Source organism: Pseudomonas sp. Sample_11 (genome assembly GCF_004307505.1).
Taxonomy (GTDB): Bacteria; Pseudomonadota; Gammaproteobacteria; order Pseudomonadales; family Pseudomonadaceae; genus Aquipseudomonas; species Aquipseudomonas atacamensis.
On record NZ_RCOD01000031.1, the window covers coordinates 115343 to 226898 of the forward strand.

99 protein-coding genes, 1 tRNA gene and 1 pseudogene (1 of these 101 only partly in view) are annotated in these 111556 nt (G+C 58.6%); 66 read left to right on the forward strand and 35 right to left on the reverse strand.

Translation table 11 applies throughout. The features are described 5' to 3' along the window. On the forward strand, positions 1–942 hold the 3' portion of the coding sequence (locus D8U60_RS07820) for an ATPase domain-containing protein (RefSeq protein ID WP_122698197.1). Its footprint begins 561 nt before the window's first position; 942 of the gene's 1503 nt are visible here — the last part of the coding sequence; its start codon lies beyond the left edge, outside the window; the stop codon is at positions 940–942. Then, positions 939–2609, forward strand: coding sequence for an ATP-binding protein (locus D8U60_RS07825; protein WP_122611340.1), 1671 nt, complete (start codon positions 939–941; stop codon positions 2607–2609). The genes D8U60_RS07820 and D8U60_RS07825 overlap by 4 nt, the downstream gene beginning before the upstream one ends. A gap of 91 nt (positions 2610–2700) precedes the next feature. On the opposite strand, the gene D8U60_RS07830 is transcribed toward D8U60_RS07825, so the two are convergent. From D8U60_RS07830 to D8U60_RS07850, 5 genes are read right to left on the reverse strand one after another with little or no spacing between them, the layout of a single operon-like run. Then, entirely contained in the window at positions 2701–3078 is a 378-nt protein-coding gene (locus D8U60_RS07830) for a response regulator (protein WP_122611341.1), read from the reverse strand. Between the two features lie 44 nt (positions 3079–3122). After that, positions 3123–4337: a hybrid sensor histidine kinase/response regulator gene (locus D8U60_RS07835; RefSeq protein ID WP_130899848.1), complete on the reverse strand. Its 1215-nt coding sequence runs from the start codon at positions 4335–4337 to the stop codon at positions 3123–3125. After that, complete coding sequence (locus tag D8U60_RS07840; protein WP_125916384.1) at positions 4331–4924, reverse strand: chemotaxis protein CheB; 594 nt, start codon at positions 4922–4924, stop codon at positions 4331–4333. Before D8U60_RS07840 ends, D8U60_RS07835 begins: the two co-directional genes overlap by 7 nt. After that, positions 4921–5754: a protein-glutamate O-methyltransferase CheR gene (locus D8U60_RS07845; RefSeq protein ID WP_041480257.1), complete on the reverse strand. Its 834-nt coding sequence runs from the start codon at positions 5752–5754 to the stop codon at positions 4921–4923. Before D8U60_RS07845 ends, D8U60_RS07840 begins: the two co-directional genes overlap by 4 nt. Beyond that, a complete protein-coding gene (locus tag D8U60_RS07850; protein WP_130899849.1) occupies positions 5754–9227 on the reverse strand; it encodes a response regulator in 3474 nt (1157 codons plus the stop codon). The genes D8U60_RS07845 and D8U60_RS07850 overlap by 1 nt, the downstream gene beginning before the upstream one ends. A 265-nt stretch (positions 9228–9492) precedes the next feature. Here D8U60_RS07850 and D8U60_RS07855 point away from each other — a divergent pair, with 265 nt between their 5' ends. The 19 genes from D8U60_RS07855 (at position 9493) to D8U60_RS07945 (ending at position 32457) form a co-directional block, all read left to right on the forward strand. Continuing rightward, complete coding sequence (locus tag D8U60_RS07855) at positions 9493–9852, forward strand: response regulator (protein ID WP_130899850.1); 360 nt, start codon at positions 9493–9495, stop codon at positions 9850–9852. A 117-nt stretch (positions 9853–9969) separates the two neighbouring features. Then, complete coding sequence (locus tag D8U60_RS07860) at positions 9970–11274, forward strand: glycosyltransferase (protein ID WP_130899851.1); 1305 nt, start codon at positions 9970–9972, stop codon at positions 11272–11274. A 107-nt stretch (positions 11275–11381) separates the two neighbouring features. Then, positions 11382–12113, forward strand: a complete 732-nt coding sequence (locus D8U60_RS07865; RefSeq protein ID WP_347237647.1) for a phospholipase — start codon at positions 11382–11384, stop codon at positions 12111–12113. A 220-nt stretch (positions 12114–12333) separates the two neighbouring features. Beyond that, positions 12334–13239, forward strand: coding sequence for an AraC family transcriptional regulator (locus tag D8U60_RS07870; protein WP_130899852.1), 906 nt, complete (start codon positions 12334–12336; stop codon positions 13237–13239). Positions 13240–13581: 342 nt separating this feature from the next. Beyond that, complete coding sequence (locus tag D8U60_RS07875; RefSeq protein ID WP_056789755.1) at positions 13582–14892, forward strand: sugar ABC transporter substrate-binding protein; 1311 nt, start codon at positions 13582–13584, stop codon at positions 14890–14892. A 156-nt stretch (positions 14893–15048) separates the two neighbouring features. Beyond that, the gene (locus tag D8U60_RS07880) at positions 15049–15975 is read left to right on the forward strand and encodes a sugar ABC transporter permease (RefSeq protein ID WP_041480415.1); all 927 of its coding nucleotides are present in this window, start codon (positions 15049–15051) and stop codon (positions 15973–15975) included. An 8-nt stretch (positions 15976–15983) separates the two neighbouring features. Then, on the forward strand, positions 15984–16814 hold the full coding sequence (locus tag D8U60_RS07885) for a carbohydrate ABC transporter permease (protein WP_016774872.1): 831 nt from the start codon (positions 15984–15986) through the stop codon (positions 16812–16814). A 131-nt stretch (positions 16815–16945) separates the two neighbouring features. Further along, positions 16946–18049, forward strand: a complete 1104-nt coding sequence (gene ugpC, locus D8U60_RS07890; protein WP_130899853.1) for a sn-glycerol-3-phosphate ABC transporter ATP-binding protein UgpC — start codon at positions 16946–16948, stop codon at positions 18047–18049. Positions 18050–18064: 15 nt separating this feature from the next. Continuing rightward, a complete protein-coding gene (locus tag D8U60_RS07895) occupies positions 18065–19540 on the forward strand; it encodes a mannitol dehydrogenase family protein (protein WP_130899854.1) in 1476 nt (491 codons plus the stop codon). Positions 19541–19663: 123 nt separating this feature from the next. Then, a complete protein-coding gene (gene xylB / locus D8U60_RS07900) occupies positions 19664–21160 on the forward strand; it encodes a xylulokinase (protein WP_130899855.1) in 1497 nt (498 codons plus the stop codon). Positions 21161–21173: 13 nt separating this feature from the next. After that, on the forward strand, positions 21174–22112 hold the full coding sequence (locus tag D8U60_RS07905; protein ID WP_130899856.1) for a carbohydrate kinase: 939 nt from the start codon (positions 21174–21176) through the stop codon (positions 22110–22112). 77 nt (positions 22113–22189) lie between these two features. Beyond that, positions 22190–22777: a lipoprotein gene (locus tag D8U60_RS07910; protein WP_041480414.1), complete on the forward strand. Its 588-nt coding sequence runs from the start codon at positions 22190–22192 to the stop codon at positions 22775–22777. A 275-nt stretch (positions 22778–23052) separates the two neighbouring features. Further along, positions 23053–25107 (forward strand): type VI secretion system tip protein VgrG, encoded by a 2055-nt coding sequence (locus D8U60_RS07915; protein WP_130899857.1) that lies wholly within the window; start codon positions 23053–23055, stop codon positions 25105–25107. Next, a complete protein-coding gene (locus tag D8U60_RS07920; protein ID WP_122611354.1) occupies positions 25098–25964 on the forward strand; it encodes a DUF4123 domain-containing protein in 867 nt (288 codons plus the stop codon). The genes D8U60_RS07915 and D8U60_RS07920 overlap by 10 nt, the downstream gene beginning before the upstream one ends. A 33-nt stretch (positions 25965–25997) precedes the next feature. Beyond that, complete coding sequence (locus tag D8U60_RS07925) at positions 25998–29306, forward strand: hypothetical protein (protein WP_241663526.1); 3309 nt, start codon at positions 25998–26000, stop codon at positions 29304–29306. Between the two features lie 4 nt (positions 29307–29310). Next, positions 29311–30285 carry a sel1 repeat family protein gene (locus D8U60_RS07930; RefSeq protein ID WP_110645398.1) on the forward strand — a complete coding sequence of 325 codons (975 nt, stop codon included), beginning with the start codon at positions 29311–29313 and terminating at the stop codon, positions 30283–30285. A 6-nt stretch (positions 30286–30291) separates the two neighbouring features. Beyond that, positions 30292–31428 carry a sel1 repeat family protein gene (locus D8U60_RS07935; protein WP_241663527.1) on the forward strand — a complete coding sequence of 379 codons (1137 nt, stop codon included), beginning with the start codon at positions 30292–30294 and terminating at the stop codon, positions 31426–31428. 270 nt (positions 31429–31698) lie between these two features. Then, positions 31699–31968, forward strand: coding sequence for a DUF2790 domain-containing protein (locus D8U60_RS07940; RefSeq protein ID WP_125926529.1), 270 nt, complete (start codon positions 31699–31701; stop codon positions 31966–31968). A 90-nt stretch (positions 31969–32058) separates the two neighbouring features. After that, positions 32059–32457, forward strand: a complete 399-nt coding sequence (locus D8U60_RS07945; protein WP_130899858.1) for a hypothetical protein — start codon at positions 32059–32061, stop codon at positions 32455–32457. Here the strand turns inward: D8U60_RS07945 and D8U60_RS07950 are convergent. After that, positions 32454–32723, reverse strand: a complete 270-nt coding sequence (locus D8U60_RS07950; protein ID WP_122698182.1) for a DUF1652 domain-containing protein — start codon at positions 32721–32723, stop codon at positions 32454–32456. The genes D8U60_RS07945 and D8U60_RS07950 overlap by 4 nt on opposite strands. 368 nt (positions 32724–33091) lie before the next feature. Between D8U60_RS07950 and eco the strand changes: the two genes are divergently transcribed. After that, the gene (gene eco, locus D8U60_RS07955) at positions 33092–33577 is read left to right on the forward strand and encodes a serine protease inhibitor ecotin (RefSeq protein ID WP_071172576.1); all 486 of its coding nucleotides are present in this window, start codon (positions 33092–33094) and stop codon (positions 33575–33577) included. Positions 33578–33589: 12 nt separating this feature from the next. Here eco and ilvA read toward each other — a convergent pair whose 3' ends face one another. Beyond that, positions 33590–34603, reverse strand: coding sequence for a threonine ammonia-lyase, biosynthetic (gene ilvA / locus D8U60_RS07960; RefSeq protein WP_130899859.1), 1014 nt, complete (start codon positions 34601–34603; stop codon positions 33590–33592). A 286-nt stretch (positions 34604–34889) separates the two neighbouring features. Here ilvA and D8U60_RS07965 point away from each other — a divergent pair, with 286 nt between their 5' ends. Continuing rightward, entirely contained in the window at positions 34890–35069 is a 180-nt protein-coding gene (locus D8U60_RS07965) for a hypothetical protein (RefSeq protein ID WP_122603683.1), read from the forward strand. A 15-nt stretch (positions 35070–35084) separates the two neighbouring features. Here D8U60_RS07965 and D8U60_RS07970 read toward each other — a convergent pair whose 3' ends face one another. Together D8U60_RS07970 and D8U60_RS07975 are read right to left on the reverse strand one after the other, a co-directional pair. Beyond that, positions 35085–36386, reverse strand: coding sequence for an ATP-binding protein (locus D8U60_RS07970; protein WP_130899860.1), 1302 nt, complete (start codon positions 36384–36386; stop codon positions 35085–35087). A gap of 4 nt (positions 36387–36390) precedes the next feature. Then, a complete protein-coding gene (locus tag D8U60_RS07975; RefSeq protein ID WP_016774890.1) occupies positions 36391–37092 on the reverse strand; it encodes a response regulator transcription factor in 702 nt (233 codons plus the stop codon). 275 nt (positions 37093–37367) lie between these two features. Between D8U60_RS07975 and D8U60_RS07980 the strand changes: the two genes are divergently transcribed. The 3 genes from D8U60_RS07980 (at position 37368) to D8U60_RS07990 (ending at position 42435) form a co-directional block, all read left to right on the forward strand. Continuing rightward, positions 37368–38525: an efflux RND transporter periplasmic adaptor subunit gene (locus tag D8U60_RS07980; protein ID WP_130899861.1), complete on the forward strand. Its 1158-nt coding sequence runs from the start codon at positions 37368–37370 to the stop codon at positions 38523–38525. Positions 38526–38540: 15 nt separating this feature from the next. After that, entirely contained in the window at positions 38541–41639 is a 3099-nt protein-coding gene (locus tag D8U60_RS07985; RefSeq protein ID WP_130899862.1) for an efflux RND transporter permease subunit, read from the forward strand. A 154-nt stretch (positions 41640–41793) separates the two neighbouring features. After that, positions 41794–42435, forward strand: coding sequence for a DUF1345 domain-containing protein (locus D8U60_RS07990; protein ID WP_130899863.1), 642 nt, complete (start codon positions 41794–41796; stop codon positions 42433–42435). Between the two features lie 67 nt (positions 42436–42502). Here D8U60_RS07990 and D8U60_RS07995 read toward each other — a convergent pair whose 3' ends face one another. The 3 genes from D8U60_RS07995 to D8U60_RS27610 all read right to left on the reverse strand — a co-directional run bounded on the left by D8U60_RS07995 (position 42503) and on the right by D8U60_RS27610 (position 48230). Further along, the gene (locus D8U60_RS07995; protein ID WP_241663528.1) at positions 42503–45151 is read right to left on the reverse strand and encodes an autotransporter outer membrane beta-barrel domain-containing protein; all 2649 of its coding nucleotides are present in this window, start codon (positions 45149–45151) and stop codon (positions 42503–42505) included. Between the two features lie 247 nt (positions 45152–45398). Then, positions 45399–47816: a hypothetical protein gene (locus D8U60_RS08000; RefSeq protein ID WP_177435447.1), complete on the reverse strand. Its 2418-nt coding sequence runs from the start codon at positions 47814–47816 to the stop codon at positions 45399–45401. A 102-nt stretch (positions 47817–47918) separates the two neighbouring features. Continuing rightward, positions 47919–48230: a hypothetical protein gene (locus D8U60_RS27610; RefSeq protein ID WP_177435448.1), complete on the reverse strand. Its 312-nt coding sequence runs from the start codon at positions 48228–48230 to the stop codon at positions 47919–47921. Positions 48231–48460: 230 nt separating this feature from the next. Here D8U60_RS27610 and D8U60_RS08005 point away from each other — a divergent pair, with 230 nt between their 5' ends. From D8U60_RS08005 to D8U60_RS08025, 5 genes are all read left to right on the forward strand, one after another. Continuing rightward, complete coding sequence (locus tag D8U60_RS08005; RefSeq protein ID WP_130899864.1) at positions 48461–49489, forward strand: LacI family DNA-binding transcriptional regulator; 1029 nt, start codon at positions 48461–48463, stop codon at positions 49487–49489. A 150-nt stretch (positions 49490–49639) separates the two neighbouring features. Beyond that, positions 49640–50422, forward strand: a complete 783-nt coding sequence (locus tag D8U60_RS08010) for a TIM barrel protein (protein ID WP_130899865.1) — start codon at positions 49640–49642, stop codon at positions 50420–50422. Then, entirely contained in the window at positions 50415–51434 is a 1020-nt protein-coding gene (locus D8U60_RS08015; protein WP_130899866.1) for a sugar kinase, read from the forward strand. The genes D8U60_RS08010 and D8U60_RS08015 overlap by 8 nt, the downstream gene beginning before the upstream one ends. Positions 51435–51491: 57 nt before the next feature. After that, positions 51492–52790 (forward strand): MFS transporter, encoded by a 1299-nt coding sequence (locus tag D8U60_RS08020; RefSeq protein WP_016774902.1) that lies wholly within the window; start codon positions 51492–51494, stop codon positions 52788–52790. A 14-nt stretch (positions 52791–52804) separates the two neighbouring features. Further along, positions 52805–53773 carry a D-glycerate dehydrogenase gene (locus tag D8U60_RS08025; protein WP_130899867.1) on the forward strand — a complete coding sequence of 323 codons (969 nt, stop codon included), beginning with the start codon at positions 52805–52807 and terminating at the stop codon, positions 53771–53773. Between the two features lie 167 nt (positions 53774–53940). On the opposite strand, the gene D8U60_RS08030 is transcribed toward D8U60_RS08025, so the two are convergent. The 4 genes from D8U60_RS08030 to D8U60_RS08045 all read right to left on the reverse strand — a co-directional run bounded on the left by D8U60_RS08030 (position 53941) and on the right by D8U60_RS08045 (position 59576). After that, entirely contained in the window at positions 53941–55128 is a 1188-nt protein-coding gene (locus D8U60_RS08030) for an aminotransferase class I/II-fold pyridoxal phosphate-dependent enzyme (RefSeq protein WP_130899868.1), read from the reverse strand. Positions 55129–55169: 41 nt separating this feature from the next. After that, the gene (locus D8U60_RS08035; RefSeq protein ID WP_130899869.1) at positions 55170–56795 is read right to left on the reverse strand and encodes a methyl-accepting chemotaxis protein; all 1626 of its coding nucleotides are present in this window, start codon (positions 56793–56795) and stop codon (positions 55170–55172) included. 306 nt (positions 56796–57101) lie between these two features. Then, entirely contained in the window at positions 57102–58241 is a 1140-nt protein-coding gene (locus D8U60_RS08040; RefSeq protein WP_130899870.1) for a glycerate kinase, read from the reverse strand. 216 nt (positions 58242–58457) lie between these two features. Next, a complete protein-coding gene (locus D8U60_RS08045; protein WP_130899871.1) occupies positions 58458–59576 on the reverse strand; it encodes a sugar diacid recognition domain-containing protein in 1119 nt (372 codons plus the stop codon). A gap of 171 nt (positions 59577–59747) precedes the next feature. Here D8U60_RS08045 and D8U60_RS08050 point away from each other — a divergent pair, with 171 nt between their 5' ends. Together D8U60_RS08050 and rarD are read left to right on the forward strand one after the other, a co-directional pair. After that, positions 59748–61058: an MFS transporter gene (locus tag D8U60_RS08050; RefSeq protein WP_039762752.1), complete on the forward strand. Its 1311-nt coding sequence runs from the start codon at positions 59748–59750 to the stop codon at positions 61056–61058. A 285-nt stretch (positions 61059–61343) separates the two neighbouring features. Further along, positions 61344–62225 (forward strand): EamA family transporter RarD, encoded by an 882-nt coding sequence (rarD, locus tag D8U60_RS08055; RefSeq protein WP_130899872.1) that lies wholly within the window; start codon positions 61344–61346, stop codon positions 62223–62225. 138 nt (positions 62226–62363) lie between these two features. On the opposite strand, the gene hppD is transcribed toward rarD, so the two are convergent. Then, positions 62364–63440 (reverse strand): 4-hydroxyphenylpyruvate dioxygenase, encoded by a 1077-nt coding sequence (gene hppD / locus D8U60_RS08060; protein WP_016774910.1) that lies wholly within the window; start codon positions 63438–63440, stop codon positions 62364–62366. A gap of 351 nt (positions 63441–63791) precedes the next feature. Between hppD and D8U60_RS08065 the strand changes: the two genes are divergently transcribed. Both D8U60_RS08065 and D8U60_RS08070 read left to right on the forward strand, forming a co-directional pair. Beyond that, positions 63792–65327, forward strand: coding sequence for an EAL domain-containing protein (locus tag D8U60_RS08065; RefSeq protein WP_130899873.1), 1536 nt, complete (start codon positions 63792–63794; stop codon positions 65325–65327). A 227-nt stretch (positions 65328–65554) separates the two neighbouring features. Beyond that, complete coding sequence (locus D8U60_RS08070; RefSeq protein WP_016774912.1) at positions 65555–65920, forward strand: histone-like nucleoid-structuring protein, MvaT/MvaU family; 366 nt, start codon at positions 65555–65557, stop codon at positions 65918–65920. Positions 65921–66135: 215 nt separating this feature from the next. Here D8U60_RS08070 and D8U60_RS08075 read toward each other — a convergent pair whose 3' ends face one another. Further along, complete coding sequence (locus D8U60_RS08075; protein WP_130899874.1) at positions 66136–66654, reverse strand: DUF4946 domain-containing protein; 519 nt, start codon at positions 66652–66654, stop codon at positions 66136–66138. Between the two features lie 137 nt (positions 66655–66791). Here D8U60_RS08075 and gloA point away from each other — a divergent pair, with 137 nt between their 5' ends. Both gloA and D8U60_RS27845 read left to right on the forward strand, forming a co-directional pair. After that, positions 66792–67313, forward strand: a complete 522-nt coding sequence (gene gloA / locus D8U60_RS08080; protein ID WP_130899875.1) for a lactoylglutathione lyase — start codon at positions 66792–66794, stop codon at positions 67311–67313. A gap of 19 nt (positions 67314–67332) precedes the next feature. Beyond that, a pseudogene (locus tag D8U60_RS27845) lies at positions 67333–67422 on the forward strand (metal ABC transporter ATP-binding protein); the annotation flags it as partial. A gap of 66 nt (positions 67423–67488) precedes the next feature. Here the strand turns inward: D8U60_RS27845 and ahpF are convergent. The 3 genes from ahpF to D8U60_RS08100 form a co-directional block, all read right to left on the reverse strand. Then, positions 67489–69051 carry an alkyl hydroperoxide reductase subunit F gene (ahpF, locus tag D8U60_RS08090; RefSeq protein ID WP_125918635.1) on the reverse strand — a complete coding sequence of 521 codons (1563 nt, stop codon included), beginning with the start codon at positions 69049–69051 and terminating at the stop codon, positions 67489–67491. A 124-nt stretch (positions 69052–69175) separates the two neighbouring features. Next, positions 69176–69739 (reverse strand): alkyl hydroperoxide reductase subunit C, encoded by a 564-nt coding sequence (gene ahpC / locus D8U60_RS08095; protein ID WP_016774916.1) that lies wholly within the window; start codon positions 69737–69739, stop codon positions 69176–69178. Positions 69740–69876: 137 nt separating this feature from the next. Then, positions 69877–70815, reverse strand: a complete 939-nt coding sequence (locus D8U60_RS08100) for a site-specific integrase (protein ID WP_130899876.1) — start codon at positions 70813–70815, stop codon at positions 69877–69879. A 177-nt stretch (positions 70816–70992) separates the two neighbouring features. Between D8U60_RS08100 and D8U60_RS08105 the strand changes: the two genes are divergently transcribed. Continuing rightward, positions 70993–72009 (forward strand): DNA-binding protein, encoded by a 1017-nt coding sequence (locus tag D8U60_RS08105; protein ID WP_130899877.1) that lies wholly within the window; start codon positions 70993–70995, stop codon positions 72007–72009. Here the strand turns inward: D8U60_RS08105 and gorA are convergent. Both gorA and galU read right to left on the reverse strand, forming a co-directional pair. Next, positions 72006–73364 carry a glutathione-disulfide reductase gene (gorA, locus tag D8U60_RS08110; protein WP_130899878.1) on the reverse strand — a complete coding sequence of 453 codons (1359 nt, stop codon included), beginning with the start codon at positions 73362–73364 and terminating at the stop codon, positions 72006–72008. The genes D8U60_RS08105 and gorA overlap by 4 nt on opposite strands. Before the next feature lie 129 nt (positions 73365–73493). Then, positions 73494–74333 (reverse strand): UTP--glucose-1-phosphate uridylyltransferase GalU, encoded by an 840-nt coding sequence (gene galU, locus D8U60_RS08115; protein WP_024013124.1) that lies wholly within the window; start codon positions 74331–74333, stop codon positions 73494–73496. Between the two features lie 258 nt (positions 74334–74591). On the opposite strand from galU, the gene D8U60_RS08120 reads away from it, so the two are divergent. Together D8U60_RS08120 and D8U60_RS08125 are read left to right on the forward strand one after the other, a co-directional pair. Then, positions 74592–74777, forward strand: a complete 186-nt coding sequence (locus tag D8U60_RS08120; protein ID WP_016774922.1) for a hypothetical protein — start codon at positions 74592–74594, stop codon at positions 74775–74777. Positions 74778–74918: 141 nt separating this feature from the next. Then, positions 74919–75206, forward strand: a complete 288-nt coding sequence (locus D8U60_RS08125; protein WP_016774923.1) for a hypothetical protein — start codon at positions 74919–74921, stop codon at positions 75204–75206. Positions 75207–75209: 3 nt separating this feature from the next. On the opposite strand, the gene D8U60_RS08130 is transcribed toward D8U60_RS08125, so the two are convergent. Together D8U60_RS08130 and D8U60_RS08135 are read right to left on the reverse strand one after the other, a co-directional pair. Further along, on the reverse strand, positions 75210–75440 hold the full coding sequence (locus D8U60_RS08130; protein WP_016774924.1) for a hypothetical protein: 231 nt from the start codon (positions 75438–75440) through the stop codon (positions 75210–75212). A 72-nt stretch (positions 75441–75512) separates the two neighbouring features. Continuing rightward, positions 75513–75869 (reverse strand): hypothetical protein, encoded by a 357-nt coding sequence (locus tag D8U60_RS08135; protein ID WP_016774925.1) that lies wholly within the window; start codon positions 75867–75869, stop codon positions 75513–75515. Positions 75870–76080: 211 nt separating this feature from the next. Between D8U60_RS08135 and D8U60_RS08140 the strand changes: the two genes are divergently transcribed. From D8U60_RS08140 to ada, 4 genes are all read left to right on the forward strand, one after another. Beyond that, positions 76081–76383, forward strand: a complete 303-nt coding sequence (locus tag D8U60_RS08140) for a DUF1883 domain-containing protein (RefSeq protein ID WP_007912251.1) — start codon at positions 76081–76083, stop codon at positions 76381–76383. A gap of 28 nt (positions 76384–76411) precedes the next feature. Continuing rightward, complete coding sequence (locus D8U60_RS27615) at positions 76412–76582, forward strand: hypothetical protein (RefSeq protein ID WP_016774926.1); 171 nt, start codon at positions 76412–76414, stop codon at positions 76580–76582. 7 nt (positions 76583–76589) lie between these two features. Next, entirely contained in the window at positions 76590–77261 is a 672-nt protein-coding gene (gene alkB, locus D8U60_RS08145) for a DNA oxidative demethylase AlkB (protein ID WP_122704144.1), read from the forward strand. Between the two features lie 80 nt (positions 77262–77341). Continuing rightward, positions 77342–78403, forward strand: coding sequence for a bifunctional DNA-binding transcriptional regulator/O6-methylguanine-DNA methyltransferase Ada (gene ada, locus D8U60_RS08150; protein WP_130899879.1), 1062 nt, complete (start codon positions 77342–77344; stop codon positions 78401–78403). Here ada and D8U60_RS08155 read toward each other — a convergent pair. Then, complete coding sequence (locus D8U60_RS08155) at positions 78393–79376, reverse strand: MDR family oxidoreductase (RefSeq protein ID WP_130899880.1); 984 nt, start codon at positions 79374–79376, stop codon at positions 78393–78395. The genes ada and D8U60_RS08155 overlap by 11 nt on opposite strands. A 186-nt stretch (positions 79377–79562) precedes the next feature. On the opposite strand from D8U60_RS08155, the gene D8U60_RS08160 reads away from it, so the two are divergent. The 7 genes from D8U60_RS08160 to D8U60_RS08190 all read left to right on the forward strand — a co-directional run bounded on the left by D8U60_RS08160 (position 79563) and on the right by D8U60_RS08190 (position 87335). After that, positions 79563–82007 (forward strand): autotransporter, encoded by a 2445-nt coding sequence (locus D8U60_RS08160; RefSeq protein WP_130899881.1) that lies wholly within the window; start codon positions 79563–79565, stop codon positions 82005–82007. A gap of 105 nt (positions 82008–82112) precedes the next feature. Continuing rightward, positions 82113–83177, forward strand: a complete 1065-nt coding sequence (locus D8U60_RS08165) for a nitronate monooxygenase family protein (RefSeq protein WP_123442335.1) — start codon at positions 82113–82115, stop codon at positions 83175–83177. A 132-nt stretch (positions 83178–83309) separates the two neighbouring features. Then, positions 83310–84077, forward strand: a complete 768-nt coding sequence (gene modA, locus D8U60_RS08170) for a molybdate ABC transporter substrate-binding protein (protein ID WP_130899882.1) — start codon at positions 83310–83312, stop codon at positions 84075–84077. Further along, a complete protein-coding gene (gene modB / locus D8U60_RS08175) occupies positions 84078–84758 on the forward strand; it encodes a molybdate ABC transporter permease subunit (RefSeq protein ID WP_130899883.1) in 681 nt (226 codons plus the stop codon). Between the two features lie 3 nt (positions 84759–84761). Beyond that, positions 84762–85841, forward strand: a complete 1080-nt coding sequence (modC, locus tag D8U60_RS08180) for a molybdenum ABC transporter ATP-binding protein (RefSeq protein WP_130899884.1) — start codon at positions 84762–84764, stop codon at positions 85839–85841. 71 nt (positions 85842–85912) lie between these two features. After that, positions 85913–86950: a DNA topoisomerase IB gene (locus D8U60_RS08185; RefSeq protein WP_130899885.1), complete on the forward strand. Its 1038-nt coding sequence runs from the start codon at positions 85913–85915 to the stop codon at positions 86948–86950. A 154-nt stretch (positions 86951–87104) separates the two neighbouring features. Further along, on the forward strand, positions 87105–87335 hold the full coding sequence (locus D8U60_RS08190; protein ID WP_016774936.1) for a hypothetical protein: 231 nt from the start codon (positions 87105–87107) through the stop codon (positions 87333–87335). Positions 87336–87402: 67 nt separating this feature from the next. On the opposite strand, the gene D8U60_RS08195 is transcribed toward D8U60_RS08190, so the two are convergent. Then, positions 87403–87570 carry a hypothetical protein gene (locus D8U60_RS08195; RefSeq protein WP_016774937.1) on the reverse strand — a complete coding sequence of 56 codons (168 nt, stop codon included), beginning with the start codon at positions 87568–87570 and terminating at the stop codon, positions 87403–87405. A 328-nt stretch (positions 87571–87898) separates the two neighbouring features. On the opposite strand from D8U60_RS08195, the gene D8U60_RS08200 reads away from it, so the two are divergent. The 5 genes from D8U60_RS08200 (at position 87899) to D8U60_RS08220 (ending at position 90193) form a co-directional block, all read left to right on the forward strand. Next, the gene (locus D8U60_RS08200) at positions 87899–88075 is read left to right on the forward strand and encodes a general stress protein (protein WP_016774938.1); all 177 of its coding nucleotides are present in this window, start codon (positions 87899–87901) and stop codon (positions 88073–88075) included. A gap of 469 nt (positions 88076–88544) precedes the next feature. Next, the gene (locus tag D8U60_RS08205) at positions 88545–88829 is read left to right on the forward strand and encodes a general stress protein (RefSeq protein ID WP_130899886.1); all 285 of its coding nucleotides are present in this window, start codon (positions 88545–88547) and stop codon (positions 88827–88829) included. A gap of 97 nt (positions 88830–88926) precedes the next feature. Continuing rightward, positions 88927–89478 (forward strand): ATP-dependent Clp protease proteolytic subunit, encoded by a 552-nt coding sequence (locus tag D8U60_RS08210; RefSeq protein WP_073476696.1) that lies wholly within the window; start codon positions 88927–88929, stop codon positions 89476–89478. Positions 89479–89687: 209 nt separating this feature from the next. Next, the gene (locus tag D8U60_RS08215; RefSeq protein ID WP_130899887.1) at positions 89688–89945 is read left to right on the forward strand and encodes a DUF6555 family protein; all 258 of its coding nucleotides are present in this window, start codon (positions 89688–89690) and stop codon (positions 89943–89945) included. Then, entirely contained in the window at positions 89942–90193 is a 252-nt protein-coding gene (locus tag D8U60_RS08220; protein ID WP_130899888.1) for a hypothetical protein, read from the forward strand. Before D8U60_RS08215 ends, D8U60_RS08220 begins: the two co-directional genes overlap by 4 nt. 12 nt (positions 90194–90205) lie before the next feature. Here the strand turns inward: D8U60_RS08220 and D8U60_RS08225 are convergent, their stop codons facing one another. Continuing rightward, positions 90206–90619 carry a cupin domain-containing protein gene (locus D8U60_RS08225; protein WP_016774943.1) on the reverse strand — a complete coding sequence of 138 codons (414 nt, stop codon included), beginning with the start codon at positions 90617–90619 and terminating at the stop codon, positions 90206–90208. Positions 90620–90833: 214 nt separating this feature from the next. Here D8U60_RS08225 and D8U60_RS08230 point away from each other — a divergent pair, with 214 nt between their 5' ends. Next, the gene (locus D8U60_RS08230) at positions 90834–91214 is read left to right on the forward strand and encodes a RidA family protein (protein WP_024013136.1); all 381 of its coding nucleotides are present in this window, start codon (positions 90834–90836) and stop codon (positions 91212–91214) included. A gap of 156 nt (positions 91215–91370) precedes the next feature. Here D8U60_RS08230 and D8U60_RS08235 read toward each other — a convergent pair whose 3' ends face one another. Then, positions 91371–91856 carry a hypothetical protein gene (locus D8U60_RS08235; protein ID WP_110645429.1) on the reverse strand — a complete coding sequence of 162 codons (486 nt, stop codon included), beginning with the start codon at positions 91854–91856 and terminating at the stop codon, positions 91371–91373. A 224-nt stretch (positions 91857–92080) separates the two neighbouring features. On the opposite strand from D8U60_RS08235, the gene D8U60_RS08240 reads away from it, so the two are divergent. Further along, on the forward strand, positions 92081–94069 hold the full coding sequence (locus D8U60_RS08240; RefSeq protein WP_024013138.1) for a U32 family peptidase: 1989 nt from the start codon (positions 92081–92083) through the stop codon (positions 94067–94069). A 114-nt stretch (positions 94070–94183) separates the two neighbouring features. Here D8U60_RS08240 and D8U60_RS08245 read toward each other — a convergent pair. Then, a tRNA-Gln gene (locus D8U60_RS08245) sits at positions 94184–94258 on the reverse strand. 307 nt (positions 94259–94565) lie between these two features. Here D8U60_RS08245 and D8U60_RS08250 point away from each other — a divergent pair. Next, positions 94566–95600 (forward strand): alpha/beta hydrolase, encoded by a 1035-nt coding sequence (locus D8U60_RS08250; protein WP_130899889.1) that lies wholly within the window; start codon positions 94566–94568, stop codon positions 95598–95600. Positions 95601–95817: 217 nt separating this feature from the next. Here the strand turns inward: D8U60_RS08250 and D8U60_RS08255 are convergent, their stop codons facing one another. The 5 genes from D8U60_RS08255 to vasI all read right to left on the reverse strand — a co-directional run bounded on the left by D8U60_RS08255 (position 95818) and on the right by vasI (position 103151). Beyond that, positions 95818–96843 carry a GlxA family transcriptional regulator gene (locus D8U60_RS08255; RefSeq protein WP_071172615.1) on the reverse strand — a complete coding sequence of 342 codons (1026 nt, stop codon included), beginning with the start codon at positions 96841–96843 and terminating at the stop codon, positions 95818–95820. A gap of 96 nt (positions 96844–96939) precedes the next feature. Continuing rightward, a complete protein-coding gene (locus tag D8U60_RS08260) occupies positions 96940–97248 on the reverse strand; it encodes a hypothetical protein (protein ID WP_130899890.1) in 309 nt (102 codons plus the stop codon). A 198-nt stretch (positions 97249–97446) separates the two neighbouring features. Continuing rightward, complete coding sequence (gene tssM, locus D8U60_RS08265; protein WP_130899891.1) at positions 97447–101055, reverse strand: type VI secretion system membrane subunit TssM; 3609 nt, start codon at positions 101053–101055, stop codon at positions 97447–97449. A 9-nt stretch (positions 101056–101064) separates the two neighbouring features. Then, entirely contained in the window at positions 101065–102501 is a 1437-nt protein-coding gene (gene tssA / locus D8U60_RS08270; RefSeq protein ID WP_130899892.1) for a type VI secretion system protein TssA, read from the reverse strand. Continuing rightward, a complete protein-coding gene (gene vasI, locus D8U60_RS08275) occupies positions 102489–103151 on the reverse strand; it encodes a type VI secretion system-associated protein VasI (RefSeq protein ID WP_236249044.1) in 663 nt (220 codons plus the stop codon). The genes tssA and vasI overlap by 13 nt, the downstream gene beginning before the upstream one ends. A 337-nt stretch (positions 103152–103488) precedes the next feature. On the opposite strand from vasI, the gene tssB reads away from it, so the two are divergent. The 7 genes from tssB to tssK are packed head-to-tail and all read left to right on the forward strand — an operon-like array spanning position 103489 to position 111407. Continuing rightward, positions 103489–103992 (forward strand): type VI secretion system contractile sheath small subunit, encoded by a 504-nt coding sequence (gene tssB, locus D8U60_RS08280; protein ID WP_130899893.1) that lies wholly within the window; start codon positions 103489–103491, stop codon positions 103990–103992. A 38-nt stretch (positions 103993–104030) separates the two neighbouring features. Continuing rightward, positions 104031–105503 carry a type VI secretion system contractile sheath large subunit gene (gene tssC / locus D8U60_RS08285; protein ID WP_110600355.1) on the forward strand — a complete coding sequence of 491 codons (1473 nt, stop codon included), beginning with the start codon at positions 104031–104033 and terminating at the stop codon, positions 105501–105503. Continuing rightward, complete coding sequence (gene tssE / locus D8U60_RS08290; protein ID WP_130899894.1) at positions 105504–105917, forward strand: type VI secretion system baseplate subunit TssE; 414 nt, start codon at positions 105504–105506, stop codon at positions 105915–105917. A 7-nt stretch (positions 105918–105924) separates the two neighbouring features. Further along, the gene (gene tssF, locus D8U60_RS08295) at positions 105925–107691 is read left to right on the forward strand and encodes a type VI secretion system baseplate subunit TssF (protein WP_130899895.1); all 1767 of its coding nucleotides are present in this window, start codon (positions 105925–105927) and stop codon (positions 107689–107691) included. Beyond that, the gene (tssG, locus tag D8U60_RS08300) at positions 107655–108677 is read left to right on the forward strand and encodes a type VI secretion system baseplate subunit TssG (protein ID WP_130899896.1); all 1023 of its coding nucleotides are present in this window, start codon (positions 107655–107657) and stop codon (positions 108675–108677) included. The genes tssF and tssG overlap by 37 nt, the downstream gene beginning before the upstream one ends. Next, positions 108674–110023: a type VI secretion system lipoprotein TssJ gene (tssJ, locus tag D8U60_RS08305; RefSeq protein WP_130899897.1), complete on the forward strand. Its 1350-nt coding sequence runs from the start codon at positions 108674–108676 to the stop codon at positions 110021–110023. The genes tssG and tssJ overlap by 4 nt, the downstream gene beginning before the upstream one ends. Before the next feature lie 37 nt (positions 110024–110060). Further along, positions 110061–111407: a type VI secretion system baseplate subunit TssK gene (gene tssK, locus D8U60_RS08310; protein ID WP_130899898.1), complete on the forward strand. Its 1347-nt coding sequence runs from the start codon at positions 110061–110063 to the stop codon at positions 111405–111407. Positions 111408–111556 lie beyond the last annotated feature (149 nt).

The following is a 111556-nucleotide window of genomic DNA, read 5'->3' on the forward strand; positions in this document are numbered from 1 at the left end:
AGTGTCGCCCACGGCGTGATTCGCCTTGAAGAGCTGACGCCAAGCTACGGCGCCGAGCGTCGTCGGGTACGAGTGGTCAAGTATCGCGGGCAGAAATACCGTGGCGGTTTCCACGATTTCACCATCATGGGCGACGGCGTCCATGTTTTCCCACGCCTGGTAGCGGCGGAACATCGCGGCGACTACGCGCGGCTGCAGTTGTCCAGCGGCATCCCGCAAATGGACGCCCTGCTCGGCGGCGGCATCGAAACCGGCTCCAGCACGCTGATTCTCGGCCCGGCCGGTACCGGCAAATCAATGATTTCGATGATCTTCGCCGCCGCAGCGGTGGCCCGAGGCGAAAAAGCCGCGCTGTTCATTTTCGATGAAGAGCTGGGCCTGCTGCTCGAACGAATGCGTCATCTCGGCATCGACCTCAAAGCCTTGCAGGCCACCGGTAATCTGCTGATCGAACAAGTAGACGCCGCCGAATTGTCTCCCGGTGAGTTGTCCCATCGCGTGCGCCGTTGCGTCGATGAGCTGGGTATCAAAACCGTGGTGATCGACAGCATCAACGGCTATCAGGCAGCGATGCCGGAAGAAAACGCGCTGGTGCTGCACATGCACGAGCTGCTGCTGTACCTTAACCGCAAAGGCGCGGCGACTTTCATGACGGTCGCCCAGCACGGTCTGGTGGGCGATATGCAGGCGCCTGTCGATATCACTTACCTGGCCGACACGGTGATTCTGTTGCGCTACTTCGAAGCCCTCGGCAAAGTCCGCCGGGCGATCTCGATTATCAAGAAACGTACCGGCAACCACGAGTCGACCATCCGTGAATACCGGATCTCCTCGCGTGGCATGACCATCGGCCAACCGCTGGAATCCTTCCAGGGCGTGCTGCGTGGCGTGCCGACCTACATGGGAGCGAGCAATCCATTGCTTGAGGATGAAAGCTTGTGACGGTCAACACGCCGTTGGCCGAGCGGGTGCTGGTGCTGGCGCCCATGGGTCGCGACAGCCAGATCGCGTTGATGATTCTCAACGAAGCCGGTTACGGCGGCATGGTGGCGCCGAATCTCGGCGCTCTGTGCACGGAACTGGAGGTCGGCGCCGGATTGCTGCTGATTGCTGCTGAGGCGTTGCGCGGACCGGAACTGGAAGGGCTTATCGCCTACCTTGACCAGCAGCCCGCTTGGTCGGACATGCCCATCGTGCTGCTGACTCATCATGGCGGCGATGAACAAGGGCCGCCGTCGCGTCTCAGCACCCTGCTCGGCAACGTGACTTTTCTCGAGCGCCCCTTCCATCCCGCGACGCTGGTCAGTCTGGTCTCCGCCGCCCTGCGTGGGCGGCGACGACAATATGAAGCGCGCGATCGGCTGATCGACCTGAGTGAAAGCGAACGACGCCTGCAATCAACTCTGGAAACCCTCGAGCAACAGGTTGAAGAGCGCACCGCACAGCTTCGCCACAACGAAGAAGCGCTGCGCCAATCGCAGAAAATGGAAGCGGTCGGCCAACTCACTGGCGGCATCGCTCACGACTTCAACAATATGCTTACCGGCATCATTGGTAGCCTGGAGCTGCTGCGCCGACGTCTGGCCCGGGGCCGCACCGAAGACCTCGACAGTCTGATCGATCTAGGCGTGACCTCCGCCAACCGCGCCGCCGGCCTGACTCACCGCTTGTTGGCGTTCTCCCGCCGGCAATCCCTCGACCCGAAAGCCGTGCAGATGAACACGCTGGTGCTGTCGATGGGCGAGCTACTGCAACGCAGCCTCAATGAAAGCATTCATCTGGAAATGCGCCTGGACGACAACCTCTGGGTGGCCGAAGCCGATCCCAATCAACTGGAAAGCGCCCTGCTCAACCTGGTAATCAATGCCCGTGATGCGATGCCCGAGGGCGGCAAACTGGTGGTGGAAACCAGCAACCAGGTGCTGCATCGCGATTTCACCGCGGCTTACAGCAATCTGGAGCCGGGCGATTACGTGATGCTCAGCGTCACTGACAATGGCAGCGGCATGCCGCAGAGCGTCGTCAGCCGTGCGTTCGATCCGTTTTTTACCACCAAGCCGATCGGCCAGGGCACCGGCCTCGGACTGTCGATGATCTATGGCTTCAGCAAGCAGTCGCGCGGGCATGTGTCGATCGACAGTGAAATCGATGAAGGCACCACGGTAAAACTCTACCTGCCGCGTTTCCGTGGTGAAGAAGTGGAAATTCCCGTCTCGGATTCGCAGCAGGCTCCGTATGCGATGGATGGCGAAACCGTACTCATCGTCGAAGACGATCCGGCAGTGCGCGTGTTGGTCAGCGCCGTGCTCAGTGAGTTGGGTTATGCGTTCGTGGAGGCCGGTGATGCCGACGGCGCCATGCCGATCCTAAATTCGACGCAACGTATTGATTTGCTCATCAGTGACGTTGGTCTGCCGGGGATGAACGGTCGTCAACTGGCGGAGGTTGGTCGGCAGTATCGGCCAGGTCTGAAAGTGTTGTTCATCACCGGTTATGCCGAGCACGCGGCGGTGCGCGGTGGCTTCCTCGACTCGGGAATGCAGATGATCACCAAGCCCTTCACCTTTGATCTGCTCACCGCCAAGGTGCGCGAGATGATCAATAGCTGAATCTACAGGAGCTGCCGAAGGCTGCGATCTTTTGACCTTGATCTATAAAAAGCAAAATCAAAAGATCGCAGCCTTCGGCAGCTCCAACATATCAGGCCAGCAATTCCTGAATCTTTTCCTGCAACACATCCAGATCGAACGGTTTTTCCAGGATCGGTGCCTTGCTGGTGATCGGGCTGCCGGTTTCACGGATTTCCTGCGGATAGCCGCTGATGAAAATCACTTTCAGGTCCGGTCGCAGCTTCACTGCCGGCTCGGCGATCTGCACGCCGGAGATCCCGCCCGGCAGGCGGAAATCGGTAATCAGCATGTCCAGGTGAGGTTTGCTGGCGAGGATCTCGAAAGCCTGCTCGCCATTTTCCGCTTGCAACACGCGATAGCCCTGCCCTGACAGGTAATCCGCCAGGACCATCAAGATAACCGGTTCGTCTTCGACGACGAGTACTACATCTTGCGCATCTACGCTCATGGGAAGCCTTTGTTCGGTCAATAGCTGCTGATACGACCGTGTGGTCACTCAGAGGTTGCGTCGGATATGCCGTTTTCCTGGATCGGCAGACAAACGCGAAACAGGGCGCCCTCGTTGATTTCACTCTCGACGACGATGGAGCCGCCATGGGCGGCGACGATCTGCTCGGAAATGAACAGACCCAGCCCGAGCCCGGCCACCACCGTCTTGGCGGATACCCGTTCGAACTGCTGAAAAATACGCTTCTGGTTCTCGGCGCTGATGCCGATGCCGTGGTCCTGGACCTCGACCCGCGCCTCCTCGCCTTCGCGGTAGACGCGCACCTGAATCGGGCTGCGACCACCATAACGCAAGGCATTGGTCAGCAGATTGGACACCACTTGCTCGATGCGGAACTCGTCCCAGCAACCTTCTACCGGCGCCGATGCCTCGAAGGAAACGCTGGTTTCTGCCGCCTCCATTTGCGGAGCAAAGTTCTGCAGCAGATTGCTGACCAACTGCACCAGATCGAAACGATTGGGCCGGATCGACAGTTTGCCGGTGCGTATCCGCGAGACATCGAGCATGTCTTCGATCAGGCGAATCAGGCTTTTGATCTGCCGCTCATCGCGGTCGACCATTGCCTGCATCTTGTCGAGCGTGAACGCTGCGGCGTTGTCCCGCGCCAGGTGCATCTTGCGCAGCTGGGTTTCGAGGATCAGGCCATTGAGCGGTGTACGCACCTCGTGGGCGACGATGGACATGAAGTCATCGCGCATGCGCACCGCTTGTTCCAGCTCAAGCTGAGTGCTTTGCAGCTGTTGCAGCAGCGCTTCCTGCTCGCGTCGGGCCTGCTCCAGCGCCTCGACCTGCTGTTTCATGGCCTTGCTCTGGCGATACAGATCGACGAAAACGTTGACCTTGCTCTTCACCGCATGAATGTCCAGCGGCTTGTGCAGGAAGTCCACCGCACCACTTTCGTAGCCCTTGAACGCGTAGTTGAGTTCACGGCCAGCGGCGCTGACGAAAATGATCGGAATGTTCTTGGTCTTCTCGGTGCCGCGCATCAACTCGGCCAGTTCGAAGCCGTTCATGCCGGGCATCTGTACATCGAGAATGGCCATGGCGAATTCGTGTTGCAGCAACAGCGACAGTGCTTCGTCCGCCGACAGAGCCTTGTAGACCGTGCGATCCTCGCGCTTGATCAGCGCTTCCAGCGCCAGCAGGTTTTCTGGCAGATCGTCAACGATCAACAGTTTGGCTTGGATATTACTCAGCATGCGATTCGTTCCAGCTCGACTAGCAGACGGCCGATGCCGTGAATGGGTAGGACATGATCCGGCTGCAGAACGTTCAGTGCAGCTTGGGGCATGGTGGCGACTTGTGCATCATCGGGGTCTTGAACAATGGTCAGGCCGCCGCACTGCTTGACGCAGGCCAGCCCGCGCGCGCCATCCTGATTGGCGCCGGTCAGCAGGACGGCGGCGAGTGTCTCGCCGTAAACATCAGCGGCCGATTCAAACAGGTAATCAATAGACGGCCGCGAATGATGTACGCGGTCCTCCAGGCTCAGCGACAGGCTGCGATCCGCTTCGACCGACAAGTGATAACCGGGGGTGGCGAAATACACCGTGCCGGCTTCAATGTCCTGCTTGTCTTCAGCTTCCTTGACCGGCATCGCTACACGGCGGGAGAACACTTCGGCCAGATGACTGCGGCGCTCTTCCGGCAGATGCAGAACGATGATGATCGGCAGCACATAGCCTTTGCGTAATGGCCCGAGCAGGGTCAGCAACGCCTCGACACCGCCTGCGGAGGCGCCGATCACGACGGCCTCGATGCGAGGCAGGCTCGGGGTGTCGTTCATGATTTGCGGTAGATCCGTTCTTGTTTGACCAACGCCTCGAACTGATTCGAATAGTTGGAAAAATCCAGGGTTTCCTTGCTGCCCAGCACCAGAAAGCCGCGATGCGACAACGATTCATGGAACAGCCCGAACGCCCGGTCCTGCAACTTCTTGTTGAAATAGATCAGCACGTTGCGGCAGGAAATCAACTGGGTTTCGGAGAACACGCTGTCGGTGGCCAGGCTGTGGTCGGCGAACGTCACGTTCTCGCACAGGCTCTTGTCGAAAATCGCGTAGCCGTAGGCTGCCGTGTAGTAATCGGCAAACGAACGCTGACCGCCGGCCTGCTGATAGTTGGCAGTGTAGGCGCGGACGTTTTCCATGGAGAAAATCCCTTGCTTGGCCTTCTCCAGTGAGCGCGGGTTGATGTCGGTGGCGTAGATGATCGTGCGGTCGAGCAGGCCTTCTTCGCGCAGCAGGATCGCCATCGAGTAGACCTCCTCGCCCGTGCTGCAGCCGGCAATCCAGATCTTCAGCGACGGATAGGTGCGCAGCAGCGGCACCACTTCGTTGCGGATCGCCAGGAAGTGCGACGGATCGCGGAACATCTCGCTGACCGGGATCGTCAGCAGTTGCAGCAGCTGCATGAACGCGGTCGGGTCGTGCAGGACTTTTTCTTGCAGGGCCGAGATGGTCGCGCACTCGAACTGACTCAGCGCGTGCTGCACCCGGCGCTTGATCGAAGCGCCAGAGTAGTCGCGAAAGTCATAGCTGTATTTCAGGTAAATCGCCTCGATCAACAAGCGTAATTCGATTTCGCTGTTGCGCTCGGCCGGACTGCTGCGTTCCACTAGATGCGTTCCATTTTCGGTAACCACACACGTATCAGCGAGAACAGACGATCAAGGTCGATGGGCTTGGCCAGGTAATCGTTGGCGCCCGCTTGCAGGCAGCGCTCCTGATCGTCCTTCATGGCCTTGGCCGTTACCGCGATGATTGGCAGCTTGCGCCAGCGCGGATCCTTGCGGATTTCCATGGTGGCTTCGAAGCCATCCATCTCCGGCATCATCACGTCCATCAGCACCAGGTCGATGTCCTCGACTTCATGAAGTTTCTCAATCGCTTCGCGGCCGTTACGGCCGATCACCACGACTGCGCCTTTGTGTTCCAGCGCGCTGGTCAGGGCGAATATGTTGCGCACATCGTCGTCCACCAGCAGCACTTTGCGACCTTCAAAGACCTTGTCGCGGCTGCGCGCGGTCTTGAGCATCTTCTGCCGTTCATGGGACAGCTGCGATTCGACTTTGTGCAGAAAGAGTGTGACCTCGTCGAGCAACCGCTCCGGGGAGCGTGCGCCCTTGATGATGATCGAGCGCGAATACTTGCGCAGTTCGGCCTCTTCGTCGCGGGTCAGGTTGCGTCCGGTGTAAACGATGACCGGCGGGAACGAGCAGATGTCCTCGGTGGACATGCGCTTGAGCAGATCGTTGCCGAGCATGTCCGGCAGCTTGAGGTCGATGACCATGCAGTCGTAGATGGTCGTGCGCAGCAATTCCAGGGCGTCCTGGGCCAGGCCGACGGCAGTGATTTCGATGTCTTCGTCGCCAATCAGCCGCGCGATGCTTTCGCGTTGCAGATCGTCGTCTTCGACCAGCAGCACGCGTTTGACCTTCTGCGTCAGCTTGGCCTCGAGGCGGGCGAACACATCCTTGAGCTCTTCGCGGGTGGTCGGCTTCACTGCGTAGCCGATCGCGCCCATGTGCATGGCCGCTTCGACTCGGTCTTCCACGGAAATCACGTGCACCGGAATGTGCCGGGTTTCGGCGCGTTCTTTCAGGCGTTGCAGCACGGTCAGACCGGAATGATCCGGCAGGCGCATGTCGAGCAGGATCGCATCCGGCACGAATTCGCGGGCCAGGTCGTAACCTTCGTCAGCGCCGTGGGCGACCAGACACATGTAGCCCAACTCATGGGCCAGGTCATAGAGGATACGGGCGAAGTTCGGTTCGTCCTCCACCACCAGAATGCAGCGGGTGGCGAACGGTGCCTTGTCGCGATCGTCGGCAAAGCGCGGGATGACTGCCGGAATCGCCGATACTACCGGCGCGGCAACCGCGACTGGCGCAGGCGTCACAGGTGCCGGGTGGAAGGTCAGCGGCGCGGCCGGCGTTTCACCGAATTCGTGATACTGACGCGGCAACACCAGCGTAAACGTGCTGCCCTGCCCCGGCACGCTGTCGACGCTGATCGAACCGCCGAGCAACGTCGCCAGATCCCGCGAGATCGACAGGCCAAGGCCGGTGCCGCCGTATTTGCGATTGGTGGTGCCATCCGCCTGACGGAACGCCTCGAAAATACTTTCCTGCTGATCGGCAGCGATACCGATCCCGGAATCCTTGACGCTGAAAGCGATGTGATCATTCGGCTGCGCGGTGATGCTCAGGCTGACGGCGCCGTGCTCGGTGAACTTGATCGCATTGGACAGCAGGTTCTTGATGACCTGCTCCAGACGCTGACGGTCGGTGAACAGCAAGCCCGGTGCGTCCGGCTGAACCTCGACGCTGAAGGCCAGTTTCTTGTCCGCCGCCAACGGTTCGAACATTGAGCGCAAGCCGTCGACCAGACGATCGACGCGGGTGTTTTCGGCAATCACTTCAAGCTTGCCGGCCTCGACCTTGGAAATGTCGAGAATGTCGTTGATCAAGTTGAGCAGATCGTTGCCGGCCGAATAGATCGATTCGGCAAACTTGACCTGTTCCGCCGACAGATTCTGCTGCGGGTTCTCCGCCAGCAGCTTGGCCAGAATCAGCGAACTGTTGAGCGGCGTGCGCAGTTCGTGGGACATGTTGGCGAGGAATTCGGATTTGTACTTGCTCGAGCGTTGCAGCTCTTCGGCACGCTCTTCGAGCTGGATCTGCGCCTGATTCAGCTCGGTGTTTTTCTTGTCCATCGCATCGCGCTGTTCGGCGAGCTGCTCGTTGGTCTGCTCCAGCTCCACCTGCTGGGTTTCCAGATGCGCCTGGGATTCCTTGAGAATCCGCGACTGTTCTTCCAGCTCTTCGTTGGCAGTCTTCAGCTCTTCCTGCTGCACTTGCAGCTCTTCATTGAGCTGCTGGGTTTCGGCGAGCACTTCCTGCAAGCGCTGACGGTAACGCGCCGCTTCGATCGAGGTGCCGATGTTGCCGGCAATCAATTCCAGCAGTTCGATGTCGCGCTCGGACAGCGGACGCAGGAAACCCAGTTCGATCACGCCGTTGACCCGGTCATCATCGCTGGTCGGCACCACCAGCACACTGTGCGGCAGGCCTGCACCGAGACCGGAGCTGACTTTGAAATAGTCGCCCGGGACCGCGTCGAGACGGATCAGGCGTGCCTGCTCTGCCACTTGGCCGACGATGCCTTCACCGCTGTAAATCGTTTGATTGAGCTCTTCCTGCTCGCGGGAGAAACCATAAGTCGCCACGCGCTTGAGGCCGCCATGTTCTTCGCGCACATAAAGCGCGGCGACGGCAGTGCCGAGGTATTGCGCGCAGAATTGCAGAATGTTGCGCCCCAGCAGGTTCAGCGTCAGTTGACCCAACACCTGCTCGGCCAGTTGCGTCTGGCCGTTGCGCAGCCACGCCTGTTTCTCGAGGCGTTCGGCGCTGGCCAGTTGCGCGGCGAGGTTGGCGCTGTAGTTGGTCGACAGGTTGAGCAGATCACGGCGGCCGATGTAGGCCAGCAAACCGCTGATGCCAACGATGAAGATCAGGTAAAGGGTGATGCTCCAGATCGTCGTGCGGCGCACATCCTCGTTGCGCGTGGCGCGCAGCACCTGCTCGGTCTCGATGACGTCCTCGAATTGCTTGCGGATTTCATCGGTCAGGCGCTTGCCCCGCCCGGCCTTGACCGCGCCTCGATAATCACCGCTGCTGCGCTGCAGATCGATCATCGATTGCGCGTAGTTGGCCCATTCCACCTGCAAGGCTTGCAAACGGCGCAAGCGATCGGTCTGCACCGGATTATCGGCGGTCAGCTCCAGCAATGTATTGAGAGCGACCTCGATACGCGGCTTGGCAACTTCGTACGGGTCGAGGAAGTGCTCGTCACCGCTGAGCAGATAGCCGCGCATGCCGGTTTCCAGATCAACGGTGAGCTTCACCGCTTCATTGGCGTTATTGATCACCCGGTCGGTGTGCTCGACCCATTGGATGACCGACAGCAAATAAGTGATCAGCGAGACGAAGAACACGGCGCTGAGCACGCCGACGCCCAGCGGCAGGCTGACGTTGCGACTCAGAAGTTTGCGGAACCGTTGTTCATCAACCGAGGACGGAGAGGACATGGGGCAGCCTTGTCGAACTGTTGAAAACCCGAGAGTTTGCCCCAAAACCCCGCCATGGATCCATTTTTCTCACACAAATGATGGCATTTTCCTACGCGCGCCTGCGCATTGGACGACGCCAACGGTTATCCTTGCCGCACCGCACTGACCTGTTCTTTTTTGTATCAGCTCGGGAACTTGTGGCTATGCGCCACTTACTCATGCAAGAGTCCGGCAAAATTCGCTTGCCCGGTATCCCCCGATTTCAATTTTTGAGAGTCCTGCCATGTCTGCCAATGCCTCCACTATCCTTGTCGTAGAAGATGACGACATCGTGCGCATGCTCATCGTGGATGTGTTGGAAGAGCTGGAATACACGGTATTGGAGGCTGATGATGGCAACGCGGCACTCGAGATTCTTGCGAATCCTGGCAAAGACATCGATTTGATGATGACCGACCACGGCCTGCCTGGCATGGATGGCCGCGAACTTTCTCAAAAGGCCCGTCAGCTGCGCCCTGCTCTGCCCATCCTGTTTGCCAGCGGTTATGCCGAGACTATCGAAGTACCCGGCGACATGCATGTCATCGGCAAACCGTTTTCGATTGACCAGTTACGCGACAAGGTCAAATCCATGCTGGAATAGTCCTGCGCATCTACCGGCATTGGCTGGAACCCGAGCAATCGTGATCAACCGGCACTGGCGATGAGCACGCATCACTGTGGTTTAATTGCGCCCTTTTTACGCGCCGAGAATACAGTGATGTCCCACTCCGTTCCCACCAAAGTCCTGGTCATCGGCTACGTCTGGCCCGAGCCCCGCTCTTCGGCGGCCAGCGGGCATGTCATGCAGATTCTTGAAGCGTTCCTCGAGCAAGGCTGGGACATCACGTTCAGCAGCCCGGCCGGCCCGGGGGAACACAAGGCTGACCTGACGGCGCTGGGCATTCGCGAAGTGCCGATCGAACTCAACAACAGCAGCTTTGATACGTTCATCAGCGAGTTGGCGCCGGATATCGTGCTGTTCGATCAGTTCATGATGGAAGAACAGTTTGGCTGGCGGGTGGAGAAACACTGCCCGGACGCCCTGCGCATCCTGGAAACCTCCGACCTGCAAAGCCTGCGGCATGCGCGTCATCAGCGTCTGAAAGACCGGCTGAAAAGCGACGATGAGCAGACTGATTTCACTGAACTGTTCGCACCGGCATTGCACGAAGAATTCCAGCTGATGGCGAGCACCGATCTGGCCAAACGGGAAATCGCTGCGCTGTACCGGTGTGATTTGAACCTGATGATTTCCGAAGTCGAGATCGACCTGCTGGTGGAGGAATTCGGCCTGCCTCGGCAAATCCTGCATTGGTGTCCGTTGATGATTGATCTTCCGGACACCACCGCGCCAGGTTTCGAAGAGCGCGCGCATTTCCTCAGCATTGGCAACTTCCGTCACGCGCCAAACTGGGATGCCGTGCTCTGGATGAAGACCACGCTCTGGCCGCTGATCCGCGCGCGCTTGCCTCGCGCGCAACTGCATATCTATGGCGCCTATACGCCGCCCAAAGCCACCGCATTGCACAACCCGGCCCAAGGCTTTCACATCATGGACTGGGCCGAAGATGCGCTTGAAGTGATGTCCGCAGCGCGGGTCTGCCTCGCGCCATTGCGCTTTGGCGCGGGAATCAAGGGCAAACTTGTCGATGCCATGCTCTGTGGCACGCCAAGCGTGACGACACCGATCGGCGCCGAAGCCATGCACGGCGATGCTCCTTGGCCGGGAGCCGTTGCCCTGGACGCAAATACCTTCGCCGAACAGGCCGTGCAACTGTACGAAGATCCAGCGCGCTGGCAGCAGGCGCAGATTCAGGCTTCGGCACTTTTGCAGCAACGTTATCAGCGCAGCGTACATGGCCCGCGTCTGATCAACCGGATAGATGATTGCCGACAACACTTGGCACAACTTAGAAACGACAATTTCACCGGCGCCATGCTGCGACATCACACACTCAAAAGCACTCAATACATGGCTCAATGGATCGAAGCGAAAAACCAGTTGAATCCAACAGAGCGTTGATTACATCAATTACATGACTTGCATTAAAAGCGAACTTTCGCAATAACGCGAACATGCCTATAAACATCCTGCGCGCAACTAATCAACCACTTCGCAGGATATGCAACATGGAAAACTTCGACGATATACCAACCCATCAATGGATGGCTGATTCACCACAAATCGATAATCTTTCGTTATTCGAAATGACCCTGCCCGGCGCGCACAACGCCGGCTGTGACTGGGAAGCTTCTTATGCCCTGATTCCCGGTAAAAACTGGCTTGCCTGTCAGGACGTTTCGTTTTATTCGCAGTTGAATCGCGGCGCTCGCGCACTTGATGTACGCCTTGTTTACAACAGCAAGGCGAAACAACTGGCGAGATTCCGTTTCCAGCACAATGGATTCAACTCTTCGCGAACGCTTGAAGACCTGATCAGAGACCTCAAGGGGTTTTATGAAAGAAGCCCGAACGAGTTTATCGTTCTGGACTTTCATGAACTTTCCAACGCTACAGATCCATTCAACCATGAGGAATTCAGAACAGCTTTGCTGGAGCACCTTGGGGAACGGATCATTCCCACCGAAAATCTGCATCTGACAATTGGCCAACTCAAAGCCATCGATCCATTGCAGCGCATTATGGTAGCTGCGCCGATGACCTGGGAAACCCTGGACTTCCGCTTTTATAGCCAGATCAATCACAAGTGGATCGGCAAATCACAGGTCAGCACCTCGGATCTTTATGGCTATATAGACAACGTACTGAGCACACCTGTCAGTACGCGCCGCCCGTGGTCGCTGTCGGCAACCAGTTACACACTCGGCGGCCCACAGCGAATCCTCGACAGTCTTGACTAGTGGTTCGACCCGGAAAAATCCGATTGGGCGCGCAAGTGCAACATCATCAATTTCGACTTCATCAAGAATTCGAACATCGTGCGCTTCTGCCAAATGGCCAACTTGCAAAAGGCCCGCGACAAGCTCAGCTGAGCGGTCTCCAGGGACGGCCGGTCGGAAGTGGCACAAATGGCAAAAAACGAGGCATGATCGCGCAGCGATAATAAAAAAGTGCCTCGTCATGACCCGAACCGCTCGCGTGACCGACCCTTCCTACGAGTTGATGGACGACCATAACGGCTTGTCCATCATCTACCGCCAGCACGGCTTCCCCTGCCCGCTGGTGCGCTGGCATTTCCACAAGGAATACGAACTGCACCTGATCGTTGCCAGTTCCGGCAAAGTGTTCATCGGCGATTACATCGGCAATTTCTATCCGGAAACCCTGTTTCTGACCGGTCCCAACCTGCCGCACAACTGGATCAGCCAGGTCGCTGAAGATGAAGTGGTGGAGAAGCGCGACATGCTGGTCAACTTCACCGACGAACTGTTCGAGAGCGGCCACCAGGTGTTCGCTGAGCTGAAATCCCTGGCGCCACTGCTTGAGCGCGCGCAGTACGGCATCGAATTTCGCTGCAAGCGCACGATTCGTCAGGCCATGACGCTTATGCAGCGGATCGCCGACAGCACTGGCATCACCCGCCTCGGGCATTTTTTCATCCTGATGGAATTGCTTGCGGCCAGTGAGGATTACCAGTTGCTGTCCGGTGCCACCACCCCGCAACTGGCCGACGAACACAACATCGACCGCACCAACCGCGCGGTCGATTACATCTTCAGCCATTACGCCCGGGACATTTCACTGGAAGAAGTGGCCGAGCACCTGGGCATGACGCCGACCTATTTCAGCCGGGTATTCAAACAGGCCACCGGACGCAACTTCATTGAATTCGTCAACCGCCTGCGCATCAGCAAATCCTGTGAGCTGCTGGCCGACGGCGACAAACCGGTGACCGAGGTGTGCTTCGAGTCGGGCTTCAACAATATTTCCAACTTCAATCGACGCTTTCAGCAACTCAAGGGCATGACGCCGTCGCACTATCGACGGCTGGCGGTGCAGCGGCTGACTGAACAGAACCATCTCTGACGACACGCCACCTGTGGGAGCGAGCCTGCTCGCGAAAGCGGTCTGTCAGTGAAAAATCCTGTGGCTGACACACCATCTTCGCGAGCAGGCTCGCTCCCACAAAAAACCGTGCCCCGGCTGGCGAAATCTGTACGCATTCGCTAACGGTCCCTCGCGCAAAACCCCTTCCCTGCGTTCCCCCGCCCAAACCCCAGTGCAAAAAAGTATCAACAAAAGTGCTAGGGATGATTTGTCAGCCCCGCCGTGGAAGGCTGTAATCAGCGCAGATTCTTCCTGCATTCGGAAGACACAAAAACAATAACTGTCCTTCTGCCCCGTCGGGTGCCAGAAAAGGAGTGCACGATGCAACCCACTGCAAAAGCTCTGCTCGCTCTCACCTGCATGACCCTCAGCAGCGTCAGCCTTGGCGCCCAGACCCTGACCATCGCCACCGTCAACAACAGCGACATGATCCGCATGCAGAAACTCTCGAAAACCTTCGAGAGCGAGCATCCGGACATCAAGCTCAATTGGGTGGTGCTGGAAGAAAACGTCCTGCGCCAGCGCCTGACCACCGACATCGCCACTCAGGGCGGCCAGTTCGACGTGTTGACCATCGGCATGTACGAAGCCGCACTCTGGGGCGGCAAGGGTTGGCTGGAGCCGATGAAGGACCTGCCGGCCAGTTACGCCCTCGACGATGTCTTTCCGTCGGTGCGCGAAGGCCTGTCGGTGAAGGGTTCGCTGTATGCGCTGCCGTTTTACGCGGAGAGTTCGATCACCTATTACCGCACCGACCTGTTCAAGGAAGCCGGGCTGACCATGCCGGAGCGGCCGACCTGGGAAGAGATCGCCGGGTTTGCCGAAAAGCTCACCCACAAAGACAAGGAGCAGTACGGCATCTGCCTGCGCGGCAAGGCCGGCTGGGGTGAGAACATGGCGCTGGTCACCACGGTCGCCAATGCTTATGGCGCACGCTGGTTCGATGAGCAGTGGAAACCGGAATTCAGCGGCCCCGAATGGAAAAATGCGCTGAATTTCTACGTCAACACCATGAAGAAATCCGGCCCGCCGGGCGCGTCGAGCAACGGTTTCAACGAAAACCTCGCCTTGTTCAACAGCGGCAAATGCGCGATCTGGGTCGACGCCAGCGTCGCCGGCTCGTTCGTTACCGACAAGACCCAGAGCAAGGTCGCCGATCACGTCGGTTTCACCTTCGCCCCGCATCAGGTCACGGATAAAGGCTCGGCGTGGCTGTATTCGTGGGCGCTGGCGATTCCGACCAGCTCCAAGGCCAAGGACGCAGCAAAAACCTTCAGCGCCTGGGCCACGTCCAAAGAGTACGGCGAACTGGTTGCCAAGACCGATGGCATCGCCAACGTGCCGCCGGGCACCCGCGCTTCGACCTACAGCGATGCGTACATGAGCGCCGCGCCGTTTGCCAAAGTGACGCTGGAATCGCTGAAAGCCGCTGACCCGAGCAAACCGACGCTGAAACCGGTGCCTTACATCGGCATTCAACTGGTGACCATTCCTGAATTCCAGGCAGTCGGCACCCAGGTCGGCAAGCTGTTCTCGGCAGCGCTGATCGGCCAGACCACGGTGGATCAGGCGCTGGCGGCGGCGCAGCAGACCACGGAACGCGAGATGAAGCGCGCGGGTTATCCCAAGTAAGCGCTGAACGACTTGCTCCTGCCTCTTGTGGGAGCGAGCCTGCTCGCGAAGGCGTCGTGTCAGCCAACACACATGACACTGACCCAGCGCTTTCGCGAGCAGGCTCGCTCCCACATGGGGATCTCCATAGGTCTGTATGACTCGGTTGTGAATGCCATGAATACTTCAACTGCCAAAGCCCACATCGACCTGTCGCCACCGCAGCGCAAGCTGCGGGTGCGCAATCCCGGCTGGTTTCTGGTCAGCCCTTCGGTGGCGCTGTTGCTGCTGTGGATGATCGTGCCGCTGGGCATGACCCTGTACTTTTCGATGATCCGCTACAACCTGCTCTACCCCGGCGAGAACGAATTCGTCGGGCTTGAGAACTTCACTTACTTCCTCACCGATTCGGGCTTCATGCCCGGCGCGACCAATACGTTGTTGCTGGTCGGCAGCGTGCTGCTGATCAGTGTGGTCTTCGGTGTGTTGATCAGCGCGTTGCTGGAGGCCAGCGAATTCCTTGGTCGCGGCCTGGTGCGGGTGATGCTGATCTCGCCGTTCTTCATCATGCCCACCGTCGGCGCGTTGATCTGGAAGAACCTGATTTTCCACCCGGTCTCGGGGATCCTCGCCTACATCTGGAAGCTGTTCGGTGCGCAACCGGTAGACTGGCTGGCGCACTATCCGCTGCTGTCGATCATCATCATTGTTTCGTGGCAATGGCTGCCCTTCGCGATCCTGATTCTGATGACCGCCATGCAGTCGCTGGATCAGGAACAGAAAGAAGCTGCACGCTTGGACGGTGCCGGCCCGATCGCGATCTTCTGGCACCTGACCCTGCCGCACCTGGCGCGGCCGATTGCTGTGGTGGTGATGATCGAAACGATCTTCCTGCTCTCGGTGTTCGCCGAAATCTTCACCACCACCAACGGCGGCCCCGGCTACGCCTCGACCAACCTCGCCTACCTGATCTACAACCAGGCGCTGGTGCAGTTCGATGTCGGCATGGCTTCGGCCGGCGGTTTGATTGCCGTGGTCATCGCCAACATCGCCGCGATCATTCTGGTGCGGATGATCGGCAAAAACCTGACTGACAAAGCGTGAGGCCTGCCATGACCCTTCAACAATCCCGCCGCCTGCAAAGCCTGCTGCTCGGCACCCTGGCCTGGGCCATCGCGATCGTGATTTTCTTCCCGATCTTCTGGATGGTGATGACCAGTTTCAAGAGCGAAATCGACGCCTTCGCCACGCCGCCGCAGTTCATCTTCACGCCAACGCTGGAGAACTACCTGCACATCAACGAGCGCAGCGATTACTTCAGCTTCGCCTGGAACTCGGTGGTGATCTCGTTCAGCGCCACGGCCCTGTGCCTGTTGATCGCGGTGCCGGCGGCCTACTCGATGGCGTTCTATGAAACCCAGCGCACCAAAGGCACGCTGCTGTGGATGCTCTCGACCAAGATGCTGCCGCCGGTGGGCGTGCTGATGCCGATCTACCTGCTGGCCAAGAGTTTCGGCCTGCTCGACACGCGCATTGCGCTGATCGTGATCTACACGCTGATCAACCTGCCGATCGTGGTCTGGATGGTTTACACCTACTTCAAGGACATCCCCAAAGACATCCTCGAAGCCGCCCGCCTCGACGGTGCGACGCTGTGGCAGGAAATGGTCCGCGTGCTGCTGCCGATCGCCAAGGGCGGCCTCGCCTCGACCGTGCTGCTGTCGCTGATCCTGTGCTGGAACGAGGCGTTCTGGTCGCTGAACCTGACCTCTTCGAATGCCGCACCACTGACCGCGTTGATCGCCTCGTATTCAAGCCCCGAAGGGTTGTTCTGGGCCAAGTTGTCGGCGGTCTCGACCCTGGCCTGTGCGCCGATTCTGATCTTTGGCTGGATCAGCCAGAAACAACTGGTGCGCGGCCTCTCGTTCGGTGCCGTGAAGTGAACTGAAAAGCAAAAGATCGCAGCCTTCGGCAGCTCCTACATGGAATGTCGAATCGGTTTAAATCTCCTGTAGGAGCTGCCGCAGGCTGCGATCTTTTGATCTTGAAAAACAACAATGCGGAGGCCCATCTCATGGCCAACCTGAAAATCAATAATCTGCAAAAAGGCTTCGAAGGCTTTTCCATCATCAAGGGCATCGACCTTGAAGTGAACGACAAGGAATTCGTGGTCTTCGTCGGCCCGTCGGGCTGCGGCAAATCCACCCTGCTGCGCCTGATCGCCGGCCTTGAAGAGGTCAGCGGCGGCACCATCGAACTCGATGGCCGCGACATCACTGAAGTCAGCCCGGCCAAGCGCGATCTGGCGATGGTGTTCCAGACCTACGCGCTGTACCCGCACATGACGGTGAAAAAGAACATGTCGTTCGCCCTCGATCTGGCCGGCGTGCCGAAAGCCGAGGTCGAGCGCAAGGTTGGCGAAGCGGCGCGCATTCTCGAGCTCGGGCCGATGCTTGAGCGCAAACCCAAACAGCTGTCTGGCGGTCAGCGTCAGCGCGTGGCGATCGGCCGTGCCATCGTGCGCAACCCGAAGATTTTCCTCTTCGATGAACCGCTGTCGAACCTCGACGCGGCGTTGCGCGTACAGATGCGTCTGGAGTTGCTGCGCCTGCATAAAGACCTGCAAGCGACGATGATCTATGTGACCCACGACCAGGTCGAAGCGATGACCATGGCCGACAAAGTCGTGGTGCTCAATGGCGGCAAGATCGAGCAGGTCGGCTCGCCGCTGGACCTGTATCACAACCCGGCCAATCTGTTTGTCGCAGGCTTTCTCGGCACGCCGAAAATGGGTTTCCTCAAAGGCAAGATTGCCCGCATCGACGGCGCCAGCTGCGAAGTTTCGCTGGACGCCGGCACGCGCATCACCCTGCCGTTCAACGCCGCCAACCTCAGTGTCGGCAGCGCAGTCACATTGGGCATTCGCCCCGAACACCTGGAGCTGGCGCAACCTGGCGACTGCACGCTGCAGGTGACTGCCGATGTCAGCGAACGCCTTGGCAGCGACACCTTCTGCCACGTCACCACCAGCGCCGGTGAAGCCCTGACTATGCGCGTGCGCGGCGACCTGGCCAGCCGTTATGGCGAGCAATTGAGCCTGCGCCTGGACCCGACTCACTGTCACCTGTTCGACGCTGAAGGTGTGGCGCTGACTCGCCCACTGCGCGCTGCCGCCTGATTTCGAGACTATCCGATGAAACTCAACCAACAGAACCTCAATCGCCTCGCCGCCCAAGTGCAACTGCCGGGTTACAACCTGAGCGACACACGCCAGGGCATCGCCCACATCGGCGTCGGCGGTTTCCACCGCGCGCATCAGGCGTATTACACCGATGCCTTGATGAACACTGGCGAAGCACTGGACTGGGCAATCTGTGGCGTCGGCCTGCGACCGGAAGATCGCCGTGCCCGCGATGATCTGCGCGAGCAGGATTACCTGTTCACCCTCTTCGAACTGGGCGACAGCGACGACACCGAAGTGCGCGTCATCGGCGCGATCCGCGACATGCTGCTGGCCGAAGATGGCGCGCAAACGCTGATCGACAAACTCGCCGAACCGCAGATCCGCATCGTCTCGCTGACCATCACCGAGGGCGGTTACTGCATCGACGACAGCAACGGCGAATTCATGGCGCATCTGCCGCAGATTCAACACGACCTCGCCCATCCCGAAACGCCGGGCACCGTGTTCGGCTTCCTCTGCGCAGCGTTGGCCAAACGCCGTGCGGCGGGCGTTCCGGCATTTACTGTGATGTCCTGCGATAACCTGCCGCACAACGGCGCCGTCGCCCGTAAGGCGCTGCTGGCTTTCGCCGCCCTGCGTGATCCGGATCTGCGCGACTGGATCGACCAGAACGTCAGCTTCCCCAACGCCATGGTCGATCGCATCACGCCGATGACCAGCACCGCGCATCGCCTGCAACTGGCCGACAAACACGGCGTCGACGATGCCTGGCCGGTGGTCTGCGAACCGTTTGTGCAGTGGGTGCTGGAGGACAAATTCGTCAACGGCCGCCCGGCGTGGGAAAAGGTCGGCGTGCAGTTCACCGACGATGTGTCGCCGTACGAAGAGATGAAAATCAAACTGCTCAACGGCAGTCACCTGGCGCTGACGTATCTGGGCTTTCTCAAGGGCTATCGCTTCGTCCACGAGACCATGAACGATCCGCTGTTCGTGCGGTACATGCGCGCTTATATGGATCTGGATGTCACGCCGCAGTTGGCGCCGGTGCCGGGCATTGATCTGAGCGAATACAAGGACACGCTGGTGGCACGCTTCTCCAATCAGGCGATTGCCGATCAACTGGAGCGCGTGTGTTCGGATGGTTCGTCGAAGTTTCCCAAGTTCACCGTGCCGACGATCAATCGGCTGATTGCCGATGGCCGCGAGACCAAACGCGCGGCACTGGTCGTGGCGGCGTGGGCGTTGTATTTGAAGGGCGTGGATGAGAATGGCGATACGTATTCGATTCCGGACCCGCGAGCGGCTTTCTGCCAAAGTCTGGTAGCGGACGATGGGCTGACCACGGAGCGGTTGCTGGGTGTTGAAGAGATTTTCGGCACAGCGATACCGAAGTCGGCGGAGTTTGTTGCAGCGTTCGAGTGGTGCTGCCAGAGTTTGCGCGAAGTTGGGGTTTCGCGGACTCTGGAAAAAGTTCTCGCGACCTGATCGTTCCCACGCTCTGCGTGGGAATGCAGCCCGGGACGCTCCGCGTCCCATCAAAAGCGGACGCAGAGCGTCTATTGAGGCGTTCCCACGCAGAGCATGGGAACGAGCAGCCGTGGAGTGTTCATGACAACAACAAAGCTCTTCCTGGGTATCGACTGCGGCACCCAAGGCACCAAAGCGATTATCCTCGATGCCGGCAGCGGGCAGGTGCTCGGTCTGGGCGCGGCGCCGCACACGATGATCAGCGGCGCCAACGGCCGCCGCGAACAAGACGTCCAGCAGTGGCTCGATGCATTCGTCAGCGCCACCCGCCAGGCCTTGCAAGCGGCGAACGTCGACGGCCAGGCGATCCTCGGCGTTGGCGTCTCCGGCCAGCAACACGGCCTGGTGCTGCTCGATGAGCAAGGCGCAGTGCTGCGCCCGGCCAAGCTCTGGTGCGACACCGAAACCACCCCTGAAAACGACCGCTTGCTCGCGCAACTGGGCGGCGAGAAAGGTTCGCTGGAACGCCTCGGCGTGGTCATCGCGCCGGGCTACACGGTGTCGAAACTGCTGTGGACCAAAGAGCAGCATCCCGACGTATTCTCACGCATCGCCCGAATCCTTTTGCCCCACGACTACCTCAATTACTGGCTCACCGGCCGCGCTTGCAGCGAATACGGCGACGCCTCCGGCACCGGCTATTTCAACGTGCGCACGCGGCAATGGGATGTGCAGATCCTGCGCGACATCGACGCCAGCGGCCGTTTGCAAACCGCACTGCCGGAGCTGATCGACGCGCACGCGGCCGTCGGCACTCTCCTGCCGGCAATCGCCGAGCAACTCGGCATCAACCCCAACGCGGTGGTCTCGAGCGGCGGCGGCGACAACATGATGGGAGCGATCGGTACCGGCAATATCCAGCCCGGCGCGATCACCATGAGCCTCGGTTCGTCCGGCACGGTCTACGCCTATTCGGAGGAGCCGAGCGTCAGCGCCGATGCCTCGGTTGCCACGTTCTGCTCGTCGAGCGGCGGCTGGCTGCCGCTGATCTGCACGATGAACCTGACCAATGCCACCGGCGCCATTCGCGAACTGTTCAAGCTCGACCTGCCGACCTTCAACGAATTGGTCGCGCAATCGCCGATCGGCGCCGAAGGCGTGAGCATGCTGCCGTTCCTCAACGGTGAGCGCGTCCCCGCCCTGCCCCACGCCACCGGCAGCCTGCACGGGCTGACCATGGACAATCTGACCCAAGCCAACCTGTGCCGCGCCGCTGTCGAAGGCACCACCTTCGGTTTACGCTACGGGCTGGATTTGCTCCGCCAGAATGGTTTACAAAGCCTGCGCATTTGCCTGATCGGCGGCGGCTCGAAGAGCGCGGTGTGGCGGCAGATCGTCGCCGACATCATGAACGCTCCGGTGATCTGCACCGAACAGAGCGAAGCAGCCGCACTGGGCGCGGCGATTCAAGCGGCGTGGTGCGCGTCGCGCTCTCACGGCGATGATGTCTCCCTGGCCGAGCTGTGCGAGCGCTGCGTGAAACTCGACGCAGGCAGCGAAACCCTGCCGATCGCCGCCAATGTCGCGGCGTTCCAGCAGGCCTACGAACGCTATCAACAGCATGTCGCAACCCTATAACGAGCAAACAACTATGTACCTGGTGTGTGGCGAAGCCCTGTTTGATTTCTTCAGCGAAAACGATGCCAGTGGTCTGGCCTCGAAAGTCAATTTCAAGGCGATTGCCGGCGGCTCGCCGTTCAACGTCGCCGTCGGACTGCGCCGCTTGGGCGTGGACTCGGCGCTCTTCGGTGGGCTGTCCACCGACTACCTCGGCCGGCGTTTGCAGCAAGTCCTGCAGGACGAAGGTGTGCGCCCGGACTATCTGGTGGATTTCGCCGCGCCGACCACCCTGGCGATGGTCGCGGTAGGCGCCAATGGCTCACCGCATTACAGCTTCCGTGGCGAAGGCTGCGCCGACCGGCAACTGAGCGAGGCACATCTGCCGACGCTCGGCGACGAGGTGCGCGGCCTGCACATTGGCTCGTTTTCGCTGGTGGTGCAGCCTATTGGTGACACCTTGCTTAAGCTGGTTCAGCGCGAAAGCGGCAAACGCCTGATCAGCCTCGATCCCAACGTGCGCCTCAATCCCGAGCCGAACATCGATCTATGGCGCGAGCGCATCGTCACGCTGGTGCGCCTGGCCGATCTGATCAAAGTCAGCGACGAGGATCTGAGCCTGCTCTATCCCGAGCAGGATCCGCAAAACGTCATTGAAGGCTGGCTCGAACATCGCTGCCAGATCGTCTTCCTGACGCGCGGTGGCGACGGCGCAACGGTGTTCAGTCGCGCCCATGGCTCGTGGTCGGTGCCGGCCAATCAGATTCAGATCGCCGATACGGTAGGCGCCGGCGACACCTTCCAGGCGGCGCTGATCACCTGGCTGACGGAGCACTCGCTGGACTCCGTCGAAGGCGTGCAGCAGCTCAGTCGAGAGCAAATCGACGGCATGCTCAGGTTCGCCGTACAAGCCGCCGCACTGACCTGCAGCAAAACCGGTCCGGATTTGCCCTATCGTCATCAACTGAGCTGAGCGCGTAGACTGTCGGCCTTTTTGCGCACGACGGAAAACAGCTCTTGAATCACAGGCACATCCTCGCCCTCCTGACCATGGCCACCCTGCTGAGCGGTTGCGGCACCTCGCCGCCCCGCTCGCCGGAAGACATCTGCGCAATCTTCCGCGAGAAAAGCGACTGGTACGACGCTGCGCAAGTCACCCAGAAACGCTGGGGCGTGCCGATCCAGGTGCCGTTCGCGATCATGTATCAGGAATCCGGCTACCGCTACGACGCCAAGACGCCGCGCAAATACCTGCTCTGGGTAATTCCCTGGGGCCGCGTCTCCACCGCTTCCGGCTATGCGCAAGCCAAGGATGAAGTCTGGGCCGACTACCAGAAAAGCACCGGCCGCAACTGGGCCGATCGCGAAGATTTCGACGACGCCATCGACTTCGTCGGCTGGTACATGGACAAGACCACCTCGATCAACGGCGTGTACAAATACGACGCCTATAACCAGTACCTGAACTACCACGAAGGCTGGGGCGGCTTTCGCAACAAGACCTACGCGAGCAAAGCCTGGTTACCGCCGACCGCGCGCAAGGTGCAGAACCGTTCGGATCTGTATGCGCAGCAATATGCCGGCTGCAAGGAAGACCTCAATCGCGGGTTCTGGAGCCGGTTCTGGCATTGGTTGTAGAAGCCGTTCGCGAGCAGGCTCGCTCCCACGGGACCTTAGTGAACGCCGATTTTGTTTACACCCGAGAAACCTGTGGGAGCGGGCTTGCCCGCGTTGGCAATCTCTCAAACACCATCAAAGTCTATGAAAGGCCCGATTTCACTGACCCAAATCGCCCTCCTAAGGGTTTTCCCTATGGCATCAAGGCCCCACACCTACGCCATTTGCGCCTTGAATGAGGCCGTCTAATCCTGCAACATCCATCACCTGCTTATTCAACGGACGGAATTCAAGGCATGCTGGACGCCAATGCAACCCACATCACCCTCTCGATCGAAGACGCCAACGCCGACCTGCAAGTCCTCAGCTTCACCGGTCGCGAAGCCCTCAACGAACCGTTCCGTTTCGACCTCGAACTGGTCAGCGCCCGCCCCGACCTGAAGCTCGAAGAGCTGCTGCACAAGCGCGCCTGCCTGACGTTCGGCGCCACCGGCGAAGGCAAGATTCACGGCCAGGTCTATCGCATCGAGCAGGGCGACTCCGGCAAGACCCTGACCCGCTACAGCATCAGCCTGATGCCGCAACTGGCCTATCTGCAGCACAACCATGATCAGCAGATCTTCCAGCAACTGACGGTGCCGAAAATCATCGCCCAGGTGCTGGAAGATCGCGGCATTCTCTCTGACGCCTACAGCTTCCAGCTCGGCGCCGAGTACCCGGAGCGTGAGTATTGCGTGCAATACGACGAGTCCGACCTGCATTTCATCCAGCGCCTGTGCGAAGAAGAAGGCATTCACTTCCACTTCCAGCACAGCAGCAGCGGCCACAAACTGGTGTTCGGCGACGACCAGACTGTATTCCGCAAATTGAAACCGGTCAGCTATCAGCAGGACTCCGGCATGGCCGCCGAGAAACCGGTGATCAAGCGCTTCAACCTGCGCCTGGAAACCCGCACCACCCGCGTCAGCCGTCGCGACTACGATTTCGAAAAACCCAAGCTGCTGCCCGAAGGCGCGGTCAAATCCGAATTCGCCCCGGACCTGGAAGACTACGATTACCCCGGCCGCTTCACCACCCGCGAGCGCGGCAAGTTCCTCTCGACCCGCGCCCTCGAACGCCATCGCAGCGACTACAAACTCGCCGAAGGCAAAGGTGATGAACCGACGCTGACCAGCGGCCACTTTCTCACGCTCGCCGAACACCCGCGCGCCGAGTGGAACGACCTGTGGCTACTGCTGGAAGTCTTCCACGAAGGCAAACAACCGCAAGTGCTCGGCGAAAACGTCACCAGCGACGTCACCGACAACAAGAGCGATTTCCACCAGGGCTACCGCAACAGCTTCCTCGCCACCCCGTGGGACGCGCACTACCGCCCTGCCCTCGAACACCCGAAACCGAAAGTCCTCGGCAGCCAGACCGCCGTCGTTACGGGTCCTGCCGGTGAAGAAATCCACTGCGACCAGTACGGCCGCATCAAAGTGCAGTTCCACTGGGACCGCGACGGCCAGTCCGACGACAAAACCACCTGCTGGATGCGCATCGCCAGCGGCTGGGCCGGCGCAGCTTACGGCGGCATTGCCGTCCCGCGCATCGGCATGGAAGTCCTCGTCACCTTCCTCGAAGGCGACCCCGACCAGCCCCTCGTCACCGGCTGCCTGTACCACAAGGAAAACGTCGTCCCCTACGACCTGCCGGCCAACAAGACCCGCAGCACCTTCAAAACCCTCAGCTCCCCGGGCGGCAAGGGCTACAACGAATTCCGCATCGAAGACAAGAAAGGCGCCGAACAGATCTACATCCACGCCCAGCGCGACTGGGACGAAAACATCGAACACGACCAGAAAATCCGCGTCGGCAACGAACGCCACGACACCGTTGAAGCCAACGTATTGAGCGAGTTCAAGGTCGAAGAACATCGGATCACTCATCTGGACCGAATCAGCGAAATGCGCGCGGATGATCACCTGACGGTGGGAGTGACGCAGCATGTGAAGGTGGGGACTGGGCAGTTTGTTGAGGCCGGCAACGAAATTCATTATTACGCCGGCCAGAGAGTCGTGGTCGAAGGCGCCATGGAACTGACCGCCAAGGCTGGCGGCAGCTTCGTCAAGGTCGATGCGGGTGGCGTGACCATCAGCGGCGCTGAGGTGAAGGTCAATACCGGCGGCTCGCCCGGGGTGGGCACGCCGGCGGCGCCGTTGTTGCCGGGGCCGATGAAGGTTGTGGATGCGGATAAGGCGGGGAAAGTCCCTGTCCCGCTGCCCAAACGTCTGAATGAGTCTGGAATAACGCCGTTGTGCGGCAAGCAAAGCAACGGCGCCTGCAGCCGTAAGGATTGCACATGCATGTGAAAGCGCTCAGCGCACTCCTCGAAGCTCCACGCCATGGGTTCGTTGATTTACCGAGAGAAAGCTCTGAATCAACAGTGTGTTTCATTATTGACCCGGTTCGACAGCCTGACGCGATGAGCCGCCTTTATCGTGTTGGCGAACCGGTGGTAGATGCACAGAGCCTGTTCCTCAAAACCGCCTTCGCTGAGATCGCCGCTGACGGTCCGCTCTGGATCACCGCGCCGTGGGGCAGTCGCCTTGCGGCTGAGGCAGCAAAGCTGTGCGAGGAAAATTTCTCTGGCATTGCCATTACCACAGCTGATTCTGACAAAGCGCTCGCCCATGCGCGCTGGCTCTTGCGCGCTAATGATGGCTCTGGCGGACAAAGCCTGCTGAGCTACCACAAGCCAAGCCTGTGGGCCGCGCTGGCCTATACCGCTGGCGACAACTCCCATCAGCTGTTCGGCCCTTGGCAGCACGTATACAGCCCAGCGCCGGTTCATTTTGGGCGCAATAAAGGTCCATGGCTCAGTTGGCGCGCCGTCTCGGAAGTCGAATGGCTGGGCGATACTTCAGTGTTCAGCCTGCCGCCATCCGCGGCGAACGTTCAAGAGCATTTGGGTTGGATTTATTGGGCAGATGAACATCACGCAGATTACGGCGAGCCGAGCGATGAGCATCTGCCCAACCTTGTGGCAAACCTCAATGTGCTGGTTGCCCACAATATTTACGAAGGCCGTCACTTGCTGAAGCTGGGGTCAATCACAAATGGCCCACTGCTTGAAACACAGCCACAGGCAATGGCCATCCTGCAATCCAGGGAAGAGTCGTTCATCAAAGTACAGCAGCTGCAGCAACTCACCACCAGCGTTGCTTGATGAACCCGTCCGTTAAGAATGAATGGAAGCGAAATGGATACTGAAATCTCAGAAGCAACAAAGGTAGATCGCGACAGCTCTGCGGCAACTGCCTCAGCCCCGTCGACACCGGTTGAAACGAAACCTGCCTTGGAGCTTGATCCTCAGCCTGTAATGCCTGCCAGTTGCCCCAACGCGTTCGACAAAGTGGAAACGGCTTGCTCGACAAGTTATGGCGAGGTGATCTACGCAACCAAGGAAAGAATGTTCTATCTGCTGCCTGAACGCGCTGCAAGCTCGATCAAAGAAGCGATGAATGAACTTGAGCAACATATCAGCGCAAGCAAGTCTCCTGAGGAACGTTTAAAGGGGATGAACACCGCGGGGTTGCTCGAGTACTTCCTCGAACCCAAGTTGTCAAACTTCCTGCAAGGTGAACAGAAAAGCCGAATGCTGGAAATCGAAGCTCAGGAGCCGGATATTGCGCAGCCAACCATGGCCATGCGCTTGAAATCCGTGAGCCGTGACGCCCGAAATTCAGCGGCGCTGGAGAAGTTGCCGGATCAGAGTGAGTACGCACGGAACCGGGCACTGGCCGGTCAGCAACAGGCTAGCCTGCTTGAGGCCAACTCCGAGGGGCAAAAGCTGCAACGACTCTACAACGAGTGGAAGAAGCTGAAGGCTGTAGCAATAGAGCAAGCCAAGATAGCTGGCTATATCTATGAAAGTGGCAACCTGTTTTCGCCCGGTGCTCTTGAGGCTAGAACTCGTGTTCAGACCTATCTGAAAGCCCGTGCGGCACTCACAGCCAGCGGCAAGCTGACTACTCTCAAAGAAGAAGATTTCAAGAAGAACAAGAAGGCGTATCTGGACGCCACAAACTGTGTGATCGATGGCAAGGCCCGGATGTGCGGTTATTTGAACGATGTGGCCAACGAACGCAAAAAAATCGAAAAAGACTTTGCTGCCTATATCGATTCGATTTTGAAAGTCGCCGACTATGGCTTGGCACTTCCTGAGTTTGCCCTCATTCCTGACACAGGCGAAATCAGCGCAGGTATCGAGAAATTCAAATCATATCTCGAGATGGAACAGCGGCAGGTCAAACTGGCTGAACAAATCCGCACCAAATACAAAGCCTGGATTGACGCCAGCGGCCAAAACGTAGCGGCACCAGCGGGCATCGTGCAGGCTGAAAAAACCGAGTGGCAGCGCATTCAACAAGAGCGCATGAAGCTTCGCGATGATGCAGAAGCCGCTGTAGCCGCAGCCCTACCACTGCGCCATCTGTTGTGGGAGCCAGAGCAATTTCAGCCGAAACCGGAAGAGCGCCTGGTCAAGGCTGGCTTTCCGTTGCGCGAAGTGGCGCTTTTCAATAGCCCCAACAGTCCGGTCAAGCATTTGAGTCTGCTTAATCTGGAAGGCATTGAAAAAGCCTTGAAAAAAGACGTAAGCGCGCTCGGTGCTACTGCAAGCAAAGACCTGCAGAAACTTCCCGGCAACAGCAACGGGAAAGCGCAAACTGACACAGACGATAACCCTTTCCATGAATGGCTACGCCTCGAAGGCGCGATGGCCATCAAGGATCAGGAAAGCAACTGGTTCGATGAAAAAGGCTGGTTCGATGTAGAACTCTTCCATTCCTATCTCAAGTCGAAAAAACTGACAGTGGATACTATTGAGGACGCAGGCGCCCGCAAAGACTGGGGGCTGCGCCTTCGGCAGCTGCTGTTCAAAGAAGAAGTTCGAAGTTCGTTGCGCCTGTTCGATAACAGTCCTCAAGCACAATTGGTTCGTTGCCTCACGCCACCACAGTCCTCCATCCACACTGGAACCAAGGTCACTGGTCCGAGCTTCAGCGTCACCGATAACTTCAAGGCCTCTGCCAAAGCCGAAGCCAGCCTTGGGATTGACTTGGCACGCGGTGAAGTTGAGTTGATGAAGATGGATCTGCCGGGTAAAGATCAAGCAAAAGACATCCTGATCCCGTACCTGGATTACGAGAAAAACCGCAAAAACCTGAATCTCGGCAGGTTTTCGATCCATTTGGGCGCTAGAGCGTGGGGCTACACAGGCGCTACCCTCCTCCTCTCCTCCAGCGTGCAGTTGGGACGTGCAAACGTACAAGGCGGCCTCAATCTTCCGGAAATCACCGATGCAAAACGTCCGGAGACCACCAATGCCGTAGCAACTACAACTAGAAGCGAACCTGTTCTGGCGGGCGACGCCGCGAAAGTACGGGTTGAAGATGGGGCTAAAGCCCAATTCAATCTCTTTGCAGGAGTTCAGGCTGGGATTCTACTGACAGGCGCCTTGAACTGGGCTCCGCCGAAAGATATCGCTGTGTTGCGCACCGCCCCTTCGCCCGGCATGGCGAACACCGTCAACAACGCGAAAGCTAGCCAATGGGCGAGCCTGGCCAGACTCACAGCAGGCTTTACTGCCGCGTATGGGCTGGGTACTACGGCAGATATTGGGATCTCCTTGCATGAAGGCCGCTTCATCATGCGGTTCAAGGCTTCCGTCATCGTCGGCGCTGGCGTCGGCGGCGAATTTCAATTTGAAGTAGGCTATGACGGTGTTACTGACTTGATTAACTTGCTGCGACGGGAAATGCATAAAAATCAGGATAAATCGCTAATTTTTGTGACGGACGAAGCCGCCGACTACATCGACAAACTAAACTTTCTTGGCGCTGCCGGGATGGAAGTGGCGATGACTTACATGCAAGGCGTTGATATGGTGATGTCGTTATATGAGGCGTTAACCGGGGGCGGCAGAGGAGCAATTATCGCTCATACGATTATGAATTATCATAATCAAGCTGAGTTAGACCAATGGATCTTGGCAGCGACTCCAGGTGCGCTTGGCCCAATGTTGATGACATTGATTTCCGCGCCGGAGAAATTCAAGATTTCGGAATATGGAGCGCCTAGTGCAAGCTCTAAAGCCACAGAAAAGTCTTATACAAAAGACCAGTGTCAACTGCTTCAGCAGCAGGCTGTTGAGCGCATACTAGGATTGATTGTCCGCCAAGCGGAAAAGCAAGGAACAATAACCCTTGCCCAAGCACAATTTGAAGAAGCATGCATGAGCATGAATCGGTTCGGAACCAAAGCCGCAGACGAAGCAGAACAGCTATATTGCGAGAATCGACTGCATATGGACAATTTCATGTCAGAAGCAATTCTGCGACTGCACGACGATGCGAACGACGAAATGCGTGCCCGGTATAAAGCGCACGTGAACCTTTTAGGCGCGAACCTAGATGGCTTTTGTCACAGAACCCGATACTACGGACAAACTTTTGTTCCTGGCGGAAAAGCAAAATATGTCCCTCCAGCTACATACATCAAGGGATAAAAAAATGTCGCGCACACTTATATATATAGCAACCGCAATTGCAACCCTCTTATCAAACAATGTACTTGCCGAGCTTACACCAACTCAGCAGGCCGCAAAAACTCGTGGGATAATGCTTTTCAATCAATACAAACCAGCAGAACTGGAACTTCGCATAGCAGCCGAAGCGGGCGATGCGGAAGCACAATTCTATTTAGCTGACGAGCTTCGTCAAAAAAAACAAGGAATGACTGTCGAAGCGCAAAAATGGTACGAGGCATCAGCATCACAGGGTGATTATTATGCGATGTTTAAACTCGCCACCGTATCGGAAGACCTGTGCTCGGTTGTCAACCAATGTCCTGCTAGTAGTAAAAAACCAAGTGACTGGCTAGATTTATTGATAAAAACTGCTACGCCTCGCGCTTTGGGTGGCGACGGCGAAGCGATGGCTGTGCTTTACAACGCGACTGCAGAGTTGGATTGGTTGCAGAAATCAGCAGCGGCTGGATATGCGCCGTCACAGTGGTTGCTCGCTAATCGTTACGCCGAGGGGGAAGGCACATTTTTGCTACCTTGGAAAAGAAAGAGTGCCGAGGAGGAGTTGCTAAAGGCTGCTTCGGAAGGAGGTTACCCTCCTGCAATGATCGAATATATTTCGATTCTTTCCCAGCGAAATGATCTGGCAGGTGTTCGGCATTGGTGGGAAGAAGCGGCGAAAACCGGTTATCAAAATGCCGTCGCAACCTATGGTGCATATCTTTCCCACACGCCCGACAAAGTTGGCTACCCCGTCGATTTGATCAAGGGCTACGCACTGGTCTCTTTGCTTAAAGAATTGGATGGCGGTGGAAACGTTCAAGTCTATGTGGAAGGGAAGCTTCCTAAAATTGCTGCAAAAATGACATCGAACCAGATTGAGGAAGCGGAAAAATATGCAATTGAGTGGAAGGCCACCCACCCGCCCCTTTCTTTCTTTCCAAGGAAATTAGGTTTTTAATTAGTAATGAAGCAGAATGCAAGAAATAACCGGTACGAGGCTAATCTTCCCCAATTAGAACAATCGACAGCCTTGTCGTCCGCGCTTTGCCGTATCGTTTTCAAAAGTTTCACAAAGACCGATATACCAGCTAAACAACTGCAACCGAGAAACAACTTAGCACTTACACTGCCAAAAGTGATCACCACTACGCTTATTTTATTAACGTTAGCGTCGCCCCAGTCACTGGCGCTTACGAACGAACAATCTCAGGCAAAAATCAAGGGCATTGAACTATACAATCAACACAAAGCCACCTCAGCAATTGAAACATTACAAATAGCAGCCGACGGCGGTGACGATGAAGCACTTTACTATTTGGGTGAATCTATAAGAAAAAACAACAGATACATGACTCAAGAAGCGCGAAAGGCTTACGAGGAATCAGCAAAAAAAGGCAATATTTACTCTATGATTCGGCTCGGCGGCGCGGATCAAGATTTGTGCGTAACTATGAACAACTGTTCTTCCTCTGAGCAATCGCCTAAAGATTGGATGAACAAAGCCAAAACCCTTGCTACAGATCAGGCATCTCATGGTGACGCTGAGTCGATGTACCTACTATGGGAGATAACAGGAAACGATGAATGGCTTGAAAAGTCCGCAGAAAAAGGTTTTGCATTAGCGCAATTTCGTTTAGCGACCAAGTATCAAGAGGGTGGAGGCATGTTCCTACTACCCTCTAGCAGATCAGATGAAATCGAAAAATGGATGAAAGCCGCTGCAGAGAATGGTTATCCACCAGCCATGATGGGATTTGCCGCTACCAGGATTGAAAAAGCCGATTTGTCATCATTTAGAAAATGGAATGAAAAAGCTGCAGCCTCAGGCTATGCATCTGCAGTTTTTGGTTACGCGTCATATATTGGCGAAGCTGAACCAAAATACGGATTCGAATCAGACCCGGTAAAGTCATATGCACTATTGTCGAATCTACTGGAGCTTGATGGTGGTGGAAACGTAATAAACAACGTTAACGACGTATTGCCGGAAGTAGAAAAAAAGCTGTCAAAAGAGCAACTAGAAAAAGCAAAAGAACTCGCAAAAACGTGGAAGGCCACTCACCCACCGCTCTCGTTTTTTCCAGATAAGTTAGGGTACTGAAATTTAGCAGCACAGCCTTATCATTAATTTTTTTCGAGCACGTCAAAGCCCGTACCCTAATGATTCATATCGCAAACGACAAATGCCCGAGACAAGGAAAAAGCAACCGTAAATAACTCAGCTCATGTTCACATCGGTTAACTCAGCCTTAACGCCACAGTCAGAGACTCCATATCACCGCACACCCTCAGCTCTCCCCCGCTGACGCCCAGTGCGGCAGGCTCGTCCGGCTTCGTGCCGGGCGCCTATCCGTTACGCTGGAGTCCTCTCATGAACATTCGTCCCTTCCTGCTCACCGCCACCCTCGCCTGCTGCTCATACGCCGCACTGGCCCAAGCCAACGACACCTCCGCCACATCGAATCAAACACCCTACCAATACGGCATGCCACTACACGTGGCGAAGGTGCTTTCGCTAACCGAGCCGCCGACCCTGGAATGCAAAGTCATCACCGCCGACATGAAATACATAGACAACACCGGCAAGCCCGCACAAATCAGTTACAGGAAACTATCTGACGCTTGCAGTCAACAGAACTGACAGACGCTTCCGATTTTCCGGTTGGCCATATGCGTGGGGTGGTTTCGGCGGTTATGCTCGGGGCCTTCCCTACTGCCGCAAGGATTGGCCATGCAGTTGTCGTTCCGCACGTTGTCGAGCTTCACTTCAATCCTGTGTTTTCTGCTGGCGCTGGTCTGGGGATTTTTTCCGGAGGTGTTGCTGGCGATCTGGAGTATTGGCTATTCGGAAGGCACTGGCATAGTCGCAAGGCGCAGCGCGGTGCTGTTTGCGGCGTTGGGGGTGATGTTTTACTTGCTGCGCAATGCTCCGCCGTCAAAGTCACGCAGTGCACTGAGCACTGGTTTTATCGTCGGCTGTTTCGGTTTGGCGGCATTGGGTTTTGGCGAATGGCTCAATGGCCATGCCGGCCCCGGGATTTTGCTCGCGGTGCTGGTCGAGTTCGCGCTGGGCCTGGGTTTCGTGCAGGCCCGGCGCGTGACGGTCGAACTGGGTGAAACGGTGAGTTAAACGGCTCGAGAACGAGCGCTGGTTTGATATGTCGTGGTTTGTTGCGCGAGGTCGGAACGCAGGCCAGCGACCAGGTTGTTGATTTCACGGCAGCTGTTCAGGCGGCTGGCGTCGATTCCACTGACGTAGAGATCGGCCTGGTCGGTCCGATGGTCGCCAAATACTTTGACGGACATCGACAAGTCGGGTGACAGCGTGCACTGGCAGCGTTTCGGCAGGAAGCTGCTTTCAATGATATTGCGTAATTCCAAGGCAGATAAAAACATGGCGAACCCTCTCCTTTCTGTGCGATTGCCAATCAAGTATTCACGCTGACCCTTTGCTGCGCCTTCACGGGTGTGCCCCCGCTGTTTCCTTGGTGCGGCAAGTGGTGGTACTGCGAAATGCCCATTGGAGTGTAGGCGCCCAATCCAGTGCGCCTCACGGAAAGAACGCATAAACCGTGCCTTTGATCGGTTCGTTTTACGCCCTGCAAAATCAAGCACTTGGAAAAGTGGCCAGTATCCTGCTATTTGCAAAATGCATGAACCGACCACCCGTCCACTGCAATCTGCAATCTCCGGGCAAATTTGCTTTCGAAGACCATGACGGCAAGAATGTCTCCCATTGCAATTCAACTCGCACGGAGGCTTCCATGAATTCCTTACGAATTTGCGCGATCACTGGCCTGTTAATCGCCAGCCTTTCCACCCTCGCTCACGCCGCCAAACTCGAAGACGTCGCGCCGTTTCCCAAAGCAGAAGCCGGGTTTACCCGTCAGGTCATCCATCTGCCCAAACAAGAGCAGGAGGAGAATTTCCAGGTTGAAATTCTCGCTGGCAAAACTCTGGAAGTGGATTGCAACCGTCAACGTCTGGGCGGTGTTCTCGACGAAAAGAACCTGCAAGGCTGGGGCTATCCGTTCTATCGCCTGGAAAAGGTCATCGGCCCGATGAGCACGATGATGGCCTGCCCGCCCGGCAGCCAGAAAAAGCGCGCTTTCGTTCCGGTCGTCGGTGACGGCTTCATGTTGCGCTACAACAGCAAGTTGCCAGTCGTGGTGTACGCGCCATCGGACGTCGAAGTGCGCTATCGCATCTGGTCGGCGTCGGAAAAAGTCGGCACCGCCCTGCAGGAATAACCCGAGCGCTTGTTACGCCGGCACGCCGCAAGCAGCGGCGCGTTCGGCGACATGGCGCAGACTGTCGAAGTTGATGTTGGCCCCGGAGTCGATGGCGACGAATGTCTGATCGCGAACGCCGCTGCGCGCCACGTACTGCTTGATCCCCGCCACGGCCAGCGCACCTGAAGGTTCAGTGATCGAACGGGTATCGTCGTAGATATTCTTGATCGCGGCGCAGAGCTCGTCATTGCTGACCGTGATTACCTCATCTACACAAAAACGGCAAACCTCAAAGCCATACGCGCCGATCTGCGCCACCGCTACGCCATCGGCAAAGGTACCGACGCTTGGTAGAACCACCCGCTCGTCCGCACTTAAAGCCGCTTGCAGGCACGCCGAATGTTCGGATTCGACGCCGATGATCCGCACTTCCGGGCGCAGGTATTTGACGTAGGCCGCGATACCGGCGATCAAACCTCCGCCGCCGACCGGGATAAAGATCGCATCCAGCGCGCCTTGATGCTGGCGCAGGATTTCCATTGCCACGGTGCCTTGGCCGGCGATCACGTCAGGATCATCGAAGGGTGAAACGAACGTGCGTCCTGTCTCCTCGGCCAGTTGCAGCGCGTGGGCCAAGGCAAAGGGAAAACTCTCACCATGCAGCAATGCTTCGGCACCGCGACTGCGCACGCCGAGCACTTTGAGCTCAGGGGTGGTAGACGGCATGACGATCGTCGCGGCAATGCCCAATTCCCGTGCGGCCAACGCTACACCCTGCGCGTGATTACCCGCCGACGCGGTGATCACTCCCCGCGCTTTCTGCTCTTCGCTTAGTTGCACGAGTTTGTTGTAAGCACCACGGATCTTGAAAGAGAACGTCGGTTGCAGATCTTCGCGCTTGAGCAGGACCCGATTGCCCAATGCTTGCGACAATGCCGGCGCAGGCTGCAACGGGGTACGCACCGCAATGTCGTACACCGGCGCGGCCAGGATTTTCTTTACGTAGTGCTCGAGCAGGGCTTGCTGGTCGGGGCTGTGCGGCATGGTCGTCTCCTGACAGTTTTCAGAACCCCGGAGACAGAAAGTAAAAACCCGCCTCTAGGGCGGGTTGGGTGCTGCAGTCGTGAGCTAGCCCGCCAAATGAGGAATGGCGGTAATAATGCTTGGCTGGCAGCGCGATACGGTGAAAGTCATGGGCTCGAAATTAGCCTGCCGGCGGATGACAAGTCAATGGCCCGCTGCAGAACATTGAATCATCCGCAGAACTGAACAGTCACTGCAAATGAGAACAACAACTTCCGCTCCAAGCTGATAAAAGTGGAGATTGACCATGAATATCCGCCAAGCGCTGTTCGCCGTCCCGCTGCTGGTCGCCGCCCTGTCCAGCCCTGCTGTTTTCGCTGTCGATGAAAGCGACGCCGTGAAAAAGCCCGAATGTCCGAAAGGCCAGGTGTGGGACAGTAAAACCCAGCAATGCGTGTTGCAGACCAGCGCCACAACGCAGCCCTGATATTCGTCATCCGGTTCAGGCCATGGCCGGCAACCACAGCCTGAATCGCGCCCCACCCAACGGCGAACTCTCAACGGTCAGCGTGCCGCCCTGCGCTTCCAGCGCGCGGCGGCTGATCGCCAAACCGAGGCCGAATCCACCCGTCGCGCGATCACGGCTGCGGTCGAGCCGATAGAACGGTTCAAAGATCCGCTCGCGCTCGTCGTCGGGAATGCCGATGCCATCGTCGTCAACCCATATCTCACATCCGCCGGCAATCACCTGCACGCCAATCTGAATGCGCTTTTCGCAATAGCGCATGGCATTGCGCAACAGGTTCTGGATGGCCCGAGCGGTCAGGCGCGGATCCAGCGCGAAGCGTTCGAGCTGGCCGTGCAACAGAACGTCAATCACGATTTCCGGCGACTCCAGCTCCTCATCGACGCTGCCAAGAATGCTGTCGATGAACTCATCCAGCGACACCTCGATGCGCTCGGGCGATTGCGCCGGATTCTGCAAACGGCTGTAGGAAAGCAACTCCAGCACCAATTCATCCAGCTCACGAATGTGCGCGACCAGGCTCTGCAAGCGCTCGCGGCTGGCGGCCGGCAAGTCTTCCGACAAGGCCAATGCCAAGCCGAAATCCAGACGCGTCAACGGCGTACGCAATTCATGGGAAACGGCGTTCAGCAGATCACGTTGCTGGTTGAGCAGGTTCTCGATATCGCCGGCCATGGTGTCGAACACGTTGGCGAGACTGCCGATGTTCGAACTCGGGGCGATTCTGGTTCGTTCGCTCAAATGCCCCTTGCCGAAGCGTTCGGCAGTGCCCTTCAGACGTTCAAGGTCGCGCCAGTGCGGGCGCAACCAGAGCAGCAGGCAGCCGAGCAACATGGCACCGATCAGCACGTTGATGCTCCAGTACAACAGATCGACGTCGACCGGATCGGGCGGCACGACCATGCGCACGGCCATGTCCGCATTCAGCGGAGTCACCGCCAGCGTTCGCCAGCCCCAGTCGCCGATGCGCACCACGTTTTCACCCCGGTGCAGACGTTCCTGCTCGATGGGAGTGAACACCGGGTCGTCGATTGGCGTCAGGTCGATGTGCAGCGGCTGGAATTCCTTGTCCATCGCCGCTGCAATCTCCGGCCACTGCTCTTGCGGCGCAGCATGAAACTGCTTGGTGATCAGCGATTGCAGACCTCGGGAAAAGTCCAGGTTGTAGGTGACGAAGCGATCCCGAAAGGCCATGACCACCAGATCCGGCACCAGATAGATCGCCGCGCTATAGGAGACGATCGTCACCAGATACAGGCGAAACAGAATACGAAACATCAGCTCAGCATTCCCACTCGGAGCGGCTGAACAGATAGCCCTTGCCCCACACGGTCTTGATCTTGCGCGCCTCGCCGGCGTGATCATCGAACTTGCGTCGCAACTTGGAAATCGCCACGTCCACCGAGCGATCGGTACCGTTGAATTCGATACCGCGCAGCCGCTGCAGAATCTGATCGCGACTCAGCACTTCTCCGGCGTGCCGGGCCAGCACCACCAGCAAATTGTATTCGCCGCTGGACAGCTCAACCGCTTGATCGCGCCAGGTCACGGTGCGCTCGGACAGATCAATGCACAGATTGCCCATGACGATCCGGTCATTGACCGCCAACGGCTCGCCCAGGCTGCTGCGGCGCAACAAGGTACGCACCCGCGCCAGCAGCACCCGTGGCTCGCAGGGTTTGGTGACGTAATCGTCAGCGCCCATTTCCAGGCCCAGCACCTGATCATGGCTGTCATCGCGGGCCGTGAGCATGAGGATCGGCAGTGTCGCCGAATCGGCACGGAGCAAGCGGCACACCTGCAAGCCGTCGAGGCCCGGGAGCATGAGGTCGAGGATCACCAGATCCGGCGGGCTGATCCGCGCCCGTTCGCGCACATGGTCGCCACGGCCGATGACGCTGACGGAGTAACCGTTGCGCTCCAGGTAGCTGGAAATCAGTTCGGCGAGGGCGGTGTCGTCTTCGACCAGGAGGATGTTGGGCATGGGGTGTTCCAGAAAATGCTGGGGCGACAGTCAGGGCTCATTCGCTCGCACATTGAAATGCGATCTCCTGTGGGAGCGAGCCTGCTCGCGAATGGGAGCGAGCCTGCTCGCGAAAGCGATCGAACTGTCGCAATAAATTTCAAGGCCTGCAGGATATACGCCCTCACCCGCCACGGAGCAAAACCCTTACACAATTTCACACAGCAGCTACAAAGCTTCACCGCTAACCTCCCCGTCTGGCCGTAGGATGCGGCCTTCAATATTGGGGGTTGTACATGTCTGGAAAACTGCTGGCCGGGCTCGGCCTGATCGCATTGGCGCTGACGCTGAGCGCTTGTGATTCATCCTCGAACGACGAAGAGCAGACGCCGCCGGCCACCGTGCGCGTCGAGACCATTAAAACCGAGCCCCTGTCGATCAGCAGCGAATTGAGCGGGCGCATCGCCGCGCCACGGATTGCCGAAGTGCGTGCGAGAGTGGCGGGCGTGGTGTTGCAGCGCACCTATCGCGAAGGCAGCGATGTGAAAAAGGGCGATGTGCTGTTCCGCATCGACCCGGCACCTTTCAAGGCCGATCTGGACAGTGCCGAAGCAGCGCTGCGCAAAGCCGAGGCCAACGCTTTTCAGGCGAAACTGCAAGAACAACGCTATGCGCAGTTGATCGAGGACCAGGCCATCAGCGGTCAGGACTACGACAACGCCCGCGCCGCTGCCCGGCAGACCGCCGCTGATGTCGCCGCCAGCAAGGCAGCGCTGGAACGGGCGAAACTGAACCTCGGTTATGCCACCGTCACCGCGCCGATCTCCGGCCGCATCGGCCGCGCGCTGGTCACCGAAGGTGCGCTGGTGGGGCAGAACGAAACCACGCCGCTGGCGCTGATTCAGCAGCTCAACCCGATCCATGCCGACCTCACCCAGTCGACTCGCGAGCTCAATGAACTGCGCCGGGCGTTCCGTTCTGGGCAGTTGCAGGAAGTCGGTCAGGATCAAGCGAAGGCCACGCTGATTCAGGATGACGGTAGCGTGTATCCGTTGCCCGGCAAGCTGCTGTTCAGCGACATCACTGTCGATCCCGGCACCGGGCAGATCATTGTGCGCAGCGAGTTTCCCAATCCGGATCTCGACTTGCTGCCGGGCAGCTTCATCCGCGTACGCCTTGAGCAGGCAACCATCCAGAACGGCATCACCGTACCGCAACGCGCGGTGCAGCGTGACAGTGCCGGCATTGCCCAGGTGCTGACTGTCGATGAACAGATGCGCGTGGCGCAGCAACCGGTGCAACTGGGTGCGGTGCAGAACAATCGCTGGATCGTCACCGGCGGCCTGAAGCCCGGCGACCGCATTGTCATCGAAGGCCTGCAACACGCCCGTCCCGGGGAAAAAGTACAGGTCGACGAAACCCCTCTTCCACTTGCCCAGACCACTGGTCAGTAAGCAGGACGCTCTTATATGCCGCAGTTCTTTATCGATCGCCCGGTGTTCGCCTGGGTGGTCGCCCTGTTCATCCTGTTGGCCGGTGCGCTGGCCATTCCGCAGTTGCCGGTCGCGCAATACCCGGACGTCGCACCGCCGCAGATCGAAATCTATGCCGTGTACCCAGGCGCCTCGGCGCAGACTGTCGATGAGAGCGTGGTCAGCCTGATCGAGGAAGAAATCAACGGTGCCGATCACCTGCTCTACTTCGAATCGCAAAGCAGCCTGGGCAGCGCGACGATCAAGGCAACCTTTCAGCCGGGCACCAATCCCGAGCTGGCGCAGGTCGATGTGCAAAACCGCCTCAAGGTGGTCGAGTCGCGCCTGCCGCAAGCGGTCAATCAGCAGGGGTTGCAGGTGGAGAAGGTCTCTTCCGGTTTCCTCTTGCTGATCACCCTGACCTCCAGCGACGGCAAGCTCGATGACGTGGCGCTCAGCGATTATCTGGCGCGCAACGTGATGAACGAGATCAAGCGTCTGGACGGTGTCGGCAAGGCGCAGTTGTATGGTGCCGAGCGGGCTATGCGCATCTGGATCGATCCGCAGAAGCTCATCGCGTTCAACCTGACGCCGGCCGATGTCAACGAAGCCATCGTTGCGCAGAACGCCCAGGTTTCAGCGGGCAGCATCGGTGATTTGCCGTCGCCTTCCACACAGGAAATCACTGCGACGATTCTGGTCAAGGGCCAGTTGTCGACGCCGCAGGAATTCGCCGACATCGTGCTCAAGGCCAATCGCGACGGCTCCACGGTGCGCATCGGTGATGTCGCGCGCGTGGAGATCGGCAGTCAGGAATATCAATTCGGCACACGCCTGAACGGCAAGCCGTCCACCGCCGTCGGCGTTCAGCTGTCTCCCGGCGCCAACGCACTGAACACCGCGACGCTGGTGCGGGCGAAGATGGATGAACTCGCGCGCTACTTCCCGGCCGGCGTGGAGTACAAGATTCCGTACGACACCTCGCCCTTCGTCAAAGTCTCGATCACCAAAGTGATCTACACCCTTGGCGAAGCGATGCTGCTGGTGTTTGCGGTGATGTTCCTGTTCTTGCAGAACGTGCGCTACACGCTGATCCCGACGCTGGTGGTGCCGGTGGCGCTGATGGGTACGTTCGCGACTATGCTGGCGCTGGGCTTCTCGATCAACGTGCTGACCATGTTCGGCATGGTGCTGGCCATCGGCATTCTGGTGGATGACGCGATCGTTGTGGTGGAGAACGTCGAGCGCATCATGGCCAGCGAGGGCTTGTCGCCCAAGGAAGCCACGCGCAAGGCAATGACGCAGATTACCGGCGCGATTATCGGCATCACCCTGGTGCTGGTCGCGGTGTTTATTCCGATGGCGTTCATGCAGGGCTCGGTCGGCGTGATCTACCAACAGTTCTCGCTGTCCATGGCCACGTCGATTCTGTTCTCGGCGTTTCTCGCCCTGACGTTGACGCCGGCGTTGTGCGCAACATTGCTCAAGCCTGTCGCCAAAGGTGAGCATCACGAGAAGTCCGGATTCTTTGGCTGGTTCAATCGTCGTTTCGAGCAACTGACCGATCGCTATCAGGGTTGGGTCAGCTATGCGCTGAAGCGCACCGGTCGCTACCTGATGATCTACGTCGTCCTGTTGATTGGACTTGGGTTCTGTTTTGCGCGCCTGCCTTCTTCGTTTCTGCCTACAGAAGATCAGGGCTACACCATTACCGATATCCAGCTGCCGCCGGGCGCGACCAAGAACCGCACCGTGCAAGTAGCCGAACAGCTCGAAGCGCACAACGCCGGTGAGCCGGGGATCAGTGACAGCGTAGTGATCCTGGGTTTCAGCTTCTCCGGTAGCGGGCAGAATGCGGCGCTGGCGTTTTCGACGCTCAAGGATTGGTCGGAACGTGGCAGTGACGATGCTGCCAGCTCGATTGCCGATCGCGCCAACGCTGCGTTGAGTCAGATCAAGGACGCCATGGCCTTCTCGGTGCTGCCGCCGCCGGTGGATGGCCTTGGCACGTCCAGCGGTTTCGAATTCCGTTTGCAGGATCGCGGTGGCCTGGGCCATGCGACGTTGATGCAGGCGCGTACGGAACTGCTCGCCGCCGCCGAGAAAAGTCCGGTATTGATGAACGTCCGTGAAAGCGCGCTGGCGGAAGCGCCGCAAGTGCAATTGATCGTCGACCGCAAGCAGGCGAACGCCTTGGGCGTTTCGTTCGCCGACATCGGTAATGTGCTGTCCACTGCGGTGGGTTCCAGCTACATCAACGACTTTCCCAATCAGGGCCGCATGCAGCGCGTGGTCGTGCAAGCCGAAGGTGATCAGCGCAGTCAGGTGGATGATTTGCTGAAAATGCACGTGCGCAACAACGCTGGGAACATGGTGCCGCTGTCCGCATTCGTCCAGGCCAACTGGATTCAAGGCCCGGCGCAGTTGACTCGTTACAACGGCTATCCGGCAATTGCCATCTCTGGCGAACCGTCGGCGGGGCACAGCACCGGCGAAGCGATGGCGGAAATCGAGCGTTTGGTAGCGTTGGGGCCGAAAGGCTTGGGGCAGGAATGGACTGGGTTGTCGTTGCAGGAGCGTCTGTCCGGCAATCAGGCGCCGATTCTGCTTGGCCTGTCGCTGCTGGTGGTGTTCCTGTGTCTGGCGGCGCTGTATGAAAGCTGGTCGATTCCGACCTCTGTATTGCTGGTGGTGCCGCTGGGCGTGCTCGGCGCGGTGTTGGCGGTGACAATGCGTGGCATGCCCAACGATGTGTTCTTCAAGGTCGGTCTCATCACCATCATCGGACTGTCGGCGAAGAACGCGATCCTCATTATCGAGTTTGCCAAGAGCCTGTATGACGAAGGTCACGACCTGATCGATGCAACGTTGCAGGCTGCTCGCTTGCGCTTGCGGCCGATCGTGATGACCTCGCTGGCGTTCATTCTCGGCGTGGTGCCGTTGGCTATTGCTACCGGTGCCAGCTCGGCAAGTCAGCAGGCGATCGGCACTGGCGTGATCGGCGGGATGATCACCGCTACGCTGGCAGTCATCTTCGTCCCCGTGTTCTTCGTCGTCGTCATGAAGCTCGTACAACGATTCACCAAACGACACTGATCTAATTGTAGGAGCTGCCGAAGGCTGCGATCTTTTGACTTTGCTTTTAGAAGATCAAAAGATCGTCCGATCGCGGCCCGAGCCTTCGGCAGCTCCTACAAAAGCCGTATCGCCTGCGCTATGGTGCGCTGACAGTTCACCAACGTGAGTCCCCATGCGCTTGCTCGCCCGCACCCACCCTCGCCTTTCCGCTGCCGCCGTGCTCGGCCTCGCCACCGGCCTGCTGGTCCCGGCCGACTCGATCGTCAGCAAAATCCTCATCGGCTGGAACGCCGGTGTCTGGACTTACCTGATCCTGATGTTCTGGCTGACCATACGCGCTAAGGCCCCGGACGTGCGTCGCATCGCCGAAGTCGAAAATGAGAACGCCGGACTGGTGCTGTTTGTGGTGTGCATCGCCGCATTGGCGAGCCTCGCAACCATCACCCTCGAACTGGCCGGCAGCAGAGATCTGGAAACCTCACGCAAACTGATGCACTACGGGTTCACAGCGCTGACGGTGACCGGCTCGTGGCTGCTGATAGGAGTGATCTTCTGCGTGCACTACGCAAGGTTGTTTTACACCTGGAACGGCAAAGAGCCGGCGCTGCGTTTCGCCGAAGGGCTGACCACTCCCAATTACTGGGACTTTCTGTACTTTTCATTCACCATCGGTGTTGCCGTGCAGACGGCCGATGTTGGGGTTGCAACTCGAGATATTCGGAAAATCGTGCTGGCGCAGTCGTTGATAGGGTTTGTTTTCAATACAGCAATTTTAGGATTTTCAATCAATATCGCTGCTGGATTGTTCGGTTGAGCTACAGCGGAGCGTTTGCGACACAAAAAATGCCCCGGCATCGTCAGGGCACTTGAATGACATGTGTTCAGAAGAAATGACTTACTCTCAAACTCGCGCTCCAGTCCTGAGAAACGGTATTGCCTGCACCGCCGCCGACTTCGCCCGCGACCTGCCAGTTTCGCTGAGCAGGTGTCCACTTCAACCCGGCACGGTACTCCAGCGTGCTACTGGCGCGGTCGTCATCGAAGCTATCGTCGTTGATTTTGACTTCGTTGGTTTTGACGAATTCATGGTTTGCCCCCAGCGAAACACTGGGTTCCAGCAAGGCACCACCTTCAAGTGTCAACAAACGTCCACCCCGGATGCCGATGTTTCCTTGCACCGAACGCATGGTATCTGCATCAACTTCAAGACCGTTGTCCAGCCGATAGCTGTCACTCTGGGTTACCCCCGTTGACAGGCCGACTTGAGGTTCAAGAAACCAATCCCCTCCAAAGCGATAGTGCTTGCCCACCGTGACCGCACCACTCGCACCCAAGGCTTTGTAATCTCCTTTGCTCCGGGTACCGTCACTCATGGTGACTTTGGCCTTGTTGTTGAACTGGTTGATCTTGAGCAAACCGTTGATGAATATACCGCTCACAGGATCAAAGGTGCTGCCGTAAACGCCGATACTCACGCTATCAATGGTTGCCGTGGAACCATATTTCAGATCCATATCAGTCCGACTTGTACCAACGAATGCGCCCAATACCGCATCTTGACCGGCGATATTCACCGTTGTATCGGCACCACCGGTAATCCCGGTCTGGTTTTGTGTATAGCCGTCGCCATAAGCATTTTTGACGTTGTACTGGTTGCCATACGTGCGTACCCAGACACTGTTGCTCAACTTGGTAGTATCACTTTCACTGGCCGCGCGCATTGCTGCGTTGGGTCGGATACTGAGGCCGCGATCACCGATCTGAGAATTAAGCAGGTTCATTTCCGCGTTCGATACACTGCGCGCACTGCCAGCCAAGGCCAACGCTGTGTTGGTCGAAGTACTGACGGTTTCCCTGTCCGGGTTGAGGTATAAGCCTTGACCATCCTGTTTCAATCGATAGACGAAAGCGCCGGCATCAACCGTTTCACGCCCGCCAAGCGAGAAGCTGGCGTCGCCTGCAGCAATATTGCCGACCTTCACCGCTTCGGCCGTGACAGGCGTCGTGCCGGTAGCAGCGATCTGCAGTTGGTGTTGCCCGCTGGCATTGCCCGTGACATTTAAAAAGTCGGTATTTCCATTGCCCAGATCCGTGCCCATCACAAAGGTACCGTGACCGGATAGATCGCCGACGTTGAGTTGCTGAAACTCCTCGTTTGCGCCCATGCGAACAATACCGCCATCCAGCGCCAGACGTTGCACGGTGTTGTCACCCGTCATCACCCATCGCGCGGCATTGTTGATGTTCAGGCTTCCCGAGTTGTTGATCTGCCCGGTGAGCGTCGAATTGTTGTTCAGCAACACAGTACCGTTGCTGGAACTGTCGACATCGCCCGTCAGAGCGCTGGCATTGTCCAGCGAGAGCTTGGCGATGTTGTTGATGTTGCCGTTAATGGCAGAAGCGTTATTCAGAACAACGACACTGTTCGCGTCGCCGGTGACGTTTCCGGTCAGTGCGCTGGAATTGTTCAGAGAAAGGCTGGCCACATTGTTGACGTTGCCGTTGATCGTCGATTTGTTGTCGATTCCAACCGTAGTTGCCGTCCCGGCGATTCCCAGTACATTGCCGTTCAAGGTACTGGAGGAGTCGAACAGTGACTTCGTAACGTTTTGCAGGTCGCCGTTGAGCGTGGCTGCGTTCTGCATGACAAGAGCAACAGTGCTATTGGTTTCGGCAATCACGTCACCCGTCAGAGTACTGCCGTTGACATTGAAGTTGGCCGTAGAGCGGTTGGTCGCTTGCAACACTGAGCCATTGCCGCCAACCAGCTCGGAATTACCGCTGACATCGATGGTGGCGACAGTCCCGGCATTCCCTGACGAGCCAAGAACGATGGCCGATCCGCTTCCACTGGTGATACGGGTGTTATGGAGCGTCACGGTGCTGGCGCTGATGCCGACCGTGTCAGTCACGATTTGCAAACCATCCTTTCCCCCGGTGATCGTGCTATCCGTTGCTGAAAGCGTTGCGCCGCCCAGTTGTACGCCATAACTGTTGGCGCCCGTGCCGACAATCTTGGAGTCCGCAACGTTCAGGACGGCAAAGCCTACGGCTTGCGCGCCACCGATAGCGCCAGTGATGACACTGTTACCGGTCACGGTGGCAGAGGAAGATGCAGGGGTGCTGATGTTACGTCCCAGCAACAGCCCGAAACTGTTGGTGCTGGTGATTGTCGAGTTGTCGATCGTTGCCCTGCTGTCGATCAGCTGGATCGCTCCCCGGCCCGTGGCGCTATTGACTTCAGCGCCGGACATGTTCAACGAAGAGGTGTTCGCATTGATACGCTGACTCTGGCCACCGTTGAAAATGACATTCGCACTTTGTGAACTGATGGTCAGGGCCGTCGAGTCGTCGATGGTCAGGGTGCCCCCTTGGGACACCACCCAGGCTTCTGGTGCTGGCGGATTGGTGACCACTTCACTCTCGCCTGGCAACAGGGTTCGACTATAAGCCTGGGGCGCAGCGATCAATGTCGCCGCCATCATCAGTCTGAGAGTGTTCGGGTGTTTGGAGCGAAAAGAAATGGACATGGGTACTTCCTCAAGTCTGCACAATAACAACCTCTGTTTTTTCGGCAGTGTTAAAAGCGCCCACCTAAAAACGTGCGATAGCCTAATAATAAAATTTGATGTTTTATGTAGGAATAGTCCTTATATGCACAGAGACTTATCCTTCCGGCTTGCAGTCTTAATCAAAATCCTCATGACTTGGGGTAACAATCGCGAGAGAGAAAATTGCCTCTCCCGCGATGAGAAAACAACGTTATTGATTGCAGCCCTAGACTGGCGCTTCTGTCAGATCGCAGTACTGGAAGCTGTTATTGATCGTATCCAACTGCTTAATGATTGGAATTGATGATTGCTGGCCGCCTTGGGCTTCATACCAGTATTTCCCCCATACCGCTGGACCTAGTCGCTTAGGCTGTGCGGCTTTGAAGTGTGCAGCGGTACCCACGCCAGCAACATCGAGCTCGGTGGGCCCCTTGATGGTATAAGTCGCCGACGCCGGCGTACCCGGAATCAACGCAGTACCCTGCGCATTCGAGTGTGCTTCAAAATGTGCCGTGATAACCGTGCCCTGCGGTAACAGCGCATCTTTTCTGATCTGCAGTCCCAGAACATAACCGCTCGTGGGACTGGTCATCGCGTAGCACTCGATATAGTCGCGAAGATCAGGCCTTCGGATTCTGATAGTAGGTTCCGGCAGGACGACCGGAATCCGATTGACCGTTACTGCCTGTGGCAAGGATTTGTTGACGTTCTTACCGACTCCGGTCTTCTCGATAGTATAACGAGCTGTATCGCTTGGCGGTGTTAACTTGGCCATATCACTTGCCTCAATCACAACCTCAAACTCTGATACAGGGACAAGCGGAGTGAACGTATCGAAAGGTATAGTGGAATTGCCCAAGTAACACTTGACGGTATGCCCCGGCTCAATATCCGGATCTGAAAGAGCGTTTGTCACTCTGAAAGTACCTGGCTTGTCGCGATCGGCAGCCGCGATCACGTTATCAACGCCAGACATCCCCCTCACGACCGGTAGTTGTAGATTCGGGTTGTCCAGATCGGGAGGATTTGGTGGTGTCACACCCGCAATATCTAATGCCAACGTAATGATGGCAGAAGGTGAGAGAGCGTTCGGGATACCAGTCCGCTCTATTTCACTATGGATCTTGGCACCCACGGATTCATCGGCACCGTCAAATATCTTGGCAAGATCTGCGTAGCCAAGATCAAAGCTCAAATTGGCATTAGCCCATGGCTGTTTGGGAGTCTCGACAAAATTGGTCTCGTCATCGGATCTGGTTACTACTACAAAGACGTTATCCCCGGTCTCCGCGTTTGTAATAAAGGCGTTTTCGACGATAGCCGCAATCCCGCCGTCGAAGTTCTCCCAATAGAGTGCTTCGCTGTAATTTGGATCCGTTTCTGGCACCAGCGGGGCCTTTGTTAGCGATGGCGCTTGCGGCAATACCAATGTCAGAATGGGAGTAGGAACGGACTCCTCGCCCAGGTTCCCCAACCAGTCATCCCAGCGATAAGTCAGATTAACGCGCCCATTCGTGAATTGAAGCAACTCGCTGCTAGGAATATCGAACTTACCATCAGCAGGGACCTTGTCATTATAGACTTCAACTCTTGGTGAACCTTGCGTAGCGGAGCTCAACCAGACGATCAGATTGTCGTCAGGACGACGCCCGAAATAAGCAACATTGACCGTGAAATTCATATCCGCATTAGAACTTATCCAGGTCCGATCGATATTCCGCAGCGGAAGCGGCGTGCCATTGACGAAAACCGGAACTGGCGTCGGCCTGATTTTTCTCGGAGGGTTTTTCGTATTGACCGGCGCAAGCTGATCTACCGTAAATTCCAGAGTATTGGAGTCTTCCTTGTTACCACCCCCGCCTTTATAAAGCTCAATCATGAGTTCCCAGACAGTCGGACCGGGGGAGGTCGCCTTTTCAGCAAACAATCCGGCATCCAACGGCAGTGGGATGGTGCCAACCGGCCGATCGGCAACCGGCTCAAGGTCGATGGACATTGGGTAATCAGTCCAGTCCGCCTGTCCTTTTTCCCGGTATTTAACATCAATACTGTCGTCATCCAATTCATCTTGCGTACGAGTGAAATTGATGGTCAAAGTACCCGAATCCATTACAGATTTTGCGATAAAACCATCAGCGAGCGTATCAACTGCAATATCCGCAAAAGGCCCAGCGGCTGCTGAAATACCAATGGAAACTGGCCGTTGTTTTTTAGGTACAAATGTAATTCCCATTATCGTCTCTCCATGCGAGGTCAGGCCGAAAGGGCCAGGTTTACCAGGTGTTACTCGATCGACTTTCACCAATCCTTTTTCTGATTCAGCAATGATTCTCCCGCCGCGAAACAATTGACAGACCACAATAGCGGAGTCATCGTCAACCAAAGAACTGATATGGTTTTGGAACGGAACTACATAATAGAAGCCGTTCTTTATATCTGTAGCGGATAGTGTTTTTTCCCAGCGACCATAAGCCTCTGCCACCTCCGGACCACTTCCGTTAAGACTCCGGTATCCCCTCCATACAATCCATGCGACATCTAAGGGCTGGGCAATACTATCAAGAGGGCGAATTCGCAGAGTGCCACCATTGGTCAATGGCGGGCTCGTATTGTTATTCCAATAACCCCAGAGTGTTGCGTTCACCGCCAAGGGCTCCGCAAAGCTCAATAGCGCTGTGTGATCAATGGTGAGCCGACGCGGTGGCGACTCATCCGGATTACCGCCACCTCTCTTCCAAAACTTGTATTAAACTTGCGCAACACCGTTAGTTGCCATTTGTTGCGGCGTCAGAGGCACGTAAATAAAAGGATCAATAATCCCGACTGGATAGGTCTGGTCGAAAATCGTTGTCTCTATCGCATTCTGAACCCAAAAAACCATCAACTGGTCATCGGATCCAGTGTCATCCGGGCGAGGAATAACGATACGAGTACCTTTTAACAAAATATCTCTGGGGATATATCCGTCCAGATCATTGTCATCGATACCCTCGACTGAGAGTGGTGCGGCAAATATACCGTTCCGAGAACTATTTCTGGAGGTATCGACTGAACTCATGATTTCCATCCACCATACCAACTCAAGTTCCGTTTATAAAAACGATTGCTGATCCGCTGAGCGAATTAAGCGCTTCCCCCTAAGATTCGCCAACTGTCAGATCTGACAGGTGTCGCTACCGTCTGTCGGAAATGGGCGCCTATCCTTTCACCAGCAGCCAGGTCTTCACTTGACGCAACCAAAGAAAGTGGTGTTTCCTGAAACCGGTTTCAGACAAAAAGAAGAAAGCCGTGAATGACTTCTCCACTGCCCAGCGCAGCCGCGTGACCATGCTCGACGTCGCCGAACGCGCTGGGGTGTCCAAGGCCAGCGTCTCGCGCTTTATCGGCGATGACCGCGCCCTGCTCTCCGATGCCATTGCCCGGCGCATCGAGCAGGCGATTGATGAACTCGGCTACCGCCCCAACCAAATGGCCCGTGGCCTGAAACGCGGGCGTACGCGCCTGATCGGCATGCTCGTCGCCGATATCCGCAACCCCTATTCGATTGCCGTGATGCACGGGGTGGAAACCGCCTGCCGTACGCACGGCTACAGCCTGGTGGTGTGCAACACCGACCGCGATGACGAGCAGGAACGCCAGCATCTGGCGCTGTTGCGCTCATACAACATCGAAGGGCTGATCGTGAACACGCTGGGCCATCATCGAGACGAATTGCACGAGCTGCGCCGCGAGATGCCGCTGGTGCTGGTGGATCGCAAGGTCGACGGGCTCGACAGCGACATGGTCGGGTTGAACAACTCGCAAGCAGTAGAGATGGCGCTCGCGCATCTCGAACAACGCGGATATCGGGATCTTTTGCTGGTCACCGAACCGTATGACGGCACCAGCTCGCGGATCGAGCGGGTCAGCAGTTTTCAGACGCAGATTACTCAGCGCGCGACCCTGACTGGGGCGGTGCTGGAAACCGGTGATGATCTCAACGCGCAACTTCAAAACTTTTTAAACACACCCGGTGATGGCCCGAAAGCGCTGTTTTGCGCCAATGGCGTGGCGGCGTTGGCGGCAACGCATGCGCTGCGCGCGCTGGGCGTGCGTCTATTTGAAGATGTCGGGTTGATTGCCCTGGATGATCTGGATTGGTATCCGCTGGTGGGCAGCGGAATTACCGCGCTGGCACAGCCGACGCAAGAGATTGGCGCGCGGGCGTTTGAGTGTCTGCTCAAGCGCTTGCGCGGAGATGATGAGATGGCGCGGGTACTGGATTTTGCGCCGGCGCTGGTTGAGCGTGGGTCGACCCGTGAGGTTGGCGGAGTCTGATCTGACGCCTTCGCGAGCAGGCTCGCTCCCACAGGTTGATCCCATTCCAATGTGGGAGCGAGCCTGCTCGCGAAAGGGCTTGCAAAAACACTACAGAATCACCCGATTTTTTTTGAACAAAAATGAAACCGGTTTCAGAGGTCAATAACAATGAATAAACCAGCCGTTTCCATCAGTCTGTCCAGCTACGGTGCCGAGCTTGTGCGCCAGCGTGGGCAGGATTCTTTTATCGAGATCCTCGCGGCCTCCGGCGCCAATCGCATCGAGTGGCGCGAAGAGCTACTGACCCGTGAAGATCCCGCGCAACTGGCTCAGGCTACCCAGGCGCAGGGCCTGCAAAGCATTTATTCCTCACCCACCGAACTCTGGCTCGCAGGGCAAGCGCAGCCAAATCCCGAACTGATTACCGCGCTGCAACAGGCCCAGGCGTTCGGTTCGAAATGGCTGAAAGTTTCGCTTGGCTATTTCACTGACAACTCTGATTTGCAGGCATTGGCCGAGCAACTCAAGCAAAGCCCGGTGCAACTGCTGGTGGAGAACGACCAGACCTTGCACGGCGGGCGCATCGAGCCGTTCCAGCGTTTCTTCGCCGCCGTCGAGCAGCACAACCTGCCGATCAAGATGACTTTCGACATCGGTAACTGGCACTGGCAGGACCAGTCTGCCGCCAGCGCCGCACGCGCGCTCGGCCGTCACGTCGGTTATGTGCATTGCAAAGCCGTTGCGCGCCGCGCCGACGGCAAACTGATCGCCGTACCGCCGGCCATCAGCGATCTGCATCTGTGGGAACAACTGCTGCGGCACATGGACCAAGGCGTTATGCGCGCCGCCGAATACCCGCTGCAAGGCGATGACCTGGTGCAACTGACCCGTGAACACGTCGCCGCCCTCGCCCGCCTCGGTCAATCGCGCCTGGAGCCTGCTCATGTCTGAGATCGATATCCTTTCTTTCGGAGAAACCATGGCAATGCTGGTCGCCGAGCAGACCGGCGATCTGGCTAAGGTCGAGCAGTTTCACAAACGGATTGCCGGGGCCGACAGCAACGTAGCGATCGGCTTGTCGCGTCTGGGTTTCAACGTCGCGTGGTTGAGCCAGGTCGGCAACGATTCACTCGGACGCTTTGTGGTGGAAACGCTGATCAAGGAAGGTCTGGATTGCAGCCACGTCGAGGTCGATAAAAACCATCCGACAGGCTTTCAGTTCAAATCGCGTAACGACGACGGCAGCGACCCGCAGGTCGAATATTTCCGGCGCGGTTCGGCGGCCAGTCATTTGTCGCCGCACTCCATCAACGACAACCTGCTCAGCGCCCGCCATTTGCACGCCACCGGTATTCCTCCAGCGCTATCCGCCTCGGCGCGGGAAATGTCCGTCGAACTGATGACCCGCATGCGCGCCGCCGGACGCAGCGTTTCATTCGACCCGAATCTGCGCCCAAGCCTGTGGGCCAGCGAGGCCGAGATGATCCGCGAAATCAACCGCCTCGCCGCCCTCGCCCACTGGGTGCTGCCGGGGTTAAGCGAGGGCCGCTTGCTCAGCGGTTTCGACGACCCGGCCGACATTGCTGCGTTCTATCTGGATCAAGGTGCGGAGGCGGTGGCGATCAAGCTCGGGCCTGAGGGCGCTTATTACCGCACGCAGCTGGATCAGGGTTTTGTCGCTGGCGTGCCGGTGACCAAGGTGGTCGATACCGTGGGCGCCGGAGATGGCTTTGCGGTGGGGATGATCAGCGCCCTGCTCGAGCATCAGAGTTTTGCCGAGGCCGTGCAGCGAGCGAACTGGATTGGCAGTCGCGCGGTGCAGAGTCGCGGGGATATGGAGGGGTTGCCGACCCGCCAAGAGTTATCGGTTGAATTTGAATCCGCCTTCGCGAGCAGGCTCGCTCCCACATTTGGCATGCAATCGCCTGTGGGAGCGAGCCTGCTCGCGAAGAGGTCCGCCTGATCACCGCAAATCAATGAACCTGCTGCGACAAAAACAACAAGCTCAGGAGTCACACCGATGAAAACCGCAACCCTCGCCACCCGCCGCTGGTGGTACATCATGCCGATTGTGTTCATCACTTACAGCCTGGCCTATCTCGATCGCGCCAACTACGGTTTCGCCGCCGCGTCGGGCATGGCCGAAGACCTGATGATCACCCCGGGCCTGTCCTCGCTGCTCGGCGCGCTGTTCTTTCTCGGCTACTTTTTCTTCCAGGTTCCCGGCGCGATCTACGCGCAAAAGCACAGCGTGAAGAAGCTGATTTTCGTCAGCCTGATTCTCTGGGGCGGGCTCGCCACGCTGACTGGCGTGGTATCCAACGCCTATTGGCTGATCGTCATTCGCTTCATGCTCGGCGTAGTCGAAGCGGCGGTGATGCCGGCGATGCTGGTCTATCTCTGCCACTGGTTCACCCGTGCCGAGCGCTCGCGGGCCAACACATTTCTGATCCTTGGCAACCCGGTGACGATGCTGTGGATGTCGGTGGTGTCGGGCTATCTGGTGCAGCATTTCAGCTGGCGCTGGATGTTCATCATCGAAGGTCTGCCGGCGGTGTTGTGGGCGTTTATCTGGTGGCGTCTGGCCGATGATCGTCCGGCCCAGGCCAAGTGGCTCAATGAGCAGGAAAAACACGATCTGGAAAGCGCCCTCGCCGCAGAGCAGGTCGGCATCAAAGCTGTGAAGAACTACGCCGAGGCTTTCCGTTCGCCGAAGGTGATCATCCTGGCGCTGCAGTTTTTCTGCTGGAGCATCGGCGTCTACGGATTCGTTTTGTGGCTGCCATCGATCCTCAAGGCAGGCGCGCAAATGGACATGATCGAGGCTGGCTGGCTCTCGTCGCTGCCCTATCTGGCGGCGGTGCTGGGCATGCTCGCGGTGTCGTGGGGTTCGGACAAATTGCAGAAGCGCAAACGCTTCGTCTGGCCGCCGCTGCTGATCGCTTCGATTGCGTTTTATGGCTCGTATGCCTTGGGCGCCGAACATTTCTGGTGGTCGTACACGCTGCTGGTGATTGCCGGCGCCTGCATGTACGCGCCGTATGGGCCGTTTTTCGCCATCGTTCCCGAGATCCTGCCGGCCAACGTTGCCGGTGGCGCCATGGCGCTGATCAACAGCATGGGCGCGCTCGGCTCGTTCGGCGGTTCGTATCTGGTCGGCTACCTGAACAGCTCCACCGGCTCGCCCGGCGCTTCCTATTTATTGATGAGCGGCGCGCTGCTGCTGTCGGTGGTGTTGACCATTTTCCTCAAGCCCGGCGCCAGTGATCGCGTCGTCGCCAAAGCCGCCGCCACACCGCGTGTGCCGGCGCATTCCTGAAAGGATTTTTTGCCATGAAAAAACAGGTCTTGCTGTACAAGAAACTTTCGCCCGCGCTGATGGCGCGCTTGCAAGAGCAGTTTGACGTAACGCTGATCGAAAGCCTCGACGCCGATGGCCTCATGCAGTTGCGCGATGCCCTGCCCCGCGCCCACGGCTTGCTCGGCGCCAGCCTGAAACTGAATGCGGCGTTGCTGGATCTGGCGCCGCAGCTGGAGGCGATTGCCAGCGTCTCGGTGGGTGTCGACAACTACGACATCGAGTATCTGAACCGGCGCAAGATTCTGCTGACCAACACTCCCGACGTGCTCACCGAAACCACCGCCGACACCGGTTTCGCCCTGATCCTCGCTGCCGCGCGGCGTGTGGTTGAACTGGCGAACATGGTCCGTGGCGGGCAGTGGAGCCGCAACATCGGCCCGGCGCATTTCGGCACCGATGTGCATGGCAAGACGCTGGGCATCATCGGCATGGGCCGCATCGGCGAGGCCCTGGCCCAGCGCGGGCATTTCGGTTTCGGCATGCCGGTGATCTACCACAGTCAGTCGCGCAAGCCGGCGGTCGAGGAGCGGTTCGCTGCGCAATATCGCAGCCTCGACGAGTTGCTCCAGCAGGCCGATTTCATTTGCCTGACTTTGCCTCTGACGGCGCAGACCGAACGTTTGATCGGCGCGGAACAATTTGCGCTGATGCGGCCGGAGAGCATCTTCATCAATATCTCGCGGGGCAAGGTGGTCGATGAGGCGGCGATGATCGAGGCGTTGCGCAGCAAGCGCATTCGCGCGGCGGGCCTGGATGTGTTCGAGCGCGAGCCGTTGAATCATGACTCGCCGTTGTTGCAGTTGAGCAATGTGGTGGCGACGCCGCACATGGGCTCGGCGACCCATGAGACGCGTGAAGCAATGGCGCGCTGTGCGGTGGAGAATCTGTTGGCGGCGTTGAATGGGCAGCGGCCGGCGAATCTGGTGAATCCTCTAAACTGATCGTTCCCACGCTCTGCGTACTGATCGTTCCCACGCTCAGCGTGGGAATGCAGCCCGGGACGCTCCGCGTCCCTTCCGAAAGCTGGAACGCGGAGCGTCCCTGGAGGCATTCCCACGCGGAGCGTGGGAACTATCAGCAAGGCGCCGGGGCAGGCAATGCAAGACCCTCAGGCACTGCGCGCCTGCAACAGCTGCACCGCACACAACGCAATCCGCGCGCAGGCATCCGCCAGTTTGACCCGATCCACCACCAGACCGATGCGAATATGCCCCGCCGCGCTCGGCCCGAACGCTTCGCCGGCCAGCACAGAGACGCCATAACCTTCCAGCAAGCGCTTGGCAAACGCCTGAGCGCCAAGCCCAGTCTGGCGCACATCGACCATCACAAACATGCCGCCATCCGGGCAAATCGGCTGCAACCCAGGGCAACCGTACAAACGTTCGCAGACCAGATCGCGGCGCAAGCGATACTCCTCGCGCATCTGCGCGACTTCCGGCAGATCGCTTTGCAGCGCCACTTGCGCGGCTTTCTGTACGAAATCCGGGAGACCGAACAGCATGCTCAGTGACAGGTTCACCAGATGTTCAGCCAAGGGTTTCGGGCCGATCATCCAGCCGATGCGCCAACCGGTCATCGCATGGGATTTCGACAGACTGTTGATCGTCGCGGTGCGCTCGGCCATGCCCGGCAGGCTCGCCGGGCTGATGTGCTCGCCTTCATATAACAGCTCGCTGTATACCTCATCGCTGATCAACCACAGGTCATGGCGAATGCACAGCGCCGCCAGTTCCTGCCAGATCAGCAAAGACAAACTCGCGCCGCTGGGATTGTTCGGGCTGTTGAGCAACATGGCGCGGGTTCTCGGGGTGATACGCGCCGCAACATCCGCTGGGTCGACACGAAAACCGTTCTCCGGGCGCACCGGCACCGCAATTACCTTGGCACCGCAGGCGCCAAACACACCTTCGTAAGTAACGTACATCGGCTCGGCGACGATCACTTCGTCACCCGGATCGAGCAGACACTGCGCCACCGAGTACACCGCGCATTGCGCGCCGGGCAGGACAATCACCTGATCAGGATCAACCCGTTGACCACTGCGCTGGCGATGACGCTCGGCAATCAGCCTGCGCAGCTCGAACCGACCTCGCACGTCGGCGTAATGGGTGTCGCCGGCCAACAGGCTATCGATCGCGCCATGGACGATCGGCAACGGCGTATCGAAATCCGGATCGCCGACGCTCAACAACAAAACATCGACGCCTTCGGCGCGCAGTTCCAGCGCTCGGTCGTGAATCTGCCAGGCAGCGGCACCCTCCCCGGCGATTCGTTGGGTCAAGGCTGAATAGCGCATGTACGTCTCCTGTTAGCGCGGTTTCCAGCCTTCACCGTATCTCAAATCACGAAACGCGCCACCATGGCGTTCAAATCCACCGCCAGCCGCGACAGTTCGTGGGTCGCGGCGCTGGTCTGGTTGGCGCCGGCGGCCGATTGCGTGGCGAGGTCGCGGATGTTGACCAGGTTGCGATCGACCTCGCGGGAGACTTGCGCCTGCTCTTCCGACGCGCTGGCGATAACCAGGTTGCGTTCGTTGATCTGGTGAATAGATTGGGTGATCTGCTCCAGCGCCACGCCGGCCGCGCGGGCCATTTCCAGCGTGGACTGAGTGCGCTGATTGCTTTGCTGCATCGACGAAACCGCTTCACCGGTACCGTTTTGAATGCCGGCGACCATTTTTTCGATTTCCTGAGTCGACTGCGCGGTGCGATGCGCCAAGGCGCGCACTTCGTCAGCCACCACGGCAAAACCACGACCAGCCTCGCCGGCACGCGCCGCTTCAATCGCAGCGTTGAGCGCCAAGAGGTTGGTCTGCTCGGCGATGGCCCGAATTACATCCAGCACCTTGCCGATGTCACGACCTTGCGCGGCGAGGCCTTCGATCATCTGCGCGGTGTTTTGCACGTCGTGAGTCATGGTCTGGATCGCGTCGACGGTTTTCACCACCTGATCGCGACCTTCGCGGGCGGCGTGGGTCGACTGGTTGGACGCCTCGGAAGTCGAAACGGCATTGCGCGCCACTTCTTCCACCGCAGCGGTCATCTCATTGACGGCGGTGGCGGCCTGCTCGATTTCGTTGTTCTGCTGCTGCAGCCCGCGCGACGCTTCTTCAGTGACGGCGCTGAGTTCTTCGGCAGCGGCGCCCAGTTGCGTGGCGGAACCGGCGATCTGCTCGATGGTTTTGCGCAGGTTGGACTGCATCGCTGCCAAGGCTTCAAGCAAGCGCGCCGGTTCGTCCTTGCCGTCGACTTCGATGGCTTTGCTGAGGTCACCGTCGGCAATGGTTTGCGCAGCGAGCACGGCGCGGTTGAGCGGCGTGACGATGCTGCGGGTCAGCAACCAGGCGAGCAACACGGTGGCCAGCGCCGCAATCACGGCGACGATGATGATCCCGGTGATGGCGCTGTCATAGTTTTCACCGGCCTTGGTGGCAGCCGCTCTGGCCCCGGCGGTATTCATGCCGATCAGCTTGTTGAGCTGCTCGCCCATCTGATCGGTGCCTTCCTTGATGCGCGTGTTGATCAACGCACGCATCGCTTCCAGATCGCCCTTGCGCGATAGCTCAATCATCTGATTCTGCGCTTGCAGGTAATTATCGAGCGTCGTCGAAAACGTCTGGAAAACAGCGTGCTCTTCAGGACCTGCCGGCAACGCAGCGTAGCTGGCCTGCGCTTTGCGCACCTTGTCGACCAGCACCGCGATGCGGGTTTCTGCCTCTTGCAGGCTGGCCGGTTCGCGATTGACCAGCACACGGAACGAGAGAATGCGCATGCGCAGGACGTTTTCCGTGACCACACTGAGGTGGGTCACGCTAGGCAATTGGTTGGTGTCCATGTCGACCGACGCCTGACGAATGACCGTCATGCGGCTGACGGCGAACACGCCGAGGACAATCACCAGCAAGGCGATAAAGGCAAAACCGAGGAAAGCACGGGGCGCGATATTCAGGTTACGCAGGGACATGGTCGGACTCTCGAAAGAAAGAAACTACGAGCGTCCATGCCGTGAGCACTGGCCCATAGCGGGCGACAGTCCGGCGGCACTGAATTGTGGTTTTGTGTGCGCCTGACCGTTGTATCGGCCAGGCTTGAGGAAGGTTTCGGGTCTGCGGTAAATATTTTTCGGGACGTGACAACAATCAAACACTGCTCCGCTGCCCTTGGTAGGAGCTGTCGAGTGCAACGAGGCTGCGATCTTCTGATCCTGCTTTTAAAAGTCAAAAGATCGCAGCCTCGTTGCACTCGACAGCTCCTACCAAAGGCAAGCGGTTCAGCGTTTGGTAGCGAGTTGCCAGACCCGAGCAATATCGGTGGCGCGTTCACGCAGCAGGCGCGGGGCTTCGGCGCAGGCCTGTTCCAATGTCATCGGTCCGCTGGTCACGGCGAACGCGGCGTCGATGCCGTGTTGGTAGAGTTCCTGATAGCCCTCGCCCAAGGTTCCGGCAATCACGATCACCGGCACGGCGTATTGTTTGGCAATTCGCGCCACCCCGAACGGTGTTTTGCCGCGCAGGGTTTGCGCATCGAAGCGGCCTTCTCCGGTAATCACCAGATCCGCACCTTTGACCGCCTCAGCGAGCCCGACCAGTTCCGCTACCACCTCGACGCCCGCCTGAAACTGCGCGCCGAGAAAAGCCTTGGCGGCAAACCCCAGACCACCCGCCGCGCCGCTGCCCGGTTGATCGCGCACGTCCTTGCCCAATGCTTGCGCGCAAAGCTCGGCGAAGTGCCCAAGCGCCTGATCGAGCTGCTCAACCTGCGCGGGCGATGCGCCCTTCTGCGGGCCAAAAATGGCCGAAGCACCATGAGGGCCGCAGAGCGGATTGTTGACGTCGGCGGCGATGTCGAAACGCACATCGGCCAGACGTCGATCGAGCCCACTCAGGTCCAATCGCGCCAGTTGCGCCAAGGCCAGGCCGCCGGGCACCAGCGACTGATTCTGCGCATCCAGCAACTTCACGCCCAACGCCTGCATCGCACCCGCACCGCCGTCATTGGTCGCGCTGCCGCCGATCGCCAGGATCACTCGTTGCGCGCCAGCATCCAGCGCTGCACGAATCAATTCACCCGTGCCAAACGTGCTGCTGATGCAGGCATCGCGATGTCCCGGCGGGACCAGTTGCAGACCGCTGGCCTCGGCCATTTCGATGATCGCGGTGTGGTTGTGCGGCAGCCAACCCCAAGCAGCATCGACCGGCGCGCCCAGTGGACCGCGCACGCGGGTGCGGCGTAACTCACCTTCGCAGGCTGCAAGAATCGACTCGACCGTGCCTTCGCCGCCATCGGCCATCGGGCATTTGATCAGCGTCGCCTGCGGCCAGACCTGCGCCAGTCCGAGGGCGATGGCTTCGGCAACGCCTTGGGCACTCAGGCTGTCCTTGAACGAGTCGGGGGCGATGACGATCTTCATGGGAATTCTCCGGTTGCAGTGGCATTCATGCTGCCAGTCGGCCTGCGCCTTGACGCCGGTCGGGTGCACAAGTGGCGTCGGCGTTTATTGTTCATTTCCACAAAAGACTTGCGTTGGATGTTCCGGCCCCTTCGCGAGCAGGCTCGCTCCCACATTTTGAAATGCATGCCACTGTGGGAGCGAGCCTGCTCGCGAAGAGGCCCCGAAATACACCGATCAATTCGGATCAGTCTGCGGCAGCAACTGCACCCCCAGATACAACGCCAGCATCCCGTCCAGCTTCAACGGATCAACCCCGCTCAACTCGGCAATCCGCTCCATGCGATAACGCAGGCTGTTGCGATGGATACCCAGCGCTTCGGCACAGGCCTGGCTCTGCCCGTCGTGCTCGCACCAACTACGTAGCGTCGCCAGCAACTGGCCGTTGCTGTCCTTGGCGATAACCTTGCGCAGCGGCTTGAGCAGTTCGTCCAGCGCATCATCGTTGCGATGTCGCCATAGCATGACCGGCAAGCGATAACGATTGAGCGTCAGCAGCCGCGAGCTCGGCAGCACGTCACGACCATACGCCAGCAAGTCGCCGACCCGTCGATAACAGCGACGCAACCCGGCCAGACCATCCGCCTGCCCGCCGACGGCGATGCGCAGAATCTTCCAGCCGAGGCCATCGAGTTTTTCCAGCAGGCGATCGTGCTCGACGTTCTGGCTCGCCGGGCGACACCACAACAGCGACGACTTCGCCGAACTCACGCACCAACTGTCCGGATACCGCGAGGTCAGCCACGCACTCAGTGCCTCGACGGTTTGCCCCGGCCCGTGCTCAAGCCCCAGTTCAAACAGATACGGCACCCGCGTCAGTTGCGGCTTGAGTCCCAACTGTTGCGCCTCATCGACCAGACGCGGCGAATCCCCCGCCTCGCTCAACAGCAACGCCAGCAGATCATCGCAGCGCTGCCGTCGCCACTGCTGCTCGGCCTGCTGGTTGCGCTGGCCGACGAGCATTTCGGCGGTCATGCGCACCAGCTCGGCGTAGGTGCGCAATTGCTCCGGCTCGCCAGTGATGCCAAGCACGCCGATCAAGCGCTGATCGAGCAACAGCGGCAGGTTGATGCCCGGTTGCACGCCTTTGAGGTGCACCGCCGTTTGCGCATCGATTTCCACCACGCGCCCGTTGGCCAGCACCAGTTGCGCGCCTTCATGCCGGGTGTTGATGCGCTCCGGTTCACCGCTGCCGAGGATCAGGCCCTGACTGTCCATGACATTGACGTTGTACGGCAAAATGGCCATGGCCCGGTCGACGATGTCCTGGGCAAGGTCGTGATCGAGTTCGAACATAGCGGCGGCAATCCTTCATTTCAGGCACGGACGGTTGTTCAGCCGCACAGGGTCTGGCGGCAAACCCTGTGCTCAGGCACAAAGACAATCCGGCCAAAGGTGGCCGAGACTCTCAGGGCGATCAACGTTACCCTTTGCATCGCAAAAAATCATAATAAAGAGAGAGCCGCTATGTCGCAGAGCGCCGCAGCTACCCAGACCATCGACGACGGTAAAAACGCCGTCTACAAACGCATCACCCTGCGTTTGATTCCCTTCATTTTCATCTGCTACCTGTTCAACTACCTCGACCGGGTCAACGTCGGCTTCGCCAAACTGCAGATGCTCGACGCACTGAAATTCAGCGAAACCGTATATGGCCTCGGCGCCGGCATTTTCTTCATCGGTTACGTGCTGTGCGGCGTGCCGAGCAACCTCGCACTGACCCGCTTCGGTCCTCGGCGCTGGATTGCCTTGATGATGATCACCTGGGGCACGCTGTCGACCTGCCTGTTGTTCGTCACCACCCCGACCGAGTTCTACACCCTGCGCTTTTTCACCGGTGCGGCTGAGGCGGGTTTCTTCCCGGGCGTCGTGCTGTATCTCTCGCAGTGGTTCCCGACCTTCCGCCGTGGCCGGATCATGGCGTTGTTCATGTCGGCGATCCCCGTCTCCGGGCTGCTCGGCAGCCCGTTTTCCGGCTGGATCCTTAACCACTTCGCCGCCGGCCAAGGTGGCCTGGCCGGTTGGCAGTGGATGTTCCTGCTGCAAGGCATTCCGACCGTGATCCTTGGTGCGCTGGCATATTTCCTGTTGAGCGACAGCTTTGCCAACGCCAAATGGCTGACCGCCCACGAACGTTCGGTGCTCGAAGCCGACCACGCCGAAGACCTCGCCAACAAACCGAAAACCGCCACCGACTCGCTGCTTGCGGTGTTCAAGAATCCTGCGATCTGGGCCTTCGGCCTGATCTATTTCTGCATCCAGAGCGGCGTCTACGCGATCAACTTCTGGCTGCCGTCGATCATCAAGAACCTCGGCTTCAGCGACAACCTGGTGATCGGCTGGCTGAGTGCGATTCCGTACCTGCTCGCGGCGGTGTTCATGCTGGTCGTCGGCCGCTCGGCGGACTTGCGCAAGGAGCGCCGCTGGCACTTGGTGGTGCCGATGCTGATGGGCGCTGTCGGTCTGGTGATCGCAGTGAATTTCGCAGCGAATCCGGCGATTGCGATTCTCGGCCTGACCATCGCGACCATGGGCGCACTGACCGGTCTGCCGATGTTCTGGCCGGTGCCGACCGCCATGCTGAGCGCGGGCGCGGCGGCTGGCGGTCTGGCGTTGATCAACTCGATGGGGCAGATGGCCGGGTTCCTCAGCCCGTACCTGGTGGGCTGGGTCAAGGACAGCACTGGCTCGACGGATGCGGCGTTGTATGTGCTGGCGGCGGTGATCGTTGGCGGGAGTCTGCTGGCGTTGCGGATGACGCGGACGTTGCGGGCTTAATCAGAAGCACAGATCAAAAGATCGCAGCCTTCGGCAGCTACTGTGGAATGCGTTCCCTGTAGGAACTGCGGAAGGTTGCGATCTTTTGCGTTTAAGCGATGCAATCATGCATAGCGCCAGCCGACGCAACATCTATGCTGACTCTGCCGGCCTCTTCGCGAGCAGGCTCGCTCCCACAGGATTTGTGGCTCCTGGATGTGGGAAATAATGAGCATCCGCTCAATATTCAGCACAAAAACCACGTATCCTGCGCGCCCCGTTCAACCATCACGTCGCGAGGACAGTTTGTCTAAAGGTATCGCTCTATCGGTTTCAGCCTCGGTGCTGTTTGCCGTCATGTATTACTACACGTCGCTGCTGACGCCTCTGAGCGGCGTGGAAATCTTCGGCTGGCGCATGCTCCTGACCGTGCCGTGCATGACCGTGTTCATGCTGGTTTCCGGGGAATGGCGGCGGGTGCTGGAGCTGTTCCGATTGATGGCAGCCAGGCCGAAGCTGATTGCCGGGCTGCTGGTCTCTTCCGCCCTCCTCGGCGTTCAGCTGTGGCTGTTCATGTGGGCACCGCTCAATGACTACAGCCTGGATGTATCGCTGGGTTATTTCTTGTTGCCGCTGGCGATGGTGCTGACCGGGCGGATTGCCTATGGCGAGAGCCTGTCTTACCTGCAGAAAATCGCCGTATTTTTCGCCAGCCTCGGCGTGTTGAACGAGTTGTATCAGGTGGGTGGTTTTTCCTGGGCGACGCTGGTGGTCGTGGTCGGTTATCCGCTGTACTTCGTACTGCGCAAATACCTGAAAACCGACAACCTCGGTGGCCTGTGGGTCGACATGACCCTGATGCTGCCGGTCGCTTACTGGTTTGTGCAGGGCGGCGAACAGGGCCTGGCCGTGTTCGATCAACATCCAGGACTGATGTGGCTGATTCCGCTGCTCGGCCTGATCAGTGCGTCCGCGCTGGTGGTGTACATCATCGCCAGCCGCTTGCTGCCGTTCAGTCTGTTTGGTTTGTTGAGTTATGTTGAACCGGTGTTGTTGCTTGCGGTGGCGTTGTTGCTGGGAGAAAGCATCAAGTCGGGCGAGTGGCTGACTTACATCCCGATCTGGCTGGCAGTTGTGGTGCTGGTGTTCGAAGGCTTCAAGCATTTGACGCGCCAACGACGCTCTTAAAAGCAAAAGATCGCAGCCTTCGGCAGCTCCTACAGGAAAAATGCATTCCAAATGTAGGAGCTGCCGAAGGCTGCGATCTTTTGATCTTAAAAAATCCCGGCCCTGCATTTCTGCAGGCCGGGATTTTTTCATTTGAGATTACTCGGTGGTCAACACACCACGACGCACCTGGTCACGCTCGATCGATTCGAACAGAGCCTTGAAGTTGCCCTCGCCGAAACCGTCGTCACCCTTGCGCTGGATGAATTCGAAGAACACCGGCCCCATCAGGGTTTCCGAGAAGATCTGCAGCAGCAGACGCTTGTCGCCCTGCTCCGAGGCACCGTCGAGCAGAATGCCGCGCGATTGCAGCTGATCGACCGGCTCGCCGTGGTTCGGCAGGCGACCTTCAAGCATTTCGTAGTAGGTATCCGGCGGCGCGGTCATGAAGCGCATGCCGATTTTCTTCAACTGATCCCAGGTCTTGATCAGGTCGTCGGTGAGGAACGCAACGTGCTGGATGCCTTCGCCGTTGAACTGCATCAGGAACTCTTCGATCTGCCCGGCGCCCTTGGACGACTCCTCGTTGAGCGGGATGCGGATCATGCCATCCGGTGCGGTCATGGCTTTCGAAGTCAGACCGGTGTACTCGCCTTTGATGTCGAAGTAACGGATTTCACGGAAGTTGAATAGCTTCTCGTAGAAGTTCGCCCAATAGGCCATGCGACCGCGATAAACGTTGTGGGTCAGGTGGTCGATGATCTTCAGACCAGCGCCAACCGGGTTGCGATCAACACCTTCAATGAACACGAAGTCGATGTCGTAGATCGAGCTGCCTTCGCCGAAACGGTCGATCAGATACAGTGGCGCGCCGCCGATGCCTTTGATCGCCGGCAGGTTAAGCTCCATCGGACCGGTTTCGATGTGGATCGGCTGAGCGCCGAGTTCGAGTGCGCGGGAATAGGCCTTCTGCGAATCCTTGACGCGAAACGCCATGCCGCAAACGGACGGGCCGTGTTCGGCGGCGAAGTACGAGGCGACGCTGTTGGGTTCGTTATTGAGGATCAGATTGATCGCGCCCTGACGATAGAGGTGCACGTTCTTGGAACGGTGGGTCGCGACTTTGGTGAAGCCCATGATCTCGAAGATCGGCTCCAGCGTACCGGGAGTCGGCGCTGCGAACTCGATGAACTCAAAGCCCATCAGGCCCATTGGGTTTTCGTATAAATCTGCCATGGTGACGCCTCATCATTTCTTATCAATTAACCAGGGTTATTTGTCAGGAAAGTGATGTAGAGGGAGGCGCACAGGAGATGCCACGCACGCTGCGCGCGAGGAAGTCTCCGTAGATCAGTTGGAACCCGAATATCTTCATTGTCGACCCAAGGCTCTTGCGGGCGAGGCTTCTGCTGCCAGAAGACGATTATTATTGTATGCGTAAATCGATTCTACACAGCGTAACGGGACCTGTCTGCCCTCTGTATAAAATCCGCTTTTTTTCGTACGGCGCAAGAGCCATCTGCGATCTATTCTCCCCTCTGGCTCAATTGTTTATCGGGTCGGATTTCTAAACCACAGGATGTGTCCATGCCGCTGACCCGTCGAACCCGCCGCAAACGCAGCACCCGAATCGCCGTGACTGTGCTCAGCGGTCTGCTGCCGATCGTGCTGGGCAGTGGGATTCTTTATATGCAGGCAGAACGCACACTGCAGCAAAGTGCCGGGGAGACGGCCGAACAGGCGCTGCGACAGTTCGATCTGATGCTCGATAACACGGCAGAAGCCGCTCGGGTCCTGCTGCCGCTTGCCGGGAAAAATTGCGAAGAGGTGAAACTGGCCCTGCGCGAACAAGTGACCCGCCGCCCCTTCGTGCGCTCGACCAATCTGGTCTGGGACAACAATCTCTACTGCAGCTCACTCTTCGGGGCGTTCCAGGAAGCCGTCAATGCCGGGGACTATCATCAAGGCAAACTGTGGTTGATGAACGGCAATCCGGTGACGCCCGATACGGCATTGTTGATCTACCGTCTCAGCGACGGTCGTGGTGGCGCGCTGACCACACTGGATGGCTATCACTTGAGCAACATCCTGCGCCTGATCGGCCGCCAGACATTACTGACGTTGCAAGTGGGCGATAACTGGCTGTCCGCCGACGGCAAAGTTCATCAGGGATCACTGCCTGCCCCGCCGGTCGCGCACAGCCTGCTGGAATCCGAGCGTTACGGTTTCAAAGTGTCGGCGGGTTTCCCCCAGGGCGAAGTCCGGCGTTACATGGCGGCTGAATATCCTCCGCTGTTCAGTCTGTTGATTTTCTTCGGTGCAATCTCCGGTGCCATTGGCCACTTCGTTCAGAAGCGATCGACCTCGCCCAGCCACGAAATGATGCGCGCACTTGAGGCCGGGGAATTCATTCCTTACTTCCAGCCCGTGGTTCACGGTGATAGCAAGCAGTGGTCGGGCGCTGAAGTGCTGATGCGCTGGAATCACCCGAAAGAGGGGCTGGTACGCCCGGATCTGTTCATACCATTTGCCGAGCACTCAGGTCTGATCGTGCCGATGACCCGCGCGCTGATGCAACAGACTGCGGCCCTGCTGGGACCGCACTCTGTGAACTTCGCCAAGCCTTTCCATATCGGCATCAACATCAGCGCCAGCCACTGCCAGGATCTGGAGCTGGTCGAAGATTGTCGTGATCTCTTGGCGGCGTTTGCGCCCGGCAGCGTCGAACTGGTGCTGGAATTGACGGAGCGCGAACTGATCGAGCCGAGCGACATCACGCTTAAGCTGTTTGAGCAATTGCATGCACTGGGAGTAAAAATCGCGATCGACGACTTTGGTACCGGGCACTCGAGCCTTGGTTATCTGCGCACCTTCAACGTCGACTTTCTAAAGATCGATCAGAGCTTCGTGGCCATGATCGGTGTAGACGCGTTATCGAGGCATATTCTCGACTCCATCATTGAACTGTCGGCCAAACTGGACTTGGGCATTGTTGCCGAAGGTGTCGAAACTCAGGCCCAGGCTGATTACCTGACCGAGCATAACGTTAACTTTTTGCAGGGCTATTTGTACGGTAGACCGATGCCTGGCGCTGATTTCCTCGAAGCATTAACTCATCATTAAATCACCGACCCTGCCCGCCGAACAACCGCACCAAATTGATACAAAAAGTCATTGTTGTTACATGGCGACAACATCAGGATTTACTCTTGTCGCATTAACTACTACAATTTTTTCAACCTGAGCCAGACTGGCAGGTGAGCCAATTATCACCGAGTCGCTTCCAGGCTCTTGGCTTATAGCTTTGTTTGCGGTTGGTATCAGCCAAACACACTATTGGAGTAAAGATATTGTCCAGACTCGCTGAATTTCGCGCAGCTGAAAAGGCCCTTCAGGAACAGCTCAAACAGCTGGAATCGCTGAAGAACGATGCCGGGCTGAAGAAAGAAATCGAATTCGAAGAAAAGCTCCAGGGACTGATGAAAACCTATGGCAAAGGCCTGAAAGACATCATCGCCATCCTTGATCCAAACCCGGCAAAGTCCGGTCTGCAGCAGTCCGCAGCGCCCAAGACCCGCCGCGCCCGCGTAGTCAAGGTTTATCAGAACCCTCACACTGGTGAGCTGATCGAAACCAAGGGCGGCAACCATCGCGGTCTGAAAGCCTGGAAAGAGCAGTACGGTGCAGCCACCGTGGATTCATGGTTGCGCGGTTAATCTGACGCCAACAAAAAGCCCTGCCTGATGCAGGGCTTTTTTATTGACAATATCTAACAAATGAAATGATTTTCATCGAACAAGTTGGAAATTTGTGTAACGCTTCTGAATCATCAGGCTAAACATTTTGCTGCGCGATGTTACCTCGAGCGCTTGATCAAACTATGTGCTTAATCCTTTCCGGTAAGCGGACTGCTGCGAGTTAGTACGAACGTTTATAATTTCAGGCTGTTGCGCGCCGCTTCTATATCGTCGACGCTCGCCTTATAAACCTCGGCCTGCCCGGCATATGAAAGTACGTAAGCCTTGTCTGTTTCCACAGCTGCCACCAACGTTTGTGATAATACGTGTCGACCGTTCTCGGTGACCGTGCAGGTCGTCTCCAGCCCGGACAATGAGCCGAGCGCAGCCGGATGAATTCTGTTGCAGACGCTCTGATAACCACTGCGGAAGAAATCCTTCTGGATCGATTTGCGCATTTCCAGCAGCACGCCTTGCAAATTGACCTGATGCCCCGCCTCCACTTGCGTCATCGTCAACTCCATCACCATCACCTGATTGCCATCAGCATCGAGCTTCACCGCCCGTTGCCGCGAGACTGGCGGCGCGGTTTCCGGCAACGCTTCAACCTCCCAGCCCGTCGGCCAAGTGATACTTGGTTCGGCCATCGCGGAGAAAACCACAGCTGACGACAAAGCAAAAAAAACAAACACGGATTTCAACAGTCGGATCATTGCCGGACGCACTCATGGATAGAAAGCAAAGTCTGAGCCCCGCTTTCGCGCAGGGCAAGCCCGCCTTGCATTTGGCGATGCCGGCCGGCATGCGTATCATTGCGCCCATTCACTCGCCCATTGTTATTGGAGGGCCCATGAGCCTCAACGAACTGAACACTTTCCCCGGCGTGACTGCCACACCAGACAGCGCAACCCGCAACTTCGTGTTCAACCACACCATGCTGCGCGTAAAGGACATCACCAAGTCGCTGGATTTCTACACCCGCGTACTGGGTTTCTCGCTTGTCGAGAAGCGTGATTTCCCGGAAGCCGAGTTCAGCCTGTACTTCCTCGCGCTGGTCGATAAATCACAGATCCCGTCCGACGACGCTGCGCGTACCGAATGGATGAAATCGATTCCAGGCATTCTGGAATTGACCCACAACCACGGCACCGAAAACGATGCCGACTTCGCCTATCACAACGGCAACACCGACCCGCGCGGTTTCGGCCACATCTGCATTTCGGTGCCGGACATCGTCGCTGCGTGTGCACGGTTTGAAGAGCTGGGTTGCGATTTCCAGAAGCGTCTGACCGATGGCCGGATGAAGAGCCTGGCGTTTATCAAGGATCCGGATGGTTACTGGGTTGAAATCATTCAGCCTGCGCCGCTGTAACTGACGATATAAATCCACTGTGGGAGCGAGCCTGCTCGCGAAGGCGTCCGGCCAGTCAACATCATCGATGAATGACACTCCGCTTTCGCGAGCAGGCTCACTCCTGCAGATGGATTGTGCCAGGCATAAAAAAACCCATGATCGCTCATGGGTTTTTTCATTTCAGGCCTGAGGCTTATGCCGGGGCCGAAGTCCGGATCAAGTGATCGAACGCGCTCAGAGAAGCCTTGGCGCCCTCGCCCACTGCGATCACGATCTGCTTGTACGGCACAGTCGTCACGTCACCCGCTGCGAAGATCCCCGAGATCGAAGTCTCGCCACGATTATCGACAATGATCTCGCCACGCGGCGACAGCTCGATGGTGCCCTTCAGCCAATCGGTGTTCGGCAGCAGACCGATCTGCACGAAGATGCCTTCCAGCTCAACCGTGCGCAGCTCATCTGTGGTGCGATCCTTGTAACGCAGACCGTTGACCTTCTCGCCATTGCCGGTGACTTCAGTGGTTTGCGCACTGGTGATCACCGTGACGTTCGGCAGGCTGTGCAGCTTGCGCTGCAACACGGCATCGGCACGCAGTTGCACGTCGAACTCCAGCAGCGTTACGTGCGACACAATACCGGCCAGATCGATAGCCGCTTCAACGCCGGAGTTACCGCCGCCGATCACCGCCACGCGCTTGCCTTTGAACAGCGGGCCGTCGCAGTGCGGGCAGTACGCCACGCCTTTATTGCGGTATTCCTGCTCGCCCGGAACGTTCATTTCGCGCCAGCGTGCGCCGGTCGCCAGGATCACGCTTTTGGCTTTCAGAGTTGCGCCACTGGCGAAGTGGACTTCGTGCAACTCGCCATTCTTGCCCGGGATCAGCTTGTCGGCGCGTTGCAGGTTCATGATGTCGACGTCGTACTGCTTGACGTGTTCTTCCAGCGCCGTGGCCAGTTTCGGCCCTTCGGTTTCCTGCACGGAAATGAAGTTCTCGATGGCCATGGTATCGAGCACCTGACCGCCGAAACGCTCAGCCGCGACACCGGTGCGGATGCCTTTACGTGCGGCATAAATAGCCGCCGAAGCACCCGCCGGGCCACCGCCGACGACCAGCACGTCAAAGGCTTCTTTGGCGCTGATCTTCTCGGCCTGACGGACGATGGCGCCGGTGTCGAGTTTGGCGAGGATTTCCTCCAGGCCCATGCGGCCCTGGCCGAAGTTTTCGCCGTTGAGGTAGATGCTCGGCACGGCCATGATCTTGCGATCGTTGACTTCGTCCTGGAACAGCGCGCCGTCGATAGCGACGTGGCGGATGTTCGGGTTGAGCACGGCCATCAGGTTCAGCGCCTGGACGACGTCCGGGCAATTCTGGCAAGACAGCGAGAAGTAAGTCTCGAAGCTGAACTCGCCTTTGAGCGAGCGAATCTGCTCGATGACTTCAACGCTGGCCTTCGACGGGTGGCCACCGACTTGCAGCAGAGCCAGCACCAGCGAGGTGAATTCGTGGCCCATTGGAATACCGGCGAAACGCAGGCTGATGTCGGCTCCAGGGCGATTGATCGAGAACGATGGCTTGCGAACATCGTCACCGCTGTCGATCAGGGTAATTTGGCTCGAAAGACTGGCAACGTCTTTCAGCAGGTCCAGCATTTCACGGGATTTCGCACCGTCGTCGAGGGATGCAACGATCTCGATCGGTTGGGTGACCCGTTCCAGGTACGATTTCAACTGGGCTTTAAGATTGGCGTCCAACATACGGGCGATTTCCTTTATTTGTGGCGAAAAAAAGCCCGAGCGAATCTCGCCCGGGCATTTTTATTGGGCGGTGCAGCTAACTTAAGAAGGTGCGGCGTGCCGCCCTGCGTTGCATGTCACAGACTTAGATCTTGCCGACCAGGTCCAGCGACGGAGCCAGAGTGGCCTCGCCTTCTTTCCACTTGGCCGGGCAAACTTCGCCTGGGTGTGCAGCGACGTACTGAGCAGCCTTGATCTTGCGCAGCAGCTCGGAAGCGTCACGGCCAACGCCGCCATCGTTCAGTTCAACGATTTTGATCTGGCCTTCAGGGTTGATCACGAAGGTGCCACGGTCAGCCAGACCAGCTTCTTCGATCAGCACGTCGAAGTTGCGGGAGATGACGTGGGTAGGGTCGCCGATCATGGTGTATTCGATTTTGCCGATGGCTGGCGAAGTGTTGTGCCAGGCAGCGTGAGCAAAGTGGGTGTCGGTCGAAACGCTGTAGATTTCCACGCCCAGCTTCTTGAACTCAGCGTAGTTGTCGGCCAGGTCTTCCAGCTCGGTTGGGCAAACGAAGGTGAAGTCGGCTGGGTAGAAGAACACTACGGACCACTTGCCTTTCAAGTCAGCATCCGAGACTTGAACGAAGTCGCCGTTTTTGAACGCGGTAGCTTTGAACGGTTTTACTTGGCTGTTGATGATAGGCATCGATGACTCTCCGTCAGGGGTTATGAAGTTGATGGGTGAATCCTACCCACTCACTCGACGGAAGGCTCATTGGCAAACCTGATGCTGCTGATTTGTTTTCGCTATTAGCTGACTGTATTAATAGAAGAAAACGATCTCTACGCTTGATCCGGCTTATCCATAATCCGAGCCATTTCCTGGAATGGGCTGACCTCAACATAGCGCATGGCGGATTTCATGTCCTTCCAGCCAACGTAACTCATCAGTGATTTCAGATCCCAGCCGCTTTGATGCGCCCATGTGGCAAAGCCACGCCGCAGTGAATGGCTGGTGTAGTTGGCGGCGGCAATCCCGGCGCGCTGCAACGCCTGGCGCAGCAGCGGAATGATGCTGTTGGCGTGCAGGCCCTCCTCGCTCAGATTGCCCCACCGATCAATGCTACGGAACACCGCGCCGCGCACCAGCGCGGCTTCGGTGATCCAGTCGATATAAGCCTGCACCGGGCAGAGCTTCAATAGCGCTGGGGTCTGGTAGGTCTGCCCGAGGTTTTCCCGGTCGCCCTTGCTGCGCGGCAGATACAAAGTGATTCCTTTGCCAGCACTCGCCTGCACATGCTCGATCTGCAGGCGGCACAACTCGTCACTGCGAAAGCCACGCCAGAAGCCCAGCAGAATCAGCGCGCGATCCCGATAAGCCTTGAGCAAGGTCGGGCGGTCCTGATCCTGGCGGGCGGTTTGCGCCTCCTGCTCCAAGCAATCGATCACTCGTTGCAAATCCTGCAGTTGCAACGGCTCAGCCTGTTTTTCCTGCGCCGGGTGCAAGGCGCGAATGCCCTTGAACACCTTGCGCACTACTGGCGCCTTGGTCGGATCGGCAAAGCCCTGACTGTTGTGCCACTGCGCCAGCGCCGACAGGCGCAATTTGAGGGTGTTGATCGACAGAACCCCGGCGTGCTCCACCAGATAGCGCGCAACGCTGTCGGCAGTAGCCGGGAGAAATCCGCCCCACGTCACCTCGAAATGCTCGATAGCCATGCGATAGCTGCGGCGAGTGTTGTCCCGGGTGGCGGCTTGCAGATATCGATCGATGTCACTCATGGGCAGTTTTCTCGCTGGCGTACGGGTTCAGACATGCAGGTGCGCATTTTGCCGCCTGACATTGGGTAATACCAGTATATCCCGCGTGTTTTAATTCAGATATTTACCTATATTTTCAGCATGGTACACTGCGTACTTTAGTGGCATGTACCACAGTACGTAACCGTAGGAGTTCACATGGCCCGTGGCGGCATTACCAAAGCACTGGTGCAAATAGCGCGCACAGCGATCCTGTCTCGCGGCGAGCACCCAAGCATCGATGCAGTACGCATCGAAATGGGCAACACCGGCTCGAAAACCACGATCCATCGCTACCTGAAAGAACTGGATGACGGCACACAACCAGCAGAAGCGTCAGCAGAACCGATCGATGATGAGCTGACCGCCCTCGTCTCTCGCCTCGCCCAGCGCCTGAAAGAACAGGCGCAGGAGCCCATCGAGCAAGCCCGCGAACAGTTCGAGGAGCAACGGGAAGCACTGGAAACCGAGCTGAAACAGGTTCGCCAGGCGCTGGAAAAACTCGAGCACGATCACGACATTCAAGGCGCCGCACTGCAACGCGAATCCGAGGCGCTGAGCAACACCCGCTCGATGCTGCAAACCGAACAGACGCGCAATGCCGGTCTCAACCAGGCACTGGCCGATTTTGAATTGCGCTTGCGGGACAAGGACGAGCAGATCCGCTCACTGGAAGAAAAACACTTGCACGCTCGCGATGCGCTGGAGCATTACCGTAACGCCACCAAGGAACAGCGCGAGCAGGAACAGGCCCGCCACGAAGGGCAAATCCAGCAGATCCAGGCCGAGCTACGCCAAGCCCAGCAGAGCGCGCTGGTGCGTCAGGATGAGATCACACAGTTGCACCGTGACAACGAACGCCTGCTCACCGAAAACCGTGGCACTCAGCGCGAGCTGAACCTGGTGCAGGATCAGCTCAAGCACAGCAATCAGCGTCAGGATCAGTTGCTCGAGCAGGCCACGCGCATGGACAGCGAGCGCACCCTCCTCCAGGAACGTCTGCGCGTGGCGACACTGGAAAGCCAGGCGCTCAAACAGAGCGTCGACGAGCAGACGCAGCTCAATCAGTCACTGGAAAAGGAATTGCTCAAGGTTCAGGCAAGCCTTGAAGACAGCCAGCGTCTGGCGGCTGCCGTTGCGGCAGCGCCAGATTCGACCAAAGCGAAGGACGCTTAAGCGCTGACCGGCGTGCGCATGGTCACAAACTCTTCGGCAGCCGTCGGGTGCACCCCGATGGTGTCGTCGAAGTCGCGCTTGGTCGCGCCCGCCTTCAAGGCAATCGCCAGACCTTGCACGATCTCGCCAGCGTCCGGGCCGACCATGTGGCAGCCAAGCACCTTGTCGGTCTTGGCGTCGACTACCAGCTTCATCAGGGTTTTCTCCTGACAGTCAGTCAGGGTCAGCTTCATCGGCCGGAAGCGACTTTCGAAAATGACCACTTCGTGACCACAATCGCGCGCTTCTTCTTCGCTCAAACCGACTGTGCCGATGTTCGGCAGGCTGAACACGGCGGTCGGAATCATCTTGTAGTCCACCGGGCGGTATTGCTCCGGCTTGAACAGACGCCGCGCCACGGCCATGCCTTCGGCTAGCGCGACCGGTGTCAGCTGCACGCGACCAATGACGTCGCCCAGCGCCAGAATCGACGGCTCGGTGGTTTGGTACTCGTCGTTGACTTTGATGAAGCCTTTGTCGTCCAGTTGCACATCGGTGTTTTCCAGGCCCAGATTGTCCAGCATCGGACGCCGGCCGGTGGCGTAGAACACGCAGTCGGCTTCGAGTACGCGACCATCCTTGAGCGTCGCCTTCAAGCTGCCGTCAGCTTCCTTGTCGATGCGAGCGATGTCGGCATTGAATTGCAGGTCAAGGCCGCGCTTGGTCAATTCTTCTTGCAGGTGCTTGCGCACCGACCCATCGAAACCACGCAGGAACAGATCGCCGCGATACAGCAGCGTGGTGTTGGCACCGAGGCCATGGAAAATCCCGGCGAACTCGACCGCGATATAACCGCCGCCTACCACCAGCACACGCTTGGGCAACTCTTTCAGGAAGAACGCCTCGTTCGAACCGATCGCGTGCTCGTGCCCCGGAATTTCGGGAATCTGCGGCCAGCCGCCAGTCGCGATCAGGATATTCTTGGCGGTGTAGCGTTCGCCGTTGACCTCAACCTCGTGCGGCCCGACGATTTTCGCGTGCGCCTCGTGCAGGGTCACGCCGCTGTTGACCAGCAGATTGCGATAAATGCCGTTAAGGCGATTGATCTCGCGATCCTTGTTGGCGATCAGCGTGGCCCAGTCGAAGTTGGCCTCGCCCAGGTTCCAGCCGAAACCGGACGCCTGCTCGAAGTCCTCGGCAAAGTGCGCGCCGTAGACCAGCAGTTTTTTCGGCACGCAACCGACGTTGACACAGGTGCCACCCAGGTAACGGCTCTCGGCCACCGCCACTTTCGCCCCGAAGCCGGCGGCAAACCGCGCAGCTCGCACACCGCCGGAACCGGCACCAATCACATAAAGGTCAAAATCGTAGGCCATTTCTATCTCCTCGGCAGGCCATCAGCATACCCGCAGTCATCCATTGGGCAAGCACTGCCATCCATATAAGGGCGGAAAATGAAAAAGCCACCCGAAGGTGGCTTTCTTTTGCAGACGAGGCAAACGCTATCAGTAAGCTTTGCCAGTCTTGTAGAAGTTTTCGAAGCAGAAGTTGGTCGCGTCGATGTAGCCTTCAGCGCCACCGCAGTCGAAACGCTTGCCCTTGAACTTGTAGGCCATCACGCAGCCGTTCTGGGCCTGCTTCATCAGGGCGTCGGTGATCTGGATTTCGCCGCCCTTGCCTGGCTCGGTCTGTTCGATCAGGTCGAAGATGTCCGGGGTCAGGATGTAGCGACCGATGATCGCCAGGTTCGACGGCGCGTCTTCCGGCTTAGGCTTCTCGACCATGCTGTGTACACGGTAGATGTCGTCGCGGATCATTTCGCCAGCGATTACGCCGTACTTGTTGGTTTCCTGCGGATCGACTTCCTGGATAGCGACGATCGAGCAGCGGAACTGCTTGTACAGCTTGACCATCTGGGTCAGCACGCCGTCGCCGTCGATGTTGACGCACAGGTCGTCCGCCAGGACCACGGCGAACGGTTCGTCACCGATCAGCGGGCGGCCAGTCAGGATTGCGTGGCCCAGACCTTTCATTTCGGTCTGACGGGTGTAGGAGAACGAGCACTCGTCCAACAGCTTGCGGATACCGACCAGGTACTTTTCCTTGTCGGTGCCCTTGATCTGGTTTTCCAGCTCGTAACTGATGTCGAAGTGGTCTTCCAGAGCACGCTTGCCACGGCCGGTGACGATGGAAATCTCAGTCAGGCCCGCGTCCAGTGCTTCTTCAACGCCGTACTGGATCAGTGGCTTGTTTACCACCGGCAGCATTTCTTTAGGCATGGCTTTGGTCGCTGGGAGGAAGCGAGTGCCGTAACCGGCTGCTGGAAACAAGCATTTCTTGATCATATAAGTCCTTGAAAAGGCTGTGTGTACGAGTTTCGAGGCAGTCTAATCAGGCGGCGTGCGCCTTACAATGCCCCGCGCTGGCTAACCGATGCCAACATAGAGAAATATTCGCGCGGATAGTTCCATCCGGGTATTTCAGCGGCGGAATCAGCGTAGCTCAAGATCCGGGCAAACAGGATCACCATACGCTTATCAGCCCCCAATGCGAGCATTTGCCGCTATCATGGCGCCTTTGAACCACCGAACGAGAATGACCAGATGGCTGCGGTAAAAATCATCAACGGGTATGTGATCGACAAGAAAGACGGCAAGTGGACGCTGACCACCACCAACGGCGAACATATCGCCGGGCCTTTCGACAGCGAGCAGATGGCGACGGATGTAGCCTCGGTGTTCACCGATACACCTGCTTCTTCCAAGCGCCGTGGCAAAGATCAGGACTGATCCTGCCAGCACTTGCGCCAAGCCCTGCCAGAACGCAGGGCTTTTTTGTGCCTTGTTGGCAAACAAGTGGCCAATCGCTATAACCTTTTCATCGCGGCGCTGTCAGAGCATGCAGTCCCCCCACTTGAAGACCACGCAACCATGAACCTGAACAAACTGCAGCCGCTTTTCGCGGTATTGGTACTGAGCGGCTGTGCCACCTCGCAGCCCACCTATCTGAACAATGGCGAACAGGGCCTGAGCATCGATTGTTCCGGCGAAGCCAACTCCTGGGCCATGTGCTACGAAAAGGCCGATGCCTCCTGCGCTGGCACCGGTTATCGCATCGTCGGCACCGATGGCACGCCGGCGCCCAAGGAAGATGACAAAACCCTCGGCGTTGACGTTGGCAATTACAAGACCCGCAACGTCGTGGTCGTCTGCAAGTAAGCCTTACATGTGGATTTCGGCAAACTTGATCCCGAGGCCACGGACGACCTCGATCAGATCGTCGAGGCGATTGAAGGACTCAACTTCATCATTGTCATCCACCAAAAAGTAGCTGCGACCTGCACTCTTCTTGAAAAACACGATCCATTCACCGGGATTCGCCGGGTTCTGGATGACATGGGTGGCAGAGATAAGGCCCTCTGCGTGGCGCTCCCGCACATGCTCTCGCTTCATCGCGACTCCATAAATGACAATGCCGCCACAGCAGGACTGTGACGGCATCGGGTGCTGATGTGCGCTAGTCTATCAGCCGGAAATACAGGCGTTCGCGGCTTTCTGCACATCGCGAGGGCGAACCGGCACGTTGGACATGCGCTCATGCAACTTGATGCTGCTGCCGCCGGCGCGATCTTCGATATCAAATACGGCTGCCGGGCCTGACGAAAGTTTGCCGGGAACGATGACTCGTACACCGTCCTTCTGCGGCTGGACTTGCAACGCACCACGACTGTCAGCGAGCTTGTCGGTCAGACACTGCGCATACTCCTGGGGCTTTTTGCCGGAAATCACGCTCATGGTTGGCAGCGTTTCATTGATTTCGGAAACATTTGCACAACCGGCCATCGCCAGAATCAACGGCACACACACCACACCCCACTTCATATGAATCCTCCGTTAAAGACCGTCCGACAGCACAAATGCCGCTTTTCTCCGGGGCCTTGTGCATTTAACCCGCCTGCCGTGGCGAAGTTCTGTTCAAAATTTGTCAAAGCAACGCCCGACGGCCAGATAATAACCCGTGCGGGCTGATAAACTGCGCCCATCGACAAGCTATCGTTTTGATTTAGTAGAAAAAGCCCTTCTGGAGGCGCCCATGAAATTCATTCACCAGCGCGAGCACCTCAACGAAGACGACATCGTCGTCATTCAGTGCTCGCAGATGTGCAACATCCGTTTGATGAACGACGCCAACTTCCGCAGCTTCAAAAACGGCGGCCGTCACACCTACCACGGCGGCGCATTCGACACGTTTCCGGCACGCATCACCGCACCGAGTACCGGCTTCTGGAACATCACCATCGACACCGTCAACCGCCGTGCAATCAGCGTGACTCGCAAGCCGACGCTGACCCACTCGATCAAGATCATCCGTCGCTCCAGCACTAAACTGAGCTGAGACGCACAGCCTATTCTGAAAGGGAAACATGACCGTGGCGCAAAAAACCAAATACGTGATCAAGTACAAACTGGACGGTGAACAGCGTTTCGAATTCGCCGAGCTGGAAACCGGCACTGACGAGGAAGCGAAAGCGGCGCTGAAGAAAATGCACGCTGACGAAGAGCTCAGTGACATCAAGGTCAGCAAAGCGCTGTAACTGAATCATGCAACCGACCACGTTTGACCTGTTCGCCGACAACGAACCCGTACAGCAAGCCCGCGCCGAGCAGATCGGCGAACAATCGTGGGTGCTGCGCGGATTCGCCTTGCCGCAGGTCGAGCAATTACTGACCGAGCTCGAAGCCATTCTTGCCGCCGCCCCGCTACGCCACATGGTCACGCCCGGCGGTTTCAGCATGTCGGTCGGCACCAGCAGTTGCGGGCAGTTGGGCTGGATCACTGATCGCAGCGGTTACCGCTATTCCAGCGTCGATCCACTCAGCGGCTTGCCGTGGCCATCGATGCCGGCGGTGTTTGCCGATTTGGCCCACGAGGCGGCGAAACGCGCCGGCTTCCCGGGTTTTCAGGCCGACTCCTGCCTGATCAACCAATACGTCCCCGGCGCCAAGATGTCGCTGCATCAGGACAAGGACGAAAAGGGTTATGCCGCGCCCATCGTTTCGTTGTCGCTGGGGTTGCCGGCAATGTTTCTGTTCGGCGGTTTCGAACGCAGCGATAAAACCCGGCGCATCCCGCTGCTGCATGGCGACATGGTGGTCTGGGGCGGCGTGGACCGTCTGCGCTATCACGGCGTGCTGCCAATCAAACCCGGCCAGCACCCGCTCTTGGGCGAACGGCGCATCAACATCACCTTCCGCGTTGCTGGCGATCAGTAAAAGTTTGACCGCAAGGCGCGGAGTGTCGCGGGTTACGATGCTGGTTAACCTGACTCAAACAGGTCAACGGATTCCCTCTCATGGACACGCTTTCGAAGACGATCAGAACTGAAGACGATCCACGCTGGGCCGCCGTGGTGGCGCGCGATCCGCGTGCGGACGGGCAGTTTGTCTACGCAGTAAAAACCACCGGCGTTTATTGCCGACCGAGCAGCCTTGCGCGCCTGCCCAAACCGCAGAATGTCGAGTTTTTCGACACCGCCGAAATGGCCGAAGCAGCGGGATACCGGGCAAGCAAACGCGCCAGCAAGGACCAGAATGACGCGCAGCACGCGGCGATCATCGCAGCGGCCTGCCGGCAAATCGAAGCGTCCGAGACGTTGCCCGCGCTCGACAGCCTAGCGGCGAGCGCGGGCCTCAGCCCTTTTCATTTCCATCGAGTATTCAAAGCTGCGACAGGCCTGACGCCCAAGGCTTACGCCATGGCGCATCGTTCACGCAAGCTGCGTGCGCGCCTGGCCGACGGCGGCTCGGTGACCGACGCGCTGTATGACGCCGGATTCAATTCCAACAGCCGTTTCTACGAATCAGCCGATCAACTGCTGGGCATGAAGCCCACCGACTACCGCGCCGCCGGGCAGAACAACGACATCCGCTTTGCCGTTGGCCAATGCTCGCTTGGGGCGATTCTGGTGGCGCAAAGCGAACGTGGGATCTGCGCGATTCTGCTCGGCGACGATCCGCATCAACTGGTCTGCAACCTGCAGGATCAGTTTCGCAAGGCCAACCTGATCGGCGCCGACCGCGAATTTGAACAGTTGATCGCCAGCGTCGTCGGCTTTGTCGAAGCGCCCGCGACGGGCCTGAACTTGCCGCTGGATATACGCGGCACCGCATTTCAGGAGCGCGTCTGGCAGGCGCTGCGGGAGATTCCCGCAGGCAGCACCGCCAGTTATGCCGAAATCGCGCAACGCATCGGCGCGCCGACTTCGATGCGCGCCGTGGCCCAGGCTTGCGGGGCCAACCGCTTGGCGGTGGCGATTCCCTGCCACCGCGTGGTACGCAGCGATGGCAACCTTTCCGGCTACCGCTGGGGCGTCGAGCGCAAACGCCAACTGCTTGAGCGTGAACTCAACGATTGACGTCGACCACCACCCTGCCCCGCAGTTTCCCGGCGAGCAGTTTGGGCGCAGCCTCAAGGGCTTCGCTCAAACTGATTTCTTGACTGATCAGTTGCAATAAAGAGAAATCCAGATCCCTGGCCAGTCGGTCCCAGGCCTCGATACGGCGTGCTTTGGGCTGGGTCACGCTGTTGATTCCAGCCAGCGTCACGCCGCGCAGAATGAACGGCGCTACCGAGGCCGGGAAATCCATGCCTTGCGCCAACCCGCATGCAGCAACCACGCCTTCCGAACGCGTGCTGGCGCAAGCGTTGGCCAATGTATGGCTGCCGACCGAATCGACCACCGCCGCCCAACGCTCCTTCGCCAATGGCTTGCCCGGTTCGGACAAGGTGGCGCGATCGATGATTTCGGCAGCGCCCAATTGCTCCAGATATTCATGCTCGGACACGCGGCCGGTGGATGCCACCACGCGGTATCCCAACTTGCTGAGCAAGGCGATGGCAAAGCTGCCGACCCCGCCGTTGGCGCCGGTGACCAGCACTTCACCGTGATCCGGCGTCACGCCATGGCGCTCCAGCGCCAGAATGCACAGCATCGCCGTGTAGCCGGCGGTGCCGATGGCCATGGCTTGCGCCGGGGTGAAAGCTTCGGGCAGTGGAATCAGCCAGTCACCGTTGAGCCGAGCCTTTTGCGCCAGTCCGCCCCAGTGGCTTTCACCGACGCCCCAACCGTTGAGCAGCACCCGATCGCCCGCCTTGAAATCCGCATGGGAACTGGACTCGACAGTCCCCGCCAGATCGATCCCCGGCACCATGGGAAACTTGCGTACCACCGGACTGCTGCCGGTAATCGCCAGGCCGTCCTTGAAATTCAGCGTGCTGTACGCGACGTTCACGCTGACATTGCCTTCGGGCAGTTGCTGCTCATCGATTTGCTGCAGATTGGCGCGATAACCGCTGTCGTCTTTGTCGATCAGGATGGCGTTGAACATGACGGCCTCTCGAAAATGATTTGAAACAAGCATGCCTTGAAATAGCACATCGCAACACATTGCCACACTCGACTTTGCGCTAACGGCTCGATCTACCGGGTAAATCCACGGCGGGCGGCTATGCTTTTTCGACGGTTGTGTTTTCCCGGTTGCGCCTTGCAAACCGGTGTGTCGATGGAGCTGACGATGCCTTTCCTGAGTGCTTTACCCTCGCTGCTGATGTTATGCCTGCTGACACTTGGCAATGCCTGGGCAGCCGCACCAGCGGCAAAGCCGAATGCGGCGCCAAGCGAGCCGACATGGCCGCAAGTGATCAGCAGCGGCAAGAGCAAGCTGACGGTGTATCAGCCGCAGCTCGACAGCTGGGACGGCTATACGCTCAATGCCCGCGCGGCTGTCGAAGCCACGGCTGCCGATGGCAAGTCCACCTACGGCATCGTCCAGTTCAGCGCTCACACCCTCGTCGATAAAGCCACCCGCTGGGTCGCGCTCGATCAGTACAAAATCATCAAGGCCGATTTCCCCGCCGACGCGAAACAGGCCGACACATGGCTCGCCATTCTGGAAAAAGATGCCGAGAGCCGCAAGAAAACCATTTCACTGGATCAGCTGGAAGCAGCGGTTGGGGTGCTCAACGCTGAACTGAAAGCCGACAGCGCGCCCTTGGAAAACACGCCGCCGACCATTATCAGCTCGGACAGCCCGGCAATTCTCGTATACATCGACGGCGAGCCGGCCTATCGGCCGGTTGAAGGAACGGAGCTGCAACGGGTGATCAACACGCGCCCACTGCTGCTCAAGGATGCCCAAGGCAAACACTACCTGCATGTATTTGACGGCTGGATGGTTGCCGATACATTGGCCGGTGATTACACGCGCCTCGCTGCGCCGCCGGCCAGTCTGGAAAAAGCCAAACAGGCGGCGATCAAGAGCCGCCAGGTGGACCTGCTCACCGGGCAAAGTGACCCGAAGGACAAGATTCCCAGCCTGGCCAAGCCGCCACAGCCGAAAATCTTCATCGCCACCACGCCAACGGAACTGTTGGTGACCGACGGCGCCGCGCAATGGCAACCGATTCAGGGCACCAGCCTGTTGTACGTGAGCAACACCACCGGGCACATTTTCAAGGAAATCGGCGATCAGAACAGTTATGTACTGATCTCCGGGCGCTGGTTCCGCGCCAGCGACATGAGCGGGCCATGGACCTTTGTCCCGGCAGACAAACTGCCGGCCGACTTTGCCAATATTCCTGACGACAGCGCCAAAGAGAACGTCAAGGCCTCGGTAGTCGGCACGCCACAGGCACAGGAGGCGGCCATTGCGGCGACCATCCCGCAGACCTCGGCGATCAAGAAAAGCGCGGTGAAGATGACGACACCGCAATTTGACGGCGAGCCGCAGCTCAAAGCGATCAGCAATACGCCGCTGCAATACGTGGTCAACAGCGCCACTCCGATTATTCGAGTCGACAACGACAGTTGGTGGGCGGTGGAGAACGGCATCTGGTTCAGCGCCACATCACTGAACGGGCCGTGGAGTGTGGCCACTTCAGTGCCAGCGGTGATTTATTCGATTCCGCCCAGCTCGCCGATGCACTACCTCACGTACGTGAAGGTTTACGAATCCAGCGGCGATACCGTGGTGGTCGGCTACACGCCGGGCTATCAAGGCTCGACGCTGGACCCGGCGACTGGCGTTGTGGTGTACGGCACCGGTTATCCGTATACGCCGTGGGTCGGTAGCGTCTGGTACGGGCCGCCGGTGACCTATGGTTTCGGCGTCGCGATTCGTTACACGCCGTGGACTGGCTGGACCTTCGGCTTCGGATTCGGCTGGAGCTGGGGCGGCAACACCGTCGCCATGGGCTGGGGCTGGGGCGCCTATCCGTGGTGGGGAAATTACGGTTGGGGCTACGCGTGGGGTCCGCGTCTGTACCCGGCGCCGCTGGCCTGGGGTGGCGCAGCCTACGGTTATCGCGGCGGCGCGGTGGCCTGGGGTCCGGGTGGCTGGGCCGGAACCACCGGCAATCTTTATCATCAGTGGGGTGATCGTGCGACAGTCAGCCGTTATGGCGCCGGCTACAACGCATGGACCGGCAATCGCTGGGCCGGCCAGGTTGGCGCCTCGTACAACTCGCGTACCGGCATTGCCGCCGCCGGGCAACGTGGCGCGGTGCACAACGCCTACACCGGCAACTACGCTGCCGGGCGCAACGGCGTGGCAGTCGGCCCGAACGGCGGCGCCATCGCCGGAGAACGGGTTAGCGCTGGCAACGTTCGCAGCGGCACTCACGTCAGTGCCAATCGCGGCGCCGTTTACAACCCCAATACCGGCAACACCACGCAATACGGCGGCATTCATGGCCGCGACGGCGGCGCTGCGCGGGTCGGCGATAACGTTTATGCCGGGCGCGACGGCAACGTCTACAAGAAAACCGACAACGGCTGGCAGTCCGTGGCCGGCAGCGGTGCCAACCGGACCAGACCCGCGAACAACAATGCGCAGCTGCAGAACCTCAACCGCGAATCCGCCGCACGCAGTCTCGGCAATCAGCGCACGCACAACTTCAACCATTCTTCACAAATGATGAACCGTTCGTTTGGCGGTGGCGGCGGATTGCACCGACGCTGAAAAACTGCACGTAATGTTCAGAATTTCAGACTGGCCCCGCATCCGGGTTTGCTGTTAAAAACCGCGTGCCGTCCCTGCCCGTTTCATCGTTCGGAGATTTGCTATATGAGCCAGTGGCCAGACACCCGCATCCTTGATCTTCTCGGGATCGAACTGCCGATCATCCAGGGACCGATGGCCGGTGCGACCAACTCTTCGATGGTGATTGCCGTGTGCAATGCCGGCGGCCTCGGTTCAATGCCGGCAGCGATGCTGAGCATCGAGCAACTGCGCGAAGAACTGAAAACGATTCGCCAGCACACCACCAAGCCGTTCAACGTCAATTTCTTCTGCCACCAGCCACCGGCGCCTGATGAACAGCGGGCCCGTGACTGGAAAAATCTGCTCGAACCTTACTACCGCGAACTGGGTGCCGATTTCGAGGCGCCGACGCCGGTGTCCAACCGTGCTCCTTTCGACGAGGCCGCGTGTGCCGTGCTCGAAGAATTCCGTCCCGAAGTGGTGAGTTTTCATTTCGGGCTGCCGGAGAAAAATCTGCTTGATCGGGTCAAGGCGACCGGGGCGAAAATCCTTTCGTCTGCGACTACGGTCGAAGAAGCGATCTGGCTGGAGCAACACGGCTGCGATGCGATCATCGCCATGGGTTATGAGGCGGGCGGGCATCGCGGGATGTTTCTCAGCGATGATCTGAGCACCCAGGTCGGCACCTTCGCCCTGGTGCCGCAGGTGGTCGACGCGGTGAAAGTGCCGGTGATCGCGGCGGGCGCGATCAGCGATGCGCGGGGTGTTGCAGCGGCGTTGATGCTCGGCGCCTCGGCGGTGCAAGTCGGCACGGCGTACCTGTTCACGCCGGAAGCAAAAGTCAGCGCCTCGCACCACAAGGCCCTGCGCACCGCCAAGGAAAGTCAGACCGCCATCACCAACATTTTTACCGGACGCCCGGCACGGGGCATTGTCAATCGGGCGATGCGTGAACTCGGCCCGATGTCAGCGCAGGCGCCGGCCTTCCCCTTGGCTGGCGGTGCGCTGATGCCGCTGCGGGCCAAGGATGACGCCGACTTTGCCAACCTCTGGGCCGGACAGGCGCTCACGCTCGGCAAGGATATCGGCAGCGCTGAACTGACCCGGCAACTCGCCGAAGGCGCCTTGGCGAAACTCAACCGCCACTAAATTTACGTGGCGAGCGGATTTATTCCCTCGCCACTTGGCGACGTATCGCTATATATTTCCGTATACAGCGATTTCGCCCGTGCATCGGCGTTATCCAAAGCGAGCATTTACCGCCGATCACGGAGCCTTTACATGACACTTGCTGCCACACGCCTCGCCCCTGCCTGCTTCGCTTTACTCCTCGCAATGTTCAGCATGGGCGCCGCGCAGGCTGACGAAGTGCAAGTGGCGGTCGCCGCCAATTTCACCGCGCCAATCCACGCCATCGCTGCCGACTTCGAAAAAGACACCGGCCACAAACTGGTCGCCGCCTATGGTGCAACCGGCCAGTTCTACACCCAGATCAAAAACGGCGCGCCCTTCGAAGTGTTTCTCGCTGCTGACGACGCGACCCCGGCAAAGCTTGAGCAGGAAGGCGAAACCGTCAAAGGTTCGCGCTTCACCTACGCCATTGGCACCCTGGCGCTGTGGTCGGCAAAAGAAGGTTATGTCGATGCACAGGGTGACGTGCTGAAAACCAACCAATACCAGCACTTGTCCATCGCCAACCCGAAAGCCGCACCGTACGGCCTGGCCGCCACCCAGGTGCTGGAAAAACTCCAGTTGAGCGAAGCCACGAAAAGCAAAATCGTCGAAGGCCAGAACATCACTCAGGCCTACCAGTTCGTCTCCACCGGCAACGCCGAACTGGGCTTTGTAGCGCTGTCGCAAATCTACAAGGACGGCAAGGTCAGCAGCGGTTCGGCATGGATAGTTCCGGCTGGCCTGCATGATCCGATCAAACAGGACGCGGTGATCTTGAACAAGGGCCGGGACAGCGCCGCTGCCAAGGCCCTGGTCGATTACCTCAAAGGCCCAAAAGCCGCTGCGGTGATCAAATCCTTTGGGTATGAACTGTAAATGTCGCTGACCAGTGCCGACTTCGCCGCGATCTGGCTGACCCTGAAACTGGCGTCGCTGACCACTGCGATCCTGCTGGTGATCGGCACACCGATCGCGTTATGGCTGTCGCGCACCTCGTCGTGGTTGCGCGGGCCGATCGGCGCGATCGTTGCGCTGCCGCTGGTGCTGCCGCCGACGGTGATCGGTTTTTACCTGCTACTGGCGCTGGGGCCGCACGGTTTTCTCGGTCAGTTCACTCAATGGCTGGGGCTGGGCACGTTGACGTTCAGTTTCACCGGGCTGGTCATCGGTTCGGTGATCTACTCCATGCCGTTCGTGGTGCAACCGCTGCAAAACGCTTTCTCGGCAATTGGCATCCGCCCGCTCGAAGTCGCGGCGACCTTGCGCGCCAATCCCTGGGACACGTTCTTCAGCGTGATCCTGCCGCTGGCGCGCCCCGGCTTCATCACCGCAGCGATTCTCGGCTTCGCCCACACCGTGGGTGAATTCGGCGTGGTGCTGATGATCGGCGGCAACATTCCCGACAAGACCCGCGTGGTCTCGGTGCAGATTTACGACCACGTCGAAGCGCTGGAATATGCCCAGGCGCACTGGCTGTCCGGGGCGATGCTGGTGTTTTCGTTTCTGGTGTTGCTGGCGCTGTACTCCAGCCGCAAGACCCGCGCAGGCTGGAGCTGATCGATGATTGATGTACGCCTGAAACGCACTTATCCGGGGTTCGAACTGGATATCGATCTGCAAGTGCCGGGCCGCGGCGTCACCGCGCTGTTTGGTGATTCCGGCTCGGGCAAAACCACCTGTCTGCGCTGCATCGCCGGGCTGGAGCGCGCCGAGCAGGGTTTTGTGCAGATCAACGACGAGATCTGGCAGGACAGTGCCAAGGGCATCTTCGTCCCGCCGCATAAACGTGCGCTTGGCTATGTGTTTCAGGAAGCCAGCCTGTTCGCGCATCTGTCGGTGCTGGCCAATCTGGAGTTTGGTCTCAAACGCATCGCCAAGTCGCAACGCCGGGTCGATATGAACCAGGCCACAGAACTGCTCGGCATCAGCCATTTGCTCGAGCGTCAGCCGCAGCATCTGTCCGGCGGCGAACGGCAGCGCGTCGGCATCGCCCGCGCCCTGCTGACCAGCCCGAAACTGTTGCTGATGGACGAACCGCTGGCGGCTCTCGACAGCCGGCGCAAAAGCGAAATCTTGCCGTACCTGCAACGCCTGCACGACGAACTGGATATTCCGCTGCTATACGTCAGCCATGCCCAGGACGAAGTCGCGCGTCTGGCCGATCATTTGGTATTGCTCCGTGATGGCAAAGCCCTCGCCAGCGGCCCGATCGGCGAGACCCTCGCACGTCTGGATTTGCCCTTGGCGCTGGGCGATGACGCCGGGGTCATCATTGAAGGCCAGGTCAGCGCCTACGACGCCACCTATCAATTGCTCAGCCTGCAACTGCCGGCCACTGCAATGAACATTCGCGTCACCCATGCGCCGATGGCCGTGGGCCAGGCTCTGCGCTGCAAAGTGCACGCGCGCGACATCAGCCTGGCGCTGAACAATGATGCAGCCAGCAGCATTCTCAATCGTCTGCCCGTTACGGTCGTCAGCGAACAGGCCGCTGACAACAGTGCCCATGTGCTGATCCGCCTCGATGCCGGCGGCACGCCGCTGCTGGCGCGGATCACCCGCTTCTCGCGTGATCAACTGAGCGTGCATCCGGGCCAGCGGCTGTGGGCGCAGATCAAGGCGGTGGCGGTGCTCGCGTAAATCATTCGGCACGACGGCCAGCGCCTGCGGTCAATCAGTTACAGACTGCCGTATGACCGAAGGAAACCGCCATGCCCGATACCGTGCTGACAGATGCTCTGCCCGCCGATCTGCATTACGTCGATGACACTCAGCCTGGTATCACCCGGAAAAAACTGCGCGGCAAGTTCGTCTATTTCGAACCGTCGGGCCAGCGCATCACCGACCCGGACGAAATCAAACGCATCAATGCTCTCGCGGTGCCACCGGCCTACACCGATGTGTGGATCTGCGCCGACCCGTGCGGCCATCTGCAAGCCACCGGCCGCGATGCGCGCGGGCGTAAACAGTACCGTTATCACGAGCGCTGGCGCGAAGTGCGCGACGCCGACAAATACTCGCGCCTGCGCGACTTCGGCATGGCCCTGCCCAAACTGCGGCGCAAGCTCGAGGCGCTGCTCGATGAGCCGGGCTTCAGCCGCGACAAGGTCATGGCCACGGTGATTACCTTGCTCGACGCCACGCTGATCCGCGTCGGCAATACCCAATACGCGCGGGACAATCGCTCTTACGGTTTGACCACGTTGCGCAGTCGGCATGTCGAGGTCAACGGCAGCGCGATCCTGTTCCAGTTCCGCGGCAAGAGCGGCATCGAACACCAGATCACCGTCAAGGACCGCCGCCTGGCGCGAATCATCAAGCGCTGCCTGGAAATTCCCGGGCAAAACCTGTTTCAGTATCTTGATGAAAATGGCGAACGGCACACCGTCACCTCCTCCGACGTCAACGCCTATCTGCAAAAGCTTACCGGCGCTGAATTTACCGCCAAGGACTACCGCACCTGGGCCGGCAGCGCCCTGGCGTTGTCGGTGCTGCGCGAGTTGCAGCATGAGTCGGAAACCGAAGCCAAGCGCCATGTGGTCGAAGCGGTGAAGAACGTCGCCAAACAGCTGGGCAACACGCCGGCGGTGTGCCGCAAGTGCTACATCCACCCCGCAGTGGTCGAACATTTCATGCTCGGCGCCCTCGCCGAACTGCCCCGTCCGCGCGTGCGCAAAGGCCTGCGCGCCGAGGAAGTAGCCTTGGCGATGTTTCTCGAGCGGATGTGTGAGGTAAGCGAGGCGTCTTGATCTCTAGCGTAACGCACCCCTACACGGGTTTGGCCGACGAGTTGAACTGGGTATTTTTTGCACGATCACGCAGGTCTTCTATAGTTGATCTGAAGGTTCGCGTAACGCGGACTTTTTGTTGCAACTCAGCCGTTTCAGCGAACGGAGGTGTTTCATGTCCGAAAAAGAGTCCATCACCACCCTCCTCACCTTGCTCGACGCCCGCCAGGCGCGCCTCGCAGCCGCCTGCAAAGAGATTGCCGACTGGGTCGATCATCAGGGCGGGCATCCGACAGCTTTGCGCATTCGCGACCGGCTGCACGACATTGAAAAGGATGCGCCGCTGATTCGCGATACGCTCTCGACGCTCAAACCGATCGACCGGCCGTTGCCACGATTCAGATAGGCCTCCACGTAGCAGTCCTCTCTGCATCGGCGCAGAGAGGACGCCGATTGGTACTTTTCCGACCGACTCAGTCGCCCTTGCCGGTACGGCCACCTCCATGGCTGTGCTGCCCGCCGACGCGTGCCTTCTCTGCCCGATCGACTTTCACGTTGACTGAACTCTCGCCTTTCTTGCCGGCTTCCTTGATTTTCTGTGGGTCTTCAGCGAACGGTTGATCCTTGTGATGATTGGTCATCTCAATGTCCTCAGAATAGTTATATACATACACTTAACAGACTCTAGTTTCAGCCGATTACAGTTCAACTTCGCACCGACAAACGGTCAGAATTCCGAAGCGAAGCGGTAACAAGCTCCAACCTCTTTTGCACATCAACCAGCAACTTAAAAAGTTATACGAAGCGGCGCAGAAAACAGCAGGCTGTATAAGTTTCATCACAAATTAACCGTTCATCGGCCTGAGGAGAAATTTTCAAAACATTTTTCGCCGGCTCGTAATCGGAGTAGATGTCCGGTGCGACAACGGACATAACTAGCGAAACGTTAATTGATATCGGAGAGCTATCATGACCACAGGAAATAAAAATCCAGGTAACTTCGCAAACGATCGTGAAAAGGCATCTGAAGCCGGCAAGAAAGGCGGTCAGTCGTCGGGCGGCAACTTTGCCAATGATCGTGAAAAAGCATCCGAGGCTGGCCGCAAAGGCGGGCAGAACAGCCACGGCGGCGGTCGCAAGTCCTGAGCAAGCGGTACAAGGGCAGCCTCGCTGCCCTTTGAAATCAGCTGATGGAGCGTAATCATGAGAACGGTACCGGCTTTTGCACGAGGCGAAGTGCAACGAAACAAGGGAGCGGAAGTGTATCCCGAAGCAGCGCGCAGTTCGCACGTGACCAAGTCGGACAGTCCGTCGGTGTCACCTTGTGTCGAACGACAGCAAATCAGTCCAAGGCACCGGGAAAGTGTTCAGCAGGAATGTTATGAACGCCGGGAACTTGCAGTAAATTCTGAAAACTCCCGGACACCGGATACAACGCCGACTTATGAGCGCTCCTCTTAGCACAAAGGTCCAACTTGTAGTAACAAGACAAGCCAGACCAACTAAAGCAAACGACATCAGTAAACTTTATGAGCATTCGCGAACAACGACGGCACGTAGTGTGTGCATCCTTGATTCGCCGAGTGCCTATATAGAGAAAATGAGGAAGTTTGAAATGGCACAAGATAAACAACAAGGCAGCATGTCGGTTAACGAAGCAGGCAAGAAAGGTGGTGATGCCACTTCGGCTTCGCACGATAAAGAGTTCTATCAGGAAATCGGCAGTAAAGGCGGCCAGAACAGCGGTGGCAATTTTGCCAACGATCGGGACAGAGCGTCCGAAGCTGGCAGCAAGGGCGGCCAGAGCAGCGGCGGCAACTTTGCCAACGATCGGGAAAAAGCCTCTGAAGCTGGACACAAAGGTGGTCAAAACAGCCATGGTGGCGGGCGCAACAGTTGATGCGTCGGGTGCAGGGGAGCACAGCTCCCCTGCCCAGTTTCATTCAAGAGAAATTACAGCTATTGCTTAGGAGTCCTGACCAGCCGAGGGAATCGCCATGCCTGTTCATGTCATCAACTTCACCGGCCCGATCAATGCCTCGACGTGCGGCCAATTGATCGATAAAGCCTCGCTCGCCGTAAAGGAAGATGCACCGCGACTGATCGTCAACATCGCCACCATGGGCGGCGAATGCAGTTACGGTTTCACGATGTACAACTTCCTGTTGGCTCTGCCTATTCCGGTACACACCCACAATTTGGGAACGGTCGAATCGATGGGCAACATTGTCTTTCTGGCCGGCCAGCGCCGCACCGCCTGTACCCACAGCAAGTTTCTGTTTCACCCATTTCATTGGCACCTGCAAGGTTCGGTCGATCACTCGCGCATGTCGGAATACGCCATGAGCCTGGATTACGACTTGCACCTCTACGCCCAGATTGTCGCCGAGCGTACGAGCAACGGAAAAAATGCGCTGGAGACAGAGAAATATCTGACAGCAGCGCCGCGCATCATCAATCCTGAAGAAGCCATGCATTCAGGCCTTATTACGGCGATTGAAGACACCGAGGTTCACGCGGACTTTGTCTGCTCGTGCATCTACTCCTGACTCGTCCCACTTGATAACGCGTCGTAGCGGGCGCGTTCCTGTCTTATCAGCCGGCAAGTTCAGCCAAAAATTCCAGACGAAGTTGTACAGAATCGATCTGCCGTACAGATTTACAAATCGCCCAATCAGCCGGTCATCACGCCCGTTTCAATTTCTCTGAATTATTCATTTCGCCAGATATCCCTCTTCTTAACAGCCGGAGGAAATGCATGAGCGGAGAGGATTTGTACGTGATTGATTACCTGCTTCACGGGAAGCCCAGGTCATTCGTCATTCGCACAAAAACCATGAACAATGCCGAAGCGTGGCAATGGGCAAGTTGTGACGCGGGTATCGCGCCCATCCCCCGCCCCGGCCGACCTCCGTTGAAACGTTTCTCCAAACCGATGGCGGAACGCTTTGGCGTGACCAAGGTGCAATGGCGAGAATCAGTACCTTTGGTCTGGGAGGAGGATCACGTGAAATGACAGAACGCACATTGAAATACGGTTTCGGCCGCTCGTGGGATGACGAGATGGCGGAGAATGCCGCGATGTTCCGCGAGGCCGATCTGCTCGAAGAAGCGGCTTACAGGATCATCGAGAACGACACGGACAATCCTGAAGCCTGGGCCCGTTTCAGCGATGCCAAGGCTATGGCCGACGCCAAACGAACGGCGGCCTATCAGGACTGGATGCGCATCAAACGCGCGATGAGCAAGCCGCGATCGAAATAGCGGACTGGCGCCTCATGGCTTGAGGATCAGCAGCGGTTCGCCTTTCGGGACAACGTATGTGGCCAGTTCGACGCCTTTCTCGTTGCCGACGTTTTTGGCCACATGCGCGACGCCCGCCGGAATGAACAACGAATCACCGGCCTTGAGTATCACCGGCGCCCGCCCTTCGAGCTGATACTCGAACGTGCCGCTGATGACATAGGCGACTTCCACGCCGGGATGAGCATGCCGAGGCGAGGTGACGCCAGCGTCGAAATCGATACGCGCCTGAATCACTTCGCGATTGTCAGCGCCGAGATCCTGACGAACCAGATCGGTGCGGCTCAGACCTTTCTGCCAACTCGTTGCCGGCGCATCCGCCGCATGGGCGAAGCCGGTCAGGGAGGCGAAGACAACGGCAGAAGCCAGAAACAGTGGACGGTACATGGTGATGCCCTCTTGAGCGTAGGTTGGTGTGAGGGCTACTTTGGGCTCGGCATGTAGGGCGGATGTGTCTCGAAGGCGCAGTTTGGTGTTGCCGTGTGTATGCGCTGAGGGTTGATACATGCTTATACAAACGTGTTGCGGTACCTGACCGGGCCATGGCCGGAGGGAATCTGTAAACTGCCGCAATCTTCATTCACTCAAACAAGAGATGCCCATGGCCAATCAAGACATCATCTTCACGCCGGATCCCGACACCGATTCGATTTCTTCCGACGTTGCCACCTTCGGCGGCATCATGGTTTCCACGCAGATTCCAACCCGCGCCGATGGCAGCCTGGAACTCGGCGGCATCACCGAGCAGAGCGAGTGCACGCTGCAAGCACTGAAAGTCGCACTGGAACGTGCCGGCAGTTCGATGGACCGGGTGCTGCACCTGACCATTTACCTGACCGACATGGGCGATCGCGGGGCTTTCAATGAAGTGTACAAACGCTATTTCGCCAAGCCTTGGCCGGTGCGGGCGGCGGTAGGCGTGGCCTCGCTGGCGGTTGAAGGGATGCGTGTGGAAGTGACGGCGATGGCGGCGAAAGGCTGATTTACGGAAATACTGCGTAGGCTGCCTCCACGATTCAGGGGTGCGACATACGCAGTGAAATACTCAAGGGCGCGCGCCAAACACAGCAGCCACCAGGATGGGGCCGTTTGGCAAGCGCTGGCTCGCCCGTTGAGCGAATTGGCGTCAACGGTCTATTCACAAAACTTGAAGCGGACCGCTAGCTACAACAAACAGTTTACCTTCTGATACCCGGTATGTTTGACCGCGGTGCTCGATTTCAAAATTGAATGTTGCCGTAATCGAATCGATACCTTCTTCGTGTTTGCGCGCAAACTCTATCGTTCCTGTTTTCGCATATAAAATTTCATGCGACATAGTCATCAATCCCGCCACGGGACTTCCGAACCCGCCAACTTCATGCGTACCGTCCGTAAGGGAGCGATCTATCACAAATGAAATAATCTCACCCACCTCGTCCGTAAAATATTGACCAATAACGCTGAACGTTTCCTTTGTGCCGAAATAAAGATGCCGAGTAGCGGAGAATATTGGCTTGCCAATGCCCGGATGATTGGGTGAAACGACCGCTTTGTAATACACCTCGGCCGTCTTCCGAGGACGAGATTTAAACGACGCGAAATCCGAGATACCAATCGTCGCGAAGGCGTTATTACCTTTCATGATATTAATCTCCAATGTCTTGCGTGATATAGGCCAGAGCGACTTTCCCGCTCCCACCTGATGTTCACGCTTTGGACGCGGACGGACAACTGACAGACTTTACAGTTATGCATTGCCTCGTATTGTGCTAAGTCCTTCGTACCTGATATCGGCACGCTGGTGCCGCCTGGGTGTTTCACAGGTACAATGCGCCCCTTGCCCGTGACCGCCTGACTAAAAAAACTATGTCCTTGCCCAAGCATCACCTGGAATTGCTCAGCCCTGCCCGCGATGTCGCCATTGCCCGCGAGGCCATCCTGCATGGCGCTGACGCCGTGTACATCGGCGGCCCGAGCTTCGGCGCACGCCACAACGCCTGCAACGAAGTCAGCGAAATCGCCGAACTGGTCGAGTTCGCCCGCCGTTACCACGCGCGTATTTTCACCACCATCAATACCATCCTGCACGACAACGAACTGGAGCCGGCGCGCAAGCTGATCCATCAGTTGTATGACGCTGGCGTCGATGCGCTGATCGTCCAGGATCTGGGCGTGATGGAGCTGGACATTCCGCCGATCGAGCTGCACGCCTCGACCCAGACCGACATCCGCACCCTCGAGCGAGCGAAGTTTCTCGATCAGGCCGGTTTCTCCCAGTTGGTGTTGGCCCGCGAGCTGAACCTGAAAGAAATCCGTGCCATCGCCGATGAAACCGATGCCGCCATCGAGTTCTTCATCCACGGCGCGCTGTGCGTGGCCTTCTCCGGCCAGTGCAACATCTCTCATGCGCAAACCGGCCGCAGCGCCAACCGTGGCGACTGCTCCCAGGCCTGCCGCTTGCCCTACACCCTCAAGGATGAAAAGGGTGGCGTGATCGCCTACGAAAAACACCTGCTGTCGATGAAAGACAACAACCAGAGCGCCAACATCCGCGCACTGGTTGAGGCTGGCGTGCGTTCATTCAAGATTGAAGGTCGCTACAAGGACATGGGCTATGTAAAGAACATCACCGCCTATTACCGCCAGCGCCTGGACGACGTGCTTGAAGACCGCCCGGACCTGGCCCGCGCTTCCAGCGGCCGCACCGTGCATTTCTTCCTGCCCGATCCGGAAAAGACCTTCCACCGTGGCAGCACCGATTATTTCGTCACCGATCGCAAGATCGACATTGGCGCCTTCGATTCGCCAACCTTCACCGGCCTGCCGGTCGGTACGGTGGAAAAAGTCGGCAAGCGTGACATGCAGGTCGTCACCCATGAGCCGCTGTCCAACGGTGACGGTCTGAACGTACTGGTCAAACGCGAAGTGGTCGGTTTCCGCGCCAACATCGCCGAGGCCAAAGGCGAGTTCGAAGAAGACGGCGAGAAGCGCTACCGCTACCGCGTCGAGCCGAACGAAATGCCCGAGGGCCTGTTCAAGCTGCGTCCGAGCCATCCGTTGAATCGCAACCTCGATCACAACTGGCAGCAGGCGTTGCAGAAGACCTCTTCGGAACGTCGTGTGGCCCTGAGCTGGTTCGCTCGTCTGCGCGAAGAACAGCTGGAAGTGACCGCGACCAGCGAAGAAGGCATCAGCGCCAGCGTTACCCTCAACGGGCCGTTTGGTGTTGCCAACAAGCCTGAGCAAGCGCTGGAGCAATTGCGCGACCTGCTCGGCCAGCTCGGCACCACGCAGTATCACGCCACCGACATCAAGCTGGATGCGCCGCAAGCGTTCTTCATTCCCAACTCGCAGCTCAAGTCCCTGCGCCGCGAAGTCATCGAAGCGCTGACTGCGGCACGTGTCGCCGCGCATCCGCGTGGCAGCCGCAAGGCCGAAACCACGCCGCCGCCGGTGTACCCGGATTCGCACCTGACCTTCCTCGCCAACGTCTACAACCAGAAGGCGCGCGACTTCTACCACCGTCACGGCGTCAAGCTGATCGATGCGGCGTACGAAGCTCACGAAGAGCCGGGCGAAGTGCCGGTGATGATCACCAAGCACTGCCTGCGTTTCTCCTTCAACCTGTGCCCGAAACAGGCCAAAGGCGTCACCGGTGTGCGTACCAAGGTCGCGCCGATGCAGTTGATCCACGGCGATGAAGTGCTGACGCTGAAGTTCGATTGCAAGCCGTGCGAGATGCACATCATCGGCAAGATGAAGGGCCACATCCTCAACCTGCCGCAGCCGGGCAGCGTGGTCGGCCACATCAGCCCTGAAGACCTGATGAAAACCATCCCGCGCGCACCGCACTGAGTGACCGGCGTGCGCGGTGTTTCGGCATCGCGCACGCCCCGGCTGGCTCAAGCGCGGTAAATCGCAGGCATAAAAAAACGCCAACTTCTTGCGAAGTTGGCGTTTTTTCGTAGATGGCAGGGGCGGCTGGATTCGAACCAACGCATGGCAGGATCAAAACCTGCTGCCTTACCGCTTGGCGACGCCCCTGTAGCTCTGGCCAGCGGCTCCGTTAGGATCGCTGTGAGAACGGGGCGCAATTTAACAACATTCATTTCATTTGGGAAGCCCGAGATGAAATATTTTTTGTTTTAAAACAGCCACTTATTATTTTCGCGCGAAAACTCACCGTTTCATCGCCATGTATCACACTGTGTACGCGCCCCGCTGCTACACAACCCAATGCAAAAACGCTCTCTGGCGACACAGAGCAGATACCTCGCCACGCTTCAATGCACCCAGGGTTTCAAGGGTTCATCCAGCCCCTTGGCCACAGGCTCGCAAAGGAGACGTCAGCATGAAACAGGCTCTGCACACCTCTAAAATCACCGCCGCGCTCGGCTTGTCAGTCCTGGCGCTGTCACTGCTCGGCGCCGTCGGCAGCGCTCAGGCGCAAACCACTGAACCGGCCGCCGCCAGCTATTCGGCGCCCTCTCCTTTCGGCCCGCTGAAGCACATCAAGGCAGGCTTGCTCGATGTGGCCTACGCCGAAACCGGTCCTGCCGATGGGCCGGTGGTGATCCTGCTGCACGGCTGGCCCTACGACATTCACAGCTATGACGAAGTCGCACCACTGCTCGCGGCCAAGGGTTACCGCGTGCTGATGCCGTATGCACGGGGTTATGGCGACACGCAATTCCTGTCCAAAGCCACTCTGCGCAACGGCCAACCGGCAGCGCTGGCCAGCGACGTGATCGACTTCATGGACGCGCTGAAAATCAAACAAGCGGTGCTGGGCGGCTACGACTGGGGCGCGCGTTCGGCGGACATCGTCGCGGCCTTGTGGCCAGAGCGCGTGAAAGCGCTGGTGGCGGTCAGCGGCTATCTGATCGGCAATCAGGCCGCCGGGCAGAATCCACTGCCGCCGAAAGCCGAATTGCAGTGGTGGTACCAGTTCTACTTCGCCACCGAACGCGGCCGCGCCGGCTATGAAAAGAACACACACGACTTCGCCAAACTGATCTGGCAGCTGGCTTCGCCGCAGTGGAAGTTCGACGACGCCACTTTCGAGCGCAGCGCCCAAGCGTTGCAGAACCCCGATCACGTCGAGATCACCGTGTTCAACTACCGCTGGCGGCTGGGCCTGGTGCAGGGCGAGGCGAAATATGCCGCGCTGGAAGAGAAGCTTGCGACTGCCCCGTCGATCAGCGTGCCGACGATTACCCTGGAAGGCGACGCCAATGGTGCGCCACATCCCAAGCCTGAGGACTATGCCAAGCGTTTTACCGGGAAATATCAATTCAGGTTGATTGAGGGTGGGATTGGGCACAATTTGCCGCAGGAGGATCCGAAGGCGTTTGCGCAGGCTGTGGTTGATGCGGATCACCTCTGACAGACCCGCCCAATCAGGCCCCTCACCCTGCCCTCTACCCGAGGGAGGGGGAACTGATTGGGGGATGTCTAAGAGTCACGCCAACCTGAAAGAGCTGTAGTGAATCCATATCGACATTCATCGTTCAGGTCGATGTACAGCGCAAGTCACCTCGGTCGGCTCCCTCTCCCTCCGGGAGAGGGCTGGGGTGAGGTTTTTGCGGGTTGTACCGGCTGGCCTATTTAACCAGCCGCTTCTCCTTCGAAGGCCGATAACCAAAGTACGAGCTATAGCACTTGCTGAAATGGCTCGGCGAGACAAAACCGCAAGCCACCAGCACTTCCACCTGCGACAGCTCGGTGTGTTGCAGCAGGCGCCGTGCTTCGGTGATGCGCAGTTCCAGGTAATAGCGCTGCGGCGTGGTGCCCAGTTGTTCCTTGAACAAGCGCTCGAGCTGGCGCCGTGAGCGGCCGGCGTAGACCGCCAGTTGTTCCAGCTCCAGCGGTTCTTCGAGGTTGGCGTCCATCAGCTTGATCACTTCCCGCAACGGCGCGCTGACGCAGATGTTTTCATCCGGTTTGATCCGCCTGTAGCGCGACTCTTCGAAGGCAAGGATGTCTTCGATGCCCTCGACCAAGGCTTTGCCGTGCAAGCCCTTGATCCAGTCCAGCGCCATGTGGAAAGCCCCCGACGGGCTCGACGCGGTGAGCCGGTCGCGGTCGATCACATAGGGTTCGCTGCTGACGTGGGTGCTCTTGGCGATTTCGGTCAGTGCCGGGCGATGTTCCGGGTGGATCGAGCAGCGATAGCCATCGAGCAAACCGGCGCGACCGAGAAACCACGAACCATTCCACAATCCGGCCAGACTCACGCCCCGCTCCGCTGCCGACTTGAGCAAGCCGATGAATTCGTCGCTGGCGCGCAGTTCCGTGCGATAACCGCCGCACACTACCAGCAGATCCAGCTCGTTAAGCGCAGCAGAATCCAGGCGCGCATCGGGGCGGATGACCAGGCCCAGATCGCTGATCACCTCGCCATCGCCGAGGCCGAAGGTGCGCGACGAGAACAGTCCCGGGCGCAACAGGTTGGTGGTGACTACCGTGTCCAGCGCCTGGGTGAAGGCCGGCAGCGAGAAATGTTCAAGCAACAGGAAACCGGTGCGGGTTACGCCGGTATTATCGGGGTTCTGTTCATTCAGATAGCGAAGGTTCTTGCCCTTCATGCCACCGCTGAATTGACGTCGTTCAATCAAGGTCGGGTCCATCGGTCGTTGTTATGCGAGCGATAGTTGGCCGGTTCTGCGCAAGAGTCAATCACGCTCGAGGTTGATGACTGGTTACGCAGGGTACGGCACGCGTATTTACGACTGTTGACCAGCACTCGAAGATTGCGCGGAATGATCGTCCGCATGCTCACGTTGCAGAGAATCGCCGATTTCCTCTACCGCACAACCAACGTCATAACCGCCACGGATCAACTCGGCGAACCGAAGCATCACTGAAGTGCCGGCATCCAGCGCCAACGCATCGATCATCAAGTCCCGGATCGGCGCGCACAATTGGGCGTCAACTTCATCTGCATGTTCCTGACCGGTGGCACGGGCAATGCGCAAGGTCGCAGCAACGCCGCTGGTGTCTTCGTCAATACCTAATACCTCGTCAAACAACATGCCCAATGTCCCTCCCGGTTGCTGCTCCGGTCGGCTCCAGGACCTGAGTTCGATAGACTCCCGTTTGATCCTTTCCAGGTAACGTCTGATCTTTCCCGGAATCGTCGCTGCTGCTTTCACGCGATTGTAGTATTAGTGGCTGGCCAGACTGGCGGCGTCTTCGACAACCTTCCACGCAACGAACCAGAGCTGGGAAGCCTACCGCTGTGTAACATGATCACCGCGCACTCCCCGCTTTTCTTCCAACAACGTCCTGGGCAACACAAACCCTTCAAAACTGCGCTGAGTAATCGGGTTGTTAGCTTTCTGCGCGCCAATCCGATAACGCATCAACCCATCGGCAACTGCAAAAGTCAGGTCGACACTGGTGTCGGTTCGGCCATTGAGGTGCCCGCGACTGAGCAGCCGAAACAACGACCACGGCCCGCGGTAGCTCAGGCTGGCGGTGTTGCCGGTGCTGTGCACCAAGGTCAGTTGGCTGCCATTGCTGTTGCCAAGGCTGTTGGGCCAGACCAGTCCGGTTCGTTGCGGCGCGCCGTGCTGGTAGGGGATCAGCTGGCCGTCGACGCTGAGCATGCTGCTCAGGCGGGTGGCGCTCAGGGCCAGGGGTTCGATGGTCAGTTGTACGGCCAGGTGGCCGCGATGGTTGAAGAAGGTGTCGCGGATGCGCTCGGCTTTTTTCAGTTGCTCAAGCACGTCGCTGCGCACCAGATAGCCGCCGAGGCTGTCGGAATACAGGGCGTCGAGGTTGTCCTTGAGGAACACGTTCAAGTACTGATCGTGGAATTGCTGCAGGCGACCCTGAGGGCCGAAGAAGGCTTCGAAGTCTTCCAGCGAAGCGTCCTCACCACTGGCCTTGAACGGGTAACGGTTCGCCAGGCGCTCGCGGTAGAAGCTGTAAATCTCACTGTCCCAACGTTTTTCCAATTCGCGCAGGGCGGCAATCACCAGTACCTGTGAAGTCTGATCAGCGAGTTTTTTGACGTGCTGGTTAAGCGGCTCGGGCAGGCCCACCGCGACGCGTTGCAAATTGGCAATCGGGTCAGCACCGTCCAGGGAGAAGCGGTTGAGTACGGTTTTCAGCGCTGCCTTGCCGGGGTCCGGGTTGTCATGCACGGCTTTGGCGTAGTCGTAGACGGCACCGACCGAGCGCAGGGCTTCTTCGTAATAGGATGGCTGCTCGCCTCGTGCGGTGATCAGCTCCGAGAGACTGGAGAACGCGCGCCGAATGCCAGCGGCCTGTTGTTGGCCGTCCGAGACCTTGTCCAGCGCAAGCGGCGCCTGTCCTTCGTTCAAGGGTACCGATGGATAGATCACGCTGTTGTCGCGCAAGGTTTCCAGCAAACGCCGCAATGGAGCGGCCGGGCCGGTGACTTGTTCCAGTACAGCCACGCCGTGACTGAGGTCATCGAAGTCGGTGACCGCGAACTGATTCAGCGCCCGTCGCCAACTGTCGATGTAATCGGCACTGTAGAGGGCGCGGATGCGTTGGGTCAGCACTTTACGGTCTTCGTCGGAGTAGTCCAGGCGTTGGCGCTCGCCGAGTACCCACTGGTCGATCATGGCCAGTTCGATAATGTCCGCGGTGCCGGGCTCGAAGTAGCTTCTGAAGCCCTTGGCGGTGAGCAGCGGCGGCAACTGCAGGCCGCTGCCCTCCTGATCAGAGTTGAGCGGGCGGTAGACGATGTCGAACGCCGGGCCGACCTCGTTGCGCAGGTCCAGCGGGCGATGCAAACGCTCCAGGGCATCCTGTTTCAGGCTCATATAGACCCGTTCGGCCATGGGCAACTGGCGCAGTTGCTGCTGCACCTGGGCAATGCGTTCACGATAGTGCGGCAGGTCGGCGTCGGCGTATTTCAACGCGTAACGCAGGTGGCCCATCAAGTCGGCCTGCAACTGGCCCTGACCTGGATAGGCACGCTGCCACCGTTTGGCAACCCACTCTTGGACAATGGCCGGTCGACGATTTTGCCGCTCTTCGAGCATGCGGTAGACGCGCAAGGCCGCCAGTTGCTGATTGCTGCCGGCTGGCGCGGTGTCGATGACGTTTAGTACACCGCTGGCAATCGCTGGCAGGAAGCGTTTGGACAGCAGATTGAGATAGGCCTCATCCACCGTCGGGCCGATTGCCCTGCCCTGATACATCCCCATATCCGACAGCAACGGCCAGGCCTCGCGGTAGTCGCCGTACACCAGCACCGCATCCCGAATCTGGTCCAACGGCACCAGCAGGTTACGGCCGGTGATATCCACCTTGGCGTCGATATCCCGACCGCTGAATTCCTGACTCTTGGCCAAGACGCTGACCGCCTTGTCACGGTTGACGTTGAAATACAACTGCCAGGTCCCGATGATCACCAGACACCCCAGTGACGCGACACTGAACCCGGCGATCAGCAGCCGCCGTTTGCTGCGGGCCACCTTGATGTTGTCACCCGCCAGACCTGCTTCGGGGTAGATCACACGCTGGAACAGTTGCTGGGCAAAGTAGATCGCTGTACCACCGACAGGTTTGACCTCGGGTGGCGGTGGTGGCAGTTGATAGGCTTGTCCCGCTTCTTTGACGAAAACGTTGCTCAAGGTGCCCTGCTGCAGCACCGAGGAAAAATACAGCCCGCGCACCAGTGCCGGCGTGGTGAAACGATCGCTGCCGAGCATTTCGCTGAGGAAGCCGAACAGTGCCGGGCGCAAGCCCGCCATCTGATGCATCAGCGCCTGCAAGCGATCACGCTCATCCAATGTGCGCGAGTCCCTGGTACTGTTGAAAACCTGCTCGGTCAGGCAGGCGACAAAGGTTTGATATTGGCGCGTCAGTTCCGCCAGCCAGGCATCAAAATCATCCACCGCGTCCAGACTGAAGGTGAAACCCAGCAGATCTTCGCGCCCGCTGCGCGACAACCGGGCGAAGAATTCTTCAAAGCCTTCCAGCAGGTCGAACTTGCTCAGCGTGATGTACACCGGTAAGCGCGTACCCAACTGCCGCGTCAGTTCAAACAGCCGGGTGCGCAGCAGGTTGGCGTGGGCCTTGCGTTGTTCGGGTCGCTGCGTCAACAGGGCCTGTACATCGATCACCAGCACCACGCCGTTCAATGCCCGCCGGCTGCGGTTGCGCGTCAGCCAGTCGAGCAAGTGTCGCCATAGGCGCGGGTGGGTGCCGGCGGGCAATACCGGTTTGACCTTGCCCTGCTGCTCGATGTCTTCAGTCGGTGAATCCGAGTGACTGAGGAACTCACCCGGCGGGTCGATCAAAACTGCTTCGTCGCCAATCCACCAATCCACCGGATAGGCCAGTTGCTCTTCCTGATGGGCCCTGACCCCAGCCTTGGTCACATGGGACAAGGCGAAGCTCTGGTTGGAACGCGTGATCAGGCTGGTCTTGCCGGCATTTTCTTCGCCTAGCACCAGATACCACGGCAGCTGATACAGCGAACGGCGGCGCTCCATGTTGTTCAGCAGGTTGCCCAGGCTCCGATCCAGCGCCCGCTCCTGCGCCTCGATATAAGGCAGGCAAGGATCGGCCTGCACCGCCGCCTCATGTTGGCGTTCAACCTGCAGACGCTGGTAACGATTGCGCACCCGCCACGCCCAGATCAGCAGCGGCACCACCAGCACCACGACACTGGCCGAGACACGCATCGCCAGTTCACCCAGCGGCTGACGCTCGCGCCAGGTCCACTGCGGGCCCAGCCACCAGATGGCGATCAACAAAAATACCACGCCCAGCAGCACCAATACCGGCACCGCCTGGTTGAACTGACGCAGCACCGGCAGGCCCCAGCGTTTGAGGTAACCCCAGACCATCCCCATAAATCGCTCCTACTCCTTAACCGCTGTAATCAAATGACTGTCGTCGATGGGTTGCGCCACTTTCCGGTACAACTCCGGCTCCCAGCCCTGCGCCGTGGTCTCGCGCATCAACCGCGCCACACTGGCGTACAGGTCGTCCGCCAGCCACGACAGGCCACGCGAGGCCAGCAAGTCGGCAGCAATCACCGTGGCGTAGCTGCGCTGGCGCGGGGCATCTTGGGTGGCGTGCAGTTCCTGCAGGCGCAGCAGCACCACTTCCACGCCTTCGGTATTGAGCTGAGTGGCCAATTCGTCGCGCAGGCCGGCGTATTCCTGTATCGGGGTGCCGGTGATTTGCGCCTGATCGGCGCCGCTGATCCAGGCCTGGGTCCGCGCATCTACGAACGGCGTGCCGTCGCTGAAGCACAACTCCAGCAGCGCCGGCAAACGGCAGACAAACCGCTCGCAGGTCTGGCGAATGGCGGCCGCCACCTCTTCCATCGCCAAGCGCGAGGCAACGTGGGCGGCCAAGTAACTGCCACGTAGCCAGTACGGCGAAGCGCAGACGCTTTTTTCGATGCGCAGCAGCAGGTTCGGCTCAATGGCGGTGTGGTTCAGCGCGTCCTGATAGCCGTCGACGATATCCTTGGGCACAGCAGTCAATTCGGTGCGACGGTCGCGGGTGACGGGGGGCGCAGTACGCAAATGCGCCCACAGGCCGAAGCGTCGCAGTTGGTAGCCGGTGGGGTCGTAGGCATCTTGCTGGTTGATCTGCTCGGCCATGTTCAACACAGCGCGGCGTTGTTCGCGCTCATTGCTCGGCGCTTGTGGTTTGGGGCTGGTAAAAAAGGCTGACTCCAGCACACTGCCGGAGGTCGCCGCACGGGTGGGCTCAGTGGCAACGACGGGCTCGCTGTATTTGTGCAACTGGCGTTGCAAGGCGTCCAACGGGGCCGGGTCGAACCTGGCGCTTTCGACACAGCGTTGCAGATTGGCCAGGGCCAGTTCCGCCGCGGCTTGGCAGGCTGGTTCAAAACTGCTGCGTTCCAGGGTCGGCAACACCTGCCCCAGCTCGCCCAACAGACGCTGCACTTGCTTGCGTTTGTTGAGGTAGCCGGTGGGGCCGGGCTTGGGGTGGGCACTGTCCCAATACAACTCGACCATGCCGGCCAACAAACCCAGGGCATCTGCCCAGCGCGCCCATTGCCGAGTCCGCAGCCACACCACTTGCAGATGAGCGACGATGCGCCACTGCTTGCACTGGGTCGCCAGGTACTGGCGAGAGGCTTCGTCGATATACGCCCAGTCGATATCGCTCTCGCGCAGGCCGCCGAGCTTGACCATCTCCTGGTCGATGGCCTGGTAGGTTTCGTCCTCTACATCGAAATCCCCGGCGGGCTGTTCGGGGTCGATGGGGGTCAGCAGCAACTTGACGGTGTCCGCCGGCACGTCGATTACCAGCGACATGCCTGACGCTCCTGTTCGATCAGCTCACCCAGCCCTTCAGCGTCAAAGACCAGGCCGTGCAGCCGCGGATAGTCGCTCTCCAGTCGCAGACGCTGGCCGCCGCCCATGTTGCGCAGCAACGAGATAGCTTGCAGGCCACGTCCGGCATCGACCACCAGGCCGGCATCATCCAGCACCTGCCATTGATAGGCGTCGGCAATCGGGCGCTCATCCTTGAACAGCTGGATGCGAATCTTGTTGGGTTTGGCCGGCTCATCCAGCACTAATTGCAGGCGCGAGATTTTCGATTCACAACTGATGGCCAGCAGAGGTCGAGGCGGCAACGCGCCCAATGCCGGGGCTGAGATCACCAGCCGGTGTTGCTGGTCGTTGTCCGGCTCGGGGAAGGACGACAACAAGAAACGCTGATCCTCAGGCGGACGCTTGGCTTCATTGCGCTGGACCAGATCGACAATCGGCAATACCCGGCCCAGGGCACGCGGCGTCGTAGGTGCCTGATGAATGGGCGTGCCGGCAGCCAGATCAAAACACTCCAGACGCTTCAGGGGCGAGACGATGGCAGGGCAATCCCGGTTCGCTGCCTGCGCCTCCATTACTGCCACAACCGACAGGCAGAGCGCCCATTTCCAACCTCGCCATCCGTTGCCCATCAACGCCTCCTGAATATGCCTCGTCGCATCCAAACCGGATATTTTTCAACTTTCGAACTAACGTGGCTCGCAGTGAAAGTTAAATTAATTAACTTGCAAAGCGTCGCCTGCGCTCAGCAGATAGGCAAGTAGAAGACGAGCAAGACACTGTCAAACCCTGCATAAAAAGAGGCATCCCTCAGACACTTCCATGACAGCTGTAGGAAATCTAGAAGCATTCATCACGATTCTTTTTTCCTACATCCAAAACCCACGAAACGCGTCCCTCTCGTCCTACAAGACAAACCCTGCAACAGCTGTTTCTAATACACCGACTTTACGAAAAAGGATTTTTCCCATGCCGAAAACCCATGGATCTGTCGCGCCCAAAGAACGCGTCAACATCAAGTACGTCCCGGCTACGGGCGATCAACAAGCAGAAGTAGAGCTGCCCCTGAAGCTATTGATTACCGGCGACTTCAAAGGTCACGGCGAGTTAACCGCCATTGAAGACCGGCAATCGGTTCGAATAGACAAAGACACATTCAACGACGTACTGAACAACGCTGAAGTTGCTCTGGATATGGCGATTCCGTCTGTTCTGAACAACGAAATCGATACTGACCTGACTGTGCAACTCCAATTCAAAAACATCAATGACTTCGGTCCCGATGCCGTCGCACGGCAAGTTCCTGAATTGAACAAGTTGCTGGAATTGCGTGAAGCCCTGGTTGCACTCAAAGGTCCCTTGGGCAATGTCCCGGCCTTTCGCAAACACTTGCAGAACCTGCTGACCGATGAAAACGCCCGTCTACGCCTGGCCAGTGAACTGAACCTGGTTCTGGACGCGCCAAACAACTGACTGGAACGCCCTTCTCAACGGAGTACTCCCCCATGCCTATGGAAAGCGCCGCCGCACAAATCCTGGTGGCTGACGAACAGCCGTCGCTGCTTGATCAGCTGCTGGCCAACACCACTATGCGCCCGTCTCAGGAAGGCTACGCGGTAGCTCGCCAAGGCGTGGCCGCGTTCATCAGCGAAATCCTGCAAAGCGGCGATCACCAGCAGCCGGTCAACAAGCACCGGGTCGACCAGATGATTGCCGAGATCGACCGCGCCGTCAGCAAACAGATGGACGTGATCCTGCATCAGCCGCAGTTCCAGCAACTGGAATCGGCCTGGCGTGGACTGAAGCTGCTGGTGGATCGCACGGACTTTCGCGAGAACATCAAGCTGGAAATGCTGCACGTCACAAAAGAGGAACTGCTGGACGACTTCGACAACGCCGGCGACATCACCCGCAGCGGCTTGTACAAGCACGTCTACACCGCCGGCTATGGCCAGTTCGGGGGTGAACCGGTGGGCGCCATCGTTGGCAACTACACCTTTGGCCCCAGCTCGCCAGACATCAAGCTGCTCAGCTATGTGGCCTCCATCGGCGCCATGTCCCATGCACCGTTTGTCTCGGCTGCGGGCCCCGAGCTGTTCAACCTGGAAGGCTTCCAGGGTCTGCCCGACCTCAAGGAAGTCAGCGATATTTTCGAAGGGCCGCGCCACACCAAGTGGCGGGGTCTGCGTGAATCCGAGGACGCGCGCCACCTGGCCCTGACCCTGCCGCGTTTCCTGCTGCGCCCGCCCTACAGCATTGAAGACAACTCGACGCGCAGCTTTGGCTATGACGAAACCGTCGACGGCAACCACGACAATTACCTGTGGGGCAACACCGCGTTCCTGATGGCTTCGCGCATCACCGACAGCTTCGCCCGCTACCGCTGGTGCCCGAACATCATCGGCCCGCAATCCGGCGGCGCGGTGGATGATTTACCGGTGCACCTGTACGAATCCCTCGGCCAATTGCAGGCCAAGATTCCTACCGAAGTGCTGATCTCCGACCGCAAGGAATTCGAGCTGGCCGAAGCCGGGTTTATCCCGTTGACCATGCGCAAGGACAGCGACAACGCGGCGTTTTTCTCCGCCAACTCGGTACAAAAACCGAAGAACTTCCCCAAGACCCGCGAAGGCCAGCAAGCCCAGACCAACTACAAGCTCGGCACCCAGTTGCCGTACCTGTTTATCGTCAATCGCCTGGCCCACTACATCAAGGTGCTGCAACGCGAACAGATCGGCAGCTGGAAGGAACGCCAGGATCTGGAGCGCGAGCTGAACGACTGGCTCAAGCAGTACATCGCCGACCAGGAAAACCCTTCCTCCGACGTGCGCAGCCGTCGCCCCTTGCGCGCCGCAAAAGTCGTGGTGCAGGACGTGGAAGGCAATCCAGGCTGGTACCAGGTGTCGCTGGCCGTTCGCCCGCACTTCAAGTACATGGGCGCTAACTTCGAGATCTCACTGGTCGGTCGGCTGGACACCCAGTAAATGGGCGCCAGCCTGTTTGAACGCCTGGAACCCGACGCACCGCGCTACCGCCCTGGCAGCGTGGATGAACAGGCGCGCCAGCGTGTCGAAGCGATCAAACGCCACCTCGAACAGGTGCTCAACTCACGCCAGGGCTGCTCGCAAAGCAGCCCTGAACTGGGCCTGCGCGATTTCAACGGCGTCACCCAGGCCAGCAGTGATCTGGTGGTAGCGATCAGCGCCGATATCCGGCGTTCGGTGGAAGCCTTTGAACCGCGCATCAAGGTCACGGGTGTGCGCTTTCAGCCCGACCCGGACCTGCCGCTGGAGCTGAACTTTCGCCTGGATTGCCAGGTGCAGGTCAACCACAAGGAAGAACAGGTGCAGATCGAGGTGGCCATGCACGGCCGCGACGGCTACACCCGCGTGCGATGAGGATGCAATGGACTTGAAACAACGCTTTGCCGAGGAGCTGCGCTACCTGCGCGAACTCGGCCGCGAGTTTGCCGAGGACAACCCGCAACTGGCGCAATTTCTCGGTGATCAGGCCGGCGATCCGGACGTGGAGCGGCTGCTGGAAGGCTTTGCCTTCCTCACTGCCAAACTGGGGATGAAGATCGACGACGATTTGCCGGAGCTGACTCACCCGCTGTTACAGATGCTCTGGCCCAACTACCTGCGGCCCCTGCCGAGCGCGACCATCATCCGTTTTACACCGTTGCTGGATGCGATCAGCCAGCGCCAGGTGATCCCCAAAGGCACGCCACTGTTTGCCAAACAGGTGGATGGCATCTCCTGCCAGTTTCGTACCTGCACTGACGTCAGCCTGTACCCATTGGCGTTGCAGGAAGTCAGCGATGCCCACAGCCGCGAAGCCTCGGTGATGCGCATCGACCTCAAGGTGTTGACCGAGCAACCGCTGACCAGCATGGCCTGCGATCAGCTGGATTTTCATCTGGGCGGCGATAACGCCACGGCGCTGACGTTGTACCTGTGGCTCGCCCATTACCTGGACAGCGTCACGTTGCACATCGATAAGCAAAGCTATCGCCTGCCAGCCAAGGTTATCGGCTGTCCCGGTTTCACCCCCGAAGAGGCGCTGCTGCCCTACCCGCGCAATGTGTTCGATGGCTACCGGATCCTGCAGGAGTACTTCGTGTTCCCGCAGCGTTTTCACTTTTTCAGCCTGACCCAGCTGGCGCGCGTCTGGCCGGAGATGAGCGCCAACACCCTGCGATTCGAGTTTCAGTTCAGCCGGCCCATGCCGCCTGATATTCGTCTGCGCACCAGTGACCTGCACCTGTACTGCGCGCCGGCGGTCAACCTGTTCCGTCACGATGCCGATCCGATTGCGCTGGATGGACGCAGCCTGGAACGGCGTATCAGCCCCAGCGGTAACCGCCCCGAAGCCTACGAGATTTTCAGCGTCGACAAGGTGGCCGGTTGGGATGCCGCCGACAAGGAGCGCAAGGGCGATCCGTTGCGACGCTTTACTCCGTTCGAGTCTTTCCAGCATGAGATCGAACATGCGCGGGGCCGCACTGCGCTGTACTTCCGCACGCATATCGAAGTGTCCCACGGGAGTGAAGGCTTGCGTCATCGCATCGCTTTCGTGCGCGGCGATGAAAGCCTGTACATCGGCGAGCATGAAGCGGCATCCATCGAGTTGACCTGCAGCAATCGAGATTTGCCGCAGTTGCTGGGCGTGGGAGATGTATCGGTGTCCACCGAGGTGACGCCGTCGTTTGCCACTTACACCAACCTGATCGCACCGACTCGAAGCTACCGGCCAGTGCTGGATAGCAGCCTTCACTGGACGCTGATTTCCAACCTGTCGCTGAACTATCTGTCGTTGCTGTCGGCCGAGCCGCTCAAGGCAGTCATCCGCGCTTATGACTTCGCCGCCCTGCACGACCTGCAACAGGCCCGCGCCACGCGCAAGCGCCTCAACGGTATCCAGAATGCCGTGACCACCCCCATCGACTGGCTGATGAAGGGCCAGCCGGTACGTGGCGTGCAGACCCGTCTGCAACTGAACCAGGACGCCTTCCTTTGCGAGGGCGAGCTGTACCTGTTCGGCAGCGTGCTTTCGCACTTCTTCGCCCTGTACGCGAGCATCAATTCCTTCCATCGCCTGGAAGTGATCAATACCACTAACAACGAGCGCTACGAATGGCCACTGTTGACCGGCAGACAACCCGTGATCTAGCCGATGTGCTGCTGGCCGACGCGCGGAACTATTCGTTCCATCGTCTGCTGGAGCATCTGCACGCCTTGCATGGCGACGACCTGGAAGCGCAGCCGCTGAGTGCGGCGGTGCGCCGCCGGGTGCGCCTGCAAAGCCATGCGGGGTTGGGCTTTCCGGCTTCCGACGTGGTCGAGGCGGCGCGCCTTGAGGAGGACCGCGAAGAAGTGCGCTATCGCTTGCAGACCAGTTTCTTTGGCCTGCACGGTACCGACTCGCCACTGCCCGGCTATTACCTGGATCGCCTGGCCTATGAGCAGGCCCAGGAGCGCGGGATTCGTCCGGCATTCATGGATTTTTTCAATCATCGCTTGCTGACCCTACTGCACATGAGTTGGCGCAAGTACCGCTACTACATCCGTTTTCAGGCCGGAGGCAGTGACCGGTTTTCGCGATATGTATTTTCCCTGATCGGATTGAACGACAACGACCTGCGCGGCGCTACGCCGTTGCCTTGGGGCCGCCTGCTGAGCTTCGCCGGCTTGATCGCCAGTCGCAGCCGTTCACCTTCGATGGTGTCCGGCATCGTCGAGCACAGCTTTGATCTGCACGGCGTTTACATCCGTGAGTTCGAGGCGCGCTGGGTGAATTTACCGCAGCGCCAGCGCCTGGCGTTGGGCAAGGCCAACGGCACCTTGGGCAGCGATTTTGTGGTGGGTGACCGCAGCAAAACCCGCGCCAGCAAGTTCACCCTGGTGATTCCCAACCTGACCCAAGCCCGTTTTCGGCAGTTTTTACCCAGCGGCGAGCAGTTCGGGCGTTTGCGCCAGTTGATGGAATTTCTGCTGCGCGATGCCACCGCCTACGACCTGGAACTGGGGCTGCGTGAGGAAGATGTACCGCCGTTCAACCTGCAACGCGCCAGCGGCACCCACCTGGGCTGGACCAGCTTTATCGAACATCAAGAACAACGCCATCCCGCCGTGGTGCGGATTCGGGGGCGCGCATGAAATTGACGCTGGTTATCAACAATCCTGCGCAGTTGCTGCACGGGTATTTGCCCCTTCATCGGTTTGGCCCACAGGGCGGCAGCATCGGCAGTGCCGCGGTGGACTGGCGCCTGGAAGATCGCCACAACAGCGTACGCCCCAACCACTGCGACATCCGCGTCGTCGAGGGGCGCTTTTGTGTGATTGACCGCAGCGGAAGAACCTACGTCAACGGTCACGATCTGCCGCTTGAGCGCCATGTTGCGATAAGCCTCAACGACGGTGATCGGTTGCAGATTGGTGCGTATCAGGTCGCGGTGCAGTTGGGCGAGCACGCCCCGGGGCAGCATTCGCTCGATGAGCTGCTCGGCGACCAGCCTGAGGGCATGCACGTGTGGCACCAAGGAGACCTGCCGAGTCGGCCAGCGGCGGATAGGCGAACTGGCACTTGCCCTGAATTCGAACGCCTTTGCCGGCCGGTGGATTTGGCGGAGCAAGGTGATCCCCTGCTAGCGATGGATAAGGCGCCGCTACCCGAAGTGCTGGCGGATATTGGCGCGCCTGCACACAAACGCAGCGTCAGCCTGTTCAGCAACCTGCGTTTGGGCACCTTGTTGCTGGCCTGCCTCGCCCTCGGCGGCTGCACCATGCTCGGCAAAATCGGCCAAGTGATCTGGACGCCGTCGATCCCGGTTGGTGGTCCAGACGACCAGCCCAGCCGTTACTCCCTGAGCCTGTACGCCAGCGACAATGTCAACCCACGGCTGATCAGCACCGGCACGGCACCGGACGAGGACTCGATCCATTCCCCTTACACCCTCAACGTGCAGGCCACCAGCCCGCAGGCGCTGACGGATAAAGTCCAAACCTTGCTCAATCACCTTTACGAAAGCGTGCCGGCCCAGTCACCGCTGACCTCGGAACCAGAACCCGTGGTGTCAATGTCGCCTATCGACGACGCGCTGCTGGGTGACTACGACGACCAAGGCGTTCGCCTGACCACGCCGTGGGGCAACCCGGCGCTGCAACATGTCGCCACGCCGATCGCCTTCAAGGTCTTGCAGTTGACCGACGACTCGCTGCTGGTCAACGCCAGCCCTCAGGCCATGGCCGAAGACCTGAAAAAGACTTTGGGCAGCACCTACATCCGCGCCGATGACTACCTGCTCAACCCCGGCCAATTCAAGTTCATCGACCTTCGCGCACTGGATGGAGACACGCGCTTTATCGCAGTGATCGCCAACTACCACAGCACCGATGTCGGCCAGTGGAAACAGCGCCTGCGCGTCGAGCCAAAAGGCCGCCAGTACGCCGTCCTGGTGCAGTTGGATGCCACCCAGGTCAGCCTCAAGGCAGAAACCCGATGACGCCTTTTTCAGCCGCTTTTGCCCCGAGTAACCACCGATGAGTTCACGCAACCCCGTCATCTGGCATGAAGGTTTGTTCGTCAAACCCCAGCACTTCCAGCAACAGGCCCGCGCCGCCGAAGCCGCCGTGCATCAGCGCCTGCACAGCCTCAACGACGCCCTTTACGGCTTCAGCGAGCTGACGCTTAACACCGAGTACTTGAGCTTCGGCAAGGTCGCGATTAACCAGGCGTGTGGAATCATGCCCGATGGCAGCGTCTTCGACATTCCTCATGATCTGGCACCGCCCTCCCCGCTGGAGATCGCTGACAGCAGCGCGGTCGGCCAGATCGTCTATCTGGCCCTGCCGCTGCGCTCCAACGGCGCCCTCGAAATACGCTGGCCCGACCAGTACGGCAACAGTCGCTATATCGCCCTGCGCGAGGAAATCCGCGACACCCACAGCCATGACGGCGATCAGGTCGGTATGGACCTGGCCGTACCCAACCTGCAACTGATGCTCGAACGCAGCGACCGCAGTGCTTTCACCGGCATCGCCATCGGCAGAATCAAAGACAAGCGCCCGGACGGCAGCCTGGTGATGGACGAGCACTTCTACCCCACCAGTCTGTCACTGCAAGCGGTGCCGGCGTTGCATCGCTACCTGGGTGAAGTGGCCGGGTTGATGCGCGAGCGGGCCAAGAATCTGGCCCAGCGTATCGGCTCACCGGGGCAGTCGGGGGTGGCTGACGTCAGCGACTTCAACCTGCTGCAAACCCTCAATCGGTTGTTCCCGCTGTTCCAGCACCTGGCCCGCCAACGTCAGGTTCATCCGGAACAGTTGTACATCGCCTTGGCTCAAGCCTGCGGCGAACTGGTGACCTTTACCGACGAGGGCCACCTGCCGCAGGAATATCCGGCCTATCAGCACGAAAACCTGCGCCAGTCGTTCCAGATACTCGAGCACACCTTGCGTCGCGCCTTGGGCACGGTGCTGCAACCACGTGCGGTGTCGCTGCCAATCATCGATCAGCAATACGGCGTGCGCAGCGCCGCCTTGAACGACAAGCGCCTGCTGGAGAACGCCGAATTCATCCTCGCCGTGCGCGCCGAACTGCCCGCCGAGACCCTGCGTCAGCAACTGCCCAAGCAGATCAAGATCAGCTCCACCGAAGGCCTGGAACAACTGGTCAGCCTGCAACTGCCGGGCATTCCCCTGCGGCCGCTGCCGGTGGCGCCGCGCCATCTGCCGTTCCATGCCGGCTTCAGCTACTTCGAACTCGACCGCCATCACCCGGCCTGGCAAAGCCTGAGTAGCGGCAGCGGGTTCGGTTTCCACATTGCCGGCGAATTCCCGGAGCTGGAGTTGCAGTTCTGGGCGATCAGGAGTGAGAGAGATGACTAAGTCCGCAGCCGATTCACGGCGTCACGAGGAAATGGTCGGCGCCATCGACCACAACAGCGCAACCATTACCATCAGGGGCCAGACGTGTTTACCTGATCCTGAATTCGACATACGCGGTGTGGCCTGGAACCCGCTGTGCGATGCCGCCA

Bases quoted from the DNA above. Each gene is read 5' to 3' on its own strand.
- vasI (WP_236249044.1), bottom strand. From the start codon at position 103,151: ATGGGCAACGGATGGCGAGGTTGGAAATGGGCGCTCTGCCTGTCGGTT.
- D8U60_RS08240 (WP_024013138.1), top strand. From the start codon at position 92,081: ATGTCCTTGCCCAAGCATCACCTGGAATTGCTCAGCCCTGCCCGCGAT.
- D8U60_RS07850 (WP_130899849.1), bottom strand. From the start codon at position 9,227: ATGTCCTCTCCGTCCTCGGTTGATGAACAACGGTTCCGCAAACTTCTG.
- D8U60_RS08190 (WP_016774936.1), top strand. From the start codon at position 87,105: ATGTCCGAAAAAGAGTCCATCACCACCCTCCTCACCTTGCTCGACGCC.
- galU (WP_024013124.1), bottom strand. From the start codon at position 74,333: ATGATCAAGAAATGCTTGTTTCCAGCAGCCGGTTACGGCACTCGCTTC.
- D8U60_RS07895 (WP_130899854.1), top strand. From the start codon at position 18,065: ATGAAACTCAACCAACAGAACCTCAATCGCCTCGCCGCCCAAGTGCAA.
- D8U60_RS08260 (WP_130899890.1), bottom strand. From the start codon at position 97,248: ATGTTGTTTGACGAGGTATTAGGTATTGACGAAGACACCAGCGGCGTT.
- D8U60_RS07875 (WP_056789755.1), top strand. From the start codon at position 13,582: ATGCAACCCACTGCAAAAGCTCTGCTCGCTCTCACCTGCATGACCCTC.
- tssB (WP_130899893.1), top strand. From the start codon at position 103,489: ATGCCGAAAACCCATGGATCTGTCGCGCCCAAAGAACGCGTCAACATC.
- D8U60_RS08255 (WP_071172615.1), bottom strand. From the start codon at position 96,843: ATGGACCCGACCTTGATTGAACGACGTCAATTCAGCGGTGGCATGAAG.
- tssJ (WP_130899897.1), top strand. From the start codon at position 108,674: ATGAAATTGACGCTGGTTATCAACAATCCTGCGCAGTTGCTGCACGGG.
- eco (WP_071172576.1), top strand. From the start codon at position 33,092: ATGAATTCCTTACGAATTTGCGCGATCACTGGCCTGTTAATCGCCAGC.
- D8U60_RS07940 (WP_125926529.1), top strand. From the start codon at position 31,699: ATGAACATTCGTCCCTTCCTGCTCACCGCCACCCTCGCCTGCTGCTCA.
- D8U60_RS07840 (WP_125916384.1), bottom strand. From the start codon at position 4,924: ATGAACGACACCCCGAGCCTGCCTCGCATCGAGGCCGTCGTGATCGGC.
- D8U60_RS08120 (WP_016774922.1), top strand. From the start codon at position 74,592: ATGGCTGCGGTAAAAATCATCAACGGGTATGTGATCGACAAGAAAGAC.
- D8U60_RS08125 (WP_016774923.1), top strand. From the start codon at position 74,919: ATGAACCTGAACAAACTGCAGCCGCTTTTCGCGGTATTGGTACTGAGC.
- D8U60_RS08045 (WP_130899871.1), bottom strand. From the start codon at position 59,576: ATGTTCGAACTCGATCACGACCTTGCCCAGGACATCGTCGACCGGGCC.
- D8U60_RS07870 (WP_130899852.1), top strand. From the start codon at position 12,334: ATGACCCGAACCGCTCGCGTGACCGACCCTTCCTACGAGTTGATGGAC.
- D8U60_RS07880 (WP_041480415.1), top strand. From the start codon at position 15,049: ATGAATACTTCAACTGCCAAAGCCCACATCGACCTGTCGCCACCGCAG.
- D8U60_RS08025 (WP_130899867.1), top strand. From the start codon at position 52,805: ATGAAAAAACAGGTCTTGCTGTACAAGAAACTTTCGCCCGCGCTGATG.
- D8U60_RS08155 (WP_130899880.1), bottom strand. From the start codon at position 79,376: ATGTTCAACGCCATCCTGATCGACAAAGACGACAGCGGTTATCGCGCC.
- D8U60_RS08195 (WP_016774937.1), bottom strand. From the start codon at position 87,570: ATGACCAATCATCACAAGGATCAACCGTTCGCTGAAGACCCACAGAAA.
- D8U60_RS07950 (WP_122698182.1), bottom strand. From the start codon at position 32,723: ATGTTTTTATCTGCCTTGGAATTACGCAATATCATTGAAAGCAGCTTC.
- tssC (WP_110600355.1), top strand. From the start codon at position 104,031: ATGGAAAGCGCCGCCGCACAAATCCTGGTGGCTGACGAACAGCCGTCG.
- D8U60_RS08160 (WP_130899881.1), top strand. From the start codon at position 79,563: ATGCCTTTCCTGAGTGCTTTACCCTCGCTGCTGATGTTATGCCTGCTG.
- D8U60_RS08010 (WP_130899865.1), top strand. From the start codon at position 49,640: ATGAATAAACCAGCCGTTTCCATCAGTCTGTCCAGCTACGGTGCCGAG.
- D8U60_RS07920 (WP_122611354.1), top strand. From the start codon at position 25,098: ATGCATGTGAAAGCGCTCAGCGCACTCCTCGAAGCTCCACGCCATGGG.
- ugpC (WP_130899853.1), top strand. From the start codon at position 16,946: ATGGCCAACCTGAAAATCAATAATCTGCAAAAAGGCTTCGAAGGCTTT.
- D8U60_RS08235 (WP_110645429.1), bottom strand. From the start codon at position 91,856: ATGAAAGGTAATAACGCCTTCGCGACGATTGGTATCTCGGATTTCGCG.
- D8U60_RS08135 (WP_016774925.1), bottom strand. From the start codon at position 75,869: ATGAAGTGGGGTGTGGTGTGTGTGCCGTTGATTCTGGCGATGGCCGGT.
- gloA (WP_130899875.1), top strand. From the start codon at position 66,792: ATGAGCCTCAACGAACTGAACACTTTCCCCGGCGTGACTGCCACACCA.
- D8U60_RS07915 (WP_130899857.1), top strand. From the start codon at position 23,053: ATGCTGGACGCCAATGCAACCCACATCACCCTCTCGATCGAAGACGCC.
- D8U60_RS08030 (WP_130899868.1), bottom strand. From the start codon at position 55,128: ATGCGCTATTCAGCCTTGACCCAACGAATCGCCGGGGAGGGTGCCGCT.
- D8U60_RS08040 (WP_130899870.1), bottom strand. From the start codon at position 58,241: ATGAAGATCGTCATCGCCCCCGACTCGTTCAAGGACAGCCTGAGTGCC.
- D8U60_RS07985 (WP_130899862.1), top strand. From the start codon at position 38,541: ATGCCGCAGTTCTTTATCGATCGCCCGGTGTTCGCCTGGGTGGTCGCC.
- ilvA (WP_130899859.1), bottom strand. From the start codon at position 34,603: ATGCCGCACAGCCCCGACCAGCAAGCCCTGCTCGAGCACTACGTAAAG.
- tssG (WP_130899896.1), top strand. From the start codon at position 107,655: ATGGCCACTGTTGACCGGCAGACAACCCGTGATCTAGCCGATGTGCTG.
- D8U60_RS07830 (WP_122611341.1), bottom strand. From the start codon at position 3,078: ATGAGCGTAGATGCGCAAGATGTAGTACTCGTCGTCGAAGACGAACCG.
- ada (WP_130899879.1), top strand. From the start codon at position 77,342: ATGGACACGCTTTCGAAGACGATCAGAACTGAAGACGATCCACGCTGG.
- D8U60_RS08035 (WP_130899869.1), bottom strand. From the start codon at position 56,795: ATGTCCCTGCGTAACCTGAATATCGCGCCCCGTGCTTTCCTCGGTTTT.
- D8U60_RS08100 (WP_130899876.1), bottom strand. From the start codon at position 70,815: ATGAGTGACATCGATCGATATCTGCAAGCCGCCACCCGGGACAACACT.
- D8U60_RS07970 (WP_130899860.1), bottom strand. From the start codon at position 36,386: ATGTTTCGTATTCTGTTTCGCCTGTATCTGGTGACGATCGTCTCCTAT.
- D8U60_RS07910 (WP_041480414.1), top strand. From the start codon at position 22,190: ATGGCCACCCTGCTGAGCGGTTGCGGCACCTCGCCGCCCCGCTCGCCG.
- D8U60_RS07945 (WP_130899858.1), top strand. From the start codon at position 32,059: ATGCAGTTGTCGTTCCGCACGTTGTCGAGCTTCACTTCAATCCTGTGT.
- D8U60_RS07980 (WP_130899861.1), top strand. From the start codon at position 37,368: ATGTCTGGAAAACTGCTGGCCGGGCTCGGCCTGATCGCATTGGCGCTG.
- D8U60_RS07905 (WP_130899856.1), top strand. From the start codon at position 21,174: ATGTACCTGGTGTGTGGCGAAGCCCTGTTTGATTTCTTCAGCGAAAAC.
- modC (WP_130899884.1), top strand. From the start codon at position 84,762: ATGATTGATGTACGCCTGAAACGCACTTATCCGGGGTTCGAACTGGAT.
- D8U60_RS07860 (WP_130899851.1), top strand. From the start codon at position 9,970: ATGTCCCACTCCGTTCCCACCAAAGTCCTGGTCATCGGCTACGTCTGG.
- D8U60_RS08140 (WP_007912251.1), top strand. From the start codon at position 76,081: ATGAAATTCATTCACCAGCGCGAGCACCTCAACGAAGACGACATCGTC.
- D8U60_RS08015 (WP_130899866.1), top strand. From the start codon at position 50,415: ATGTCTGAGATCGATATCCTTTCTTTCGGAGAAACCATGGCAATGCTG.
- modA (WP_130899882.1), top strand. From the start codon at position 83,310: ATGACACTTGCTGCCACACGCCTCGCCCCTGCCTGCTTCGCTTTACTC.
- D8U60_RS08185 (WP_130899885.1), top strand. From the start codon at position 85,913: ATGCCCGATACCGTGCTGACAGATGCTCTGCCCGCCGATCTGCATTAC.
- hppD (WP_016774910.1), bottom strand. From the start codon at position 63,440: ATGGCAGATTTATACGAAAACCCAATGGGCCTGATGGGCTTTGAGTTC.
- D8U60_RS07835 (WP_130899848.1), bottom strand. From the start codon at position 4,337: ATGCTGAGTAATATCCAAGCCAAACTGTTGATCGTTGACGATCTGCCA.
- D8U60_RS07965 (WP_122603683.1), top strand. From the start codon at position 34,890: ATGAATATCCGCCAAGCGCTGTTCGCCGTCCCGCTGCTGGTCGCCGCC.
- ahpC (WP_016774916.1), bottom strand. From the start codon at position 69,739: ATGCCTATCATCAACAGCCAAGTAAAACCGTTCAAAGCTACCGCGTTC.
- D8U60_RS08250 (WP_130899889.1), top strand. From the start codon at position 94,566: ATGAAACAGGCTCTGCACACCTCTAAAATCACCGCCGCGCTCGGCTTG.
- alkB (WP_122704144.1), top strand. From the start codon at position 76,590: ATGCAACCGACCACGTTTGACCTGTTCGCCGACAACGAACCCGTACAG.
- D8U60_RS07995 (WP_241663528.1), bottom strand. From the start codon at position 45,151: ATGTCCATTTCTTTTCGCTCCAAACACCCGAACACTCTCAGACTGATG.
- D8U60_RS08230 (WP_024013136.1), top strand. From the start codon at position 90,834: ATGGCCAATCAAGACATCATCTTCACGCCGGATCCCGACACCGATTCG.
- D8U60_RS08210 (WP_073476696.1), top strand. From the start codon at position 88,927: ATGCCTGTTCATGTCATCAACTTCACCGGCCCGATCAATGCCTCGACG.
- D8U60_RS08215 (WP_130899887.1), top strand. From the start codon at position 89,688: ATGAGCGGAGAGGATTTGTACGTGATTGATTACCTGCTTCACGGGAAG.
- D8U60_RS07975 (WP_016774890.1), bottom strand. From the start codon at position 37,092: ATGCCCAACATCCTCCTGGTCGAAGACGACACCGCCCTCGCCGAACTG.
- tssM (WP_130899891.1), bottom strand. From the start codon at position 101,055: ATGGGGATGGTCTGGGGTTACCTCAAACGCTGGGGCCTGCCGGTGCTG.
- D8U60_RS07935 (WP_241663527.1), top strand. From the start codon at position 30,292: ATGAAGCAGAATGCAAGAAATAACCGGTACGAGGCTAATCTTCCCCAA.
- D8U60_RS08205 (WP_130899886.1), top strand. From the start codon at position 88,545: ATGGCACAAGATAAACAACAAGGCAGCATGTCGGTTAACGAAGCAGGC.
- gorA (WP_130899878.1), bottom strand. From the start codon at position 73,364: ATGGCCTACGATTTTGACCTTTATGTGATTGGTGCCGGTTCCGGCGGT.
- modB (WP_130899883.1), top strand. From the start codon at position 84,078: ATGTCGCTGACCAGTGCCGACTTCGCCGCGATCTGGCTGACCCTGAAA.
- D8U60_RS08020 (WP_016774902.1), top strand. From the start codon at position 51,492: ATGAAAACCGCAACCCTCGCCACCCGCCGCTGGTGGTACATCATGCCG.
- D8U60_RS07930 (WP_110645398.1), top strand. From the start codon at position 29,311: ATGTCGCGCACACTTATATATATAGCAACCGCAATTGCAACCCTCTTA.
- tssK (WP_130899898.1), top strand. From the start codon at position 110,061: ATGAGTTCACGCAACCCCGTCATCTGGCATGAAGGTTTGTTCGTCAAA.
- tssF (WP_130899895.1), top strand. From the start codon at position 105,925: ATGGACTTGAAACAACGCTTTGCCGAGGAGCTGCGCTACCTGCGCGAA.
- xylB (WP_130899855.1), top strand. From the start codon at position 19,664: ATGACAACAACAAAGCTCTTCCTGGGTATCGACTGCGGCACCCAAGGC.
- D8U60_RS07925 (WP_241663526.1), top strand. From the start codon at position 25,998: ATGGATACTGAAATCTCAGAAGCAACAAAGGTAGATCGCGACAGCTCT.
- D8U60_RS07855 (WP_130899850.1), top strand. From the start codon at position 9,493: ATGTCTGCCAATGCCTCCACTATCCTTGTCGTAGAAGATGACGACATC.
- D8U60_RS08105 (WP_130899877.1), top strand. From the start codon at position 70,993: ATGGCCCGTGGCGGCATTACCAAAGCACTGGTGCAAATAGCGCGCACA.
- tssA (WP_130899892.1), bottom strand. From the start codon at position 102,501: ATGTCGCTGGTAATCGACGTGCCGGCGGACACCGTCAAGTTGCTGCTG.
- D8U60_RS08225 (WP_016774943.1), bottom strand. From the start codon at position 90,619: ATGTACCGTCCACTGTTTCTGGCTTCTGCCGTTGTCTTCGCCTCCCTG.
- D8U60_RS07885 (WP_016774872.1), top strand. From the start codon at position 15,984: ATGACCCTTCAACAATCCCGCCGCCTGCAAAGCCTGCTGCTCGGCACC.
- D8U60_RS08130 (WP_016774924.1), bottom strand. From the start codon at position 75,440: ATGAAGCGAGAGCATGTGCGGGAGCGCCACGCAGAGGGCCTTATCTCT.
- tssE (WP_130899894.1), top strand. From the start codon at position 105,504: ATGGGCGCCAGCCTGTTTGAACGCCTGGAACCCGACGCACCGCGCTAC.
- D8U60_RS08065 (WP_130899873.1), top strand. From the start codon at position 63,792: ATGCCGCTGACCCGTCGAACCCGCCGCAAACGCAGCACCCGAATCGCC.
- D8U60_RS08165 (WP_123442335.1), top strand. From the start codon at position 82,113: ATGAGCCAGTGGCCAGACACCCGCATCCTTGATCTTCTCGGGATCGAA.
- D8U60_RS27615 (WP_016774926.1), top strand. From the start codon at position 76,412: ATGACCGTGGCGCAAAAAACCAAATACGTGATCAAGTACAAACTGGAC.
- D8U60_RS08220 (WP_130899888.1), top strand. From the start codon at position 89,942: ATGACAGAACGCACATTGAAATACGGTTTCGGCCGCTCGTGGGATGAC.
- D8U60_RS08200 (WP_016774938.1), top strand. From the start codon at position 87,899: ATGACCACAGGAAATAAAAATCCAGGTAACTTCGCAAACGATCGTGAA.
- D8U60_RS27610 (WP_177435448.1), bottom strand. From the start codon at position 48,230: ATGAGTTCAGTCGATACCTCCAGAAATAGTTCTCGGAACGGTATATTT.
- D8U60_RS07990 (WP_130899863.1), top strand. From the start codon at position 41,794: ATGCGCTTGCTCGCCCGCACCCACCCTCGCCTTTCCGCTGCCGCCGTG.
- D8U60_RS08075 (WP_130899874.1), bottom strand. From the start codon at position 66,654: ATGATCCGACTGTTGAAATCCGTGTTTGTTTTTTTTGCTTTGTCGTCA.
- D8U60_RS07865 (WP_347237647.1), top strand. From the start codon at position 11,382: ATGGAAAACTTCGACGATATACCAACCCATCAATGGATGGCTGATTCA.
- D8U60_RS08050 (WP_039762752.1), top strand. From the start codon at position 59,748: ATGTCGCAGAGCGCCGCAGCTACCCAGACCATCGACGACGGTAAAAAC.
- ahpF (WP_125918635.1), bottom strand. From the start codon at position 69,051: ATGTTGGACGCCAATCTTAAAGCCCAGTTGAAATCGTACCTGGAACGG.